Annotated in this window: 108 protein-coding genes (2 of these 108 cut by a window edge); 65 read left to right on the plus strand and 43 right to left on the minus strand. The window is 67.8% G+C overall.

Going from position 1 to position 111,074, the window contains the following annotated elements; genetic code table 11:
• The 5 genes in view from nuoN to JMT67_RS01750 are tightly spaced (at most 49 nt apart) and all read left to right on the plus strand, a layout consistent with a single transcriptional unit that may run on beyond the window.
• Nucleotides 1-999, plus strand: partial view of an NADH-quinone oxidoreductase subunit NuoN gene (nuoN, locus tag JMT67_RS01730; RefSeq protein WP_201462522.1) — the 3' portion only. Its footprint begins 444 nt before the window's first position; the window shows 999 of its 1,443 coding nt (coding positions 445-1,443); its start codon lies off the left edge, out of view; its stop codon occupies nucleotides 997-999.
• A 4-nt stretch (nucleotides 1,000-1,003) separates the two neighbouring features.
• Nucleotides 1,004-1,753: a biotin--[acetyl-CoA-carboxylase] ligase gene (locus tag JMT67_RS01735; protein ID WP_201462523.1), complete on the plus strand. Its 750-nt coding sequence runs from the start codon at nucleotides 1,004-1,006 to the stop codon at nucleotides 1,751-1,753.
• Entirely contained in the window at nucleotides 1,750-2,529 is a 780-nt protein-coding gene (locus JMT67_RS01740) for a type III pantothenate kinase (RefSeq protein ID WP_201463941.1), read from the plus strand. The genes JMT67_RS01735 and JMT67_RS01740 overlap by 4 nt, the downstream gene beginning before the upstream one ends.
• Entirely contained in the window at nucleotides 2,530-4,203 is a 1,674-nt protein-coding gene (locus JMT67_RS01745; RefSeq protein ID WP_201462524.1) for a ribonuclease J, read from the plus strand.
• Between the two features lie 49 nt (nucleotides 4,204-4,252).
• Nucleotides 4,253-4,591, plus strand: a complete 339-nt coding sequence (locus JMT67_RS01750; protein WP_201462525.1) for a DUF3088 family protein — start codon at nucleotides 4,253-4,255, stop codon at nucleotides 4,589-4,591.
• Nucleotides 4,592-4,600: 9 nt separating this feature from the next.
• Here the strand turns inward: JMT67_RS01750 and JMT67_RS01755 are convergent, their stop codons facing one another.
• Nucleotides 4,601-4,954, minus strand: coding sequence for a 5-carboxymethyl-2-hydroxymuconate Delta-isomerase (locus JMT67_RS01755; protein WP_201462526.1), 354 nt, complete (start codon nucleotides 4,952-4,954; stop codon nucleotides 4,601-4,603).
• Between the two features lie 76 nt (nucleotides 4,955-5,030).
• Between JMT67_RS01755 and JMT67_RS01760 the strand changes: the two genes are divergently transcribed.
• The 4 genes from JMT67_RS01760 to JMT67_RS01775 all read left to right on the plus strand — a co-directional run bounded on the left by JMT67_RS01760 (nucleotide 5,031) and on the right by JMT67_RS01775 (nucleotide 8,671).
• The gene (locus JMT67_RS01760; RefSeq protein WP_191558396.1) at nucleotides 5,031-5,297 is read left to right on the plus strand and encodes a DUF1467 family protein; all 267 of its coding nucleotides are present in this window, start codon (nucleotides 5,031-5,033) and stop codon (nucleotides 5,295-5,297) included.
• 77 nt (nucleotides 5,298-5,374) lie between these two features.
• Nucleotides 5,375-6,691, plus strand: a complete 1,317-nt coding sequence (proS, locus tag JMT67_RS01765) for a proline--tRNA ligase (RefSeq protein ID WP_054765549.1) — start codon at nucleotides 5,375-5,377, stop codon at nucleotides 6,689-6,691.
• Entirely contained in the window at nucleotides 6,688-7,974 is a 1,287-nt protein-coding gene (locus JMT67_RS01770; protein WP_201462527.1) for a lipoprotein-releasing ABC transporter permease subunit, read from the plus strand. Before proS ends, JMT67_RS01770 begins: the two co-directional genes overlap by 4 nt.
• On the plus strand, nucleotides 7,967-8,671 hold the full coding sequence (locus JMT67_RS01775) for an ABC transporter ATP-binding protein (RefSeq protein WP_201462528.1): 705 nt from the start codon (nucleotides 7,967-7,969) through the stop codon (nucleotides 8,669-8,671). The genes JMT67_RS01770 and JMT67_RS01775 overlap by 8 nt, the downstream gene beginning before the upstream one ends.
• A 395-nt stretch (nucleotides 8,672-9,066) precedes the next feature.
• Here the strand turns inward: JMT67_RS01775 and msrA are convergent, their stop codons facing one another.
• Complete coding sequence (msrA, locus tag JMT67_RS01780; RefSeq protein ID WP_201462529.1) at nucleotides 9,067-9,699, minus strand: peptide-methionine (S)-S-oxide reductase MsrA; 633 nt, start codon at nucleotides 9,697-9,699, stop codon at nucleotides 9,067-9,069.
• Between the two features lie 489 nt (nucleotides 9,700-10,188).
• Between msrA and dnaE the strand changes: the two genes are divergently transcribed.
• The 18 genes from dnaE (at nucleotide 10,189) to lpxB (ending at nucleotide 29,861) form a co-directional block, all read left to right on the plus strand.
• The gene (dnaE, locus tag JMT67_RS01785; RefSeq protein WP_201462530.1) at nucleotides 10,189-13,650 is read left to right on the plus strand and encodes a DNA polymerase III subunit alpha; all 3,462 of its coding nucleotides are present in this window, start codon (nucleotides 10,189-10,191) and stop codon (nucleotides 13,648-13,650) included.
• Nucleotides 13,650-14,135: a DUF3224 domain-containing protein gene (locus JMT67_RS01790; RefSeq protein WP_233455754.1), complete on the plus strand. Its 486-nt coding sequence runs from the start codon at nucleotides 13,650-13,652 to the stop codon at nucleotides 14,133-14,135. The genes dnaE and JMT67_RS01790 overlap by 1 nt, the downstream gene beginning before the upstream one ends.
• A 97-nt stretch (nucleotides 14,136-14,232) precedes the next feature.
• The gene (locus JMT67_RS01795) at nucleotides 14,233-14,826 is read left to right on the plus strand and encodes a DUF4142 domain-containing protein (protein WP_054765552.1); all 594 of its coding nucleotides are present in this window, start codon (nucleotides 14,233-14,235) and stop codon (nucleotides 14,824-14,826) included.
• A gap of 224 nt (nucleotides 14,827-15,050) precedes the next feature.
• Complete coding sequence (gene rpsB / locus JMT67_RS01800) at nucleotides 15,051-15,935, plus strand: 30S ribosomal protein S2 (protein WP_201462531.1); 885 nt, start codon at nucleotides 15,051-15,053, stop codon at nucleotides 15,933-15,935.
• 102 nt (nucleotides 15,936-16,037) lie between these two features.
• Nucleotides 16,038-16,979, plus strand: coding sequence for a translation elongation factor Ts (gene tsf, locus JMT67_RS01805; RefSeq protein ID WP_182714652.1), 942 nt, complete (start codon nucleotides 16,038-16,040; stop codon nucleotides 16,977-16,979).
• 125 nt (nucleotides 16,980-17,104) lie between these two features.
• A complete protein-coding gene (pyrH, locus tag JMT67_RS01810) occupies nucleotides 17,105-17,839 on the plus strand; it encodes a UMP kinase (RefSeq protein WP_054765555.1) in 735 nt (244 codons plus the stop codon).
• Between the two features lie 39 nt (nucleotides 17,840-17,878).
• On the plus strand, nucleotides 17,879-18,436 hold the full coding sequence (gene frr, locus JMT67_RS01815; RefSeq protein WP_054765556.1) for a ribosome recycling factor: 558 nt from the start codon (nucleotides 17,879-17,881) through the stop codon (nucleotides 18,434-18,436).
• A 34-nt stretch (nucleotides 18,437-18,470) separates the two neighbouring features.
• Nucleotides 18,471-19,232, plus strand: coding sequence for a polyprenyl diphosphate synthase (gene uppS / locus JMT67_RS01820; protein WP_182714654.1), 762 nt, complete (start codon nucleotides 18,471-18,473; stop codon nucleotides 19,230-19,232).
• Nucleotides 19,232-20,053, plus strand: coding sequence for a phosphatidate cytidylyltransferase (locus JMT67_RS01825; RefSeq protein ID WP_183215714.1), 822 nt, complete (start codon nucleotides 19,232-19,234; stop codon nucleotides 20,051-20,053). The genes uppS and JMT67_RS01825 overlap by 1 nt, the downstream gene beginning before the upstream one ends.
• Entirely contained in the window at nucleotides 20,050-21,246 is a 1,197-nt protein-coding gene (gene dxr, locus JMT67_RS01830; protein WP_201462532.1) for a 1-deoxy-D-xylulose-5-phosphate reductoisomerase, read from the plus strand. The genes JMT67_RS01825 and dxr overlap by 4 nt, the downstream gene beginning before the upstream one ends.
• 23 nt (nucleotides 21,247-21,269) lie before the next feature.
• Nucleotides 21,270-22,487, plus strand: coding sequence for a M50 family metallopeptidase (locus JMT67_RS01835; protein ID WP_183215710.1), 1,218 nt, complete (start codon nucleotides 21,270-21,272; stop codon nucleotides 22,485-22,487).
• A gap of 29 nt (nucleotides 22,488-22,516) precedes the next feature.
• On the plus strand, nucleotides 22,517-24,931 hold the full coding sequence (bamA, locus tag JMT67_RS01840; RefSeq protein WP_201462533.1) for an outer membrane protein assembly factor BamA: 2,415 nt from the start codon (nucleotides 22,517-22,519) through the stop codon (nucleotides 24,929-24,931).
• Between the two features lie 37 nt (nucleotides 24,932-24,968).
• A complete protein-coding gene (locus JMT67_RS01845) occupies nucleotides 24,969-25,571 on the plus strand; it encodes an OmpH family outer membrane protein (RefSeq protein WP_054765562.1) in 603 nt (200 codons plus the stop codon).
• A 7-nt stretch (nucleotides 25,572-25,578) separates the two neighbouring features.
• Nucleotides 25,579-26,592, plus strand: a complete 1,014-nt coding sequence (gene lpxD, locus JMT67_RS01850; RefSeq protein WP_201462534.1) for a UDP-3-O-(3-hydroxymyristoyl)glucosamine N-acyltransferase — start codon at nucleotides 25,579-25,581, stop codon at nucleotides 26,590-26,592.
• A 2-nt stretch (nucleotides 26,593-26,594) separates the two neighbouring features.
• Nucleotides 26,595-27,071: a 3-hydroxyacyl-ACP dehydratase FabZ gene (gene fabZ, locus JMT67_RS01855; RefSeq protein WP_054765564.1), complete on the plus strand. Its 477-nt coding sequence runs from the start codon at nucleotides 26,595-26,597 to the stop codon at nucleotides 27,069-27,071.
• A complete protein-coding gene (gene lpxA, locus JMT67_RS01860) occupies nucleotides 27,071-27,859 on the plus strand; it encodes an acyl-ACP--UDP-N-acetylglucosamine O-acyltransferase (protein ID WP_191555553.1) in 789 nt (262 codons plus the stop codon). The genes fabZ and lpxA overlap by 1 nt, the downstream gene beginning before the upstream one ends.
• Nucleotides 27,856-28,695 (plus strand): UDP-2,3-diacylglucosamine diphosphatase, encoded by an 840-nt coding sequence (gene lpxI / locus JMT67_RS01865; RefSeq protein WP_201462535.1) that lies wholly within the window; start codon nucleotides 27,856-27,858, stop codon nucleotides 28,693-28,695. Before lpxA ends, lpxI begins: the two co-directional genes overlap by 4 nt.
• Nucleotides 28,692-29,861, plus strand: coding sequence for a lipid-A-disaccharide synthase (gene lpxB, locus JMT67_RS01870; RefSeq protein ID WP_191558402.1), 1,170 nt, complete (start codon nucleotides 28,692-28,694; stop codon nucleotides 29,859-29,861). The genes lpxI and lpxB overlap by 4 nt, the downstream gene beginning before the upstream one ends.
• An 82-nt stretch (nucleotides 29,862-29,943) precedes the next feature.
• Here lpxB and gltA read toward each other — a convergent pair whose 3' ends face one another.
• Together gltA and gltX are read right to left on the minus strand one after the other, a co-directional pair.
• Entirely contained in the window at nucleotides 29,944-31,236 is a 1,293-nt protein-coding gene (gltA, locus tag JMT67_RS01875) for a citrate synthase (RefSeq protein WP_201462536.1), read from the minus strand.
• 67 nt (nucleotides 31,237-31,303) lie between these two features.
• On the minus strand, nucleotides 31,304-32,719 hold the full coding sequence (gene gltX / locus JMT67_RS01880) for a glutamate--tRNA ligase (protein ID WP_201462537.1): 1,416 nt from the start codon (nucleotides 32,717-32,719) through the stop codon (nucleotides 31,304-31,306).
• Here gltX and JMT67_RS01885 point away from each other — a divergent pair.
• Nucleotides 32,718-34,895, plus strand: coding sequence for a ComEC/Rec2 family competence protein (locus JMT67_RS01885; protein ID WP_201463943.1), 2,178 nt, complete (start codon nucleotides 32,718-32,720; stop codon nucleotides 34,893-34,895). The genes gltX and JMT67_RS01885 overlap by 2 nt on opposite strands.
• On the opposite strand, the gene lexA is transcribed toward JMT67_RS01885, so the two are convergent.
• The 4 genes from lexA to JMT67_RS01905 form a co-directional block, all read right to left on the minus strand.
• Nucleotides 34,876-35,574 (minus strand): transcriptional repressor LexA, encoded by a 699-nt coding sequence (gene lexA / locus JMT67_RS01890; RefSeq protein ID WP_191555556.1) that lies wholly within the window; start codon nucleotides 35,572-35,574, stop codon nucleotides 34,876-34,878. The genes JMT67_RS01885 and lexA overlap by 20 nt on opposite strands.
• A gap of 123 nt (nucleotides 35,575-35,697) precedes the next feature.
• On the minus strand, nucleotides 35,698-36,492 hold the full coding sequence (trpC, locus tag JMT67_RS01895; RefSeq protein WP_201462538.1) for an indole-3-glycerol phosphate synthase TrpC: 795 nt from the start codon (nucleotides 36,490-36,492) through the stop codon (nucleotides 35,698-35,700).
• Nucleotides 36,489-37,526, minus strand: coding sequence for an anthranilate phosphoribosyltransferase (gene trpD, locus JMT67_RS01900; RefSeq protein ID WP_182714660.1), 1,038 nt, complete (start codon nucleotides 37,524-37,526; stop codon nucleotides 36,489-36,491). The genes trpC and trpD overlap by 4 nt, the downstream gene beginning before the upstream one ends.
• Before the next feature lie 16 nt (nucleotides 37,527-37,542).
• Nucleotides 37,543-38,133, minus strand: coding sequence for an anthranilate synthase component II (locus JMT67_RS01905; RefSeq protein WP_183215701.1), 591 nt, complete (start codon nucleotides 38,131-38,133; stop codon nucleotides 37,543-37,545).
• 87 nt (nucleotides 38,134-38,220) lie between these two features.
• On the opposite strand from JMT67_RS01905, the gene JMT67_RS01910 reads away from it, so the two are divergent.
• Nucleotides 38,221-38,427, plus strand: a complete 207-nt coding sequence (locus JMT67_RS01910; protein ID WP_183215699.1) for a peptidoglycan-binding protein — start codon at nucleotides 38,221-38,223, stop codon at nucleotides 38,425-38,427.
• Here the strand turns inward: JMT67_RS01910 and trpE are convergent.
• Complete coding sequence (gene trpE, locus JMT67_RS01915; RefSeq protein ID WP_201462540.1) at nucleotides 38,424-39,938, minus strand: anthranilate synthase component I; 1,515 nt, start codon at nucleotides 39,936-39,938, stop codon at nucleotides 38,424-38,426. The genes JMT67_RS01910 and trpE overlap by 4 nt on opposite strands.
• Nucleotides 39,935-41,842: a peptidylprolyl isomerase gene (locus tag JMT67_RS01920; protein ID WP_201462541.1), complete on the minus strand. Its 1,908-nt coding sequence runs from the start codon at nucleotides 41,840-41,842 to the stop codon at nucleotides 39,935-39,937. The genes trpE and JMT67_RS01920 overlap by 4 nt, the downstream gene beginning before the upstream one ends.
• Before the next feature lie 138 nt (nucleotides 41,843-41,980).
• Between JMT67_RS01920 and tpiA the strand changes: the two genes are divergently transcribed.
• The 4 genes from tpiA (at nucleotide 41,981) to JMT67_RS01940 (ending at nucleotide 45,287) form a co-directional block, all read left to right on the plus strand.
• A complete protein-coding gene (gene tpiA / locus JMT67_RS01925) occupies nucleotides 41,981-42,730 on the plus strand; it encodes a triose-phosphate isomerase (protein WP_054765577.1) in 750 nt (249 codons plus the stop codon).
• A 108-nt stretch (nucleotides 42,731-42,838) separates the two neighbouring features.
• Entirely contained in the window at nucleotides 42,839-43,477 is a 639-nt protein-coding gene (secG, locus tag JMT67_RS01930) for a preprotein translocase subunit SecG (RefSeq protein WP_233455756.1), read from the plus strand.
• Nucleotides 43,377-45,029, plus strand: a complete 1,653-nt coding sequence (locus JMT67_RS01935) for a CTP synthase (protein ID WP_201462542.1) — start codon at nucleotides 43,377-43,379, stop codon at nucleotides 45,027-45,029. The genes secG and JMT67_RS01935 overlap by 101 nt, the downstream gene beginning before the upstream one ends.
• A 99-nt stretch (nucleotides 45,030-45,128) precedes the next feature.
• Complete coding sequence (locus tag JMT67_RS01940) at nucleotides 45,129-45,287, plus strand: hypothetical protein (RefSeq protein ID WP_183215693.1); 159 nt, start codon at nucleotides 45,129-45,131, stop codon at nucleotides 45,285-45,287.
• A 4-nt stretch (nucleotides 45,288-45,291) separates the two neighbouring features.
• Here JMT67_RS01940 and JMT67_RS01945 read toward each other — a convergent pair whose 3' ends face one another.
• From JMT67_RS01945 to hemB, 4 genes are read right to left on the minus strand one after another with little or no spacing between them, the layout of a single operon-like run.
• Nucleotides 45,292-46,608 carry a hypothetical protein gene (locus JMT67_RS01945; protein ID WP_201462543.1) on the minus strand — a complete coding sequence of 439 codons (1,317 nt, stop codon included), beginning with the start codon at nucleotides 46,606-46,608 and terminating at the stop codon, nucleotides 45,292-45,294.
• Between the two features lie 51 nt (nucleotides 46,609-46,659).
• The gene (locus JMT67_RS01950; RefSeq protein ID WP_233455757.1) at nucleotides 46,660-47,058 is read right to left on the minus strand and encodes a hypothetical protein; all 399 of its coding nucleotides are present in this window, start codon (nucleotides 47,056-47,058) and stop codon (nucleotides 46,660-46,662) included.
• Entirely contained in the window at nucleotides 47,055-47,627 is a 573-nt protein-coding gene (locus tag JMT67_RS01955; RefSeq protein ID WP_201462544.1) for a GNAT family N-acetyltransferase, read from the minus strand. Before JMT67_RS01955 ends, JMT67_RS01950 begins: the two co-directional genes overlap by 4 nt.
• Entirely contained in the window at nucleotides 47,627-48,625 is a 999-nt protein-coding gene (hemB, locus tag JMT67_RS01960) for a porphobilinogen synthase (RefSeq protein ID WP_182714824.1), read from the minus strand. Before hemB ends, JMT67_RS01955 begins: the two co-directional genes overlap by 1 nt.
• 146 nt (nucleotides 48,626-48,771) lie before the next feature.
• Here hemB and JMT67_RS01965 point away from each other — a divergent pair, with 146 nt between their 5' ends.
• A complete protein-coding gene (locus JMT67_RS01965; protein WP_201462545.1) occupies nucleotides 48,772-49,572 on the plus strand; it encodes a class I SAM-dependent methyltransferase in 801 nt (266 codons plus the stop codon).
• A gap of 3 nt (nucleotides 49,573-49,575) precedes the next feature.
• Here the strand turns inward: JMT67_RS01965 and JMT67_RS01970 are convergent, their stop codons facing one another.
• From JMT67_RS01970 to JMT67_RS01980, 3 genes are all read right to left on the minus strand, one after another.
• Complete coding sequence (locus JMT67_RS01970) at nucleotides 49,576-51,561, minus strand: M61 family metallopeptidase (protein ID WP_201462546.1); 1,986 nt, start codon at nucleotides 51,559-51,561, stop codon at nucleotides 49,576-49,578.
• 165 nt (nucleotides 51,562-51,726) lie between these two features.
• A complete protein-coding gene (locus tag JMT67_RS01975; RefSeq protein ID WP_201462547.1) occupies nucleotides 51,727-53,682 on the minus strand; it encodes a M61 family metallopeptidase in 1,956 nt (651 codons plus the stop codon).
• A gap of 117 nt (nucleotides 53,683-53,799) precedes the next feature.
• Nucleotides 53,800-54,354, minus strand: a complete 555-nt coding sequence (locus JMT67_RS01980; protein WP_201462548.1) for an FKBP-type peptidyl-prolyl cis-trans isomerase — start codon at nucleotides 54,352-54,354, stop codon at nucleotides 53,800-53,802.
• A gap of 127 nt (nucleotides 54,355-54,481) precedes the next feature.
• Between JMT67_RS01980 and JMT67_RS01985 the strand changes: the two genes are divergently transcribed.
• The 3 genes from JMT67_RS01985 to JMT67_RS01995 all read left to right on the plus strand — a co-directional run bounded on the left by JMT67_RS01985 (nucleotide 54,482) and on the right by JMT67_RS01995 (nucleotide 58,397).
• Nucleotides 54,482-55,432, plus strand: a complete 951-nt coding sequence (locus JMT67_RS01985) for a mechanosensitive ion channel family protein (RefSeq protein WP_201462549.1) — start codon at nucleotides 54,482-54,484, stop codon at nucleotides 55,430-55,432.
• Entirely contained in the window at nucleotides 55,432-56,448 is a 1,017-nt protein-coding gene (locus tag JMT67_RS01990) for a threonine aldolase family protein (RefSeq protein ID WP_201462550.1), read from the plus strand. The genes JMT67_RS01985 and JMT67_RS01990 overlap by 1 nt, the downstream gene beginning before the upstream one ends.
• Nucleotides 56,449-56,510: 62 nt before the next feature.
• Nucleotides 56,511-58,397, plus strand: a complete 1,887-nt coding sequence (locus JMT67_RS01995) for an ABCB family ABC transporter ATP-binding protein/permease (RefSeq protein ID WP_201463945.1) — start codon at nucleotides 56,511-56,513, stop codon at nucleotides 58,395-58,397.
• Here JMT67_RS01995 and JMT67_RS02000 read toward each other — a convergent pair.
• The 4 genes from JMT67_RS02000 to JMT67_RS02015 all read right to left on the minus strand — a co-directional run bounded on the left by JMT67_RS02000 (nucleotide 58,382) and on the right by JMT67_RS02015 (nucleotide 61,466).
• On the minus strand, nucleotides 58,382-58,882 hold the full coding sequence (locus JMT67_RS02000; protein WP_054765590.1) for a hypothetical protein: 501 nt from the start codon (nucleotides 58,880-58,882) through the stop codon (nucleotides 58,382-58,384). The two genes, JMT67_RS01995 and JMT67_RS02000, sit on opposite strands and share 16 nt — an antisense overlap.
• Nucleotides 58,879-59,427, minus strand: coding sequence for a response regulator (locus tag JMT67_RS02005; protein ID WP_152950134.1), 549 nt, complete (start codon nucleotides 59,425-59,427; stop codon nucleotides 58,879-58,881). The genes JMT67_RS02000 and JMT67_RS02005 overlap by 4 nt, the downstream gene beginning before the upstream one ends.
• Nucleotides 59,428-59,499: 72 nt before the next feature.
• On the minus strand, nucleotides 59,500-60,447 hold the full coding sequence (locus tag JMT67_RS02010) for an acetyl-CoA carboxylase carboxyltransferase subunit alpha (protein WP_183215675.1): 948 nt from the start codon (nucleotides 60,445-60,447) through the stop codon (nucleotides 59,500-59,502).
• 116 nt (nucleotides 60,448-60,563) lie between these two features.
• Entirely contained in the window at nucleotides 60,564-61,466 is a 903-nt protein-coding gene (locus JMT67_RS02015; protein WP_201462551.1) for a site-specific tyrosine recombinase XerD, read from the minus strand.
• A 125-nt stretch (nucleotides 61,467-61,591) separates the two neighbouring features.
• On the opposite strand from JMT67_RS02015, the gene JMT67_RS02020 reads away from it, so the two are divergent.
• The 3 genes from JMT67_RS02020 to JMT67_RS02030 are packed head-to-tail and all read left to right on the plus strand — an operon-like array spanning nucleotide 61,592 to nucleotide 63,848.
• A complete protein-coding gene (locus tag JMT67_RS02020; RefSeq protein ID WP_201462552.1) occupies nucleotides 61,592-62,158 on the plus strand; it encodes a shikimate kinase in 567 nt (188 codons plus the stop codon).
• Nucleotides 62,155-63,261, plus strand: coding sequence for a 3-dehydroquinate synthase (gene aroB / locus JMT67_RS02025; protein ID WP_201462553.1), 1,107 nt, complete (start codon nucleotides 62,155-62,157; stop codon nucleotides 63,259-63,261). The genes JMT67_RS02020 and aroB overlap by 4 nt, the downstream gene beginning before the upstream one ends.
• Nucleotides 63,261-63,848: a GNAT family N-acetyltransferase gene (locus JMT67_RS02030; protein ID WP_054765596.1), complete on the plus strand. Its 588-nt coding sequence runs from the start codon at nucleotides 63,261-63,263 to the stop codon at nucleotides 63,846-63,848. Before aroB ends, JMT67_RS02030 begins: the two co-directional genes overlap by 1 nt.
• Here the strand turns inward: JMT67_RS02030 and JMT67_RS02035 are convergent.
• Genes JMT67_RS02035 through tadA form a run of 3 tightly spaced genes read right to left on the minus strand, consistent with a single transcriptional unit; the run spans nucleotide 63,845 to nucleotide 65,855 of the window.
• Nucleotides 63,845-64,891 (minus strand): NAD(P)H-dependent flavin oxidoreductase, encoded by a 1,047-nt coding sequence (locus JMT67_RS02035; RefSeq protein WP_201462554.1) that lies wholly within the window; start codon nucleotides 64,889-64,891, stop codon nucleotides 63,845-63,847. The two genes, JMT67_RS02030 and JMT67_RS02035, sit on opposite strands and share 4 nt — an antisense overlap.
• Nucleotides 64,892-64,931: 40 nt before the next feature.
• On the minus strand, nucleotides 64,932-65,357 hold the full coding sequence (locus JMT67_RS02040) for an MliC family protein (RefSeq protein WP_224761429.1): 426 nt from the start codon (nucleotides 65,355-65,357) through the stop codon (nucleotides 64,932-64,934).
• 39 nt (nucleotides 65,358-65,396) lie between these two features.
• Nucleotides 65,397-65,855: a tRNA adenosine(34) deaminase TadA gene (gene tadA, locus JMT67_RS02045; RefSeq protein ID WP_201462555.1), complete on the minus strand. Its 459-nt coding sequence runs from the start codon at nucleotides 65,853-65,855 to the stop codon at nucleotides 65,397-65,399.
• Between the two features lie 12 nt (nucleotides 65,856-65,867).
• On the opposite strand from tadA, the gene JMT67_RS02050 reads away from it, so the two are divergent.
• Nucleotides 65,868-67,331, plus strand: coding sequence for a pseudouridine synthase (locus JMT67_RS02050; RefSeq protein ID WP_201462556.1), 1,464 nt, complete (start codon nucleotides 65,868-65,870; stop codon nucleotides 67,329-67,331).
• A 3-nt stretch (nucleotides 67,332-67,334) separates the two neighbouring features.
• Nucleotides 67,335-67,910, plus strand: coding sequence for a 16S rRNA (guanine(966)-N(2))-methyltransferase RsmD (rsmD, locus tag JMT67_RS02055; RefSeq protein WP_201462557.1), 576 nt, complete (start codon nucleotides 67,335-67,337; stop codon nucleotides 67,908-67,910).
• A 70-nt stretch (nucleotides 67,911-67,980) separates the two neighbouring features.
• Here rsmD and JMT67_RS02060 read toward each other — a convergent pair whose 3' ends face one another.
• The 5 genes from JMT67_RS02060 to JMT67_RS02080 form a co-directional block, all read right to left on the minus strand.
• Nucleotides 67,981-68,433 (minus strand): hypothetical protein, encoded by a 453-nt coding sequence (locus JMT67_RS02060; RefSeq protein ID WP_201462558.1) that lies wholly within the window; start codon nucleotides 68,431-68,433, stop codon nucleotides 67,981-67,983.
• A 163-nt stretch (nucleotides 68,434-68,596) separates the two neighbouring features.
• The gene (locus JMT67_RS02065) at nucleotides 68,597-69,070 is read right to left on the minus strand and encodes a low molecular weight protein-tyrosine-phosphatase (protein WP_201462559.1); all 474 of its coding nucleotides are present in this window, start codon (nucleotides 69,068-69,070) and stop codon (nucleotides 68,597-68,599) included.
• Nucleotides 69,071-69,093: 23 nt separating this feature from the next.
• Nucleotides 69,094-70,278 (minus strand): hypothetical protein, encoded by a 1,185-nt coding sequence (locus JMT67_RS02070; RefSeq protein WP_201462560.1) that lies wholly within the window; start codon nucleotides 70,276-70,278, stop codon nucleotides 69,094-69,096.
• Nucleotides 70,279-70,281: 3 nt separating this feature from the next.
• Entirely contained in the window at nucleotides 70,282-72,171 is a 1,890-nt protein-coding gene (gene mutL, locus JMT67_RS02075) for a DNA mismatch repair endonuclease MutL (protein ID WP_201462561.1), read from the minus strand.
• 64 nt (nucleotides 72,172-72,235) lie between these two features.
• Nucleotides 72,236-74,008: a response regulator gene (locus JMT67_RS02080; RefSeq protein WP_233455758.1), complete on the minus strand. Its 1,773-nt coding sequence runs from the start codon at nucleotides 74,006-74,008 to the stop codon at nucleotides 72,236-72,238.
• A 107-nt stretch (nucleotides 74,009-74,115) separates the two neighbouring features.
• Here JMT67_RS02080 and JMT67_RS02085 point away from each other — a divergent pair, with 107 nt between their 5' ends.
• A complete protein-coding gene (locus JMT67_RS02085) occupies nucleotides 74,116-74,397 on the plus strand; it encodes a type II toxin-antitoxin system RelE/ParE family toxin (RefSeq protein WP_152950157.1) in 282 nt (93 codons plus the stop codon).
• Entirely contained in the window at nucleotides 74,372-74,713 is a 342-nt protein-coding gene (locus JMT67_RS02090) for a HigA family addiction module antitoxin (RefSeq protein ID WP_152950159.1), read from the plus strand. Before JMT67_RS02085 ends, JMT67_RS02090 begins: the two co-directional genes overlap by 26 nt.
• A 38-nt stretch (nucleotides 74,714-74,751) precedes the next feature.
• Here the strand turns inward: JMT67_RS02090 and JMT67_RS02095 are convergent, their stop codons facing one another.
• From JMT67_RS02095 to JMT67_RS02105, 3 genes are all read right to left on the minus strand, one after another.
• Nucleotides 74,752-74,955 (minus strand): YegP family protein, encoded by a 204-nt coding sequence (locus JMT67_RS02095; RefSeq protein ID WP_152950160.1) that lies wholly within the window; start codon nucleotides 74,953-74,955, stop codon nucleotides 74,752-74,754.
• Between the two features lie 413 nt (nucleotides 74,956-75,368).
• Nucleotides 75,369-76,373, minus strand: a complete 1,005-nt coding sequence (gene cobS, locus JMT67_RS02100; RefSeq protein ID WP_054765606.1) for a cobaltochelatase subunit CobS — start codon at nucleotides 76,371-76,373, stop codon at nucleotides 75,369-75,371.
• 169 nt (nucleotides 76,374-76,542) lie between these two features.
• Nucleotides 76,543-76,971: an organic hydroperoxide resistance protein gene (locus JMT67_RS02105; protein WP_152950162.1), complete on the minus strand. Its 429-nt coding sequence runs from the start codon at nucleotides 76,969-76,971 to the stop codon at nucleotides 76,543-76,545.
• A 136-nt stretch (nucleotides 76,972-77,107) separates the two neighbouring features.
• Between JMT67_RS02105 and JMT67_RS02110 the strand changes: the two genes are divergently transcribed.
• Nucleotides 77,108-79,516 carry a penicillin-binding protein 1A gene (locus JMT67_RS02110; protein ID WP_201462562.1) on the plus strand — a complete coding sequence of 803 codons (2,409 nt, stop codon included), beginning with the start codon at nucleotides 77,108-77,110 and terminating at the stop codon, nucleotides 79,514-79,516.
• Nucleotides 79,517-79,636: 120 nt separating this feature from the next.
• Nucleotides 79,637-80,759, plus strand: a protein-coding gene (gene prfB / locus JMT67_RS02115; protein ID WP_152950166.1) for a peptide chain release factor 2 whose coding sequence is annotated in 2 segments (ribosomal slippage) — nucleotides 79,637-79,705 and nucleotides 79,707-80,759 — 1,122 coding nt in all. Because the reading frame shifts where the segments join, the coding sequence is not laid out codon by codon here.
• A 53-nt stretch (nucleotides 80,760-80,812) separates the two neighbouring features.
• Here prfB and JMT67_RS02120 read toward each other — a convergent pair.
• The 4 genes from JMT67_RS02120 to tyrS all read right to left on the minus strand — a co-directional run bounded on the left by JMT67_RS02120 (nucleotide 80,813) and on the right by tyrS (nucleotide 84,521).
• On the minus strand, nucleotides 80,813-81,361 hold the full coding sequence (locus JMT67_RS02120) for a bactofilin family protein (protein WP_233455759.1): 549 nt from the start codon (nucleotides 81,359-81,361) through the stop codon (nucleotides 80,813-80,815).
• A complete protein-coding gene (locus tag JMT67_RS02125) occupies nucleotides 81,345-82,454 on the minus strand; it encodes a peptidoglycan DD-metalloendopeptidase family protein (protein WP_233455760.1) in 1,110 nt (369 codons plus the stop codon). Before JMT67_RS02125 ends, JMT67_RS02120 begins: the two co-directional genes overlap by 17 nt.
• A gap of 220 nt (nucleotides 82,455-82,674) precedes the next feature.
• On the minus strand, nucleotides 82,675-83,142 hold the full coding sequence (locus JMT67_RS02130; protein ID WP_183215650.1) for a peroxiredoxin: 468 nt from the start codon (nucleotides 83,140-83,142) through the stop codon (nucleotides 82,675-82,677).
• A 125-nt stretch (nucleotides 83,143-83,267) separates the two neighbouring features.
• Nucleotides 83,268-84,521, minus strand: a complete 1,254-nt coding sequence (gene tyrS, locus JMT67_RS02135) for a tyrosine--tRNA ligase (protein WP_054765614.1) — start codon at nucleotides 84,519-84,521, stop codon at nucleotides 83,268-83,270.
• A 199-nt stretch (nucleotides 84,522-84,720) separates the two neighbouring features.
• On the opposite strand from tyrS, the gene JMT67_RS02140 reads away from it, so the two are divergent.
• The 7 genes from JMT67_RS02140 (at nucleotide 84,721) to JMT67_RS16165 (ending at nucleotide 90,248) form a co-directional block, all read left to right on the plus strand.
• Nucleotides 84,721-85,227, plus strand: coding sequence for a DOMON-like domain-containing protein (locus JMT67_RS02140; RefSeq protein WP_201462564.1), 507 nt, complete (start codon nucleotides 84,721-84,723; stop codon nucleotides 85,225-85,227).
• The gene (locus JMT67_RS02145; RefSeq protein ID WP_201462565.1) at nucleotides 85,224-86,426 is read left to right on the plus strand and encodes an exo-beta-N-acetylmuramidase NamZ family protein; all 1,203 of its coding nucleotides are present in this window, start codon (nucleotides 85,224-85,226) and stop codon (nucleotides 86,424-86,426) included. The genes JMT67_RS02140 and JMT67_RS02145 overlap by 4 nt, the downstream gene beginning before the upstream one ends.
• Before the next feature lie 40 nt (nucleotides 86,427-86,466).
• Nucleotides 86,467-86,805, plus strand: coding sequence for a hypothetical protein (locus JMT67_RS02150; RefSeq protein WP_152950177.1), 339 nt, complete (start codon nucleotides 86,467-86,469; stop codon nucleotides 86,803-86,805).
• A gap of 121 nt (nucleotides 86,806-86,926) precedes the next feature.
• The gene (ahpC, locus tag JMT67_RS02155) at nucleotides 86,927-87,490 is read left to right on the plus strand and encodes an alkyl hydroperoxide reductase subunit C (protein ID WP_152950179.1); all 564 of its coding nucleotides are present in this window, start codon (nucleotides 86,927-86,929) and stop codon (nucleotides 87,488-87,490) included.
• Nucleotides 87,491-87,632: 142 nt separating this feature from the next.
• Nucleotides 87,633-89,219 carry an alkyl hydroperoxide reductase subunit F gene (gene ahpF / locus JMT67_RS02160; RefSeq protein WP_054765618.1) on the plus strand — a complete coding sequence of 529 codons (1,587 nt, stop codon included), beginning with the start codon at nucleotides 87,633-87,635 and terminating at the stop codon, nucleotides 89,217-89,219.
• 68 nt (nucleotides 89,220-89,287) lie between these two features.
• Nucleotides 89,288-89,839 carry an EamA family transporter gene (locus tag JMT67_RS16160; protein ID WP_233455761.1) on the plus strand — a complete coding sequence of 184 codons (552 nt, stop codon included), beginning with the start codon at nucleotides 89,288-89,290 and terminating at the stop codon, nucleotides 89,837-89,839.
• 7 nt (nucleotides 89,840-89,846) lie between these two features.
• The gene (locus JMT67_RS16165) at nucleotides 89,847-90,248 is read left to right on the plus strand and encodes a DMT family transporter (protein WP_233455762.1); all 402 of its coding nucleotides are present in this window, start codon (nucleotides 89,847-89,849) and stop codon (nucleotides 90,246-90,248) included.
• A 10-nt stretch (nucleotides 90,249-90,258) separates the two neighbouring features.
• Here the strand turns inward: JMT67_RS16165 and JMT67_RS02170 are convergent, their stop codons facing one another.
• Nucleotides 90,259-91,575 carry an NAD(P)/FAD-dependent oxidoreductase gene (locus tag JMT67_RS02170; protein WP_201462566.1) on the minus strand — a complete coding sequence of 439 codons (1,317 nt, stop codon included), beginning with the start codon at nucleotides 91,573-91,575 and terminating at the stop codon, nucleotides 90,259-90,261.
• Between the two features lie 186 nt (nucleotides 91,576-91,761).
• Here JMT67_RS02170 and JMT67_RS02175 point away from each other — a divergent pair, with 186 nt between their 5' ends.
• Nucleotides 91,762-92,739, plus strand: coding sequence for a TerC family protein (locus JMT67_RS02175; protein ID WP_233455763.1), 978 nt, complete (start codon nucleotides 91,762-91,764; stop codon nucleotides 92,737-92,739).
• A gap of 21 nt (nucleotides 92,740-92,760) precedes the next feature.
• On the opposite strand, the gene JMT67_RS02180 is transcribed toward JMT67_RS02175, so the two are convergent.
• A complete protein-coding gene (locus JMT67_RS02180) occupies nucleotides 92,761-93,411 on the minus strand; it encodes an alpha/beta hydrolase (RefSeq protein ID WP_054765621.1) in 651 nt (216 codons plus the stop codon).
• A gap of 158 nt (nucleotides 93,412-93,569) precedes the next feature.
• Here JMT67_RS02180 and JMT67_RS02185 point away from each other — a divergent pair, with 158 nt between their 5' ends.
• The 9 genes from JMT67_RS02185 to JMT67_RS02225 are packed head-to-tail and all read left to right on the plus strand — an operon-like array spanning nucleotide 93,570 to nucleotide 100,814.
• Nucleotides 93,570-94,052 carry an Rrf2 family transcriptional regulator gene (locus JMT67_RS02185; RefSeq protein WP_054765622.1) on the plus strand — a complete coding sequence of 161 codons (483 nt, stop codon included), beginning with the start codon at nucleotides 93,570-93,572 and terminating at the stop codon, nucleotides 94,050-94,052.
• A complete protein-coding gene (locus JMT67_RS02190; protein WP_183215642.1) occupies nucleotides 94,049-95,188 on the plus strand; it encodes a cysteine desulfurase family protein in 1,140 nt (379 codons plus the stop codon). The genes JMT67_RS02185 and JMT67_RS02190 overlap by 4 nt, the downstream gene beginning before the upstream one ends.
• Complete coding sequence (gene sufB / locus JMT67_RS02195; RefSeq protein WP_201462568.1) at nucleotides 95,188-96,654, plus strand: Fe-S cluster assembly protein SufB; 1,467 nt, start codon at nucleotides 95,188-95,190, stop codon at nucleotides 96,652-96,654. The genes JMT67_RS02190 and sufB overlap by 1 nt, the downstream gene beginning before the upstream one ends.
• A 59-nt stretch (nucleotides 96,655-96,713) precedes the next feature.
• Nucleotides 96,714-97,031: a hypothetical protein gene (locus tag JMT67_RS02200; protein WP_201462569.1), complete on the plus strand. Its 318-nt coding sequence runs from the start codon at nucleotides 96,714-96,716 to the stop codon at nucleotides 97,029-97,031.
• A gap of 2 nt (nucleotides 97,032-97,033) precedes the next feature.
• Entirely contained in the window at nucleotides 97,034-97,795 is a 762-nt protein-coding gene (sufC, locus tag JMT67_RS02205; RefSeq protein ID WP_183216093.1) for a Fe-S cluster assembly ATPase SufC, read from the plus strand.
• A complete protein-coding gene (sufD, locus tag JMT67_RS02210) occupies nucleotides 97,792-98,814 on the plus strand; it encodes a Fe-S cluster assembly protein SufD (protein ID WP_201462570.1) in 1,023 nt (340 codons plus the stop codon). Before sufC ends, sufD begins: the two co-directional genes overlap by 4 nt.
• Nucleotides 98,793-100,031, plus strand: coding sequence for an aminotransferase class V-fold PLP-dependent enzyme (locus JMT67_RS02215; protein WP_201462571.1), 1,239 nt, complete (start codon nucleotides 98,793-98,795; stop codon nucleotides 100,029-100,031). Before sufD ends, JMT67_RS02215 begins: the two co-directional genes overlap by 22 nt.
• Nucleotides 100,032-100,035: 4 nt before the next feature.
• Nucleotides 100,036-100,425: an SUF system Fe-S cluster assembly protein gene (locus JMT67_RS02220; RefSeq protein ID WP_054765630.1), complete on the plus strand. Its 390-nt coding sequence runs from the start codon at nucleotides 100,036-100,038 to the stop codon at nucleotides 100,423-100,425.
• Nucleotides 100,425-100,814 carry a HesB/IscA family protein gene (locus tag JMT67_RS02225; protein WP_201462572.1) on the plus strand — a complete coding sequence of 130 codons (390 nt, stop codon included), beginning with the start codon at nucleotides 100,425-100,427 and terminating at the stop codon, nucleotides 100,812-100,814. Before JMT67_RS02220 ends, JMT67_RS02225 begins: the two co-directional genes overlap by 1 nt.
• Before the next feature lie 8 nt (nucleotides 100,815-100,822).
• Here JMT67_RS02225 and JMT67_RS02230 read toward each other — a convergent pair whose 3' ends face one another.
• Nucleotides 100,823-102,553 carry a cytochrome c biogenesis protein DipZ gene (locus JMT67_RS02230; protein WP_201462573.1) on the minus strand — a complete coding sequence of 577 codons (1,731 nt, stop codon included), beginning with the start codon at nucleotides 102,551-102,553 and terminating at the stop codon, nucleotides 100,823-100,825.
• 147 nt (nucleotides 102,554-102,700) lie between these two features.
• Between JMT67_RS02230 and parC the strand changes: the two genes are divergently transcribed.
• Complete coding sequence (gene parC / locus JMT67_RS02235; RefSeq protein ID WP_201462574.1) at nucleotides 102,701-104,914, plus strand: DNA topoisomerase IV subunit A; 2,214 nt, start codon at nucleotides 102,701-102,703, stop codon at nucleotides 104,912-104,914.
• 24 nt (nucleotides 104,915-104,938) lie between these two features.
• Here the strand turns inward: parC and JMT67_RS02240 are convergent, their stop codons facing one another.
• Both JMT67_RS02240 and JMT67_RS02245 read right to left on the minus strand, forming a co-directional pair.
• On the minus strand, nucleotides 104,939-105,676 hold the full coding sequence (locus JMT67_RS02240; RefSeq protein WP_201462575.1) for an arginyltransferase: 738 nt from the start codon (nucleotides 105,674-105,676) through the stop codon (nucleotides 104,939-104,941).
• Nucleotides 105,677-105,790: 114 nt separating this feature from the next.
• Nucleotides 105,791-106,690, minus strand: coding sequence for a flagellar motor protein MotB (locus JMT67_RS02245; protein WP_201462576.1), 900 nt, complete (start codon nucleotides 106,688-106,690; stop codon nucleotides 105,791-105,793).
• 123 nt (nucleotides 106,691-106,813) lie between these two features.
• Between JMT67_RS02245 and JMT67_RS02250 the strand changes: the two genes are divergently transcribed.
• Nucleotides 106,814-107,674, plus strand: a complete 861-nt coding sequence (locus JMT67_RS02250; protein ID WP_201462577.1) for an NAD(P)-dependent oxidoreductase — start codon at nucleotides 106,814-106,816, stop codon at nucleotides 107,672-107,674.
• Between the two features lie 19 nt (nucleotides 107,675-107,693).
• Here the strand turns inward: JMT67_RS02250 and JMT67_RS02255 are convergent, their stop codons facing one another.
• The gene (locus JMT67_RS02255; protein ID WP_201462578.1) at nucleotides 107,694-109,913 is read right to left on the minus strand and encodes a S9 family peptidase; all 2,220 of its coding nucleotides are present in this window, start codon (nucleotides 109,911-109,913) and stop codon (nucleotides 107,694-107,696) included.
• A 75-nt stretch (nucleotides 109,914-109,988) separates the two neighbouring features.
• Nucleotides 109,989-111,074: the 3' portion of an acyl-CoA dehydrogenase gene (locus tag JMT67_RS02260; protein ID WP_201462579.1), read on the minus strand. The gene runs 699 nt beyond the window's last position; 1,086 of the gene's 1,785 nt are visible here — the last part of the coding sequence; its start codon lies beyond the right edge, outside the window; the stop codon is at nucleotides 109,989-109,991.

A 111,074-nucleotide genomic window follows, 5' to 3' on the forward strand; every position in this document is an offset into this window, starting at 1 on the left:
GACGCCAAGGCGTCGGAAGCGGGGTTGAAATATTTCGTGCTCGGCGCTCTGTCGTCCGGCCTGCTGCTGTACGGCGCCAGCCTGATCTACGGCTTCGCCGGCTCGATGCGGTTCGAGGACATCGCCGCCTTCGCTCAGGACCATCCGGGCCCGGGCCTGGTCTTCGGCCTGGTCTTCCTGATCTGCGGCCTGGCGTTCAAGGTTTCGGCCGCCCCCTTCCACATGTGGACGCCTGACGTTTACGAAGGCGCCCCGACCCCGGTCGTGGCCCTGTTCGCCACCGCGCCCAAGATGGCCGCCATGGTGCTGATCGCCCGCGTTTTGGAAGGCGGCTTCGCCGAGGCCCACGCCCAGTGGTCGCAGGTCCTGATCGCCATCTCCCTGCTCAGCTTCGTGGTCGGCGCCTTCGGCGGCATCGCCCAGAAGGACATCCAGCGCCTGCTGGCTTATTCGTCGATCGCCAATATCGGCTACGCCCTGCTGGGCCTCGCCGCCGGCACCAGCGCGGGCCTGCAGGCCATGCTGATGTTCATGACCCTGTATGTCATCGACCAGCTGGGCTTCTTCGCCATCCTGCTCAGCCTGTCCAAGTCGGGCCGCCCGATCCGTCGCATCGCCGATCTGGCCGGTCTGAAGAAGGACCGTCCGCTGACCGCCGTCGCCCTGACCGTCCTGTCGCTGTCGGTGCTCGGCATGCCGCCGCTGTCGGGCTTCTGGGCCAAGTATTATGTCTTCGGGGCCGCTGCGGCCGCCGGCCTGTGGCCGGTCGCCGCCGTCGGTCTGGTCGCCTCGGTCGTCGCTGCCTTCTACTATCTGCGGATCATCAAGCTGATGTGGTTCGATGCGCCCGTGGACGAGATCGCCACCGACAAGGCCTCGCCGGAAACCAGCCTGATCGGCTGGGCCTGCGCCGCCTTCGCCTTCCCCCTGGTGATCGTCGGTCTGACCTGGCTGGAGCCGCTGACCAAGGTTGCGAGCGCCGGCTTCGGGAACGGTTAGGGCTTTGACGCCCGCCCCCCTGGTGATCCTCGACGAGATCGACTCGACCAACGCCGAGGCCCGACGCCTGGCCGAGGCCGGCGAGACCGGACCCCGCTGGATCGTGGCCCGGCGCCAGACCGCCGGCCGCGGCCGGCGCGGCCGCAAATGGGAGACCGAGCAGGGCAACCTGGCCGCCACCCTGCTGATCACAACGCCCCAGTCGGCGGCCGAGGCGGCCCAGGCCACCTTCGTCGCCGCCCTGGCCGTCGCCGACCTGCTGGACGTCTTCGTCTCGCCCGCCCTGGTGACGATTAAATGGCCCAACGACGTCCTGCTGGACGGGGTCAAGGTGTCCGGCATTCTGGTCGAGTCCGGCGCCCATGCGAACGGCGACCTGTGGCTGGCCGTCGGCATCGGCGTGAACCTGGCCCATGCGCCGGACGATACAGAGCGGGGCGCGACTGCGATTGCCGAGCGCCTGCGCGCCGACCTGGCTTTCGCACCCCCCATCGAGGCCGCCGCCGAGATCCTGGCCGAGACCTTCGCCGTCTGGTGGGGCCGCTGGCAGACCCTGGGCTTCGAGCCCGTGCTGGACACCTGGACCAGCCGCCTGACCGGCCTTAACGGCCCCTGCGTCGCGCGACTGGACAATGAGACCCTGGAAGGCGTGGCCGAGGGTGTCGAGGCGGACGGGGCGCTGCGTCTGCGTCTGACCGACGGCTCCGTGCGGCTGATCTCGGCGGGCGACGTCTTCTTCGGCAAGGCGAACTGATGCTGCTCGCCATCGAACAGGGCAACACCAATACGCTGTTCGCCGTTCACGACGGTTCGGACTGGATCGCCCAATGGCGCGCCGCCACAGAGGCCAGCCGCACCGCCGACGAATACGCCGTCTGGCTGAACCAGCTGATGGTCATGAAAGGGCTTCAGTTCGCCGCTCTGACCGGCTGCATCATCTCCAGCGTGGTGCCCCAGTCGATCTTCAATCTGCGCAATCTGTCGCGCCGCTATCTGAACATCGAACCCCTGGTGATCGGCGAGAACGCCGAGCTGGGCATCGACGTCCGCATCGCCAAGCCCAGCGAAGCCGGCGCCGACCGTCTGGTCAATGCGATAGGGGCCAAGCTGGTCTATCCGGGCGACCTGATCGTGATCGACAGCGGCACGGCCACCACCTTCGACATCGTCGCCGACGACGGCGCCTTCGAGGGCGGCCTGATCGCGCCGGGCATCAATCTGTCGCTCCAGGCCCTGCACGAGGCGGCGGCCAAACTGCCGCGCATCGCCATACAGAAACCCGAACACGTCATCGGCAAGGGCACGGTCGAGGCCATGCAGTCCGGCGTCTTCTGGGGCTATATTTCATTGATCGAAGGCCTTGTCGCGCGCATCAAGGCGGAATGGGCGCGGCCCATGACCGTCATTGGAACCGGCGGGGTCGCCAGCCTGTTCGAAGGCGCGACCGACAGCATCGATCACTTCGATCCCGACCTGACTATCCGCGGCCTCCTCGAAATCTGGCGTCGTAACGCCCATTTGACGGACTGAATGAAAAAGCAAACCCAAGACGAACTCGTTTTCCTGCCGCTGGGCGGCTCGGACGAGGTCGGTATGAACCTCAACGCCTATGGCTTCGGGCCAGAGGCTGATCGTGAATGGCTGATCGTCGACGTCGGCGTCACCTTCGGCGACCTGTCGACGCCCGGCGTGGACGTGATCGTGCCGGATCCCACCTATCTGGAAGGGGAGACGATCAAGGGCATCGTCCTGACCCATGCGCACGAAGACCATATCGGGGCCCTGGGCTGGCTGTGGCCGCGGCTGAAGGCGCCGGTCTATGCGACGCCCTTCACCGCCTATCTGATCCGCGACAAGCTGCGCGAGCGCGGCATTCTGGACGAGGTCGAACTGATCGAGGTTCCCCTGGGCGGAACCGTCGACATCGGCCCGTTCGGCGTCACCTTCGTCAACATGACCCATTCGATCGCCGAGCCCAGCGGCCTGGCCATCGACACCCCCCTGGGCACGGTGTTCCATACCGGCGACTGGAAGATCGACAACCAACCGGTCATCGGGACCAAGACGGACGCCCCGACCATCCGCGGCCTGGGCGACGAGGGCGTCCTGGCCATGGTCTGCGACTCGACCAATGTCTTCGTGCCGGGCGTGGCCGGGTCGGAAGGCGACGTGGCCGTGGCCCTGGGCAAGCTGATTTCGACCCTGAAGGGCCGGGTCGCCGTCGGATGCTTCGCCTCCAACGTCGCGCGGATGGACAGCGTCATCCGCGCCGCCGAGGCCTGCGGCCGTCGCGTCGCCCTGGCCGGCCGGTCGATGCACCGGATCACGGCGGCCGCCAAACACGTCGGCATGCTGCAGGACGTGAAGCCCTTCCTGTCGGACGAGGAGGCGCGCGTCTGGCCCGCCGACCAGATCCTGTACCTGTGCACCGGCAGCCAGGGCGAGGCGAGGGCGGCCCTGTCGCGCGTCGCCGACGGCACGCACCCGGTTGTGAAACTGGGCCTGGGCGACCACTGCATCTTCTCGTCGCGCCAGATCCCCGGCAACGAACTGGCCATCGGCAATCTGCAGGACCGTCTCGCGGACCGGGGCGTGCGCCTCTACACCGAGAAGGATCACCCCGGCATCCACGTGTCCGGCCACCCGTGCCGTGACGAGCTCAAACAGATGTACGAATGGGTCCGGCCGCAGATCGCGGTTCCGACCCACGGGGTGCGCCGCTTCCTGCTGGAGCACGCCAACCTGGCCAAGGAGGTCGGGGTCAAGGAGACGGTGACCCCGCGCAACGGCGACATGGTCCGCCTGGCGCCCGGCCCCGCCCAGATCATCGACGAAGTGCCGAACGGCCGGCTCTATGTCGACGGCGGCATGCTGGTGACCGAACAGGGCGAGGCCCTGAAGGAGCGTCGCCACGCCTCGACCAATGGCGTGCTGATCGTCAGCTTCGCCCTGGACAAGCGCGGCCGGATCGTCAGCGACATCGACATCCGCAGCGTCGGCCTGCCGGGCGACACCGCCACGCCTCTGGGTGACGCCCTGGACAATCTGGCCGAGCGGGTCGAACAGGTGGTCAAGAGCCTGAAGGGCGAGGCGCTGGAGGACGAACTGGTCATCGAACAGGCCGTCGCCCGCGTGCTGAAGAAGGCCAGCCAGCAGATCTGGGATCGCCGTCCCATCGTCGAGACGGTCGTCCTGCGGGTCTGACGGCGCCGCCCTCTGGCGCTTCGGTCATGAGCCGATCTATATCGCGCTCATGGCCGAACGACTCTTTCTGCTGAACCCCGACTGGCATGACGATCAGGGCGGACCCTGGTTCTGCCCGCCCGGCGCCTATATCGAGGGCGTCCTGGCCTTCTATCCCCAGCTGAGGGAGGCGCTTGAGGTGGTCTATCTGGACCACCTCCGGCCGCGCGCCCCGGTCGTCGCCGAGGTCGGCGAGGCGCATCAGAGCTGCCCGATCCTGATCCTGGACGGCGAACTGGACTGGCCCGAGGCCCAGGTCAGCGAAACCACCGGCCGCCGCTTCCTCCAGGACCACGCCATCGCCCCCTATCTGGCGGCGCGCTACGGCGTGGGCCGCCCGCACCCCTGAGGGCGCGCCTTAGCCCAGCGTGGCCTTGCGATAGGTCTCGTTCAGCTCGAACACCTCGGCCGACACCTCGACCTTGCGCGTGACGCCGGCCAGGGCGGCCGTCAGGATCTCCAGCACCCGTTCGCTCAGCGCGCTCTTCTGCTCCGGCGTGCGGCCCAGCATCAGGCCGATGCGGCAGGCCAGCATGGCGGTCTCGGGCGCGTCGTCGGCGATGACGACATGATCCAGGGCGATCAGCCGGGTCTTGCAGGCCGACAGGGCGGCGCCGGCGATCTCGACGGCGGCCTGGTGGATCTCCAGCGCGATCGGGGTCCAGTCGGCGTCGGCCAGGTGGCGGGTGTATTCCAGGGTGATCTGCGGCATGTCGGGGACTCGTCGTGGGGAGGCTGATCCTCTAGACCGGTTTCAACCGGACGCCAAAGTTCCGACAGGAGGTTTCATGCCCATCGGCCCCGCCACCATGTTCGGCATCTACATCATCGTCTGGTGGACGGTGCTGTTTGCGGTCCTGCCGCTGGGAACCTCGCGCGAGACCCATACTCCGCCGACCGACGGCGCCCAATGGGGCGCGCCGACCACGCCGAACCTGAAGCGCAAATTCCTCACCACCACCTGGGTGTCGGCGATCGTCTGGGCCTTCGTCATGGTGCTGATCTTCACCGGCTGGCTGCCCCTGCCGGACTTCTCGCGCGCCCCGGCTCTCTAAACGCCATCCCGGCCTAGCTTTCGCCCCGGTCCAGCGGCTAAAGCCTTGGTCTGTCTCTACGCCTAGGATTCCCCATCATGCGCCTGTCGCGCTTTTTCCTGCCCACGCTGAAGGAAGCCCCTTCGGACGCCCAGATCGTTTCGCACCAGCTGATGCTGCGCGCCGGCATGATCAAGCAGGAGGCCGCCGGCATCTACGCCTGGCTGCCGCTGGGCCTGAAGGTGCTGCGCAAGATCGAGCAGATCGTGCGCGAGGAGCAGGTGAGAGCGGGGGCTGTCGAGCTGCTGATGCCGACCCTGCAACTGGCGGACCTGTGGCGTGAGAGCGGCCGCTACGACGCCTATGGCCCCGAGATGCTGCGCATCACCGACCGGCACGAGCGCGAACTGTTGTACGGCCCCACCAATGAGGAGATGATCACCGACATCTTCCGGGCCTATGTGAAGTCCTACAAGTCGCTGCCGCTGAACCTGTTTCACATCCAGTGGAAGTTCCGCGACGAGCGCCGCCCCCGCTTCGGCGTCATGCGCGGTCGCGAGTTCCTGATGAAGGACGCCTATTCCTTCGACGTGGACGAGGCTTCGGCCCGCAAGGCCTATAACCGCATGTTCGTGGCCTATCTGAACACCTTCGCCCGCATGGGGCTGAAGGCCGTGCCGATGCGCGCCGACACCGGTCCGATCGGCGGCGACCTGAGCCACGAGTTCATCGTCCTGGCCGAGACGGGCGAGAGCGCCGTCTTCTGCGACAAGAAGCTGGTCGAAATGCCGGCGCCGGGCGCGGACGTGGATTGGGACGATCTTCAGTCAATCGTTGATCAACGAACGGCGCTCTATGCTGCGACCGAGGAAATGCACGACGAAGCCCGCTTCGAGGCCGAGACCGCCGAGGGCGACCGCCTGTCGGCGCGCGGCATCGAGGTCGGCCACATCTTCTATTTCGGCGAGAAATATTCGGCGCCGATGAAGGCCCGCGTCGCCGGTCCCGACGGCCAGGACGCCAATGTCCACATGGGCAGCTACGGCGTCGGCGTGTCGCGCCTGCTGGGCGCGATCATCGAGGCCAGCCACGACGAGGGCGGCATCATCTGGCCCGACGCCGTGGCGCCGTTCGACGTGGTGGTGATCAATCTGCGCGCCAATGACGAGGCCGTCTCCGCCGCCTGCGAGGACGCGGTGGCCCAGCTGGAAAAACTCGGCAAGGACGTGCTGTACGACGACACCGACGAACGGCCGGGCGGCAAGTTCGCCACCGCCGACCTGATCGGCGTGCCGTGGCAGCTGACCATCGGTCCCAAGGGGCTGGCCGACGGCGTGGTCGAGCTGAAGCGCCGCGCCACCGGCGAGAAGGTGTCCGTCCCCCTGGCCGAAGCCATCGAAAGGTTGACTGCTTGACCCTGCCGTCCCGTCCTTCCGGCGCCTTCTCCGCATGGGAGATCGGCCTGGCCGTCCGCTACCTGCGCGCCAAGCGCAAGGAGGGCGGGGTCGCCACAATCGCCGTGATCAGCTTCATCGGCATCATGCTGGCCGTCGCGGTCCTGATCAGCGTCATGAGCATCATGTCCGGCTTCCGGGCCGAACTGCTGGGCCGGATGCTGTCGTTCAACGGCCATATGTACGTCCAGGGGCCGGTGCTGACGTCGGAAGATCGCGACGCCGCCCTTAAGCGGATCGCAGCAGTCCCCGGTGTGGCCAGCGTCACCCCTCTGAACGAGAGCCAGAGCCTGGTCCGGGTCGGCAACTTCACGACCGGCGCCATGGTGCGCGGCGTGCGGCCCCAGGACCTGGCCACCACCAAATATGTCTTCGACAGCCTGACGCCCCAGGAGCGGGCGAACTTCGGCAAGGGCGCCTATGGCGGCGACCGCATCCTGATGGGCGCGGCCCTGGCCAATTCCCTGGGCCTGCGGGTCGGCGATCCCGTCACCCTCTATTCGCCCACCGGAGCCGATAGCGCCTTCGGCAATCTGGGCGGGCTGGAAAAGACCTATTTCGTCGGCGGTCTATTCCGCTCGGGCACGGCCGATTTCGACCGCGCCTTCCTGTTCATGCCGCTGGAACAGCAGCAGCTCTTCTTCGGGAAGGAAGGCGTGTGGGACGCGATCGAGATCAAGGTCGATGACCCCGACCGGGTCGGCGAACTGACCCCCGCCATCCGCGACGCGGCCGGGCCGGGCTCGGTCGTCAGCGACTGGCGCGAGCGTCTGGCCGCCTTCTACGGCGCCCTGAAGGTCGAGCGGGTGGCGATGAGCATTATCCTGGGTCTGGTGGTCGCCATCGCAGCGATGAACATCATCTCCGGCATCGTCATGCTGGTGAAGAACAAGACGCGCGACATCGCCATCCTGCGCACCGTCGGCGCCAGCCAGTCGTCGATCCTGCGGGTCTTCTTCATGTCCGGCGCCCTGATCGGCGTGGCCGGGACCGTGGCGGGCCTGGTGCTGGGCCTGCTGTTCTGCTGGAACATCGGCGCCATCCAGCACGCCCTGGAAGCCATCCTGGGGGTCCAGCTGTTCAACGCCGACGTCTATCAGCTGGACGCCATTCCGGCCCTGGTCGATCCCGTCGACGTGACCTGGGTCGCCCTTCTGTCGTTCAGCATGAGCTGTGTGGCCAGTTTGCCGCCGTCCTGGACGGCCTCGCGCATCGATCCGGTGGAGGCGCTCCGCTATGAGTAGGTCTCCCATCCTGTCGGTGCGCGGCCTGACCCGTACCTATGACACCGCGAGCGGCGGCCTGACTGTGCTGAAGGGCGTGGATCTGGACGTCATGCCCGGCGAAATCGTCGGCCTGATCGGTCCCTCGGGCTCGGGCAAGTCCAGTCTGCTGCATGCCGCCGGCCTGCTCGAAAGGCCGACCGAGGGCACGGTCGCCATCGACGGCGAAATGGTGGGCGATCTGGACGAGCGCGCCCGCACCCGGCTGCGCCTGTCGCGGATCGGCTTCGTCTATCAGTTCCACCATCTGCTGGCCGAGTTCGACGCGCGCGACAACGTCGCCCTGCCGATGCGGATCGCGGGCATGGGCCAGGTCCAGGCCCGCAAACAGGCCGAGGAGACCCTGACCGCTCTGGGTCTGGGCGAACGTCTGACCCACCAGCCGGCCCAGCTGTCGGGCGGCGAGAAACAGCGTGTCGCCATCGCCCGCGCCCTGGCCAACCGGCCCCGCCTGCTGCTGGCCGACGAGCCGACCGGCAATCTGGATCCGACCACCAGCCAGTCGGTGTTCGAATCCCTGCGCGACCTGGCCAAGACCACGGGCGTCGCCGCCCTGATCGCCACCCACAATATGGAGCTGGCCGGCCACATGGACCGCGTCTTCGCCCTGAAGGACGGCCATCTGGAAGAACGGGCGGCCCAGAGCCAGACCTACTGAGCTAGGCCTACTGAGCTAGGTTCAATCGACATTCAGCTTACTGCGGTCAGGCCGCTCTTCCCGCGTCACAGGCCTTGATGCGGCGAGCGGGTTCATCACAGCGATCACGGCGGATCCACAACGGTCACGACGCCATAGGAAGCGCCGTGTCCGCCGTGACCTCGTCGTGCCCCGTTGTGATGAACCCATCCTCAATCGGCGTTCCGCCGCCAGACGTTTTTCCCTTCCGCTGACGCGGGAAGGAAGACCGACACTCAATGGAAGACCGGCACTCAATGGAATAGAGTCTTCAACGCCCGAGGCGCTTCTCCTGGGTTGGCGGCTGCGCGCCGCCCGGCAGGACGGCGGCAGGCCCAATGTCGATTGGCCCTAGGCCTACTGAAGGCCCGCCTGCCTCACCCCACAGCCGCGTCGCCCCAGATGGCGCGCAGGCTTTGCGGTCGGCGGCAGCCCTGGCGGTAGGCTTCGTAGTGGGAGCGGTGGCGGCGGGCGTAGTCCTGGTGCTCCGGGCCGGCGGGCCAGAACCGCTGAGCCCCGACGACCGGGGTGGTGAAACTCTTGCCCAAGACGCGCATCGCCGCGTCGCGCGACGCGACCGCCGTCGCACGCTGATCCGCCGTGGCGAAGACGGCCGTCCGGTATGACGGTCCTCGATCACAGAACTGTCCGTCCGGATCGGTCGGATCAATGGTGCGCCAGTAGCGGTCGACCAGGGCGCGATAGCTGACGACGCGCGGATCGAAGGTGACCTGGACCGCCTCCATATGGCCGGTCCCGCCGCGAACCACCTGCTCATAGGTCGGACGGGCGGTATGGCCGCCGACGAAGCCCGACACGGCCGAGCGAACGCCGGGCAGGCCGTCGAACGCCTTTTCCTCAGACCCAAAGCAGCCGCCGGCGAAGACCGCCGTCTGAAATCGAGGCGCGTCGCGGGCCTGGGCGTCGGCCGCCGCCCGGGGCAGGGCGAGCAGGACGAGGCCCGCGACAATGGCCCCGACGCCGGTCGGGCGAGCCCTGGATTTGAGCATGGTGGTCTCCTTGCTTCCTCTGCATACGACAGGCGCGCGCGGATGGTTTCGCACGAACCGTCCATGTGGATAAGTGTGGGGTTGACGCGAACAAGGGGTGAACATAGAACAAGACGGGAACATTATTCATTGGGGATGAACCGTAATGCCGCGTCTGATGAGAGACCTGTTGTCGTTGGCCTCGTGCGGGGGCTTCGTCTGGATGGTCTGGACCCTGGCCTTCAGCGTCACCGCCGCCTGAGATCGGACGGAGCGCCGGACAGTCCGACTGTCGGCTTTCAATAGATCAAAGACTTAGGCGGAGGTTTCGGACAGATCGGACAGTTCGGACACTGTTTTTTCCCCGACCGGCCCAAGCCTCTATCCACAGCTGGGGCCGAGATCGGCCGTCTCTGGGGCGGTTTGCGGTGTCCCCGCGCGCGACGATGTGAGACTCGGTCCAAGATGGCGTGCGCGCCCTGATCGGCGACGCGAGAGGCGGAAGGTGCAGTGAGCGAAACGGTGAACAGTCAGGGCTTCGTCCATCTGCGGGTCCGCTCGGCCTATTCCCTGCTGGAGGGCGCGATCAAGGCCGGCAAGCTGGGCAAGATGGCGGCCGAGGCGGGCATGCCGGCGGTGGCGATCACGGACCGTTCGAACCTGTTCGGCGCCCTGGAGTTCAGCCAGTCCACCAAGGACGCCGGGGTCCAGCCCATCGTCGGCTGCGCCCTTCCGGTCCTGGGGATCGGCGGTCAGCAGGCCGCGCGCTGGGCCAAGACGCCGACGGTGGTTCTGCTGGTCCAGAACGAGACGGGCTGGCGCAATCTGTGCGCCCTGTCCTCGGCGGCCTATCTGGAGGCCGGCGAGATGGCCGAGCCGGGCGTGGCCTGGAGCATGGTGGCGGCCCGCTCCGAAGGCCTGATCCTGCTGTCGGGCGGCCCCGACGGCCCGATCGATCCCCTGTTCGCCCAGGGCAAGTCCGGGGAGGGCGCCGCCGCCTTGTCGACGATGAAGTCCGTCTTCGGCGACCGTTTCTATGTCGAGCTTCAGCGCCACGGCCTGGAGGACGAGCGGCGGGCCGAGCCGGGTCTGGTCCAGTGGGCCTATGACAATGACGCGCCCCTGGTCGCCACCAACGACGTCTATTACGCCAAGGCGGCCCAGGCGAAGTCCCACGACGCCCTGTTGTGCATCGCCGACGGCGCCTTCACCGGCCAGGAGGACCGCCGCCGGATCACCGGCGAACACTGGTTCAAGTCGGCCGAGGCCATGCGCGAACTGTTCGCCGACCTGCCCGAGGCTTGCGACAACACCATCGACATCGCTCGGCGCTGCGCCTTCCTGGTCAAGACCCATGCCCCCATCCTGCCGCGCTTCGACACCGGGGCGGGGCGGTCCGAGGCCGACGAACTGGCCCACCAGGCGCGCGAGGGGCTGAAGCTCCGTCTTCAGCAGGTCCCGCCCGCCGTGCCGGAGGAAGACTACTGGACCCGGCTGGAATGGGAGGTCGGCATCATCCAGCAGATGGGCTTCCCCGGCTACTTCCTGATCGTGTCGGACTTCATCAAATGGGCCAAGGAGCACGGCATCCCGGTGGGGCCGGGGCGGGGCTCCGGGGCGGGGTCGCTGGTCGCCTGGTCCCTGACCATCACCGATCTGGACCCCTTGCGGTTCGGCCTGCTGTTCGAACGGTTCTTGAACCCCGAACGGGTCTCCATGCCCGACTTCGACATCGACTTCTGCCAGGAGCGGCGCGAAGAGGTGATCGACTATGTCCAGGCCCACTACGGCAAGGACCGGGTGGCCCAGATCATCACCTTCGGCACGCTTCAGGCCCGGGCCGTGCTGCGGGACGTCGGTCGGGTGCTGCAGATGCCGTTGGGGCAGGTGGACCGGCTCTGCAAGATGGTGCCGAACAATCCGGCCAATCCCGTCACCCTGGCCCAGGCCATCGATCTGGAGCCGCGCCTGAAGGAGGCGAGGGACGCCGAACCGGCGGTTCGCACCCTGCTGGAGACGGCGCTGGAGCTGGAGGGGCTGTACCGCAACGCCTCGACCCACGCCGCCGGCATCGTCATCGGCGACCGCCCCCTGGTCGAGCTGGTGCCCCTGTACCAGGACCCGCGTTCCACCATTCCGGCCAGCCAGTTCAACATGAAGTGGGTCGAGCCGGCCGGTCTGGTCAAGTTCGACTTCCTGGGCCTGAAGACCCTGACGACCCTGGATCGGGCCCACGGCTATCTGTCCCGGCGCGGCGCCGCTCCGGTCTGGAACCAGCTGCCGCTGGACGACGCCAAGACCTATGAGCTGATGGCTTCGGGCCAGACGGTCGGGGTGTTCCAGCTGGAATCCCAGGGCATGCGCGACACCCTGCGCAAGATGCGCTGCGGCTCCATCGAGGAGATCACCGCCCTGATCTCCCTCTATCGGCCGGGGCCGATGGAGATGATCGACACCTATATCGACCGGAAGTTCGGCCGGGCCGAGGTCGACTATCTGCACCCCAGTCTGAAGGAGGTGCTGACCGAGACCTACGGCGTCATCATCTACCAGGAACAGGTGATGAAGATCGCCCAGATCCTGGCGGGCTACAGCCTGGGCGAGGCCGACCTGCTGCGTCGCGCCATGGGCAAGAAGAAGAAGGAGGAGATGGACTTCCAGCGGGCGCGCTTCATCAAGGGCGCCCTGGAAAAATCCGTCCCCGAGAGCCAGTCGGGCTCCATCTTCGACCTGGTGGCCAAGTTCGCCGGCTACGGCTTCAACAAGTCGCACGCCGCCGCCTACGCCCTGATCTCCTTCCAGACGGGCTGGCTGAAAGCCAATCATCCGGTCGAATTCTTCGCCGCGTCCATGAGCCTGGACCTGTCGAACACCGACAAGCTGGCGGTCTTCTATCAGGACGCCAAACGGTTCGACGTGCCGGTGCTGCCGCCCGACATCAACCGCTCCTCGGCCGACTTTGACGTGGCTTGGGAGGAGGGGCGAGGGTCTGTCCTTTATGCGCTCGGCGCCATCCGCAATGTGGGGCTGGAGGCCATGCGGCACGTCATCGAGGTGCGCGAGACCGGCGGCCGCTTCGCCGACATCTTCGACTTTCTGGAGCGGGTCGATCCGCGCAGCGTCAACAAGCGGGCGCTGGAAGGCCTGGCCAAGGCCGGGGCCTTCGACAGCATCCACCCGAACCGCCGCCAGCTGGTCGAACAGGCAGACGTCCTAATGGCCTATTGCCAGAGCGTGGCGGCCGAGCGCGCCTCGTCCCAGGTCAGCCTGTTCGGCGCCGACCAGGCCCATGTGGGACGGCCCCGTCTGAAGAGCGTCGAGCCCTGGGTCGGGCCGGAGCGTCTGGATCACGAACTGTCGGCGGTGGGCTTCTACCTGTCCGGCCACCCGCTGGACGAAATGAGTTCGGCCCTGAAGCGCAAGCGCGTCACCTTCGTCGCCGAGGCCATTCCCCTGGCCGAAGGGGGGCATGAAGCCTTCCAGATGGCCGGGGTGGTGCGTCGCCGGCAAGAGCGCGCCAGCGCCCGCACCGGCGAGAAGTTCGCCTTCGTGACCTTTTCGGATCCGACGGGCGAGTTCGAATGCCTGTTCCCGCCCGAACAGCTGCGCAAATGCCGCGAGGTGCTGGAGCCCGGCGCCACCGTCATGGTGCGCGTGCGCGCCAAGGCGTCCGAGGGCGAGGTGCGGTTCTTCGGCGACGACGCCAGCCGGATGGACAATCTGCTGGATGACGCCAACATCGGCCTGCGGATCCACGTCTCGGCCCGCAGCGCCGACGCCGAGGCCCTGAAGACTCGTCTGGAGCGGGCCCGATCCGGCGCCATCGGCAAGGGCGGGGAGATCGCCCTGGTCGCTTCGCTGGACGGTCGTCAGGAGGTCGAGATCAAACTGCCCGGCCGTTATCGTCTGGACGGCGCCCTGCGCGGCGCTCTGAAGTCCGCGCCCGGCGTCCTGATGCTGGAGGACGCCTGATGTCGGCTTGCGGTCTGATCCTCGCCCTGAGTCTGGCGGGGGCCGATCCTTCGGACGCTCCGCCCCTCCAGCCGATCGCCGCCTCAAGGAGCCAGACCATGTCCCACGCCGTCGGAACCTTCGAGGTTCAGATCACGCCGATCGCTCCAGACGCCGATGCGCCCGGCGGCGCGCCCGGCCGGATGCGTTTGGCCAAGACCTTTCACGGGGATCTGCAGGGCGAGGGCGCGGGCGAGATGCTGGGGCTGCTCAAGGACGGCTCGGGCGCCTATGTCGCCATGGAGCGGGTGTCCGGCGTTCTGGAGGGGCGACGCGGCGCCTTCGCCCTGGTCCATCGGGGCGTCATGGAGGCGGGCGCTCAGGATCTTCTGATCACCATCGTGCCCGGTTCCGGCGAAGGCGAACTGGCTGGGATTGCGGGCGTCTTTCATCTCAAGATCGAGGGCGGCGTCCACCGCTACCAGCTGGAATACAGCCTGCCCTGAGGCCGCCATATACAGCCAAGCCTATGGCGAAGCTTGTGAATTTTCGGAACCTGACAGCGGCGGGGCGGGTTTTGGCAGTCCATAGGGAGACTGTTCCATGAAAAATCTCGTTCTCGCCGGCGCCGCGTCGCTGGCTCTTCTCGCGGCCTGTAACCAGGGCGGCGACACTGCGGCCCAGAACACCGGCGAAGCCGTGAACGCCACCCAGGACGCGACGTCCGGCATGGTGGGCCAGACTTCGGCGGCCACCCTGGGCGCCAATACGGTGGACGGCTTCGTCACCAATCTGGCGGTCGGCAACATGTATGAGATCGAGGCCGCCAAGATCGCCCAGGCCAAGTCGAACAACGCCGACGTCAAGGCCTTGGCCGCCATGATCGAGAAGGATCACATGGCTGCGGGCGACAAGCTGAAGTCGACCGCTGCGACCGCCGCGCCGGACGTGACCGTGCCGACCATGCTGGACCAGCGCCGCCAGGGTCTGATCGACAATCTGAACGCCGCCGCCCCGGACGACTTCAACAAGGTCTATCTGGACCAGCAGGTCGCGGCACATAATGAAACCCTGACCCTGTTGAACGGCTTCTCCGACAACAGCGACGCCCCGGCCCTGGCCACCCTGGCGCGGGAGATGATCCCGACCATCACCACCCACCGCGACCGGGCTCAGGCCCTGGTCAACGGCATGTAAGACGGTCCTAGGATCGCAGGTGGAAGGGCGGCTCTTGACGGGGCCGCCCTTCGTCCTGTTCACGCGGCGCTTGCTATTGCGGGCCATCCCGACTACATGGCCCCCGCACTTCGCAACGCGGGCGAGGCGCGGTTCGGGGAGACATCCCGCTCCGCTCCATTCCGAGGGTCTTTCAGACCTTTAATCCCCGCGCCACGTTAGATCGGAAAAAGGACTGAACGATCATGGCTCTGCCTGAATTCTCGATGCGCACCCTGCTGGAAGCGGGCGCCCACTTCGGCCACCAGACGCACCGCTGGAACCCGAAGATGGACCGCTACATCTTCGGCTCGCGCTCGAACATCCACATCATCGACCTGTCGCAGACGATGCCGCTTTTCCACCAGGCCCTGGTGGCGGTGCGCGACGTCGCCGCCAAGGGCGGCCGCGTCCTGTTCGTCGGCACCAAGCGCCAGGCCGCCGAGCCGGTCGCCGAAGCCGCCAAGCGCTGCGCCCAATACTATATGAACAACCGCTGGCTGGGCGGCACCCTGACCAACTGGCGCACCGTCTCCGGTTCGATCGCTCGTCTGCGCGAGCTGGAAACCATCCTGGCCAACGGCGGCGAAGGCCGGGTCAAGAAGGAGCTGCTGAACCTGCAGCGCGAGAAGGACAAGCTGGAACTGTCGCTGGGCGGCATCAAGGACATGGGCTCCATTCCGGACATCATGTTCGTGATCGACACCAACAAGGAAGCGATCGCGATCCAGGAAGCCCGCAAGCTGAACATCCCGATCATCGCCATCCTGGACACCAACTCGGACCCGGACGGCATCACCTATCCGGTGCCGGGCAATGACGACGCCGCCCGCGCCATCCAGACCTACTGCGACCTGATCGCCGACGCCGTCCTGGACGGTCTGGCCGCTGGCGCCTCGGCCTCGGGCATCGACCTGGGCGCCTCGGAAGCCCCGGTCGAGCCGATGCTGCGCGAAGCCTCGGCCCCGGCCGAAGCCGAGCCCGCGCCGGCCGGTACGGAAGCGGTCGCCGAAGAGCTGCTGGCCTCGGACGACGCCGCGGCCAATACGGCGGCTCTGGACGCGGTCGAGACCGAACAGGCTGTCGGCTGACGCCGGGCGGCCTTCAAGACGAGGGCCGTGCGTTGAACTGACACACGGCCGGGCTAAGTCAGCCCGGCCGTTACCACATACGAATCCCCCAAGGAGAAGAACATGGCCGAGATCACTGCCGCCCTCGTGAAGGAACTTCGCGAGCGTTCGGGCGTCGGCATGATGGACTGCAAGAAGGCCCTGCAGGAAAATGACGGCAATATCGAAGCCGCCATCGACTGGCTGCGCGCCAAGGGCCTGTCCAAGGCCGCCAAGAAGGCTGACCGCGTCGCCGCCGAAGGTCTGGTGGCCGTGGCGTCCAAGGAAGACGGCAAGGGCGAAGTCGCCGCCGCCATCGAGTTCAATGCGGAAACCGACTTCGTCGCCCGCAACGAACTGTTCCAGAACGCCGCCAAGGCCTTCGCCCAGCTGGGCCTTGAGCACCACACGGTCGAGGCTCTGCACGGCGCCGAGCTGGAAGCCGGCAAGACGGTCCAGGACGAGGTGACCAACCTGATCGCCACCGTCGGCGAAAACATGCAGCTGCGCCGCGCCGCCCGCCTGTCGGTGTCGGAAGGCGTGGTCGCGACCTATGTCCACAACGCCGTTTCTCCGGGCGTCGGCCGCATCGGCGTTCTGGTGGCTCTGGAAGGCGAAGGCGACAAGACCGCCCTACGCGACCTGGGCCGCAAGATCGCCATGCACGTCGCCGCCACGGCGCCGCTGTCGCTGAACACCGACGATCTGGACCCGGCCGCCATCGAAAAGGAACGCGCCGTCCTGATCGAAAAGGCCAAGGAAGAGGGTCGTCCCGAAGCCATGATCGACAAGATCGTGGAAGGCCAGATCAACAAGTTCCAGAAGGACGTGGTGCTGACCAAGCAGCCGTTCGTGATGGATCCGGACGTGACCATCGAACAGCTGGTCGCCAACTCGGCCAAGGAACTGGGCTCGTCCAACCTGCACCTGGCGGGCTTTGTCCGCCTGGCTCTGGGCGAGGGCGTGGAGAAGGTCGAAGGACCCGATTTCGCGTCGGAAGTCGCCTCCATGATGGGCGGAAACTAAGACCCTTTCCCTCATTCGTGAGGGTTTTGTATCAGAGGGGCGCGTTCGGCTTTGAAGGCCGGCGCGCCCTTCGTCTATAAGAAGTCGCCTGATTCAACGGCGCCGCAGACAACGGACCACACCGCATGCCCGACGCCCCGTCTAACTTCCGCTACAAGCGCGTCCTGCTCAAGGTGTCCGGCGAGGTGCTGATGGGCGATCAGGCGTTCGGCGTGGACATGAAGACGGTGGACACGGTCGCCAAGGCCGTGGCCCAGGTGGCGGCCGAGGGTGTGGAAATCTGTCTGGTGATCGGCGGGGGCAACATCTTCCGCGGCCTGTCCAAGGCGGCGGCGGGGATGGAGCGGGCCCAGGCCGACTATATGGGCATGCTGGCCACCATCATGAACGCCCTGGCCATGCAGTCGGCGCTGGAGAAGATCGGCGTCTCGACCCGGGTGCAGAGCGCCATTCCGATGGCCGCCATAGCCGAACCCTACATTCGCCGCCGCGCCCTGCGTCACCTGGAAAAGGGTCGGGTGGTGATCTTCGCCGCCGGGGTGGGCGCGCCCTTCTTCACCACCGATTCCGGCGCCGCCCTGCGCGCCGCCGAAATGGGCTGCGACGCCCTCTTGAAGGGCACCAGCGTGGACGGCGTCTATACGGCCGACCCCAAGAAGGACCCGACCGCGACCCGCTATGACACCCTGACCTATCAGGACGTTCTGGCCAAGGACCTGAGGGTGATGGACGCTTCCGCCATCGCCATGATGCGCGATACGGGCATCCCGATCGTCGTCTTCTCCATTCGCGAAGACGATTCCCTGCGCCGGACCCTGACGGGCGAGGGCACCTGCACGATCATCCAGGACCGCGGCTGATCGTTCGGACGACGAATAGAGACGAGAGAGACCAAGACCATGGCCAAGCCTGACGTGAAGACCTACCGCGACCGCATGGACAAGGCGGTCGCCGCCCTGAAGGAAGAATTCAGCGGCCTGCGGACCGGACGCGCCAACGCCGGCCTCCTGGAACCCGTGCGGGTCGAGGCCTACGGCTCGACCTCGCCGCTGACGGCCGTCGCGGCCATCAGCGTGCCCGAGCCGCGCATGATCACGGTCAATGTCTGGGACAAGGGGATGGTGGTCTCGGTCGAAAAGGCGATCCGCAACGCCAATCTGGGCCTGAACCCCATCGTCGACGGCCAGACCCTGCGTATTCCGATCCCGCCCCTGACGGAGGAACGCCGCAAGGACCTGGTCAAGCTGGCGGGCAAGTACGCCGAACAGCAGAAGATCGCCGTTCGCAACGTCCGTCGCGACGCCAATGACGACTTCAAGAAGGCCGAAAAGGCCGGCGAGATCAGCCAGGACGAACAGAAGAAGCTGGAGACCGAAGTCCAGAAGGAGACGGATGCGGCCATCAAGCGTATCGACGAAGCCTTGAAGACCAAGGAACAAGAGATCATGCAGGTCTGACGAACAGACCGGGCCTGATGGGATCGTAAGACAGATGACGGCAGACAGCGCCGCGCCTTCAGGCTCGCGTCCTCCCGCTGGACCGCGCCATGTCGCCATCATCATGGACGGCAACGGTCGCTGGGCGAAGGCGCGCGGGCTGCCGCGCGCCGTGGGCCATCGCGAGGGCGTCCAGGCCCTGAAGCGCACCATCCAGGCGGCGCCGGATCTGGGCATTCAGTGTCTGACTGTCTTCGGCTTTTCGACCGAGAACTGGAGCCGGCCGCCCGACGAGGTCTCGGACCTGATGGGGCTGGTGCGAACCTATGTGGCCAGCGATCTGGCCCGTCTGGAAAAGGCGGGCGTGCGCCTGAGGGTTCTGGGCCGTCGCGAGGGCCTTCCGGCCGACATCGCCGCCATCATCGAAATGGCCGAGGCCCAGACCGCGCACAATGACCGGTTCCTGCTTCAGGTCGCCTTCAACTACGGCGGCCGTGCGGACCTGATCGACGCCGCCCGTCGCCATATGCAGCGGATGCTGGCCGGCGAGACGATCGAGCCGATCGGCGAGGCCGACATCACCGACGGCCTGGCCACGGCGGGGTCGCCGCCGCTGGACCTGATCATACGCACCTCGGGCGAGCAGCGGCTGTCGAACTTCCTGCTGTGGGAAGCCGCCTATGCCGAACTGGTGTTTCAGGACGTGCTCTGGCCCGATTATGGACCGAAGGCGCTGGAGGAGGCGGTGCTGATCTTCCGGCAGCGCGAGCGCCGCTATGGCGGTCGTGCGGTCGAGCCTGCGCGCGTGTCGGCCTGATGGCGGTCAAGGGACGCGACATCGCCTTGCGGGCCGCCTCCGCCGCCGTCCTGGCGCCGGCCGCCGTGGCGGCGACCTGGATCGGCGGCGTCTGGTTTCTGGCCCTGATCACCGCCGCCGGCGTGGTCCTGGCCTTTGAATGGGCGGCGATGAGCGCCCCGCATGCGCGACGCCTGATCGGCGGGGCCGTCAGCCTGGGCGTGGTCGCCGCAGTGGTCAGCGCCTATTTCGGCGTCATGTCGGTCGCCTTCGTGATGTTGGTTTTCGGCGCCGCCGCCGCCGGCCTCTATGCGCGCAGCCGGGGGCAACAGGCCTTGGACGCCGCCTATGGGGTCCTCTATCTGGGCTGGCCGTCGGTCCTGCTGATCTGGTTGCGGGACGTGGACGCCACGGTCGGCCTGCATTGGACCGTGCTGGTCTTCGCCGTCGCCTGGTCGGCTGACATCCTGGCCTATCTGGCCGGATCGACCTTCGGCGGCCCCAAGCTGTGGCCCCGCTTTTCGCCCAACAAGACCTGGTCCGGCTTCGTCGGGGGCATCCTGGCGGGCGCCGTCGCCGGAGCCGTCATGACGGCCTGGTTCGACATGGGGCGGTTGACCGTCTTCTGGGGCGGCGTGCTGGGTCTTGCGGCCGCCCTGGCGACCATGGCGGGCGACCTGTGGGAATCGGGCCTGAAGCGGCGCTTCGGGGTGAAGGACGCGGGCAACACCATTCCCGGCCACGGCGGCCTGCTCGATCGGGTGGACGGGCTGATGTTCGCCGTCGTGGTCGTCGCCGTCGGACGGCTGATCGTTCTGATGGTCGAGCGGGGCGCGTCTTGATCCGCCGTCGCGTCTCCGTCCTGGGCTCCACGGGCTCGGTGGGTTCGTCCACCCTGGATCTGATGGACCAGGCCGAGGCGGGCGGGGCCGCCGCCTTTGAGGTCGAGGCCCTGACGGGCGGATCGAACATCGCCCGGCTGGCTGAACAGGCCCGGCGCTGGAAGCCGCGTGTGGCCGTGCCCGCCGACGCCGCGCGTCTGGACGAGCTTCGCGACGCCCTGGCCGGCACGGACGTGGCGGCGGCGGCGGGAGAGGCGGCGGTCGTCGAGGCGGCGAGCCGTCCCGTCGACTGGGTCATGGCCTCCATCGTCGGGGCGGCGGGGCTGAAGTCGGCCTGGGCGGCGGCCGACACCGGCGCGACCCTGGCCCTGGCGAACAAGGAAAGCCTGGTCTGCTGCGGCGCGACCCTGATCGAGCGCGTGAACCGGGCGGGGGGACGTCTCATCCCGGTCGATTCCGAACATTCGGCCATCTTCCAGGTGTTTCCGGCCGAGGCGCCGGAGCGGGTGGCCAAGCTGGTGCTGACCGCCTCGGGCGGACCTTTTCGCCAGACTCCGCGAGCCCAGATGGTCGGGATCACGCCGGAACAGGCCGTGGCCCACCCCAACTGGAGCATGGGCGCCAAGATCTCGGTCGACAGCGCGACCATGGCCAACAAGGGGTTGGAGATGATCGAGGCGGCCTATCTGTTCGCCATGCCCGCCGATCGGATCGACGTCGTGGTCCACCCCGAATCGATCATCCATAGCCTTGTGGAATATGTGGATGGTTCGACCCTGGCCCAGATGGGCCCGCCGGACATGCGCACACCGATCGCCTGCGCCCTGGCCTGGCCCGACCGGATCGCCTGGCCCGCGCCCAAGCTGGACCTGCCCGAGCTGGGGCGGCTGACGTTCGAAGCGCCGGATCTGGCGCGTTTTCCGGCCTTGGACCTGGCCCGTCAGGCCCTGAAGGCGGGCGGGGCGGCGCCGGCGGTGTTCAACGCCGCCAATGAGATGGCGGCCTTCGCCTTTCTTGACCGCAAGCTGGCCTTTCTCAATATTGCCGCAGTCGTCGCCGAAACCCTTGAGCGTGCGATGAAAGCGGGGATGGTGTTCGGCTCTGGAGACGCCTGCAGCGCGGCCCTTTCGGTCGATGCTGAGGCGCGACGGATCGCCGGATCCATTATCGCCGGACTGGCGAACGCGGCCTGATCGGCCAGGGGAGACGATTTACGATGCTGGGCGCCCTGGGTCAGATCCTGATCTATATCGTGCCGTTCCTGCTGGTGCTGACCTTCATCGTCACCATCCATGAACTGGGCCATTTCCTGGTCGCCCGCGCCTTCGGCGTGAAGGTGGATCGGTTCGCCATCGGCTTCGGCCGGGCGATCTTCAGCCGCACCGACCGCCACGGGATCGAATGGCGGCTGGGTTGGATGCCGCTCGGCGGCTACGTCAAATTCTCCGGCGATCTGGATGCATCCAGCGTGCCCGATCAGGCTGGGCTGGCCGAACTGCGCCAACGCCTGGTCGCCCAGGGCGGTGCGGGGGCCGAACGCGACTACTTTCATTTCAAACCCGTCTGGCAGCGCGCCCTGATCGTCGTCGCCGGCCCGGCGGCCAACTTCATCCTGGCGATTTCGATCTTCGCCCTGGTCTTCATGACCATCGGCACGCAGATCCGGCCGGCGCGGGTGGCCCAGATTCAGGCCGGTTCCCCCGCCGCCGCCGCCGGATTCCAGGTGGGCGACCTGATCACCGGGGTCAACGGCCGCACAGTGCGGGACGGGGGAGAGGTGACCCAGACGGTCATGCTGTCCACCGGCGACCCGGTTCGCTTCACCGTCGAGCGCGGCGCGCAGACGGTGGAACTGGTGGCGGTGCCGGAGCGCCGGGAAGAAAACGATCCGATCGCCGGCCGCATCAAGGTGGGTCGGATCGGCCTGGGGCTGGGCGCCAGCCGGGCCGATGTCCGCCATCTCCGCTATGGGCCGCTCGAGGCCGTGACCGAGGGGGTGCGTCAGACCGGCGAAATCATCGGCTCGACCCTGACCTATCTGGGGCGGCTGGTCACGGGTCGGGAGTCGGGCGATCAGTTCAGCGGACCGCTGGGGATCGCCAAGGCGACCGGCGCCCTGACCACGGCGGCGGTGGAGGCCGATCCCGCGCCTCAGGCGATGGCGCTCAACCTCCTTCTCACCCTGACAAGCTTCGCCGCCATACTTTCGATCGGAATCGGATTTCTAAATCTTTTGCCCATTCCGGTTCTGGACGGCGGCCACCTGCTTTTCTACGGCTATGAAGCCGTGGCGCGGCGACCCGTGGCGGCGCGGTATCAGGAGATGGGCTATCGCGCAGGTCTTGCGCTTCTGGCGGGATTTATGTTGTTCGCGACGTGGAACGACCTACAGAAGCTCAACCTCTTCCAATTCCTCGGCGGGCTCGTCTCGTGAGCCGACGCCAGCCCCCGATGGTTTTCAGAATGAACGACATGAAATCTCGCGCCGCCGTCCGACTGAGCGCCCGATCCAGCCTCCTGGCGCTGGCCGTGGCCGCGGGCTTTTCCGCTCCCGCCCTGGCTCAGTCGGCTCCGGCGCCCGCCGCCGAGGGCGCGGCCCCGCAACAGCCGCCGCGCGTCGAGGTCGCAGCGCCCCAGGCCCTGACCGTCAATCGGATCATCGTCCAGGGCGCCCAGCGGATCGACCAGACCACGGTCCTGTCCTATCTGCCGATCCGCCCCGGCGACACCGTTGACGCCGCCGTGCTGGACGTGGCCGTGCGCACCCTTTCGCGGACCGGCCTGTTCGCCGACGTGCAGTTGGGCGTGCAGAACGGCGATCTGATCGTTCAGATCGTCGAAAACCCGATCATCAACCAGGTGGTGTTCGAGGGGAACAGCGCCGTCTCTCAGGACAAGCTGACCAAGGAGGTCACCCTCCAGCCGCGTGGCATCTACACCCGCGCCAAGGTTCAGGAGGACGTCGGCTCCATCGTCGAGCTCTACCGCCTGCAAGGCCGGATTTCGGCGACGGTGACGCCCAAGCTGGTTCAGTTGGAGCAGAACCGCGTCGATGTGATCTTTGAGATCAACGAAGGGCCGCAGACCGGCATCAGCGCCATCAACGTCCTGGGTAACAAGGCCTTTTCGGACAACGACGTCCGCGACGTCATGGTGACCGAGCGGTCGCAGTGGTGGAAGTTCTTCTCCAACAACGACAACTACGATCCCAACCGCCTGGAATACGACCAGGAGCAGCTGCGCAAGTTCTACACCAACCGCGGCTATTACGACTTCCGCATCATTTCGTCGGTTGCGGAACTTCAGCCGGATAATCAGGCTTTCCAGATCACCCTGACGCTGAACGAAGGCGACAAGTACAACTTCGGCAAGATCGACGTGGTCACGCAGAACGACCGCCTCAACGCCCAGTTCCTGAAGGCCCTGGTCCCGATCCGCGAAGGCCAGCTGTACGAAAGCGACAAGATCGAACAGGCGGTCGACGCCTTGACCTTCGCCGCCGGCTCTGCGGGCTATGCGTTCGTCGAAATCAATCCGACGTACCGCGCCAATCCCGACACCGATACGGTCGACGTCACCTTCAACGTCTCAGAAGGCCAGCGGGTCTACATCGACCGCATCAATGTGATCGGCAACACCCGCACCATCGATCCCGTCATCCGGCGCGAGCTGATGCTGACCGAAGGCGACGCCTTCAACCGCGCCCTGATGGAACGGTCGCGCAACAATCTGCGCGCGCTGGGCTTCTTCAAGGACGTGACGATCGAAGAGACCCGCGGCAGCGCCCCGGACCGGAGCATCGTCAACGTCAACGTCCAGGAACAGCCCACCGGCGAACTTTCGGTCGGGGCCGGCTTCAGCTCGGTCGATTCCTTTACGGTGAACCTGGGCATTTCAGAGCGGAACTTCCGCGGTCGGGGCCAGAACGTCGTCGCCCGGCTGGAGTGGGGTTCGCTGCGTCAACAGGTCGACTTCCGCTTCACCGAGCCGAAATTCCTGGGCCGCGATCTGCGCGCCGGGTGGGACCTGTTCCACTCGCGCTATGACCTCAGCGAATATTCCTCCTACGACTACCGTTCGACCGGCGGCGGCTTGCGTCTGACCTATCCGCTGAACGGCAATATGTGGCTCAGCACCCGCTACTTCCTGAAGTCCGACGAAATCATCGTCCCGACCGGCTATTGCAACACCAGCGGCAGCGGCTCTTCGGCCCTGTGCGACCAGGTCGGCAGCTACATCAACTCGTCTGCGGGCTATACGCTTCAGATGAACTACACCAACGATCCGATCCGGCCGACGCGCGGCTGGTCCGGCTCCTTGCGTCAGGACTTCGCGGGCCTGGGCGGCGACGTCAACTATGTGAAGACCGAGGCGGACGCCGCCTGGTACTACGGCATCACCCCGCGCTGGATCGTCAGCCTTCAAGGCTCCACCGGCTATGTCAGCGGCTGGAACGGCGACCCGATCCGCATCAACGATCGCTTCTTCAAGGGCGGCAACAGCTTCCGCGGCTTCGAAACCGCCGGCATGGGGCCGCGCGACCTGGACACCACCGACGCCCTGGGGGGCAACTTCTACGCCATCGGCACCGTCGAACTGACCGTGCCCAACTATCTGCCCGAACAGTACGGCATCAAGACCTCGCTGTTCGCCGACGTCGGCACCCTGGGAGTTCTGGATGACCGCTATAAGCTGACCTCGACCGGTACGGTCGACACCACCATCGCCGACGAGCTGTCGCTGCGGGCTTCCGCCGGCGTCAGCATCCACTGGAAGTCGCCGATGGGCCCGATCCGGTTCGACATCTCAAAGGTCCTGTCCAAGGAAGACTACGACAAGACGGAATCCTTCCGCTTCTCGACCTCCACCCAATTCTAAGGAAGCGACGCAAAAAAGCGTTCGCAGAGGAATACCCATGAAAGCTCTGATCATCGCCGCCACGGCCGCCGCCTCGCTGGTCGCCACCGCCGCCTCGGCCCAGACGGCCGCGCCGGCCAACCCCGGTCCGGTCATTCCGGGCGTCTGCGTCTATTACAACGCCCGCCTGCTGGCCCAGTCGGCCGCCGGTCAGGCGGTCGAGGCCCGCATGCAGCAACTGGCCCAGGAGGTTCAGGGCGAGCTTCAGCCCTATGCCACCGCCATCCAGTCGGAAGCCCAGCAACTGCAAACCTCGGGCGCTAGCCTGCCGGCGGATCAACTGCAACAGCGCCGTCAGGCCCTGCAGCAGCGCGCCCAGGAGGCCCAGCAGCTGGAAGCCACCCGCGAGAACGAGCTGCGCTACACCCTGGCCATGCAGCGCCAGGCCATCACCGAGGCCGTCTCGCCGATCCTGACCGCCCTCTATCAGGAAAAGGGTTGCGGCCTGCTGCTGGACCGCGAGAGCGTCTTCATGATGAACCCGGCCATGGACCTGACCGACGCGGCGATCCAGCGGCTGAACACGGCCCTGCCGACCCTGTCGTTCAACCGCATGCCGGTCCCGGCGCAGCAGCCGCAACAGCCGGCCGCCGCCAACTAAGGCCCTCATGCCCGATTCCCGCTTCTTCGAAACCCTTTCGCCCCTGTCCGTCGTCGAACTGGCGGCCAAGACCGGGGGCGAGGTGGTCCGGGGCGGGGACCGGATGATCGGTTCCGTCGCGCCCCTGTCCTCTGCGGACGGGGGCGCGATCGCGTTTATGGGCGACCGCAAGTTCGCGGCGGCCCTGGCGGTGACACAGGCGGGCTGCGTCATCGTGCCGGAACAGGCGGTGGGCTCGGTTCCGGCCGAGGCGGCGGTGATCGTCTCGCGCACGCCCCAGGCGTCCTGGGCCCTGGCCTCGGCTCTGCTGCACCGCCCCTTGAGCCTGGACCGCGCCATCGCCCCGTCTGAGGCGTCCGAGGACGACAGCGTGGTGATCGAACCCGGCGCGGTTCTGGGCGAGGGCGTCCGCATCGGCTGCGGCACGCGCATCGGCGCCAATACGGTGATCGGCCCGGGCGTTCAGATCGGCCGGGACTGTGTGATCGGTTCGAACGTCACCGTCGGCTTCGCCCTGATCGGCGACCGTGTGAAGCTCTACGCCGGCGCCCGCATCGGCGAGGCGGGCTTCGGCGCCACCGGCACGGCGGCCGGCGCCATGGACATTCCCCAGCTGGGCCGCGTGATCTTGCAGGACGGCGTGACGGTCGGCGCCAACAGCTGCATCGACCGCGGCGCCTATGACGACACCGTCATCGGCGAGAACACCAAGATCGATAATCTGGTCATGGTGGGCCACAACTGCGTCATCGGCCGCAACAATCTGATGGCGGCCAATACGGGGATTTCCGGCTCCGTGACCAGCGGCGACAATGTCATCTTCGGCGGCAAGGCGGGGGTCGGCGACCATCTGACGATCGGCGAAGGCGCGCGGGTGGCGGCTGGGGCGGGGGTGCTGGCGGACATTCCGCCGGGCGAGACCTGGTCCGGCTATCCCGCCCGCCCGATCCGACAGTTCTTGCGTGAAACCGTCTGGCTCGCCAAACAGGCGTCTTCAAAGAAGGCCCCAAGGGAATCATAGGGATGAGTGAAGACGGCAAGATCGACTACGCCGAGGTGATGCGGCGGCTGCCGCACCGCTATCCCTTCCTGCTGGTGGACAAGGCCGAGGAGTTTGTTCCCGCGACTTCCATCGTGGGGATCAAGAACGTCACCCACAACGAGCCCTTCTTCCCCGGCCATTTCCCGATCGATCCGGTCATGCCGGGCGTGCTGATCGTTGAAGCCATGGCGCAGACCGGCGCCTTGCTGATGTCCAAGACCCTGGACGTCGCCGTGGCGGACAAGGTCATCATGTTCATGTCGATCGACGGCGTGCGTTTCCGCAAGCCGGCGCGGCCCGGCGATCAGCTGCGCATGCAGGTCAAGGTGATCAAGGCGCGCGGCGACGCCTACAAGTTCCGCGGCGAAACCTTCATCGACGGCAAGCTGGCGGCCGAGGCCGAGTTCATGGCCATGGTGGTGACGGTGCCCACGCCGGCGACGGAGCCCGCCGCCTGATGGCCATCCACCCCACCGCCCTGATCGACGCCACGGCGACCCTGGCCGAAGGGGTCGAGGTCGGCCCCTGGTGCACGGTCGGACCGAATGTCTCCCTGGCCGAGGGCGTGCGCCTGGTCAGCCATGTAGTGGTCCAGCAGGACACGACGGTCGGGGCTGGAACCGTGATCCATCCCTTCGCCGTCATCGGCGGCGATCCGCAGCACAACGGCTACAAGGGCGAGCCGGTGCGGCTGGAGATCGGCGAGAACAATCTGATCCGCGAGCACTGCACCTTCAACCGGGGCACGCCCCAGGGAACGGGCGTGACCGTCGTCGGCTCCAACAATCTGTTCATGACCGGCGCCCATATCGGCCATGACTGCGTGGTCGGCAGCAACCTGGTCATGGCCAACAACGCCACCCTGGGCGGTCACGCCCAGGTCGGCGACAAGGTCTTCCTGGGTGGACTGTGCGCCGTCCACCAGAACGGGCGCGTGGGGCAGGGAGCGATCATCGGCGGTCTGGCCGCCGTGACCCGCGACGTCATCCCCTATGGCTCGGCCTGGGGCAATCACGCGCGACTGCGCGGGCTGAACCTGATCGGTCTTAAGCGCAAGGGTTACGGCAAATCCCAGATACGAAGATTGCTGGCCGCCTATCGCGACCTGTTCGAGGGCGAGGGCGAGTTCGCCGGTCGCATCGACGGCGTGGCCCAGGCCTACGCCGACCTGCCGGAGATCCTGGAGATCATCGCCTTCATCCGTGATGGCGGGCGGCGTCCGCTGTGTCTGCCGAACGCGGAATGAGCCGCTCGGGAAGGCTGGGGCTGATCGCCGGGGGCGGCGATCTGCCGGCGGCGGTGGCGGCCCGGTGCGAGGTCGAGGGACGGCCGGTCTTCATCATCCGTCTGGCGGGCTTCGCCGATCCGCATCTGAGCCGCTGGCCCGGCGCCGAGTTCGGCATGGCCCAGATCGGGGCGATATTGAAGGCTCTGAAGGCTGAAGGCTGCACCAGCGTCTGTCTTGCCGGCATCGTCAATCGACCCGATTTCAAGACCTTGAAGCCCGATCTGAAGGGCGCGTCTCTGCTGCCGGGCATCGTCGCGGCGGCGACCAAGGGCGATGACGCCCTGCTGAGGAAGATTCTGTCCATCTTCGAGGCCGAAGGATTTACGGTTGAAGGCGCTGACGACATCCTGGGCGGCGAGACCCTGGCAGGCGGAGCGCTGGGGGCGGTCGTCCCGACCTCGCAGCAGATGGACGATCTGAGAAAGGCGCTTCACGTCGCCGAAAAGTCCGGCGAACTGGATATCGGCCAGGGTGCGGTCGTCTGTGACGGCCTGGTCCTGGCGGTCGAGGCGCAGGAAGGCACCGACGCCATGTTGCGCCGCGTGGCGGCCCTGCCCGCCGATCTCCGCGGCGCTCCGGCCTCGCCCAGGGGCGCGTTGGCCAAGGCGCCCAAGCCGATCCAGGACCTGCGCGTGGACATGCCGGTGATCGGACCGCGCACGGTGGAGCTGGCGGCGGCGGCAGGGCTCGCGGGGATCGCCGGCGTCGCCGGGCGGTTGATCCTGATCGACCGGTCCGCGATCGTGGCGGCGGCGGATCGGTTGGGCCTGTTCGTCTGGGGTGAAACGCGATGAGCCGTCCGTTGAAGATCATGCTGGTGGCGGCCGAGGCGTCGGGCGACGCCTTGGGCGCCGGCCTGGCGCGGGCCTTGAGAGCGCGGCTGGGTCAGGGGGTCAGCTTCGTCGGCATCGGCGGCCCGCGCATGGCGGCCGAGGGCGTCGTCAGCCCCTTCGACATCGCCGAACTGTCGATTTTGGGCTGGATCGAGGGCCTGCGGGCCTATCGGACGGTGCGCCGTCGCGTGGCGGAGACGGCCGCCCTGGCGGCGCGTGAACAGCCGGATGCGGTGGTTCTGATCGACAGCTGGGGCTTCACCATTCGGGTCGCAGAGGCGATTCGCGCCGCCCGGCCGGACGTGCCCTTGATCAAATACGTCGGACCCCAGGTTTGGGCGTCTCGTCCTGGCCGGGCCAGGACCCTGGCGCGGGCCGTGGATCATCTGCTGGCCCTCTACAGCTTCGACGCGCCCTGGTTCGAGCGTGAAGGTCTGCCGACGACGGTGGTCGGCTCGTCCGCCCTGCACGTCGACATGGGCGGGGCCGACGGCGCCGCCTTTCGCGCCCGGCGGGGCGTCACGCCTGACGCCAAGCTGCTGCTGATCCTGCCGGGCAGCCGACCGGCCGAAATCGCGCGGATGACTCCGGTCTATGAGGCGACCGTCAAGCGGTTGAAGACCCAGGATCCAGGCCTGGAAGTCGCGGTGGTCGCGGCGGGGACGGTGTCAAAGGACGTGGTCGGGCGGGTATCCGCCTGGCCTTTCCGCGTCCATGTCGTCGATGAGGCCGAAAAGTACGACGCCATGCGGGCGGCGACGGCGGCCCTGGCGACCAGCGGCACCGTCTCGACCGAACTGGCCCTGGCGGGGGCGCCGATGGTGATCGCCTACAAGATCGGAGGGGTAAGCTATCAGCTGATGAAGCGGCTGGTGACGGCCGAACACATCACCCTGTTCAACATCGCCGCCGGCGAACGGATCGCCCCGGAGTTCATCCAGGGCGAGGCGTCTGCGGAAAACCTGGCGGCGGCCGTCGGGCGGCTGTTGAACGATCCCCAGGCTGCGGCCGAGCAGGCGAGGCGTCAGACGGCGGCGCTGGACCTGATGGGGCGGGGCGGGCCGGATCCTTCGACCCTGGCCGCCGAGGCCGTGTTGCGGGTCATCGAGGCCAAGGCGGCTGGATAGGCGGCTCCATCCCTGTCTCAGACAAAGAAAAACGCCGGGGCCTGCGCCCCGGCGTTCTGCATTTCAGGCCTGTGGCGCTTGATCAGCCGCGCTGTTCGATCGGCACGTAATCGCGCTGCGTCGGGCCGGTGTACAGCTGACGCGGGCGGCCGATCTTCTGCGACGGATCGGCCATCATTTCCTGCCACTGGGCGATCCAGCCCACAGTGCGGGCCAGGGCGAACAGGACGGTGAACATGGTGGTGGGGAAGCCCATGGCCGACAGGGTGATGCCCGAATAGAAGTCGACGTTCGGGAAAAGCTTGCGCGAGGTGAAATATTCGTCGTTCAGGGCGACCTTTTCCAGCTCCTTGGCGACCTGGAACAGGGGGTCGTTTTCGCGGCCGGTGGCGGCCAGAACCTCATAGGCCGACTGCTGCATGACCTTGGCGCGCGGGTCATAGTTCTTATAGACCCGGTGGCCGAAGCCCATCAGCTTGTATTTGCGGTCCTTCACGCCCTGGATGAACTCGGGGATCTTGTCGGGGGTGCCGATCTCCTTGAGCATGTTCAGCGCCTCTTCATTGGCGCCGCCGTGCGACGGGCCCCACAGGCAGGCGATGCCGGCGGCGATACAGGCGAAGGGGTTGGCGCCCGACGAACCGGCCAGACGCACCGTCGAGGTCGAGGCGTTCTGCTCGTGGTCGGCGTGCAGGGTGAAGATGCGGTCCATGGCGCGCACCAGGGCCGGATCGACGTGATAGTCCTCGGCCGGCACGGCGAAGCACATCCGCAGGAAGTTTTCGGCGTAGGACAGGTCGTTGCGCGGCGAGATGAAGGGCTGGCCGACATGATATTTGTAGGCGCGGGCCGCGATCGTCGGCATCTTGGCGATCAAACGGATGGCCGAGATATCGCGCTGGACCGGATCATGGATGTCCAGGCTGTCGTGATAGAAGGCCGACAGGGCGCCGACCGTGCCGACCATGATCGCCATCGGGTGGGCGTCGCGGCGGAAGCCCTCGAAGAAGCGGTCGAACTGGGCGTGCAGCATCGTGTGCATGGTGATGCTGTTTTCGAACTTTTCGTACTGAGCCGCCGTCGGCAGTTCGCCGTGCAGCAGCAGGTGGCAGACCTCGATGAAGTTCGACTGGGCCGCCAGCTGGTCGATCGGATAGCCCCGGTGCAGCAGGACGCCGGCGTCGCCGTCGATATAGGTCAGGCCTGACTCGCAGGAGGCGGTCGAGGTGAAGCCCGGATCGAAGGTGAAAGCGCCCGTTCCGCCGTAGAGCTTGCGGATGTCGATAACGTCCGGACCGGTCGAACCCGACAGAACGGGCAGATCGACGCTCTTGCCCTCGAAGGAGAGCGTGGCGGTTTTGGCTTGGTCAGTCATCAATGCCCCTTTGCATTTGGACGTCCGATCGCGGGGAGGCGCCGGGCGCTCTTAGGTTTGTGGTTGATCACTTAGTCTGTTGCAGCGCATCATCCAAGCGTCCGAGACTTTCGTCGCGCCCAAGAGCGGACAAAGTTCGTGCAATATCAGGTGATGTTGACCCTGCGGTAAGCGCTGCGCGCATCGGCGGGCCGATCTTGCCGAAGCCGACCTGTTCGGATTCGGCGAAGCTCTTCAACTCGGCTTCCAGGGCGAAGACGTCCCAGGACTGGAATAGGGCCAGCCGATCGCGCAGGCGCGCCAGGCGGTCCAGGGTTTCGCCGGACAGCAGGGCGCGGCCCTTGTCGTCAATGTCCAGGGGACGTGTCTTGAGCACGAATTCCGTCTGGTCGGCCAACTCCAGTACGGTCTTGGCGCGGTCCTTCACAAACGGCATGGCGCGCTGGAGCCGGGCCTCGTCGGCCTCGGCCAGGCTGCGGCCGCGGGCGAGGTGGACGTCCAGCGTCAGCTTGGCCAGGCGTTCGTCGTCGGCGAGCCGCAGCCAGTGCGAATTGACATGGGCCAGCTTGTCGAAGTCCAGCCGCGCCGGAGCCTTGCCGATGCCGGCCAGATCAAACCATTCGATCGCCTGGGCGTCGCTGAACAGTTCGTCGTCGCCGTGACCCCAGCCGAGGCGCGCCAGATAGTTGCGCATGGCCTCGGGCAGATAGCCCATTTCGGCGTATTCGTGGACGGCCTGGGCGCCGTGGCGCTTCGACAGCTTGGCGCCGTCCGGCCCGTGGATCAGCGGGATATGGGCGAAGGTCGGTCGGGTCCAGCCGAGGGCGTCATAGATCAGGCTCTGGCGGGCGGCGTTGTTCAGATGGTCGTCGCCGCGGATGACGTGGGTCACCCCCATGTCGTGGTCATCGACAACGACCGCGAGATTATAGGTCGGCGCCCCGTCGGAGCGCAGCAGGACCAGATCGTCGAGGTCGTCGGTCGACCAGCTGACCGAACCCTGGACCTCGTCCGCGACGACGACCGTGGCGGACTGAGGACGGCGGAAGCGAACGACGTGCGGCTGGGCCAGGTCGTCGACGGTCGGGGTGCGGTCGCGCCAGGGCGATTCAAAGGTGCGACGCTCGGCCTTGGCGGCGTCGCGCAGACGTCCGGTTTCCTCGGCCGTGGTGAAATCGCGATAGGCGTGGCCGGTCTCCAGCAGTTGATCCACCACTTCGCGATGGCGGTCGGCGCGGCTGAACTGGAACACCGGCTCTTCGTCGGCGAACAGCTCCAGCCAGCTCAGGCCGTCGAAGATGGCCTGGACGGCCTCCTCGGTCGAACGTTCCCGATCGGTGTCCTCGACCCGGATCAGGAAGCGTCCCGCGTGTCTCTTGGCGTACAGCCAGTTGAACAAGGCGGTTCTCGCCCCGCCGATATGCAGATAGCCTGTCGGCGAGGGGGCGAAGCGGGTGACGACAGTCGAAGAAGGCAAGGTCATGGGGGAAGGGTCCGTAAGCGAGGCCCTTATACGCCCCGAGGCGACAAAGCCTACCCCCGGCGCGCGTTTGCGGGCCTGGCTGGCCGACGAGATCAAGGCGCAGGCGCTGAGATGGCGGCTTTGGGCGCCGGTGGCCTTCGGCGGCGGCGCCGCCTGCTATTTCGCCTTGAGGACAGAGCCGAGCCTTTGGCCCCTGGCGTTTGGGGCGGCGGCGGCTGTCGCGGCCTGGCTTGCGGCGCGGCGGCGCGGCTGGGGGCGGCGTCTAACCTGGCCGCTGATGATTCTGGCCTGTCTCGCCTGCGGCCTGGCTGCGGCGAAGTTTCGTACCGAACTCGTGGCCGCCCCGATCGCGCCGGCCCTGGTGGAGGGCGTGGTGATCGAGGCCTGGGTCGTCGATGTCGACAGCCCTGGCGAGAATGGCGCGCGGATTGTGGTGGCCCCGGTCTGGATCCGAGGCCTGAGCCCGGAGGAGACGCCGGTTCGGCTGCGGGCCACGGTGCGGGGCGAACCGCCGAGGCCGGGGGAGGCGATCCGCCTGTTCGCCATTCTCAATCCGCCCCCTCCGCCCGCCAGCCCCGGGGCCTATGATTTCGGTCGCAACGCCTTTTTCGAGGGCCTGGGAGGCGTGGCCTTCGCTCTGGGTGAGACAAGGCGGATCGATCTGCCGCCGGCGCCGTGGCGGCTGCGACTGGCCATGGCGGTGAACGGCGTGCGCTACGCCCTGGCGGAGCGGATCGTGGCGCGGCTGGGGGAGCGGACCGGCGGGATCGCGGCGGCTATGACCACCAGCCATGAGACCTGGATCAACCAGGCCGACATGGATGTGATGCGGGAATCCGGCCTGGCGCACATTCTGTCGGTCTCGGGCCTGCATATGGCCATCGTCGGCGGATTTGTCTTTTTCGCCGTGCGGTTGGGCGTGGCGGCCTGGCCCTGGCTGGCCTTGCGCGTTCCCGGCAAGAAGGTCGCCGCCGCGGCGGGCCTGACGGCTGTGGGGGTTTATCTGGTGATTTCCGGCGCCCCGCCGCCGGCGGAGCGGGCGGCCATTACCGCCTCCATCGCCTTTGCGGCCATCTTGCTGGACCGGCAGGCCGTGACCATGCACGGGCTGGCCGTGGCCGCCTTCGCCGTCCTGGCGATCCAGCCCGAGGCCATCGTGACGCCGGGGTTCCAGATGTCGTTCGCGGCGACGGCGGCCCTGGTGGCCCTGGTCGAAATCTGGCCCAAGCGGACCCGAGAGATCTCCGCGCCCTGGCCCATTGTGGCGGTCCAGAGGTTCGGCGGTTGGCTGACGGCGGCGGTGGCGGCCAGCGTCGTGGCGGGACTGGCGACGGGACCCTTCGCCATGCAGCATTTCAACCGGACGGCCATGTACGGGCTGCTGGCCAATCTGGCGACGGCGCCGGTGGCGGACTTCGTCCTTATGCCCGCCCTCGCGTTGGGCGCGGCCTTGGAGCCCGTGGGCCTGGGCGGCCCGTTCCTGGCGGTGGCGGGGTGGGGCGTCGATCTGACGCTGGCGATCGGCGGCTGGACGGCCGGCTTGCCGGGCGCGGTGCGGACGGTGGCCAGCGCGCCGGACCCTGTGCTGCCCGTGGCCTTTCTTGGCGTGCTGTTCGTCTGCCTCTGGCAGGGGCGGCTGCGGTGGCTGGGCCTGCCTCTTGCGGCGGCGGTGCTGGTCTGTCCGCGCGCGCCGACGCCGGATGTCTGGATCGGCGACGGCGGGACAAACGCGGCCTTTCGTCGCCAGAAGGAGGCGATCGTCGTCCGGCCCGGCGTGCGTGAGTTTGCGACGGACCTGTGGTCCCGGCGGCGCGGTCTGGCCTTGGCGGGCCGACCCGAGGCCGGCTGGGCCTGCGACCGCGCTTCATGCCGTCCCGAACTCACTGGGGCGGGGCCGGTCGCCCTGTGGTGGGGCAGGCGGACGCCGGACATGGAGCAGATGGACGCCCTGTGCCTTGCGGCCCCGGTCGTCAGCGTGCGGGCGGTGGTTCACGCCCTGCCGCCCTCATGTGACGGGCGGCTGGTTCTGGACGGGGCGGACTTTGCGCGCGGCGGGGCGGTGGAGCTGTGGCGTAGCGGCGCGGGCGGCTGGCGGGCCGTGTGGACGGCCGATGTCCGGGGCGACCGGCCGTGGGCGCGCCGGCCGAATCCAGCTGTCAGTGATAGCGGCGCATGAGGCCGACCAGCTTGCCCTGGACCTCGACCTGGTCGGGACCGAAGATGCGGGTCTCATAGGCGCGGTTGGCGGGCTCCAGGGCGATGGAGCCGCCCTTGCGGCGCAGGCGTTTCAGCGTGGCCTCTTCGCCCTCGACCAGGGCCACGACGATCTCGCCGTTGTTGGCGGTGTCGCCGCGCCGGATGACCACCAGGTCGCCGTTCAGAATGCCGGCCTCGATCATGGAGTCGCCCTCGATCTCGAGGATGTAGTGATCGCCCTTGCCCAGCATGGATTCCGGCACCGGCAGCCGCTCCTGCTCGTGCTGGATGGCCGCGATGGGGGTGCCGGCGGCGATCTTGCCCAGGAGCGGCAGTTCGCGGGTGTCATTGGCGGCTGAGGCTGCAGCGACGGGACGCGCGCCGCCGCCTTCGATGACGTCGGGCTTGAACCCGGCCCGGCCGCGCGGGGCGCCGGCTGTAGCCTGTTCAGGCAGTTTGGTCACTTCCAGGGCGCGGGCGCGATGGGCGAGGCGGCGGATGAAGCCGCGCTCCTCCAGCGCCGTGATCAGCCGGTGGATGCCCGACTTGGACGCCAGGTCCAGCGCCTCCTTCATCTCGTCGAACGAGGGGGAGACGCCGGTCTCCTGAATCCGTTCGTGGATGAACATCAGCAGTTCGTGCTGTTTGCGCGTGAGCATCGCCGGCCCCTCATGCGCCCGACCGACGAATCGGAACGGGCCGTGAACATTGACGATGTTCTGTAAGTGTTCCTTCCTAATGTCAACTTAACGGCGTCGCTTCACCACGCTCATCACGTTGGATCATAGGGTCAGCAGCGCCCGCGTCGCGGCCTCGACGTCGGCCTGACGCATCAGGCTCTCGCCGACCAGAATGGCCTGGGCGTGGGCGGCGGAGACGCGCGCAACGTCGTCCGGGGTGAAGATGCCGCTCTCGGCGACCAGAAGGGCGCGCACGGGGCTGAGGATCGCCAGGCGTTCCGTCGTTTCCAGATCGACCTCGAACGTCCGCAGCGACCGGTTGTTGATCCCTACCAGATCGCCGCCGAGGGCGCAGGCGCGCGCCATTTCCGCCTCGTCGTGGGTTTCGATCAGGGCGTCCATGCCGAAGCGCTCGGCCTCGGCCAGCAGTTCGGCGGCCAGCCGATCGTCGATCATGGCCAGGATGATCAGGATACAGTCGGCGCCCAGAGCCCGGCTTTCGGCCACCTGCCAGGGGTCGACCAGGAAGTCCTTGCGCAGGCAGGGCAGGGCGGTCGCCGCACGGGCTTGGCCCAGATAGGCGTCGTCGCCCTGGAAGCTGGGGCCGTCGGTCAGGACCGAGAGGCAGGACGCGCCGCCGGCCTCATAGGCCCGGGCGAGGGCCGGGGGATCGAAGTCGGGACGGATCAGACCCTTGGACGGGCTGGCCTTTTTGATCTCGGCGATCAAGGCGGGGCGGCCGGTTTCCTCGACGGTCCTGTCCAGAGCGGCGCGGAAGCCGCGCGGGGCCGAGGCGGCCTGGGCCAGAGTCTCGATCGCGTCCTGAGAGGTCGCGGCCTTGCGGGCGGCGACGTCCTGGCGCTTGTAGGCGGCGATACGGTCCAGAACGTCGGTCATGGGGCGTCCTCCGTCTCCAGCGGGGTCGAGGTGATGCGGGCCAGCCGCTCCAGGGCCTGGGCGGCCCGGCCGTCGTCGACGGCGGCTGCGGCCAGGGCGGCGCCTTCGGCGAGATCCGTCGCCCGATCCGCGACCACGAGGGCGGCGGCGGCGTTCAGCAAGACGATGTCGCGATAGGGGCCCGTCTGGCCCGCCAGCAGGGCGCGCAGGGCGGCGGCGTTCTCCTCGGCGTCGCCGCCGCGAATGGCGTCGATGGAGGCGCGGGGCAGGCCGGCGTCCTCGGGCGTGACCTGGAAGCGGCGGACGGCGCCGTCTTTCCATTCCGCCACTTCGGTCGGGCCGGATGTCGCCAGTTCGTCCAGACCTTGGCCATGGACGGTCCAGGCGCGGGTCGCGCCCAGCCGGCCCAGCACCTCGACCAGAGGCTCCAGCAGGCGGGGGTCATAGACGCCCATGACCTGGCGTCTGGCCTGGGCCGGGTTGGACAGGGGGCCCAACAAATTGAAGACAGTGCGGAAACCGATCTCGGCCCGGACGGGGCCGACATGGCGCATGGCGCCGTGATAGGCGGGGGCGAACAGGAAGCAGATGCCGGCCTCGTCCAGCGCCTTGCGCTGCTGGGCCGGGCTGGCGGCCATGTTGACACCCAGGATCGACAGGACGTCGGACGAGCCGGATTTCGAGGACATGGCCCGGTTGCCGTGCTTGGCGACCTTCAGGCCGGCGCCGGCCAGGACCAGGGCGGCGGCGGTGGAGATGTTGTAGGTGTGCTGGCCGTCGCCGCCGGTGCCGCAGGTGTCGATCACCTCATAGGGATGATCCAAGGTCAGGGCGGCCTCGCGCATGGCTTGGGCGAAGGCGGCGATCTCGTCCACCGTCTCCCCGCGAATCCGAAGGGCGGTGACGGCGGCGGCGACCTGGGACGGGGTCGGTTCGCCGCGCAGGCAGGCGGCGAAGAAGTCGTGCGCCTGTTCGGACGTCAGGGGGTGGCCCTCGACCAGTCGGGCGAGGATCGGCTTGAAACCATCGGCCATGGTCAGGCGGCCATGATCAGGCGGCCGCGAGGCGCTTCACGCCGGCGATCTGAAGGAAGTTGGCCAGCATGTCGTGGCCATGTTCTGTAGCGATGGATTCCGGGTGGAACTGAACGCCATGGATCGGGCGGCTGCGGTGCTGGAGCCCCATGATTTCGCCGTCGGCGGTCCAGGCGGTCACCTCGAGACAGTCGGGCAGGGTTTCGCGCTTCACGGCCAGGGAATGATAGCGGGTGGCGGTGAAGGGCGAGGGCAGGCCGGCGAAGACGCTCTTGCCGTCGTGATGGATCGGCGAGGTCTTGCCGTGCATCAGGGTCTTGGCGCGGATCACGTCGCCGCCGAAGGCCTGGCCTATGGCCTGGTGGCCCAGGCAGACGCCCAGGATGGGCATGGAGGCCGGTGCGCTTTCGATCAGCGGCAGGCAGATGCCTGCCTGATCCGGCGCGCAGGGGCCGGGAGACAGCAGGACGGCGGCGGGGTTCAGCGCCCAGGCCTCGGCCGCCGTCAGGTCATCGTTGCGCACCACATGGGTCGGCGCGCCCAACTCCGCGAGGTAGTGGACGAGGTTGTAGGTAAAGCTGTCGTAGTTATCGACGACGAGGATCATGATCAGGCTTCTAGGCGTGACAGGCGTCCGCGCCAAGCATATGCGTCGCTAAAGCGCATCTTAACGGTCATGGGGGCAGGTGGAGGGGTGAAACTCGCCGCCGAACAAGACATCGCCGACAAGATCGCCGCCGCAAAGGCGAAGCTGGTCGTTGTCGAACCCAAACCGATCAGCCCCTATGCGGCGCTAGGCGCCGCCGCCCTGGCCGCTGCGGCCGCCGTGGTCATGGCCGGGGTGGTGGTGCTGGGGCCCGGCGTCCGATTCGACGAACGCCCGGCGACCTACGCGCCCTAGCGGTTGCCGGTGCGGAACCGCCAGGCGTCGTCAGCGGCCCGCATGGGGGCGCGGGCCTTGTGCCGGGTTTCAGCGTATTCGGCCGCAGGATCGCTGTCGGCGACCACGCCGGCGCCGGCCTGGACGAAGATCCGGTCATCAGCGAACAGGGCGGTGCGCAGGGTGATGCAGATGTCCGCCTCGCCGCCCGCCGAAATATAGCCGACGCCGCCGCCGTAGCCGACGCCGCGCTTTTCGGCTTCCAGCTCGTCGATGATCTCCATCGCCCGGACCTTGGGCGCGCCTGACAGGGTGCCGGCGGGAAGGGCCGCCAGCAGGGTGTCGACGGCGTCCAGTTTCGGATCGGCCTTGCCGCGTACATTGGAGACGATGTGCATGACCTGGCTGTAGCGTTCGACGACGAAGCTTTCGGTCACCTCGACCGTGCCCGGCGCGGCGACGCGGCCGACGTCGTTGCGGCCCAGGTCCAGCAGCATCAGATGTTCGGCCCGCTCCTTGGGATCGGCCAGTAGTTCGGCCTCCAGAGCCTTGTCCGCCTCGGGCGTGGCGCCGCGCATCCGGGTTCCGGCCAGTGGTCGGATGGTGACCTGGCCGTCCTTGAGCCGGACCAGGATCTCCGGACTGGACCCGGCCAGCTGGAAGCCTTCGAAGTTCAGATAGAAGAGATAGGGCGACGGGTTCTGGCGACGCAGGGAGCGGTAGAAGGCGAACGAATCTTCGGTCCAGGGCGCCGAGAAACGGTGGCTGAGCACGACCTGAAAGATGTCGCCGGCGGCGATATAGTCCTTGGCCCGGGCCACCATCTGGCCGAAACCGGCCTCGTCCACGGGCGAGGCGAAGGTCGGGGCGGGCGTGGGCTGCGGCGCGGCGCGCACCGGCAAGGGCTCGCGCAGGCCCGTCTCGAAAGCGTCCAGCCTGGCGACGGCGGCGTCGAAGGCTTGCCGCGCGTCGCCGCCCGTGTCGGGATAGGCGGCGGAGACCAGGATGATCTCCTGGCCGACGGAATCGAAGATCGCCACCAGCGACGGTCGGGTCAGGACCGCATCGGGCAGGTTCAGCGGGTCGGGATTGGGTTCGCCCAGCGGCTCGAGCAGGCGCACCATGTCATAGCCGAAGACGCCGAACAGGCCGGCCGCCATCGGCGGCAGACCGTCGGGCAGGTCGAACTTGGAGGCGGCGATCAGGGCGCGCAGCGACTGAAGCGTGGGCAGGGGCTCGGGAATGAAGCGGCCTTCGGCGACGGCTGGACCGCGCGCCAGTTCCGCCGCGTTCGACCGACAGCGCCAGACCACGTCCGGGTCCAGGGTCAGGATCGAATAGCGGCCCTTGACGGCGCCGCCCTCGACCGATTCCAGCAGGCAGGCGTAAGGCCGGTGGAGCCCCAGCTTCAGATAGGCCGAAACCGGGGTCTCCAGGTCGTCGATCACCCGACGCACGATCACCTGGGGCCGACCGGCCGAGAGGCCGGCGGCGAAGGCGTCGAAATCGGGCCCGCTGTCCGCCTGCGTCATTGCGCCGGAGCGGCGGGCGCGGTCGGTTCGGCCGACAGGCCCAGGGCCTGACGCGCCAGGCCGACGTCATGCTTGGCCTTGGAGCGTTTGGCCGCCGCCGCCATCTCGGTCTGAACCATGGCCTGGACGATCTCCTGGGTGATGCGCGGGCGGGCCTGTTCGGCGAGCGGACCGGCGACCGCCGGATTGGCGGCGTGGATGTCATCGACCCGGCCGATCAGGACGCCGCCCTGTCCCGGTTGCGAGAAGACCTGGCCCTTGGACTGGCCGAACAGACCTTGCAGCACGCCCTGACCCAGGGCCTCCTGGGTGGCCTGATCACGGACGACGCCGGTGCGGACGGTCAGGGGGGCGTTGACGGAACGGGCCACGGCGGCGATGTCCTGGCCTTGGCGCACGCGACCGGCCAGCTCCTCGGCCTTGGCGGCGAGCCGGCGCGAAATCTCACGCTGTTTCCACTGGGCGGCCAGGGGTTCGCGCACCTCGGCCAGGGTGGGCAGGGCGGAGGGACGGATGTCGTTCAGCCGAACCGCGAAATATTGGCCCTGACCGGCGTCCACCACATCGCTTTCGCCGCCCTTGGTCAGGGACCAGGCGGTTTCGAACAGCTGCGGCGGGGCGTTCAGCGGCTGGCCGTTCGGCAGTTTGCCGTCCTGGGTGAAGGGGGGCAGGTCGACGATCCGCGCCCCGGCTTCACGCGCGGCGTCGGCCAGGCTCTTGCCGGCGGTGCGGGCGGCTTCGTACTTTTCGACCTTGGCGTAGGTCTGGCCCTTGATGTCCTCGGCGCGCAGTTCCTGAATGATCTGTTCGCGCGAACCCTCGAGGCTGGCGGGCTGACCGGGCTGGACCGCCGTCAGCTTGGCGACGGCGAAGCCAACGCCCGCCTGGACCGGGTCCGACACCTGGCCGGGCTGAAGGCCGAACACGGCCGCAGCCGTGGCGGCGTCGCCGATGGCGGAGCGCGGCGTGGCGTCGAACTGGGCCGGCTGGATGCTGTTGGCGCGGCCGACGTCTGCGGGCGACTGACCGGCGCGCAGGGCGGCGGCGATCTTCTGGGCCGCGTCGCGGCTGGGCGCCGTCAGGGTGACGAAGGTGCGGGTCTCGGGCTTGCCCAGGCTGTCCTTCTTGAACTCGAACCGCTCGCGGATACGCTCTTCCGACACGGCCGGGGCGGCGCCGGGTTCCGGCGAGAACAGGACGACGGAGGCCATGCGGAACTCCGGCGCGCGCAGCCGGGCGGCGTTCTCCTGGATGAAGGCGTTCAACTGGGCGTCGGTCGGGGCGGGGATGTCGCCGGCCATGGCCGGGGTGATTTCGAACCAGCGGCCGTCGCGGCTCTCGAAGGCGGCGCCGGCCAACAGGGCCCCGTAGATCCGGGGCGCGCGGGCGCCGGCGAAGACGGCGGCGTTGAAATGCTCGGTCGCATACTGGTCGCGCAGGTCCTGTTCCAGCATTGCGGGGGTCAGGTTCTGCTGGGCCAGGGCGCTCTCATAGGCCTTCTGGTCGAACTGGCCCGTGACCGAGTTGAAGAAGGCCGGGATCTGGCGGATCTGTTTGACGATCAACTCCTTGCCGGGGCGGATGCCCGCCTTCCACGCCCAGTTGAGGAAGCCCAGCTGTTCGGTCTGGCTTTCCAGAAAGCGGACATGGATGTTTTCGGCGATCAGGTCCTCGTTCGTCACCGGACGACCGGCCTGCTGCTGAATGTTCTCGCGCACCCGTCCGAAGGCGGCCGAGAACTCGGCCTCGTTCATCGAACGGTCGCCGGCGTCGATGACGTGTTTCGGTCCCAGGTTGGCGAAGACGTCCATGCGCGCCCCCACGATCACGAAGCTGATCGCGATCAGGACGAGCAGGGCGGCGGCCCATTTGGAGCGCGAGAAGGCGCGGAAGGCGGTGATCATTCGTGGACCCGGAGACTTGCCGACGATGGCTTCGCTTCGGCGTATAGTCGGCCCGGGCGGGCCGCCGCAAGAACGGCTTGATGTCCAGATTGGGGCGACCCTCTTGGCGCGGCGGTTTTCGCCCCCTAGACAGGGGCGATGAAACAATCCGTGAAGTTGATCGTCGGCAATTGGAAGATGCACGGCCTGACGGCCGCCCTGTCCGAAGCCGAGGCGCTGAAGACCGCCCTGTCCGCCACGCCGACCGAGGCCCGCGTGGCCCTGTGCCCCCCCGCCACCCTGGTTCATCAGATGAGCGCGGTTCTGAGCGGAAGCGCGATCGAGACCGGCGGGCAGGACTGTCATGACAAGCCGTCGGGCGCCTTCACCGGCTCGATCTCGGCGGAAATGCTGGCGGATGCGGGGGCCGGGCTGGTGATCCTGGGCCATTCCGAACGCCGGGCCGCCTTTGGAGAGACCGACGCCCAGGTGGCGGACAAGGTTCAGGCCGCCGTTGCGGCGGGACTGGAGCCGATCGTCTGCGTCGGCGAAACGCTGGAACAGAGACAGGCCGGCCAGGCCGTCGCGGTCGTCAGCGCCCAGGTGGCGGGCTCTCTGCCCCACGGACTGGCGGAGCGGACGTTTGCGGTGGCGTATGAGCCGGTCTGGGCGATCGGCAGCGGCCTGACCCCGAGCCTCGAACAGATCGCCGAGGTCCATGCGGCGATCCGCAGCGCCCTGATCGACCGGCTGGGCGAGGCGGCGCGTCGGGTCCCAATCCTGTACGGCGGCTCGGTCAAGCCGGACAATGCGGCCGATATTCTGGCGACGGCGGAGGTCGGCGGGGCCCTGGTCGGGGGCGCCTCGCTGAGGGCCGAGGACTTTCTTCCGATCATCCGCGCGGCCTGAACGACGCGGCAGGGCGGTCGGGCGCGGCTATAGGTTTGCCCCTGGGCGGCATCGGTGATAGAGGCCGCCGCTTGATCGGCGCAGCTCCGCGCCCACATGAATGACGCCATGCTCCAGACCATCCTGCTCGTCGCCATCATCCTGGTCGCCGTTTCCTTGACGGGCGTCGTTCTGCTGCAACGCTCGGAAGGCGGCGCCCTGGGCATGGGCGGCGGACCTTCGGGCTTCATGACCGCGCGCGGCGCGGGCAATCTGCTGACCAAGGTGACCTGGGTTCTGGCCGCCCTGCTGTTCGGCCTGACCATCATCCTGACCGTCGTCGGCAATATGGACCGCGCCTCCACCTCGGTGATCGACGCCGACGCCGTGGGCTCCCTGGCCACGACGCCCCGGCCCCAGCAACAACAGCCCGCCCAAGCCCAGCCGCCGCCCCGCCCAACCGTCGGCCCCGTCGCTGGACGATCTGGAAGCCAGCCTGCCGTCGGCGGCGCCGGCGCAGCAGCCGGCCCCCACCCCGGCCCAGTAAGGCCCCGCCGACCCAGAGTTCCGAAAGCGCGCCGCAGGGCGCGCTTTCTTCTTTTGATCAACAGTTCGATTCGCCGAGGCCCATGCGTCGTTCGCGAATCATGGAGTAAGGTGTCCGCCCATGGCTCGCTATGTGTTCATCACCGGCGGCGTGGTTTCCTCGCTTGGAAAAGGCCTCGCTTCCGCCGCTCTCGGCGCTCTTCTGCAGGCGCGCGGCTATAAGGTCCGCCTGCGCAAGCTCGACCCCTATCTGAACGTCGATCCGGGGACGATGAGCCCCTATCAGCACGGCGAGGTCTTCGTGACCGACGACGGCGCCGAGACCGATCTGGACCTGGGCCACTATGAGCGGTTCACCGGCGTCTCGGCGGCCAAGTCCGACAACATCACCACCGGCCGGATCTATTCGACCATTCTGGAGAAGGAGCGGCGCGGCGACTATCTGGGCGCGACCGTCCAGGTCATTCCCCACGTCACCGACCAGATCAAATCCTTCTGCCTGACCCCGGCCCTGACGGATGCGGGCGAGGACGTGGACTTCGTCCTGGTCGAGATCGGCGGCACGGTCGGCGACATCGAGGGCCTGCCCTTCTTCGAAGCCATCCGCCAGCTGGGTCAGGACCTGCCGCGCGGCAAGAGCTGTTTCGTCCACCTGACCCTCTTGCCCTTCATCAAGACGGCCGGTGAGATGAAGACCAAGCCGACGCAGCATTCGGTCAAGGAGCTGCGCTCGATCGGGATCCAGCCCGACATCCTGCTGTGCCGCTGCGAACAGCCGATCCCGCCCGAAGAGAAGCGCAAGATCGGCCAGTTCTGCAACGTCCGCGAAAGCGGCGTGATCCAGGCGATGGACTCGGCCGACATCTACGCCGTGCCGCTGGACTATCACCGCGAGGGGCTGGACAAGGAAGTCCTGGCCCATTTCGGCATCGAGGACGCGCCCGAGCCCGATCTGACGCGCTGGCGGGAGATCGCGCGGCGGCGGCTGCAGCCCGACGGCGAGGTCACCATCGCCGTGGTCGGCAAATATACGGTGCTGAAGGACGCCTATAAGTCCCTGATCGAGGCCCTGCACCACGGCGGGGTTGCGAACAACGTCAAGGTCAATATCGACTGGGTCGAGGCCGACACCTTCGAAGGCGATCCGGAAGCCTGTGAGGAGCGGCTTCAGGGCGCCCACGCCGTCCTGGTGCCCGGCGGCTTCGGCGAGCGTGGGTCGGAAGGCAAGATCGAGGCGGCGCGGTTCGCCCGCGAGCGCGACATCCCCTATTTCGGCATCTGTTTCGGCATGCAGATGGCGGTGATCGAGGCGGCGCGGAACCTGGCCGGTTTTCCCAAGGCCTCCTCGACGGAGTTCGGGCCTACGACCGAGCCGGTCGTGGGTCTGATGACCGAATGGACCCAGGGCAACCAGCGCGTCCTGCGCCAGCAGGGCGGCGACCTGGGCGGCACCATGCGGCTGGGCGCCTATGAATCGACCCTGGCCGAAGGGTCTCGGATCGCCGAAATCTATGGGACCACGACCATCAGCGAACGGCACCGCCATCGCTATGAGGTCAACATCAACTATCGCGAGGCGATCGAGGCCAAGGCCGGTCTGGTCTTCGCCGGGCTGTCGCCCGACGGCGTCCTGCCCGAAACTGTGGAGCGGCCGGACCACCCCTGGTTCATCGGGGTTCAATACCATCCGGAGCTGAAGAGCCGGCCCTTCGCGCCGCATCCGCTGTTCGCCAGCTTCATTGCGGCGGCCGTGGTGCAGAGCCGGCTGGTGTGAGAACGACGCTCACGGACCTGCGATTCCGGTTGGCGTCCTTTTTGCGATAAAATGCCTGGAACGGATCGAATTAGGACGATCCGACAGGATGGACCGTCGATGATCGGCGCCTTGCTCTATTACCTGCACCGGCATGTCCGCCTGGTGCTCATTGTCGCCGGCCTTGGGCTCATGTTCGGCGTCGGCGTGATCGGCTATGAGGTCGTTCGCGGCCTGGCGGCGGCGTCGGCCCACCCGGCGCAAACCGGGCGGGCCTGAGCCGTCAGTCGATCTTCAGCCGCATGAAGACCATGCCGCCGTCCGGATCGCCGCCGTAGATCGGCTCCAGCGCGTCCGGCACGCGGTTCATCGCATAGAGGGCGCCGAGGCCGAAGCGGACGCGCGGGGCGATCCGCCAGTCGCGGACGGCGCCCACAGACGCCTTGCCCACCGTGTAGAGCGGGCCGTGGCCGCCGTGATCGCCGGGGACCAGTTCGTCGGTCTCGATCCGTTCGGCCCGGGCGAAGACGGTCCAGCGGTCGTTCGGATGGAGGGCGGATTCCAGCAGCCAGCCGTCCTTGGATTCATCGTGACTGTTGGTCTTGCGGCCCCAGGCCAGGGTCGAGGACCACCAGCCGGTCTCGCCCAGGCGGCGGGTGTGGAGGACGCTGGCCGACCATTTGGTCTCGTCCTCGTCAGGCTCGAGCTGTTCCGGGGCCGAGACATCGGCGTAGGAGGCCTGGAGGGCCCAGTCGGACGACGGGTTCCAGGAGGCTCGCACCGACCAGCTGTCCAGTTTCGGCTCATCTATGCCCCAGCGTTCCTCGTCCGGCTCGCGCCCCTTGAAGGCCGAGGTCTCGATCTTGAACCGGTCGTGGGCCCAGCCCAGGGTCGTCACGCCGAAGACGATATGGGTCGAGTCCAGCCAGTGGTGGGTGATGGGCGCCTCGGGACTGTCCATGGCGCTCATCCGGTGCATGAAGGCGGGCGGGCCGAAGGCGGGCTCGCCGGGCAGGCCGATGTAGCCGTAGAGGCTGTCCTTTTCGGACAGGCGTTTCGAATAGCTGGCCGACAGCTCCATAAAGAAGTCGTGCGGATGCTGGCGGTCCACCAGGGGATCGACGCCGTTCGCCGTTTCGCCGGCGGCCAGCAGCAGGGGATAGCCGGACTTGCCCATCAGGGGGTCGGGGCTGAGCATGGCGCGCAGGTTCAGGGTCGAACCGTCGTCGAGGTCACGGCGAGCCGTCGTCATCAACATGCCCGAGACGAAGGTCTTGTCGCCGCCGCGGGGGCCGGACTGGGTGTCGTAGGTCAGGTTCAGCAGGGCGTGGGTCATCACCGTCCAGTCGCCCCGGACGGTGTGGATGCCGGCGTGTTCGCCGGAATCGGGTTGCCAGCTGGTGCCCGAGGCGTCGCGGTTCATGGGCCAGGGGCCGTAGGGGCTGGTCATGGCGTGGGCCATGTCGGCCATGTCGTGGCCGGCGTGGGGATCGGCGGCCGGCTCCGCCTGGTGGTGAGAATGGTCCTGCGCCGTCGCCACCTGAGCGAGGGCGAGCAGGGAGACGCCGGCGAGGGCGCCGACGAGCGTATGGGGAGCCATGATGGCCTCCTTGAATGATCGGGACTGAGGGCGCCGCGAGAGCGCGTCGGTTCAGGCGATCAGGAGGCGGGGCGGGCCGGGCTCGGGCGAAGGCCGACGGCCTGACGGCAGGGCCGGCGAAACGGCGGTCAGGCAAAGCGGCGCCGCAGCCGTCTGAGGACGGGCGGCGGGCGGAATGGTCGGCGCCGCGACGCAGGCGACGCAGCAGGCCATGGCCTTCATGGCCTTATCGGGGGCCTTATCGGGGGCCTTGCCGGACGGGGCCGGGGTCGCATGGCCCATCTCATGGCAGGGCGTCTCGGCCATGGCCGGGCTGGCCGAGACGCCGAGGGCGCCCAGGGTCAGCACCGCCAGGGCGCCGATCAGCAGCAGAAGGGACGAGACGATCTTCACGCCGCTGAGGATAGGCGTAGCAACCCGGCGTCGCAATGGATCGCCTGCGTCCTTCACCGCGCGGGTTTCTTGTCGACCAGGGGCAGGCCCGGCGCATCCGGCGGAGTCTGTCTCCCCTGACCCAGCTCGCGCTGCATGAAGACCACGTCGCGCCAGTCGTCATGTTTCCAACCGGCCGCCTTGAACACGCCGGCGTCGGCGAAGCCCCGCGCGCGGTGCAGGGCGATGGAGCCCTGGTTTGCGGAGTCGCCGATCACGGCGACCATCTGGCGCAGGCCCAAGGCCTCGCAATGGTTGATCAGCTGGTCCAGCAGGGCTCCGGCGACGCCGCGGCCGCGGGCCTCGGGAGCGACATAGATCGAGTCCTCGACGGTGTAGCGATAGGCCTGGCGGGTGCGGAACGGGCCGGCGTAGGCGTAGCCGACCACGGCGCCGTCGATCTCGGCGACCAGCCGGGGCAGGCCCAGGGCCTGGACGGCGGCGAACCGGGCGGCCATCTCGATCTCGTCCGGCGGCTCCAGCTCGAAGGTGCCGCGTCCGTTGGCGACGCTTTCGGCATAGATGGCGGTGACGGCCGCCATGTCGTCAGCGGTCGCCTCGCGGATCAGAACGTCGGCGCCCGCCATCAGCCCAGCAGCCGCGCGGCCTGGGGGGCGAAATAGGTCAGGACGCCCGCGCAGCCGGCGCGCTTGAACCCGTGCAGGGTCTCAAGGATGGCCCGGTCCTGGTCCAGCCAGCCGTTGGCGATCGAGGCCTGGATCATCGCGTACTCGCCCGAGACCTGATAGGCGAAGGTCGGGACGCGGAAGGTTTCGGACACACGCCGGACGATGTCGAGATAGGGCATGCCCGGCTTGACCATGACCGCGTCGGCGCCTTCCGACAGGTCCATGGCGACCTCCTTCAGGGCCTCGTCGGAGTTGGCGTAGTCCATCTGATAGGTCTTCTTGTCGCCCTTCAGCGCCCTCGAGGAGCCGACGGCGTCGCGGTAAGGGCCGTAGAAGGCCGAGGCGTATTTGGCCGCATAGGAGAGGATCAGGGTGTCCTGGAAGCCGTTGGCCTCCAGGGCCTCGCGCACCGCCTGGATGCGGCCGTCCATCATGTCCGAGGGGGCCACGACGTCGGCGCCGGCGTGGGCGTGGATGAAGGCCTGTTCGGCCAGGCGATCCAGGCTGGCGTCATTGACGATCCGCTCGCCCTCCAGAACCCCGTCGTGGCCGTGGTCGGTGTAGCAGTCCAGCGCCACGTCGGTCATGATTCCGATCTCGGGCGCGGCGTCCTTGATGGCCTTGATACAGTCGGGGATCAGGCCGTCGGGATCGGTGGCGCCTGTGCCGACCGAGTCCTTGATCGCCCCATCGACGTTCGGGAAGAGGGCCAGCATCGGAATGCCGAGGTCGCGCGCCTCGACCGCCGCCTTTGCGGCTTCCTTGGGCGACAGGCGGAAGACGCCGGGCATGGAGGCGACGGGGACGCGGTCCTCGGCGCCGTCGTGGACGATCAAAGGCCAGATCAGGTCGGCCGGGGTCAGGACGGTCTCGGCGACCATGCGGCGCACCCAGGGGCTGGCGCGCAGACGCCGGGGACGGGCGAGCGGGAAGGGGGCAGGCTGGTAGGGGAGCATGGCGAGACCTTGGAAATCTGTCGCCGGACTAGCGCCGCCGGGGCCGGGGCGCAAATCGCGTGAGGATTCGGATCGTTTCAAGCGGGATAGCGGCTTGCGCCGGGCGACGAAATGCGAGCCTATCGCGACGAACTGAGGGAGACGAGATGATGAGACGATGGGCGGCGGGCGCGGCGGTTCTGGCCCTGGCGGCGGGACTGTCGGGATGTATCATCATCGCCTCCGACGGCGGCGACCGGACGGTGGTCGTGGACAGCGCGTCCTCGTCCGCCCCCGCCCATGTCTCCCTCTATGCCGACGCCGTCGCCGATCCGAAACGCCCGGCCGAGGAGGTGGCGCGCGATCCGCTGCGTCATCCGGCCGAAATCCTGGCCTTCGCCCAGGTCGCGCCCGGCGACAAGGTGGCCGACATCCGCCCCGGCGCCGGCTATTTCACCCGTCTGTTCTCGGACGTGGTCGGGCCGACGGGCCGCGTCTACGCCTTCGTGCCCGAACGGACCATGGCGCGGGAAAACCCCCAGGCCGACGCCCTGGCCGCCGCCTATCCCAATGTGACGCGGGTCAACGGCCTGCTGGACTCCATGACCTATGACCAGCCCCTGGACCTGGTCTTCATGAGCCAGGAGTACCACGACTTCCACATTCCCGGCTTCAATACCGATGTGGCCAGGATGAACGCCGCAGTGTTCGCCGCCCTGAAGCCCGGCGGCCGCTATGTGCTGATCGACCACCAGGCGGCGCCGGGGACGGGGATTTCGGCGGTCCAGACCCTGCACCGGATCGAGGGCGATTATCTGAGGCGCGAGGTCGAGGCCGCCGGCTTCGTCTTCGAGGGCGAGAGCCGGGCGGTCGCCAATCCCGACGACGACCACAGTCTGAACGTCTTCGACGCGGCTATTCGCGGCAAGACCGACCAGTTCGTCTATCGCTTCAGAAAGCCGGACTGAGCCTCAGCGCCGGCGCGGGGCCAAGATGTCGGACAGGCGGTCCGGGGTTCCTTCGATCCGCTCCAAACGCGGATAGCGCAGGCCGTCGTGATAGTCGAAGGCGACGGTGCGGAACCGGTCGCCGGACTTGATCAGCAGCTCCAGGGGGGCGTCCGTCCCCTTGGCGGCCGTGACGGCGTCGCGCAGAACCTCGGCCGAGCCGGCCTTGCCGTTGACGGCGACAAGCGACCAGCCGGCGCCGATCCCCTGTTCGAAGGCGGGACCGCCCCAGCGGATATTGGTCAGCTTGTCGCCGGCCAGGGTAAAGCCCAGCGAATACTGGAAATCATTGGCCCAGCCGCCGTTCACCGCCTTTTCATCGGCATTGGGCGTGTCGGTATAGGTCAGACGCCAGCCGCCCCGCTCGATCCCCGCCAGGGGGGCGTGGGCGTCGGGGCCGACGGCGTCTAGCCGATCCCGCAGGAAGCCGGCCCAGTCGTGCGGATGGACGGCGTTCAGGGCGGCCAACACCTGATCGAAGGTGTAGCCCTGGGGCGCCCAGGAGCCGTCGCTGTGGCCCAAGAAGGCCCGGGCGAAGTCGTCGAGCGACTTGCGGCCGTTCGTCTCGGCCCGGATCAGGGTGTCGGCGTCCAGCCAGACCAGCAGGCTTTCACGATAGTAGTCGCCGGTGCCCCGCATCCAGGAGGGGTATTGGCCGGGCACGCGGTAGCCCAGGAGATTATGGTTGTTGGTGTCCTGAAGGGCGCGCCACTGACGGCCGGGCTGGTTGTCATAGAAGGCGGCGATCGAGGCCAGGGTCGCCAGGGCCACCCCCTTGGAATGCAGGCCCGAGCGGGCGGCCAGGACATCGCCCCAGTATTCCGTCTGGCCCTCATAGACCCACAGCAGGGTGTTCTGGGTCGGGACGTTGTGGTTGGCGGTCAGCTCATCCGCCGGGCGCATGAACTTGCCGTTCCAGGAGTGGGTGTATTCGTGGGGCAGAAGGGCGCGATCGCCGGCGCTCTTGGCCCAGTCGGTGAAGAAGCCGGGGGCGCCGGTGTTCTCGGAGGAGCGATGATGCTCCAGGCCGATGCCGCCCATCTGGTCGGTCAGGGCGAACAGGAACTCGTATTTGTCGAAGTGGCGGGCGCCGAACAGGCGGTCGGCCTGCTGGACCATGTTCTCGTAGAGCTTCAGCTGCTCTTCGGTGGCGGCGAGACCCTTGGCCTCGTCGGCGAGCAGGTTCAGATGAACCCTTGATTCAGACGGGGCGCCGCTGGGGTCGATGTCGATCCGGCGATAGTGGGCGCCGGCGAAGACCGGGCTGTCGATCAGGGTGTAGAGGTCGGTGGTCTCCAGCCGCGCCACATCGTCGTCGCGGCCTTCGGTCTTCAGGGCCGTGCCGTAGCTCCAGCCTGCGGGCAGGCGGATGGAGGGGGCGACCTGAATCTGGCGGCTGTAGTAGCCGGCCGGATAGAGGATGGCCTTCTCCCACTGCAGATTGACCATGGCGGGGGTCATCAGGACGCGCCAGTTGGAGCTGTCCGGCTGGGTCAGCTGTTCGAAGGCGACCTCGATCGCCGTCACGCCCGCCGGAACGTCCAGGTGGAAGGCGTAGGGGTCGAGGGTGTCGCGCAGCCATTCCAGCCTCTGACCATTCGCCGTGACGGTAAGGCCGGCCAGCAGCTGGATCGGGCCGGTGGCGGCGTGGTTGCCCGGCAGATATTTCGGATAGAGCAGGGTCAGGGGGCCGGGAGCGGCGACGGGTATGGTCTGGCTGACGCGGATGATTCGCCGGTCCAGGTCGGTGATGTCGGCCCGGTACTGGATGACGCCCGGATAGGGCCTGTCCGCAGGGGCGGGGATGGCCGGTTGGGGCCGGGGCAGGGCCAGGGCCGCGTCGCGCGCCTCGACCACCACCGGCGTCGACGGGAAATCCTGGGCCAGGGCCGGGGCGGCCGTCATCAGGGCGGCGAGGCAGGCGGCGGCGGTCAGGCGGGTAGGCGGCATCAGGTCATCCGAACGTGAGGGCAGGCCTGCACCGTCGGGGAGCGGGGAAGGGGCGTCAAGTCTAGGCGGCAGGGTGCGGCGTTTAGAGCCCCTCCGTCACGGCGCTAAGCGGCGCCGCGCCACCTCCCCACCCTGTGGGGAGGAGACGGAGGGGTTCTATCGGCGTCAGCGTCGGCGCGGCGTCAGTATGTCGCCCAGCCGGTCCGGGGTTCCGGGGATGCGTTCCAGGCGCGGGTAGCGAAGGCCGTCGTGATAGTCGAGGACGACGGTCCGGTACTGGTCGCCGTCCTTGACGATCAGGGTGATCGGCACGGCGGGGTCCTTGGCGGCGGTGACGGCCTCGGCCAGTCGGTCCGGCTTGGCGGCCTGGCCGTTGACGGCGACGATCTCCATGCCCGGCGCCAGGCCGGCCTGGAAGGACGGACTGCCCCACTGGACGCTGCGGATCGCATTGTTCTCGCCGGTCTGCAGGCCCAGGGAATAGGTGAAGTCGTTGCGCTTGAACTCGCCGTACAGGGTCTTCTGATAGGCGGTCGGGGTCTCGCCGTAGGTCAGCCGCCAGCCGCCGCGCTCCAGCCCGTCCAGGGGCGCGCGGGCGTCGGGACCGACGGCGTCCAGCCGCGCGCGCAGGAAGGCGGCCCAGTCGTTCTCGACCACCCCGTTCAGGGCCGCCACCACGTCTTCGAAGGTATAGGGCGCCGGTTCGAAACTGCCGTCCTGAACGCCGTAGAAGGCGCGGGCGAAGTCGTCGAGCGACTTGCGGCCGCCGGTCTTCTCGCGGATCGTCGTATCGACGTCCAGCCAGATCAGCTGGCCCTCGGAATAGTAGTCCTCGTCCCTCTGCCAGGACAGCCAGGCCTTGGGCCGGCGCTGGCTGATGATCGGGTCGTTGGTGGTGTCCTGAAGCGCGCGCCAGCCGCGCCCGACCCGGTAGTCGTAGGAGGCCGCCGTCATGGCCAGGGAGTCCATGGCCTGTTCCCTGGTCAGCAGGCCCGAACGGGCGGCGACGACCTGGCCGTAGTATTGAGTCTGGCCCTCATAGACCCACAGCAGGCTGTTCTGCATCGGGCTGTTGAAGTTGGGCACATACTGGTCCGCCGGGCGACGCCATTTGCCGTCCCAGGAGTGGTTCATCTCGTGGCTGAGCAGGTCGCGGTCGCCCAGGTGGGTGGCCCAGCCGGTGAAGAACTCCGGATCGACCGAGTTCTCGGAGGAGCGATGATGCTCAAGACCGATGCCGCCCAGCTTGTCGGTCATGGCGATCAGGAAGTCGTAGTGGTCGAAATGGCGAGCGCCGTAGAGGCGGTCCATCTGGGTCACGAGGTTGCGCAGGATCTGGACCTGCTCGTCGGTGGCTTCCAGGTTCTTGGCCTCGTCGGCGACGATGTTGGCGCGAACCGGAGAGCGGCCGCCGGGATCGAGATCGATCTGGCGATAGTGGAGGCCGGCGAAGACGGGACTGTCGATCAGGACTTCCAGATTGACCGGCTTGAAGGTCTGGAGGTCGCCCTCCTTGCTCTCAGGCTCCAGGGCCGTGCCGAACCGCCAGCCGGTGGGGAATTTGACCGTGGGCTGGACCATGATGTTCCGCGACCAGTGACCGGCGGGATAGAGCAGCATCTTCTCCCACTGGATGTTCAGCATCTCGGGCGTCATCGTCACCCGGCCCTGGGCGCCGCTGGTCGGCGACAGATGCTGCATGGCGATCTTCAGCTCGGTCGCCCCGGCTGGAACCGTGATGTGATAGGCGAAGGGGCTGAGGGTGTCGCGGACCCATTCGATCCGCCGGCCGTTCGCGGTGATCTCGATCCCCGCCAGCTGGGTGATCGGCCCGACCGGACCGTGGTTGCCCGGCAGCCATTCGGGGAAGAACAGGACCATGGGGCCGCTCTGGGCGACGGGAAGGGTCTCGGTGATCGAGAAGATGTGCTGGCCCAGGTTGGTCGCGTCGATCTCCAGACCGATCACCCCCGGATAGGCGACGTCGCGCGCCGCAGGGATGGGCGTCAGGGGCGCCGGCAGGGCGGGCGCCGCCGTCGACGCCTGTTGCGCCAGGGCGGCCGGTGCGGCGGAGGCCAGCAGGAGGGCGAGGCCGACGGCGCGGAGGCGGGTGCGGATCATGGACGCGGACTTTCGAACTCTGGAAAGGGAGAGGCGCGACAGTCCGCCGCACCGCGTGGATCGTCAAGCGGTCCGGCCGATCGGACTCCGAAAATCTCGTTCGCCCGGACCCCGGCGTCAGGCGCCGGGGGCGACGTCCAGCAGCTCCACCGAAAAGCGCAGGGTGGAGTCGGGCGGAAGCTGATCGCCGCCGACCCAGCGCGAGCCATAGGCCAGGGCCGGCGGAATGACGAACTCATAGGTCTCGCCGACCCGCATCAGGGCCACCCCTTCGGTCCAGCCCTTGATGACCCGGTTCAGCGGAAACTCGGCCGGTTCGTTGCGGGCGTAGGAGCTGTCGAACACGCGTCCGTCGATGAAGGTCCCGCGATAATGGACCTTGACCGTATCGGTCGCCGAAGGCTGGGCGCCCTCGGGATGGGCCTTGCCCACGCGGCGGTATTGCAGGCCGCTGGCGGTGGTGGTCCAGCCGCGCCGGGCGCCGTTCCACGCCAGATAGGCCTGGTTTCCGGCGTCCCAGGCCTGCTGCGGCGTCTGGCCGGCCTGGCCCTCGACCTGGGCTGCGGCGCGGGCGGCCGCCGAAGCCGTTTCGGCGTAGGAGACCGGCGTCCCGCGCGTCGCACAGGCGGAGACGGCGAGGGCGGCGAGGAGGATCGGGAGGGTGCGAGTCATAAGGCGACGCTATCAGGCCGAACGGGCCGCCGCCAACCGTCTTTGCGCGAAGGCGACATGCGCGGAAGGAGCGGGAAATTGAGCCGGCGGGGTTCCAATCGGGACTTAAGGCGTTAGACCCGCGACCATGTCCATAGACAACTCTCTCGCCGAAGCAGTGGCGGCCGGTCGCCAGGCCGTGGCCGTCGACGCCGTCATGATCGCCAAGCTGACCGACATGGCCGGCGACTTCGCCATCAATCTGATCATCGCGGCCCTGATCTTCGCCGCGACCCTGTTCGCGGCCAAATGGGCGGCGGGGCTGGCGCGAAGGGCGCTGTCGCGGATCGGCGCCTTCCGCCACGACCAGACGGTCCTCAGCTTCGCCGTTCAGGTGGTTCGGGTGGTGGTGATCATCATCGGGATGATCGCCGTGCTGCAAAGGCTGGGCGTGCAGACCACCTCCATCATCGCGGTCCTGGGGGCGGCGTCCCTGGCCGTGGGCCTGGCGCTTCAGGGGACGCTGTCCAATGTGGCTTCGGGCATCATGCTTCTGATCCTGCGGCCCTACCGCGTCGGGGACGTGGTGGACGTCGGCGGCATGGCCGGGACGGTGCAGCGGCTGGACCTGTTCACGACCCAGCTGTCGAACGCCAACAACCACAAGATCGTCATTCCGAACTCCAAGGTCCTGAGCGACCCCCTGACCAATCTGACCGGTCAGCAGACCCGGCGGATCGAGATCAACTTCACCGTCGGCTACGGCGAGGATCTGAACAAGGCGCGCTGCGTCCTGGCCGACATGGCCGCAGCCCATGAGAAGGTTCTGCACGACCCCCATCCCTGGACCGGGGTGACCGGCCTGTTGGACAGCGCGGTCCAGATCACCCTGCACGCCTGGGTCAAGGTCGAGGACTGGTGGCAGACTCAGGCCGATCTGATGCAGGGCGGCAAGGAGGCGCTGGACGCCGCCGAGATCGAGATTCCCTTCCCGCACCAGGTCGCCGTGCCCTATGGCGACGAGGACGTCATGCCCGTCGTCCGTGTGCGGACGGTGGAGGCGGACAAGGTCGAAGAGACGAGTACGAAGACCCGCTGATGCGTTACGATTTCGGATCCGACAACACCGCCGGAATGGCGCCCAGCGCGCTGGAGGGCCTGATCCAGGCCAACGCGGGCTTTGTTCCCTCCTACGGCGCCGATGCGATCACGGCGCGGGCCGCCGACCAGATTCGACAGAGGCTGGACGCCGACGCCGACGTCCGTTTCGTCTTCAGCGGCACGGCGGCCAACGCCATCGCCCTGTCGATGCTGACCTATCCATTCGAGGCGGTGCTGGCGCACAACGCCGCCCATGTCTGCACCGATGAGACGGGGGCGCCGGGCTTCTTCGGCCAGGGGGTGGGGCTGATCGGCCTGCCGGGCTTCTCCGGGCGGATCGATCCCCTGGCGCTGAAGGCGCAGCTGACCGAGCCCGAGGTCGGCCATCGCCAGCCGCCGGCCGCCCTGTCCCTGACCCAGGCCACGGAATACGGCGCCGTCTATACGGAAGAAGAGCTGCGCCATCTGATCGAGCCGGTGAAGGCGCGCGGCTATGGGGTGCATATGGACGGGGCGCGGCTGGCCAATGCGGCTGCGGCCGGGTTCGACCTGAAGGACATTGCGCGCCTGGGCGTGGACATATTGGTGTTCGGCGGCGCCAAGGCGGGCGCGTCTTGCGTCGAGGCCCTGGTCCTGTTCGACAAGAGCCTGGCGCGGCGGCTGGACAATCGGCTGAAACAGGCCGGACAGACGGCGTCCAAGGCCCGGACGCTGGCCGGACCCATGCTGGGGCTGCTGGAAAGCGGCGACTGGGAGGCGGGCGGCGCCCACGCCAATCTGATGGCCCAGCGTCTGGCGGCCGGGATTGCGACGCGCTCGCCCTTCGTCCTGGCCCATCCGGTCGAATCCAATACGGTTTTCGTCCGTATGCCGGCCGAGGCGCACCAGAGGCTGAAGGCCCTGGGCTGGGCCTGTTATCAGTTCGACGACGGATCAGTCCGGTTCGTCTGTTCCTGGGCGACCCAGGAAGAGGCGGTGGACGAGCTGATCGCCGCCATCGCCGGCCTGAACTGAGCCGTCCGGCGCCGGGCGGCCTTTTCCCGGCCGTCTTGACTGTCCATATGCGAACCATGGCGATGCGCGGAGAGCGCTCCGGCGGCCGGCGCGACCCGATGGTCAAGGCGCAGCAGGCGGGGAGCATGCAGGACAGGACGGAAGGCCCACCGACGCTGAAGGCGCTGGCGGATCTGGTGCGGCTGGTCGGGCGATCGGGCGCGCCGCAGCTGCGCGTGCGGCTGGGGGCGGCGATCGCCCTGACCCTGGCGGGCAAGGGTTTGGGCGTGCTGGCGCCCCTGGTCCTGGGCGCGGCGGTCAATCGGCTGGCGGCCGGACAGGGAACGGCCGTCGCCATGGGCTGGGGCTTCGCCGCCTTTGCGGTCGGCTGGGCCCTGGTGCGGTTTCTGTCAGCGGCGGCGCCCCAGGCCTCAGACGTCGTCTTCGCCCCGGTCCGGGCGGCGGCCCAGAGGCGGACAGCCGCCGAAGGCTTCGCCCACGCCCTGAGCCTGTCGCTGTATTTCCACCAGACCAAACGCTCCGGCGCCCTGTCGCGGACCCTGGATCGCGGCTCGCGGGCCGTGGACTTCCTGCTGCGCATCCTGGCCTTCAACCTGGTCCCGACGGGGGTGGAGCTGGTGCTGGCGGCGGCGGTGCTGGGCGGCAAGTACGACTGGCGGTTCGCCGCTGTGGCGATCGCGGTGGTGGTCGTCTACGCTTCGGCCACCTTCGCCCTGTCGAACTGGCGGCTGGAGCATCGACGGGTGATGAACGCCGCCGATTCGGAGGCCGCCGGGGTCTCGGTCGACGCCCTGCTCAACTATGAGACGGTCAAGTCGTTCGGCGCCGAGGCGCGGGCCGCCGTGACCTATGACCGGGCCCTGGGCGACTATGCGGCGGCGGCCTTGAAGGCCAACACTTCCCTGGCCCTGCTGAACGGGATTCAGGCCCTGATCATGAACCTGGGTCTCGGCGTCATGGCGGTCATGGCCGGGTTCGAGGCTGCGGCTGGGCGGATGGGGCCGGGCGACGTGACGGCGGCGGTGCTGATCATGGTCTCCCTGTACGCCCCGCTGAACATCCTCGGCTTCGCCTATCGCGAGATCCGCCAATCCTTCATCGACATGGAGGAGATGCTGAAGGTGACGCGCCAGACGCCCCAGGTGGCCGATGCGCTCCACGCCCAGCCTCTGCCGCGCCCGACCGAAGCGCGCGGCGCCGAAGTCGCGTTCCAGCACGTCGGCTTCCGCCACGACGCCCGCGCCAATGGGCTGGAGGACGTCAGCTTCGTGGCGGCGCCCGGAACCACCACCGCCCTGGTCGGGCCCTCGGGGGCGGGCAAGTCGACCATCGTCAAACTGGCCCTGCGCCTGATCGACCCGCAGGAGGGCCGGGTTCTGATCGACGGCCGCGACGTGCGCGACGTGACCCAGGCGTCCTTGCGGGCCGCCGTGGCCCTGGTGCCGCAGGACGTGGCCCTGTTCAACGACACCTTGGCGGCCAATATCGCCTTCGCCCGGCCCGAGGCGGACGAGGCCCAGGTCTGGGCGGCGGCCGAGGCGGCGGAACTGGCCGACTTCATCTGCGGATTACCGGACGGGATGCAGACACGGGTCGGCGAACGGGGGCTGAAACTGTCGGGCGGCGAACGGCAGAGGGTGGGCATCGCCCGCGCCCTGCTGGCCGATCCCTGCATCCTGATCCTGGACGAGGCCACCAGCGCCCTGGACAGTCGCACCGAGGCGGCGATCCAGAAGACGCTGCGGCGGGTCAGCGCCGGACGCACCACCCTGGTGGTCGCCCACCGGCTGTCCACCGTGGCCGACGCCGACCAGATCCTGGTGCTGAAGGCGGGGCGGATCGTCGAGCGCGGCGCCCATCACGAACTGGTGGCGCGCCAGGGCGGGGAGTACGCCGCCCTGTGGCGCAAACAGACGCGGGCGGGCCGGACGGTTCAGGCGGTCGGTTGAGCTGCCTGATGAGCCGTCTGGGACTGGACGGGCAGTTTGCGCTTAAGAACCTCGGCCAGGTTTTCGACGATGGCGGCGCGGGGCGCCGCAGCGTCGGTCGGCAGGCTGAGCAGCAGCTTCATGGCCTGGGCGTGGACGGTGGCGATGCGCCAGTCGAAACCACCCTGGCGCGGAGCGGCGTCCAGAAGGTCGCACAGTCCCTTGGCGGCCGTGCACAGATCATCCATCGCAAAGGGGCTGGCCGCGTCGATGATCTGATTGGACGCTGAATAGGCCAGGTCCAGCCGCAGGGCCTCGATCGTGCCGGGCGCAGGCTCGGCCAGGAGGACGGCGATGTTGTCGGCGATGATGGCGCAGGCCTGGTCCCTCAGCCCGCCCAGATTGGCCTGGGCCTGAGCCAGGGCGACGCCGACGCTGACCCCGCCGGGGCGATCCACCATCTCCGCCAGGCGCGAGCGGCGTTGGACGTGGGTGATGACGGTCATGCGAACTCCACCATATTGTCGCGGAGCCTGTCGGCGCGCCGCTCCTCGCCCTCATAGAGTTCGGGGCGGACGAAGCGACGGTCCGGGCCCAGATAGTCCCCGACCTCAAGGAAGGGGCGCGCGTCGCGGGCGACCCAAAGGATGCGCTCCAGCAGCATGGCGGCGCTGAAGGGTTTGGTGACGACGAAGTTGGCGCCGCAGTCTCGCGCCTCGGCCACTCGACCCCGTCGGATGTGGCTGGCCGTCATGATGACGGGGGTGAAGGCGTTGGGGTTGGGGCCGGACCGGCGCAGCCAGCGCACCAGTTCGAATCCGTCCATGTCGGGCATGTCGGTGTCGATCAGCAAGAGGTCGATCGGCTTTTCCGCCAGGAGGCTCTGGGCCTGGACGCCGCTGCCGACCGTATAGGCCGGACGCACGCCGAAGCCGGACAGGACGCCCGTGGTCAGGGTCAGGGAGAAGGGCGAATCATCGACCACCATGACGACGGCGCCGCTCAGATTGAAGACGGCGCTGTCCCTGAGCGTATCCGACTGTGTCGGCATGTCCGATCTTTCCAATCCCCCGGGTCCTATAGGCTAGAACCTGGAGGTGGATGCGCGGTTAACGGCGTTCGATCAGAGGGCGCCGATGGCGTAGAACCGCTCGGCGCGGCGGGTCTTGATCTGTTTGGGCGACAGACCCTGGAAGGACTGAAGCTCCTCGGCCAGGACGTCGCCGACCCGGGCCAGGGCGCCGTCGCGGTCCGCGTGGGCGCCGCCGGTCGGCTCCTCGATCAGACGATCCACGATCTTCAGCGCCACAAGATCCGGGCCGGTGATCTTCATGGCCATGGCGGCGTCGCGGGCGCGGGCGCCGTCGCGCCACAGGATGCCGGCCGCCCCCTCGGGCGAGATGACCGAATAGATCGAATGCTCCAGCATCAGGACGCGGCTGGCGGCGGCGATGGCGATGGCGCCGCCGGATCCGCCTTCCCCGGTGATGGTGGCGATGGAGGGGACGCCCAGGGTCAGGCAGCGTTCGGTCGAGCGGGCGATGGCCTCCGCCTGACCGCGCTCTTCGGCGCCCAGACCCGGATAGGCGCCGGCCGTGTCGATGAAGCTGAGGACCGGCAGGCCGAACTGTTCGGCCATGTCCATCAGGCGCACGGCCTTGCGATAACCCTCGGGCCGGGCCATGCCGAAGTTGTGGGTCAGGCGAGTCTCGGTGTCGTGGCCCTTCTCATGGCCCATGACGACGACCGGACGGCCCCGGAATCGCGCCAGCCCGCCCAGAATGGCCTGATCGTCGCCGAACTGGCGATCGCCGTGCAGTTCGGTCCAGTCGGTGAACAGGCCCTGGACATAGTCGATGAAGTGGGGGCGTTGCGGATGCCGCGCCACCTGGGTCTTCATCCAGGGGTCAAGGCCGGCGTAGGTCTTCTTGCGCAGCTGTTCAGCCTTCCTGCGCAGGCCGGCGATCTCGTTGTCGAAGCCCCCGGAGGTCTCGGACAGGGCCGACAGCTCTTCGATCTTGGCTTCCAGATCGGCGATCGGCTTTTCGAAATCGAGATAGTGCGTGGCCATAAAGGCGTCCGAAAACGGCGGGCGAGGCGCCCCAGGGGAAGGCGGGGGAAACTAGAGAGGTCGGGGCCGTGGGGCAAGCGGGGTGACAATGTCGCTTTCACAGCCGTGAGTCGGAGTTATTCGTCCCGCGCCAAGGGGTGGTTCTGGTGGACGACCTGGGCCAGGCGGTCGGTGGCGACGTGGGTGTAGATCTGGGTGGTGGCGATGTCGGCATGGCCGAGCAGGGTCTGGACCACGCGCAGGTCGGCGCCGCCCTCCAGAAGATGGGTGGCGAAGGCGTGACGCAGGACGTGGGGGCTGACCCGCGCGGGGTCGAGGCCCGCCGCGACCGCGGCCTCGTCCAGCAGCTGGGCGAACCGGCGCGGGGTCAGATGGCCGGAACGGCCGGAGGATGGAAACAGCCAGGGGCTGTCGGGCGCCTCGGGCTTGCGCCGGGCGTCGCGCGCCGTCAGCCAGGCCTTCAGCGCCGCGCGGGCGGCGGGGTTCAGGGGGGCCAGGCGCTCCTTGCCGCCCTTGCCGCGCACGATCAGATAGGCGGGATCGCGGCGCACGGCCTCGACCTTCAGGCCCAGCAGTTCCGACACCCGCAAGCCCGAGGCGTAGGCCATCTCCACCAGGGCGACCAGACGCAGGCCGGCGGCCGCGTCTCGGGCTGCGGCGGCGGCCAGCAGCCGGTCGATCTCGTCCCGGCTGAGGGACTTGGGCAGGGGGCGGCCCTGTCTGGGGGCGTCCAGGCGACGCGACGGATCGTCGGCCCGCCAGCCCTCGGCCAGGGCGAAGCGGTAGAACTGCCGCACCGACGATCGGCGTCGGGCGGCGGTGGCCGCCGACAGGCCCCGGCGCGACAGGTCGGCGAACCAGGCCTCGACCGCCTCGGCCGGGGCCTGCATCAGGCCGCCGTCCGAGGTCAGGGCGGATTCGGCGTCGGCCAGATCCCGCCCATAGGCCGCCAGGGTGTGGGGCGAGGCGTCGCGCTCCACCGCCATCATCTCCAGAAAAGCTTCGATTTGGGGCGTCATGCGGCGATCGTTTCTGCGGACGGATGGCGCGAGGCCGGGCTTGGTGTAGAGGTTCCAACGATCATGTCCGCCTGCGCCGTCGCCTTCGCCGTTTCCTTCACCGTCCGTTCCGCCGGAGCCGCCGGATGAGGCGGCGCGCGAATCCGGGTCCGACCCGCACCATAGCCCTGGTCGGCCTGATGGGGGTGGGCAAATCGTCGGTGGGGCGGCGGCTGGCCCATCGGTTGAAACTGCCCTTCGCCGACGGAGACGTGGAGATCGAGGAGGCGGCGGGAATGACCGTGTCCGAAATCGTCGCCGCCTTGGGCGAGGCCGAGTTCAGGGCCGGCGAGGCGCGGGTGATCCGCCGCCTGCTGGAGGGGCCGCCCCTGGTCCTGGCCACCGGCGGCGGGGCGATGATGAACCCGGAGACCCGCGCCCTGCTGAAGGAAAGAGCCGACACGGTCTGGCTGAGGGCCGATCTGGCGGTCATCGCCGAACGGGTGGCGCGGCGCGACACCCGGCCCCTGTTGCGCGGCAAGGACCCGCTGGAGGTGCTGACGGCCTTGGCCGAGGTCCGTTATCCGATCTATGGCGAGGCCGACGTCACCGTGGACGTGGGGCAGGGGTCTCACGGCCAGGCGGTGGACGCCATTCACAAGACCCTGCGCCGACACTGGCGCACACGCCGCCGTGCGGAGACGAAAGCATGACGACCATTTCCGTCAGCGGCGGCGCCTTCGCCGCCTATCAGGTGATCGTGGGGCGCGGGCTGCTGCAGCAGGCGGGCGCTCGGATCGCGCCCCTGGCGCGGGGCCGGACGGTGATCATCACTGATGAGACGGTCGAGGCCGTTCACGGCGCCGCCCTGACCGCATCCCTGGCGGCGGCGGGGGTCCAGAGCCGGATCGTCGCCGTGCCGCCGGGCGAGGGGTCGAAATCCTTCGCCCAGCTGGAGCGGGTGCTGGACCGGCTGCTGGAGATCGGCCTGGACCGCAAGGACGTGGTGATCGCCCTGGGCGGCGGGGTGGTCGGCGATTTAGCCGGGCTGGCGGCGGCGCTCTACATGCGCGGCATCGACTTCGTGCAGATCCCGACGACCCTGCTGGCCCAGGTCGACTCGTCCGTCGGCGGCAAGACGGCCATCGACACGCCGCGGGGCAAGAACCTGATCGGCGCCTTCCATCAGCCGCGCCTGGTCCTGGCCGACATCGACGTTCTGGCGACCCTGCCGGCGCGGCAGGTGAAGTCCGGCTGGGCCGAGGTGCTGAAGCACGGGCTGATCTGCGACCCCGCCTTCTTCGACTGGCTGGCGGGCGAGGGGGCGGCCGGAGCGTCGGGCGATCCGGCGGCCCTGGAACGGGCGGTGATCCGCTCGGTCGAGATCAAGAGCGCCGTGGTCGGGGAGGACGAGAAGGAGGCGGGACGCCGCGCCCTGCTGAACCTGGGCCACACCTTCGGCCACGCCATAGAGGCCGAGGTCGGGTTCGACGAAGACGCCCTGGCCCATGGGGAGGCGGTGGCGCTCGGCTGCTGCATGGCCTTGCGCTATTCGGCGCGCGAGGGGCTGTGTTCGGCCGAGGACGCCGCGCGGGTCGAGGCGGTGGTCGCGGCGGCGGGCCTGCCCACGCGGCTGGATCAGGCGGGCGCCTTCGAAGCCGACCGGCTGCTGGCCCTGATGGCCGGGGACAAGAAGGCCGAGGGCGGCGCCCTGACCCTGATCCTGGCGCACGGCGTCGGCCGGGCCTTTGTCGCCAAGGGGGTGGATGCGGCGAAGGTGCGGACTTTCCTGATCGCCGAAGGGGCGACGGGCTGATGCAGATCGCCGCCGTTCCCCTGGAGGATCGGTTCGTGCGGCTGGAGCCGTTCACCGAGGGGTTGCGGGAGACGGTGAAGGCGGCGCTGGATTGCGATCCGGCCGCCTGGGAGATCATGGTCGCGCCCGCCTGTGGCGCGCATTTCGACGGCTGGTGGGCCGCCGCCCTCAAGGCAATGGGGGCCGGAACGCGCATCGCCTACGCCGTGCGGCGGCTGTCGGACGGGGCGGTGGTCGGGACGACCAGCCTTTACGAGATCCACCCGGCCTATCGACGCTGTGAGATCGGTTCGACCTTCTATCGGCCCGAGGCGCGGGGCGGGCCGGTCAATCCGGCCTGCAAGCGGCTGCTGCTGGGCCACGCCTTCGACGCGGGCGCGGTGCGGGTCGAGATCATCACCGATGCGGTCAATGCCCAGAGCCAGGCGGCGATCCGAAAACTGGGCGCCAAGGCCGAGGGCGTTCTGAGGAAGCATAAGACCACCTGGACCGGCCGGGCGCGGGATACGGCCATGTTCGCCGTGATCGACGACGACTGGCCCGAAGTGCGGGACGGGCTGGATCGAAGGCTGGCGGCGTTCGGCTAGGCGGCCATTTCCGCCACCAGGGCCGCAATCAGGTCGGCGGCGGGAAGGCTGCGGGCCAGGGGCGCGCCCTGGCCGGCCCATTGGGCGCCGAAGCCGTATTCGCCGACGGCCTTGGCGGCGGCGTTCAGGGCCTTTCCGGCGTCATAGGCGACGGGATAGTCGGGGATGGCGGCCGTCGTCTGCGCCCCCAATTCGGTGAAACGATTGCGCAGGCAGCGGGCGGGTCGGCCCGACACGGCGCGGGTCAGGGTGGTGTGATAGGCCGCCTCGCTGGTCAGGGCCTGGCGATAGGCGGCGTCGGCGGCGCTTTCGTCGCAGGCGATGAAGGCGGTGCCCAACTGGGCCGCGACGGCGCCCAGGTTCAGGGCGGCGTGAACACCCCGGCCGTCCATGATCCCGCCAGCCGCGACGACCGGCAGGCCGGAACGGAGGACCAGCAGCCGGGTCAGGGCGGCCATGCCCAACCGGTCGTCGGCGGCGTCGGGATCGAACATCCCGCGATGGCCGCCCGCCTCCCATCCTTGCGCCACCACGGCGTCGACGCCCGCCGCCCTGCAAGCCAGGGCTTCATCGAGATTGGTCGCCGTGGCCAGGAGCAGGCAGCCGGCCTGTTTCAGCGCCCGGATCCGCTCTCCATCGGGCAGGCCGAAGTGGAAGCTGACCACGGCGGGGGCGTCGGCGATCAGGCGCGCCAGCATGGCGTCGTCGTCGGCGAAGCTGCGATAGGGGGCGTTCAGCGTGGCGGGGGGCGCGGCGCCGAAGGCGGCGAACGACGGCGTCAGGGCCTGAAGCCAGGCGGCTTCCGCACCTTCGTCGCGGCGGGGCGCGGCGTGGACGAACAGATTGACGTTGAAGGGGCGGTCGGTCAGGGCGCGGGTCTCGGCGATCATCCGGCCGGCCCCCGCCGCATCGGTCGCGCCGACGGCGATGGAGCCCAGCGCCCCGGCGTTCGAAACGGCCGCCGCCATGGCCGGGGTCGAGACGCCCGCCATGGGCGCCTGGACGATCGGCGCGGTCAGGCCAAGCTGTTCGATCAGGGACATGGACCGCAGCTAGGGAGCCGGGTCGGCTTCGGCAATGGGGTCAGTCGACGGCCCGGCATTCGGTCGGCTGTCGGCCTTCGACGGACCAGGTGGCCAGCACCCCCTTGCCGCGCAGTTCGACGTTGGAGGCGCGGTACCAGATGCCGTCGGCGGCGCGTTCCTGATAAAGATCCACCGCCTCGCCCGAGGAGTTGCGGACCGTGGCCATCTCGCGCGGATTGTCGAAGTCGACCGACAGCCGCTCGCCGTTGTCGCACAGATACACCGTATGGACGACCCGGTTCAGGACGCGGTCCTGGACCTCGGCGCCGGTGCGTTTGCGGGCGGTCTGGGCCTCGATGGCGCGTTCCTTGACCTCGTCGCCGGTGGTGGGAGCCTTGTCGGGGTCAGGGCCGCAGGCCGTCAGAAGGAGGACGGCGGCGAGGCCGCCGAGAGCGAAGGACGGCCGCAGAACCGGCTTGGACAAGGCGATACTCCTCACAACAGCGCCGCTTGGGGCGGCGGTCTAACGTCCGCCGCCTGCGGCCGTTCCTCTCCGTTGACGGAAGAAGGACTTGAGCAGGCTGGACGCCTCCTCGGCCAACAGACCCCACTCCGTCGCCGGACGCCAGTGGCAAGTGGGTTGCTCGAACAGACGGGGGCCGTGGAGCACGGCGCCGCCCTTGGGATCATCGGCCGCCCAGACCACGCGGCCGATGCGGGCGTGGCTGATGGCGCCGGCGCACATGGCGCAGGGCTCAAGCGTCACATAGAGGGTCAGGCCGGTGAGGCGGTAGTTCTGCAGCGCCGTCGCCGCGCGCCGCATGGCCACGATCTCGGCATGGGCCGTGGGGTCGTGCGCGCAGATCGGGCCGTTGGCGCCGGTCGAAATCACCGCGTTTGAGGCGGGGTCGACAAGAAATGCGCCCCCAGGCACCTCTCCTGCGTCCGCCGCCGCTTGCGCTTGGTCCAGCGCCATGCGCATGAACCGCTCATCATGGTCCGCCATACGAACGACAACGACAAGAAGCCCCGCGCCCGTCAAGACGGACGGTCGCCTGGGCCCTTCAAATCCTCCGGTCCCCGCAAGAGCGGCGACGGGAAGACCCCCTTCGGCGACAAGCCGCGCAAGGCCTTTGCCGGCAAGCCGGGCGACGACCGCCCCCGCGCGGGCGCCCAACCGGCCAAGGCCGAGGCCGCCCCGGTTCGCAGCGAGCGAATCGCCAAGGCGATGGCCCGCGCCGGCATCGCCTCGCGCCGCGAGGTCGAGCGGCTGATCGGCCTGGGCAAGGTGGCGGTCAACGGCCGCATTCTGGATACGCCCGCCACCCTGGTGACGCGCGACGACGTGATCACCGTGGACGGCAAGCCGATCGGCGGGGCCCAGGCGACGCGCGTCTGGCGCTATCACAAGCCGGCCGGTCTGCTGACCAGCCACAAGGATCCGGCGGGCCGGCCGACGGTGTTCGACGCCCTGCCGGCCGGTCTGCCGCGCGTGATCTCGGTCGGGCGGCTCGATCTGGCGACCGAGGGCCTGCTGCTGCTGACCAACGACGGGGAGCTGAGCCGGGCGCTGGAACTGCCCTCGACCGCCCTGGTGCGCCAGTACCGCGCCCGGGCGCGGGGCAAGATCACCCAGGAACAGCTGGACAGGCTGAAGGACGGCGTCGTCGTGGACGGCGTCTCCTATGGTCCCATCGAGGCCACCCTGGACAAGGCCAAGGAGTCCAAGTCCGAGGACGGCAAGGCGCCGGCCAATCTGTGGATCTCGGTCTCGATCACCGAGGGCAAGAACCGCGAGGTGCGCAAGGTGCTGGAGTCGGTCGGCCTGACGGTCAACCGGCTGATCCGTCTGGCCTATGGGCCGTTCCGTCTGGACGTCCTGCCGGTCGGGGCGGTGGAGGAGGTGGGGCCGCGCGTGATCCGCGAGCTGCTGGCCGACCATATCCGGCCCGAGAACCTGCCGACCGGCAATACGGTCGAGACGCCCGCGCCCATTCCCGGTCGCCGGATCGCCACCCCCATCGTCAAGGGCCGCTCCGGTTCGGCCATGTCGGATCCGTCGCGCAAGCCCAGCCGCGTTCGCGCCGCCGAGACGGCCCAGGCCGAGGCGGTCGAGCGCCGCGAGCGGGCGCCCAAGAAGGACGGCTGGGCCAAGGCCAAGCCCAGGTTCGAGCACAGCAAGAGCTTCAAGCCGCGCGAGCGCACCGCCCCCGAGGGCGAACGCCCCGCCCGCGCCGACGGCGACCGGCCCAAGCGGGTGTTCAAACCCCGCGACGACCAGTTCATAGACGACCGGCGCAAGCCGGCGGTTCGCAGCGGCGGAGCGCGCAGCGGGGGCCCCAGCGATCGACCGGTGCGGCCCCCGCGCGCGGGCGGAGGCAAGCCGGCGGGACCGTCGGGGACCAGCGGGCGCAAGCCCGGCGGCCAACCCGGCAAGCCCCGCACGCCGCGCGGCTGATCCATGCGGATCGTCGCCGGAAGCCTGAAGGGCCGGGCCATCGTCGCGCCGGAGGGGCAGGGCACGCGCCCGACCTCGGACCGGGCGCGCCAGGCCGTGTTCAACGTGCTGGAGCACGCCGCCTGGAGCGAGAGCCTGAACGGCCTGCGGGTCATCGACCTGTACGCCGGATCGGGCGCCCTGGGCTTCGAGGCGATCAGCCGGGGGGCGGGCTTCTGCCTGTTCGTCGAGACCGACGACGGGGCCAGGGGCGCCATTCGCGAGAACGCCGACGCCTATGGTCTGATGGGCCGCACCCGGGTGCATCGCAGGAGCGCGACGGACCTGGGCGTTCGACCGGGCCCCATCGCCGAGGCCTTCGACCTGGCCTTTCTGGACCCGCCCTACGGCAAGGGGCTGGGGGAACAGACCCTGGCGCGGCTGCTAGAGGGAAGCTGGCTGAAGCCCGGCGCCCTGGTGGTGTTCGAGCGCGGGTCCGACGAGCCCGACATCGACACCCCCGGCTATCGACGGCTGGACGCGCGCGACTATGGGGCGGCGCGGGTGCTGTTCCTGAAGGTGGCGGACCCCGCCGCCTGACGGGGAAAGTGCACTCCGAATTCTTTCAGTGCACTTTCGTGCAGATTTTTGCGAGCGGGTCGCAGGAGGCTCAGTCCTCGGGCGGCGGCCCCAGCAGGGCCTCGTCCTCCTCGTCGATCTCGCGCCGCATCCCTTCCAGGGAGGCTTCCCCCTCTTCGCGGCTCATCCCCCTGAAGAAGTCGGCGTCGAAGGCGCGGGCCTCGCGGGTCAGGTCGTCGGCCAGGGCGCGCCAGCGCCGGGCGTCCGACGCGCGCCCGCCCTCCACCGCCTCGATGAACCGCAGGCGGGCGGTGCGCGCCAGCTCGTCCAGGTCGATGTCCTCATACAGGGACAGGTCGATCTCGCCGGGCGGCGGCTCGACCTGATCGCTGCGCCGCCAGCCGTATTTGCGGGCGCGGCGGCGAAAGGCCGACAGACCCAGGTCATGACGCCGGCACACGGCCTCGGCGCTGAGACCCGACAGATAGTCGGCGCGGGCCTGGGCCCAGATGCGGGATTCACGGATGCGATAGGGCGGGGTCATGGCCGTATCCGTAAAACGACGGTACGTCAGAGTCGGACGTGGAGCGAGCCCCCCTCCACCGCTTCGCGGTCCCCCTCCCCCAAGGGGGGAGGAATGCGAACGGCGACGACCGAAATCCTCCCCCTCTGGGGGAGGTGTCGGCGCAGCCGACGGAGGGGGCGTGTCAGGCGCGGCCCAGCCTCTGGATCAGCCCCCGCGCCCCCGCCGTCACCTCGGCCCAGGTGACCTCGAACCCGGCGTCGTCGCCGAAATAGGGATCGGTCACGGCCTGGCCCTCGCGGCCGGGGACATGGTCGAGCAGAAGACTGAGTTCGGCGACGGCGCCCCCTTCGTCGTCCCTGGGCGCGATCCGGCGCAGGTTCGCCAGGTTGTCGTGGTCCAGGGCGATGATGTGGGTGAAGCGGCGGAAGTCCGCCGGCTTCACCTGCCGGCCCTGATAACCGGAGATGTCGATCCCATGCTTGCGCGCCACGGCCTGGGCGCGCGGGTCGGGCGGATGGCCGACATGCCAATTCCCCGTGCCGGCGGAGTCGACGATCAGGTCGAGACGCAGGCGCTCAGCCTCGGCGCGGAGGGCGGCCTCGGCGAGGGGGGAGCGACAGATGTTGCCGAGGCAGACGAAGAGGATGGAGGGCATGGGAACCTTTAAGTGTTCCGGGGTTAGTTTTTCGGAACCACCTCATCGGCAGGTTTTAGAAATTGAGTGCGGAAGATTTCTGCGCCCGTTTCCTTGATGAACCCTCTGGCTGATAAAAGCGTCGAGCCGTTGAGTTCAACTTCCGCCCAAGACAAGAAGTGGCCGTTTACTTTGATAGCCAGCTTGCTGGTCGGTTTTGTGCCAGGAACCTCGAAATCCATCTCCCCGGTGCGTTGGCGTCCGTCATCGTCGATAAAGTGGAACTGCACCTTGATCGTCATCGCCGCTCCTTGAGATTTTGCATCGGTCATGAACCTCGGACCAATATCTGGCTCGAACATCGCAGAGGCGTGAGCCGCCGCGATCTGCCCGGCAAGATCAACGACGATTTCCGCAACTGGTTTGGCCTCGGCCTGACGGTCGGGATGCCAAGCGTCCTGCCGCTTCAGATTGCCGTGGAAATAAAATCCACGACGGTCGAGTAGATGTTTGACTAAAGCATCCGCAGTGGAATGTGTGGTGAGGGTAGGTTTAGCAGCCGAACGATTGTCATCAGGATCGTTTGTGATCGAAAAGATCGTTTTATCTAGCATGCTTTTGAAATCAGCGTTCCCAACCAGTTCGCGGATCAAATCGCGAGTTTGAAACTTACCGTTTCCGTACAACGCTTCGATAAGGAGAAATCCAAATCGAAAAGCGTCTATGTATTGTTGGCTGATAAGCGCTTCGCGCGCCAAGCGCGTCATGTGAGAAGCAAACGAAGGATCATCTTTACTTTCGACGGCGTAAAAAGCTTGCGCCATCATATCGAAGGGAAGTGGCGGGTTTGGCCTTACGGTCTTGGAGCTGAATCCGAACATTTGTATGGATTCGCGTTCTTCATCGTTGGCAGGTATATAATCCGCTTCTATTGCATTTATATCGATTTGAACGGCGAAATATAGATTGATGTAATCGCTAAAACGTTGTGCGATGCGGCGTCCAATTGCCTCTATGCTTCCGTTGATGATAATCTCAGCCTTTATGGGGCCGTCGAGTCTTTTTACTGATGGTGCAAGGCTGGTTGGTTGGTTCTTGAAAAATAAGACAAGTGCCGTAGCTTCACCATTGGTGAACTCAAACGACATCTCGGCACCCGACCCATTTAAGATCCAGGCGTCATCCAGCTTTAATGGACGCAAGATTGGGAATTTGAGCCGAACGTCCATCCCTCACCTTCTCCCGAACAGCTTCTCCAGATCGTGCAGCTTCAGCTCCACATAGGTCGGGCGCCCGTGGTTGCACTGGCCCGAATGGGGGGTGGCCTCCATCTGGCGCAGCAGGGCGTTCATTTCGGGGGCGGTGAGGATGCGGCCGGAGCGGACGCTGCCGTGGCAGGCCATGGTTCCGCAGACCTCGGCCATCCGCTCCTTCAGCGTAAGAGCGGCGCCGTGTTCGGCCAGGTCGTCGGCGATGTCGCGGATCAACCCTTGCACGTCCGTGTCGCCCAGCAGGGCCGGGGTTTCGCGCACCAGGACGGCGCCGGCGCCGAAGGCCTCGACGATCAGGCCCATCTCGGCCAGCTCCTCGGCGCGCCCGGCGACGCGTTCGGCCTCGGCCGGGTCCAGCTCGACCACCTCGGGCGTCAAGAGGGCCTGGCGGGTCACGGACCCTTGCGCCATCTGGGCCTTCATCCGCTCATAGACCAGCCGCTCGTGGGCGGCGTGCTGATCGACGATGACCAGGCCGTCGCGGGTCTGGGCCACGATATAGTTGGCGTGGAGCTGAGCCCGCGCGGCGCCCAGGGGCAGGTCGATGTCGGAAGGGGGAGGGGCGAGTGGCTGGGGGGCAGTGGCGAGTGGCGAGTGGCGAGTGGCGAGTTCGCCGTATGAGGCGCCGTCCCAGCCGGGTTCGACGCGGGCGCTGCGTTCGTGGAGGCCAGGCAGGACTTGCGCCGCGGCGGCGGGTTGGGACCAGCCTGTCCACCCGGACCAGCCCTCGCCACTCGCCGCTCGCCACTCGCCACTCTGCGTCACGCCCGTGTGCGGCCTGAACCCGCTCAGGGCATCCGCCGCCACGGTCGTGCTCGCCCGGTGGCCGGCGGCGTGGAGCGCGTGGCGCAGGGCGCCGACGATCAGGCCGCGCACCAGGGCCGGATCGCGGAACCGGACCTCGGCCTTGGCGGGGTGGACGTTGACGTCCACGTACAGGGGGTCGATGTCGAGGAAGAGGGCGGCGGCCGGGTGGCGGTCCCGCGCCAGAAAGTCGGCATAGGCGCCGCGCAGGGCGCCTTGCAGCAGCCGGTCCTTCACCGGGCGGCCGTTGACGAACAGATACTGATGCGCCGCATTGCCGCGCGAATAGGTGGGCAGGCCCGCATAGCCCGACAGGCGAACCCCGTCCCGCTCCTGGTCGATCAACAGGGCGTTGGCCTCGAAGTCGCGACCCAGGAGGGCCGACAGCCGCTTCAGCCGACCTTCGTCGCCGGGATGTTCGGCGGGCAGGCGAAGGGCGACCTTGCCGTCCAGCGACAGGGTGAAGGCGACGGCCTCGTGCGCCATGGCCTGGCGTTTGATCTCTTCCGAAATGGCCATGGCCTCGGCCCGTTCGGACTTCATGAACTTGAGCCGGGCGGGGGTGGCGTAGAAGAGGTCGCGCACCTCGACCCGCGCGCCGTGCGGGCCGGGGAAGGGGCGGGGCCAGGGGCGGGTCGCGCCGCCCTCGACCTGAATGACCCAGGCCTCGGTCGCGTCGCCGGAATCGGACCTCGCTCGGGTGGTGATCGACAGCCGGGCGACCGAGCCGATCGAGGGCAGGGCCTCGCCCCGGAAGCCCAGGGTGTGGATGCGCAGCAGGTCCACGTCGCCCGCGTCGTCGGGCTCCAGCTTGGACGTGGCGTGGCGTTCGACGGCGAGCGGCAGTTCTTCCTTGGGGATGCCCTTGCCGTCGTCGGCGATCAGTATGCGCGACAGGCCGCCGCCGTCGGCCTGGATCTCGATATTGCGGCTCCCGGCGTCCAGGGCGTTCTCGACCAGTTCCTTGATGGCGCTGGCCGGGCGCTCGACCACCTCGCCGGCGGCGATGCGGTTGACGGTTTCGGGGGAGAGGCGGCGAATGGGCATGTGCCCGCCAAGATAGGGGGGCGAAGGGATTCGCGCCACGCCGGTCAGGGCCGGACCGTTTCCGTCAGGCGGGGACGGCGGAGGCGGCCGTCTGTTCCAGCAGGGCCTGAAGCGCGCCGATCTGGATCGGCTTGCCCAGGACGCCGTCGGCCCCGGCGGCCCGATAGCGGGCCACGTCGTCCTCGAACACATTGGCCGTCAGCATGTGAATCGGGGTGCGGGGGCGGCCCTCGGCGGCCTCCTCGGCGCGGATCAGCCTGACCGCCTCGACCCCGTCCATCACCGGCATCATGGCGTCCATCAGCACAAGGTCGAACCGGTCGGCGCGCAGGGCGTCCACCGCCTCGCGCCCGTTCTCGACCAGGGCGAGGTCCAGGCCGAACGACTGGAACAAGAGGGCCAGCAGCTTGCGATTGGCCGGATGGTCCTCGGCCGCCAGGACGCGCAGGGCTGGGGGCGCGTCGGGCGTCGGTGCGGTCGGAGCGGCCTCCGCGTCGGCCTCGACGGGGGCGCGCGGGGCGGTGAAACGGAACCAGAAGACGGCGCCGGCGCCCTCGGCCGGACGCACGCCGACGCTTCCACCCAGCCCCTCGGCGGCGGCGCGACACAGGGCCAGGCCCAGACCCGCCCCGCCTGCGGCCCGCCCGGCGGCCAGCTGTTCGAACGGCTGGAAGATGCGCTCGCGCTGATCCTCGGGGACGCCGGGGCCCTGGTCGTGAACCTCCAGGCTCAGGGCGATCCGGCCGTCCGCCTGGGGCCGGGCCTGGGCGACCAGGCGGATGGTTCCCGCCGGGGTCAGTTTCAGGGCGTTGGACAGATAGTTGATCAGCACCTGTTCGACCCGCGCCTGATCCGTCAGGACCGCGAAATCGGCAGGGTCGCCGTCCAGCACGACCTCCAGCGTCAGGCCCAGTTCGGCGACGCGGGTGCGCCAGACCCGGGCGATCGCCTCGATCCGGGCGGCGACGTCGACGGGGCCGATATGAAGATCGGACTGGCCCGATTCGATCTTGGAGATGTCCAGCGCCCCGTTCAGCAGCCGCAGCAGCATGCCGCCCGCCTCGGCCATGTCGTCGATGATGACCGCCTCGGCCTTGGGCCGGCGCCGGCCGCGCAGCACCTCGGTCAGGCCCAGGATGACGTTCAGGGGGGTGCGGACCTCATGGCTGATCATGGCCAGGAAGCGGGACTTGGCCTTGTTGGCCCGTTCGGCGGCGGCCCGGTCGGTCTCGGCCTGGCCCAGGGCGGCCTGAAGCTGGCGGCTGCGTTCGGTCAGGGCCACCATCAGCTCCACCGTCTCGCGGTCCCCGCGCCACTGACGCCAGGCGGCGGCGATGATGCCCAGGACGAACAGGGCGACGGCGAACTTCAGCGTCGGCGTGGCCTGGGGCTGGTGGGCGGCGATGATCATGGCCGCGATCGACGGCGGCGCCACGGCCGCCAGGAAGCTGCGCCGGCTGATGTGGACCTGAAGGGCGCCCACCATCAGATTGCCCGCCAGCAGCAGCCGCAGATAGTCGATCGTATCGGGCCGAACCCACCAGGCGGCCAGGATGTAGACGGCGTTGTGCGAGGCCAGGCCCAGGGTGATCCATTCGGTCCGAAGACGGAACCGCCGCCCGGCGCCCGGCGCCTCGGGCCGGGTGCGGGCGATCTCCACCGTCCGCCACAAAAGGACATAGAGGCCCAGCTGGATCAGGCCGAAGTTCGCCGCCCAGCCCCAGTCCAGCACCCAGGCGGCCACCAGAATGACGGCGACGATGGTCGTCAGCCGGACCGCGAACATGTCGCGATACCGGTCGGCATAGGCCCGGATATAGTCGGCTTTCTGGATCACGCGGCGGCGCCCCTCTTACGAGCTTCGCCATAAGGGGAGGACCTTAATGAGCCCTCAATCAGGAACGACGGATTGAGCGTCGTAACGTTACGCGTTATGATGTCGTCATGATCCGCAGTTTCCGCGACCGTGAAACGGAAAAGGTCTGGAGCGGTCAAAGATCGCGGCGGCTGCCGGGCGATATCCAGGAGGCGGCGCTGCGAAAGCTGCGTCTGCTGAATAGAAGCCTGGCGCTGGACGAGCTTCGCATACCACCCGGCAACCGGCTGGAGTCCTTGTCGGGCGACCGGAGCGGGCAGTATTCGATCCGGATCAATCAACAGTGGCGGATCTGTTTCCGCTGGAGCGACGGAGGCTGCGACGATGTCGAAATCTGCGATTACCATTGATCGTGTCGCCGATGTCGGCCCTGCGGACGACTGGCTGAAGAATCCGACGCCGGGCGACATTCTGTTGGAAGAGTTTCTCAAGCCGCTGGGCATGAGCCAGACCGCCCTGGCCAAGGCCGTCGGCGTGCCGCCGCGCCGGATCAATGAAATCGTGCTGGGAAAGCGGGCGGTGACGGCCGACACGGACCTGCGTCTGGCGCGGTACTGGGGCGTGCGGCCGGGGTATTTCCTGGGGTTGCAGGCGGACTACGATCTGATGGAGCAGCGTCGGAAGATGGGCGATGCGCTGGAGATGATCAGGCCGAGGGCGGCTTAGTCGGCCGACGACTAGCGTCGGCCGACATCAGCATAAGGCTAAGCCGCTTTAGGTTCATAAAGCGGCGAGTTGTAGGACGCCTTCATGATGTCGATGCTGCGTTGGCAATCCGCCTTTGCAACGTAGCTCTCGCTGCTGACGCCGATAGCCTTGCCGTTGGAGGCGTAGTAGGTCCAACGCCAATATCCAGCGGCGTCCTTGTACTGATAGTAGCAGGGGTAAGTGAGGCCGTTTATGGCCATGGTCGTTGCTCCTTGAAGCATACGACTTGGGCTTGACACTGGACCAGCAGACACTACATCGTGCCGCTCGCGAATTGGGCCAGTCCTTGCCGCCCAAGTCAGTTGGATGGCAAGCGCCTAACTTCCGGAAGCCGTTGGGTGCCAGCCCGACGGCTTCTTTCGTTTAAGCGTCACCGAATCATATCCCCGATTCCGCGCAAACGCGCAATAGCACTCGCAAGCTGTGAGTGCTTATTTGCCGGTCCAAATCCCAGCCCTAGTGGGTCGCATCGCCTTCGCCCACTGCATGTTGTGGTTCTTATCCCCCGATTCTATTCAGGTTGCAAATCGGTTAATGGTTGTAATTCCTAAGCTAATTTAGTTCTGCGTAGACCAATCCCACAACGGCCCACAAGGCTGTGGATAGGGTTGATTTAACCCACCTTCACCCGCGTCGCCGCTTCGGGGAGGTCCTCGCCGAAGGCGCGTTGGTAGAATTCCGCGATCGTGGGGCGTTCCAGTTCGTCGCACTTGTTCAGGAAGGTCAGGCGGAAGCTGAGCGCCACGTCGCCGCCGAAGATCAGGGCGTTCTGGGCCCAGGTGATGACGGTGCGGGGCGACATGACGGTGGAGATGTCGCCGTTCATGAAGGCGTTCCTGGTCATGTCGGCGACGCGGACCATGGCGGCGATGCGGCGGCGCCCTTCCGCGTCCGACCATTCAGGGACCTTGGCGGCGACGATCTCGGCCTCGACGTCGTGGTCGAGGTAGTTCAGCGTGGTGACGATGTTCCAGCGGTCCAACTGGGCCTGATTGATCTGTTGCGCGCCGTGATACAGGCCCGTGGTGTCGCCCAGACCGATGGTGTTGGTCGTGGCGAACAGGCGGAAATATTTGTTCGGGCGGATGACGCGGTTCTGGTCCAGCAGGGTGAGGCGGCCCTGGGCCTCGAGCACGCGCTGGATCACGAACATGACGTCGGGGCGGCCGGCGTCATATTCGTCGAAGACCAGGGCGACGGGGCGTTGCAGCGACCAGGGCAGTATGCCCTCGCGGAACTCGGTGATCTGCTTGCCGTCCTTCAGGACGATGGCGTCCTTGCCGACCAGGTCGATGCGGCTGACGTGGCTGTCCAGATTGATGCGGACCAGGGGCCAGTTCAGGCGGGCCGCAACCTGTTCGATATGGGTCGACTTGCCGGTGCCGTGATAGCCCTGGACCATGACGCGGCGGTCGAAGGCGAAGCCGGCGCAGATGGCGATCGTGGTCTGAGGGTCGAAGCGATAGGCCTCGTCGATCTCGGGCACATGGCTGTCGCGCTCGGCGAAGGCGGGCACGGTCATGTCGCTGTCGATCCCGAAGGCCTCGCGCAGGGTCACGCGGCGGGTCGGTTCCAGGGTGATCAGCGGATCGGGGGAGGCGTCGAGCGGGGAGGTCATGCCTGTGCGATTAGCGCACGTTCGGGATCACTTAAACCCCGCTCATCCCCGCGAAAGCGGGGATCCCGTTCTTTTGCTCGGCAGTGCGTTGGGCGATGCGCTTTTGCAGACGGCGGCGATCATCGCCCAAGGCACTGGATCCCCGCATTCGCGGGGATGAGCGGAGGTCTTACTTGGCCGCCAGGCGGACGTCCACATTGCCGCGCGTGGCGTTGGAATAGGGGCAGACCTGGTGGGCCTTTTCGATCAGGTCTTCGATCACAGCCTGGTCCAGGCCGTGGTCGGTGACGGTCAGATCGACGTCCAGGTTGAAGCCTTCGCCCCGGGTGTTCTTGCCGAAGCCGACGCCGGCGGTGATCTTGGTGTCGGGGCCGACGGGCGTGCCCGCCTTGCCGCTGACCAGACGAAGCGCCCCCAGGTAACAGGCCGCATAGCCGGTGGCGAACAGCTGTTCGGGATTGGTCCCGTCGCCGCCCTTTCCGCCCATTTCCTTCGGCGTAGAGAGTTTGACGTCGATCTTGCCGTCGTCGGTGGTCGAGCGGCCGTCTTCGCGGCCGCCGCCCGAGGCGGTGGCCTGGGCGCGGTACAGAACTTCCATGGCGGTCTCCTGTGTTGGGAAGGCTTCAGATGGGGGCTGAACGAGGCAGGGAAAGGGGGCGTTGCATCCGCACCCTAGCCTTTCGGGGCCGACGCGGGCTAAAGCACCAATTCGGGGCGTGTCGTCGGAGTAGGCCGTGAAGATTGCCGAACGCTGGTTCGTATGGGCGGGCATGGTCCTGCTGGGCGGCATCGCCCTGGCGGGGGTGGCGGTGGCCGTCTATGCGGCCTGGCTGTTCCACGACCTGCCCGACGCCTCGGAACTGGCGGACTACCGTCCGCCGACGGCGACGCGAGTCTATGCGGGCGACGGCACCCTGATCGGGGAGTTTTCGGACGAGCGGCGAATCTACGTCTCCTACGACCAGATTCCGGCGACGGTGGTGCAGGCCTTCCTGGCCGCCGAGGACCGCAACTTCTTCCAGCACGGCGGCATCGATGTGGGCGGCATAGGCCGGGCGTCGCTGAAGAACGTCTTCAACCTGGCGCAGGGGCGCCGGCTGGAAGGCGGCTCGACCATCACCCAGCAGGTGGCCAAGAACGTCCTGCTGACCAATGAATCGAGCCTGAACCGCAAGCTGAAGGAAGCCATCCTGGCCAATCGTCTGGAGGCGACCCTGTCCAAGGAGCAGATCCTCGGCCTGTATCTGAACGAGATCTTCCTGGGCTACCGGTCGTTCGGCATCGCCTCGGCCGCCTACAACTATTTCGGCAAGTCGCTGAACCAGCTGACGCCGGACGAGGCGGCCTTTCTGGCCTCCCTGCCCAAGGGGCCGAACAACTATCACCCCAAACGTCATCCGGGCGCGGCCAAGGGCCGGCGGGATTGGGTGTTGGGCGAGATGGAGCAGAGCGGCTGGTTGACCCAGGCTCAGCTGGCCGAGGCGCGCGCCCGGCCCCTGGTCACGCGCGACGCGCCGCAGCGGTCCGAATACAAGGACGCGGACTTCTTTGTGGAGGAGGCGCGGCGTCAGGCGGCGGCCAATCCCGATTTCGGCGCCCAGTTGCGCGCTGGCGGCTTCTATATGCGCACCACCCTGGACCCGACCTTGCAGACGGCCGCGCGCCAGGCGCTGATGCAAGGTCTGGAGAACTATGACCGTCGCCACGGCTGGCGCGGAGGGTGGGGCTCGACCGACTTCGCCGAGGGCTGGCAGGCCGCCGCCCTGAAGGAACAGGCGCCGCCCGAACGCCGCAGCTGGCAGGCCGCCGCCATCGAGAGCGTCAGCGGAAACACGGTTCGCATCCGCACGGCCAAGGGCGACGAGAGCGGAACCCTGATCGCCGCCGACGCCGCCTGGGCCAACGCCAACCGCCAGCTGCGGCGCGGCGAGCTGATCTTCGTCGAGAAGAAGAACGGCCAGTTCGCCCTGAAACAGGTGCCGCGCGTCAACGGCGCCCTGGTGGCGATCGAGCCCCAGTCGGGCCGGGTTCTGGCCATGGTGGGCGGCTATTCCTTCGCCCTGTCCAGCTTCAACCGGGCGACCCAGGCCAAGCGACAGCCGGGGTCGGCCTTCAAGCCCTTCGTCTATGCGACGGCGCTGGAGGGGGATTTCACCCCCGCCTCCATCGTTCTGGACGCCCCGATCAGCTTCGCCGGCGGCCCCAACGGCCAGCGCTGGACGCCTGAGAACTACAGCCGGGAATATTACGGGCCCCAGACGCTGCGGCGCGGGCTGGAGCTGTCGCGCAACGTCATGACGGTGCGCCTGGCCCAGTCGGTCGGCATGAAGAAGATCGTCGATCAGGCGGACCGGATGGGGATCCCGGGACTGACGCCAAACCTGTCGGTGTCCCTGGGCGCGGGCGAGGTGACGCCGCTGGAGATCACGGCGGCCTATTCGGCCTTCGCCAACGGCGGACGGCGCGTGACCCCCTATCTGATCGACTATGTTCAGGACCGGGACGGCCAGACCATCTTCCGCGCGGACGCCCGCAACTGCCGCGAATGCGGGCGGGGCTTCTCCGGTCAGGAATCGCCGCGTCTTCAGCCGCGCGGAACCCAGGTGATCGATCCGATCACCGCCTATCAGATGAGTTCGATGCTGGAAGGCGTGGTCCAGCGGGGCACGGCCGCCAGCGCGCGCGGCCTGGGTCGCTGGGTCGCCGGCAAGACCGGCACGACCAATGAATACCGTTCGGCCTGGTTCGTCGGCTTCACCACCGATATCGTGGTGGGGGTCTTCATCGGTTTTGACGACAACCGGTCGCTGGGGTCCGGCGAGGCCGGCGCCTCGGCCGCCGTGCCGGTCTTTACCGAATTCATGCAGACGGCGCTGAAGGAGCGGCCGGCCCGGCCATTCGTGCGGCCCAAGAACGCCGTTTTCCGCACGGTGAATGGGATCGAGGAAGCCTTCCGCCCCGGCACTGAACGCCAGGCGCCGGCCCCGGTCCAGGCCCCGAGCCAGCCGGTCGGACCCCAGAACTATTATGACGTGATCCGTCGCGAACAGGAGGCCGCCGCCGCCGGCGCCAACGCCCCGCCGCCCGCCGCCGCCCCGCCGCCGAAGAAGGCGCCGGCCGAGGACTTGAGCGGACTGTACTGAGGCTCTAGGTAGGCCCTCCGAACGGCGCGTCCTCGTGGCGCGCCGTTCTTCATTCTTTTCGCCCTATCGCGCGACCTGCGGGCCGCGCTGCTTGAGGGCCTAGTGTCGCTGGAGATTGCGATGAGACCGGATGTCGAGGCCATGAAGGCCGACATCGAGCAGAGCGTCGCTCTGCTCAGGAGGCGTCTTTGACTGGGACGTCGCCGTCAGAAAGCTCGATGAGCTGAACGCACGGGTCGAGGACCCGACCCTGTGGGACCGGCCGGAAGAGGCCCAGGCCGTCAGCCGCGACCGATCGCGCCTGGAAGGCCAGATCAACGCCGTCAAGGCGATGGAGCAGGACCTGGAAGACGGGGTCATGCTGGCCGATATGGCCGATGAAGAAGGCGACGAGGCCGCTCTGGAAGAGGCGCGCGCCCTGTTGCGCGGCATCAAGGAACGGGCGGCGCGGGCCGAGCTGGAGGCCCTGCTGTCCGGCGAGGCCGACGGAAACGACGCCTATCTGGAAGTCAACTCCGGCGCCGGCGGCACAGAATCCAACGACTGGGCGGGCATGCTGCTGCGGATGTACAGCCGCTGGGCCAAGGCGCACGGCTATGAAGTCACGGTCGAGGCTCAGGAGGACGGCGAACAGGCGGGTGTCAAGTCGGCCACCGTTCTGATCAGCGGCCCCAACGCCTATGGCTGGCTGAAGTCGGAATCCGGCGTCCATCGCCTCGTGCGGATCAGCCCCTATGATGCGGCGGCCAAGCGGCACACCTCGTTCGCCTCGATCGGCGTCTCGCCAGTCGTCGACGACACGATCGAGATCGACATCAATCCGTCCGACGTGCGCACCGACACCTATCGCGCCTCGGGCGCCGGCGGTCAGCACATCAACAAGACGGATTCGGCCGTGCGTCTGACGCACATTCCGACCAATACGGTCGTGTCCTGCCAGACCGGCCGGTCGCAGCACCAGAACCGCGAACAGGCGTGGAAGATGCTGCGGGCGCGTCTGTATGAGCTGGAACTGCAGAAGCGCGAGGCGGCGGCCCAGGCCCTGAACGACGCCAAGACGGACATCGGCTGGGGGCACCAGATCCGATCCTATGTGCTGCAGCCGTATCAGATGGTGAAGGACCTGCGGACCGAGGTCGAGACCTCGGATACGCAAGGGGTGCTGGACGGTGACCTTGACGCCTTCATGGGGGCGGCCTTGGCGGCGCGGGTCGGCCAGACGCGGGGCTCGGTCGCCGATTGACGGCGAGGGCGCGGCCTGATCGCTGAAATCCGGCGATCAGGCCGCGACGCGGATCAGGCGTTCGGCTTCAGGGCCACGACGTCAGCCTTGGCCTCGCTCGCCGGGGCGGGCGTCGGCTGGAGCGCGACGGGGGCGACCGGCGCGGGGGCGGGGGCCTGACGCTGGCCCTGGGCGACGCGGCCCTGGAAGAAGGCGCCGACGTCGATCGACAGCTGTTCGGCGGTGATGTCGCCTTCCACATAGGCTGTGGCGACCAGTTTGATCTGCTTGCCCTGGACGCCGCCGACGATGCGGCCGCGCACTTCGATATAGTCGGCCTGGACATTGCCCTCGACCGCGCCGGTCTCGCCGACGATCAGGCGGCCGACGCGGACGTCGCCCTTGATCTGTCCATCGATCTGCAGATCGCCCGCGCCGGTGATATTGCCTTCAAAGGCCAGGTCGGAGGACAGGGTGGACAGGCCGCGCCCAGGCGTCGTCGCGGCCGGAGCCGAGCCTGCGCGCGGGGGCGCCGGCATGTCCGGCAGCGGCGGAATGGCCGGGGCCGCAGGACGAGGCGACGAGGGCGTCGGGGTCGCGGGTTTGCTAATTTTGTTGAACAAGTTGATCTCCTGCTCTGAGGAAGCGTGCGGGGTTCTGCGGCCGGCCGTTCAGCCAGACTTCGTAATGGAGGTGGACGCCGGTCGATCGGCCGGTGGTGCCCATGGCGCCGATCCTCTGGCCGAGCGCGACCGACTGCCCCGGCTGGACGGCCAGGGCGTTCAGATGGGCGTAGCGCGTCTTGAAGCCGCGCCCGTGGTCTATCTCGACCGTATTGCCATACCCTGAACGAACGCCGGCGAAGGAAACGACGCCGGGCGCCGTGGCGTAGATGGGGGTGTTCAGCGGGGCGGCGAAATCCTGGCCCTGGTGGATGGCGGGACGGCCGTTGAAGGGGTCGAAGCGGACGCCGAAGCCGGAGGTGGTGCGGGCCTGGGTCGGTCGTTTGAACGGCAGCTCTTCGGCGGCCTCCGACAGGGTCCGCATTTCGTTCAGATTGGTCGCCGCGTGGCGGATGCGGACGGCGAAGGGTTCGTCGACGTCCAGAATGGCGGCCAGGGCCCGGGGATCGCGCGCCTCCACCAGGGGGCCGCCCAGCGGTTCGGCGGCGGCGACATAGGCGGCGGGATTGAGGCCCGCGAGACGGAAGGCCAGCCGGAGCCGTTCGGCGCGAGTCTGGGCGAAGGTCTCCGCTCGATCCAGCAGCCGTTCCTGGTCCAGCCGTACCGCCAGAATGCGCTGGATCGGCGGCATGTCGGGGCGCAGGGGCTTGGGCGCCAGGGCCTGGACCGCGCCGTCCACCCCGTTCAGCCCGGTCATGACCTGGGTCAGGGCGGCGTGCCGGCGTTCGATCATGGCGGCCGTCTGGTCCAGGGCGCCGTTGGTGGCGGACATGCGCACGACCGCGCTTTCCAGCCGCGCCTGAAGGTCGGCGTTCAGCCGTTCGGACGCGGCGCGCGCGCGGATGACCTCGGAGTCGGCGTGGTGCCGGGTCACGATGTCGAAGAGGAAGGCGCCCGAGGCGACCAGAGACCAGACCAAGAAGGCCGATGCCGCCAGGCCGAGCAGGATCTGACGCCGGGCGGTGAGGGCGTAGGCCCGAACCTCGTCATGGCTGCGGAGATAGACGTAACGGACGGGCAAAAAACGATCCATGAAGGAGCGTTTCGGCGCTTTCTCTTCCAGGTCCATAAAGCAACGCCCCCACGTCGAGGTGGGGTTTATCCGCCGCCTTTATGACAGCGGCAAGATGGTTCACCTGTTGTTAACTATCATTTCAGGCGTTTTTGGGCATTTTCACGCAAAAGTGCCTTGAGAATCCCGGAATGCGAGAACCCGCTTGGACGGGATTCCCCTTGAAGGCGATTCGGCGTTCTCAGCCCAAGGCGTGGGCCGCCGCGAGAACCTCGGCGGCGTGGTCGGCGACCTTCACATTGCGCCAGGCGCGGGCGATCCGACCCTGGGCGTCGATCAGGAAGGTGGCGCGTTCGATGCCCATATATTCGCGGCCGTAGAGCTTCTTCTGGACCCAGACGCCCCAGGCCTCGCAGGCGGCGCCGTCCTCGTCGGAGGCCAGGACGACGGCGAGGTCGTACTTGGCCTTGAACTTGTCGTGCTTCTTCACCGTGTCCCTGGACACGCCGATGACCGGGCAGCCCAAGGCGGCGAAGTCGGCGGACAGGGCGGTGAAGTCCTGGGCCTCGCGGGTGCAGCCGGTCGTGTCGTCCTTGGGATAGAAGTAGACGACGGCGGGCTTGCCCCTCAGGGCGGCGAGGGAGATCCGGCCGCCGTTGTCGGTCGGCAGGTCGAGAGCGGGGGCGGGCTGGCGTTCATCGGTGGACATGGGCTGTCTCCTTCCGTCATCCTCGGGCCTGACCCGAGGATCGGATGTGGTGCTCGGAGTGCGGCGCTTGTTCGCACAAGCGGCGGATGGTCCGGCCCTCGGGTCAAGCCCGAGGGTGACGGAGATTAAACGGGCCTCACCAGCACGATCTTCTTCTTGCCGGCCGCCAGCTTGATCACGCCGTCCTTCAGATCGGCCTCGGTCAGCAGCTGGGCGCCGTCGGAGACGGCGACGTCGTTGAGGCGCAAGCCCCCGCCCTGGGCCAGGCGGCGCGCCTCGCCGTTGGAGGCGGTCAGGCCGGCCTTGGTCACGACGGCGGCGATCATGGCGCCGTAGATCTCGGCGGCCGGAAGTTCGACGGTCGGCAGGTCGGCGGAAAGCTGGCCCTTCTCGAAGGCGCTTTCGGCGGCGGCGCGGGCGGTGGCGGCGGCTTCGGCCCCGTGCAGCAGGGTGGTGGCGGCGTCGGCGAGGGCCTTCTTGGCCTCGTTGATGGCCGCGCCCTCCAGGGCTTCGTATTCGGCGATCTGCTCCAGGCTGAGGTCCGTGAACAGGCGCATGAAGCGGCCGACGTCGGCGTCCTCGGCGTTACGCCAGAACTGCCAGTAGTCGTAGGGGCTCAGCTGTTCGGCGTTCAGCCAGACGGCGCCCTGGGCGGTCTTGCCCATCTTGCCGCCCGAGGCCGTGGTCAGAAGCGGGGTGGTCAGGCCGAAGGCGGCCTTCTGGTCCACCCGGCGCACCAGATCCACGCCCGAGGTGATGTTGCCCCACTGGTCCGACCCGCCCATCTGCAGCGTGACCTTCAGGCTGCGGTTCAGCTCCAGGAAGTCCACCGACTGCATCAGCATGTAGTTGAACTCGAGGAAGGTCATCGGCTGCTCGCGCTCGAGCCGCAGCTTGACCGAGTCGAAGCTCAGCATCCGGTTGACGGTGAAATGGGTCCCGAAGTCGCGCAGGAACTGGATGTAGCCGTAGGTCGACAGCCAGTCGTCGTTATTGACCATGACCGCATCGGTCGGGCCGTCGCCGAAGGTCAGGAATTTGGCGAAGACCGTCTTGATGGAGTCGATGTTCGACTGGATGGTCTCTTGGGTCAGCTGGGGGCGCGACGCATCCTTGCCGGTCGGGTCGCCGACCTTGGTGGTGCCGCCGCCCATCAGGACGATGGGCTTGCCGCCCGCCTGCTGGAGCCGGCGCAGCATCATGATCTGGATCAGGCTGCCCACGTGCAGGGACGGAGCGGTGGCGTCGAAGCCGATGTAGCCGGCAACCACGCCCGAGGCGGCCGCCTCGTCCAGCTCGGTCGGATGGGTGATCTGATGGACGTAGCCGCGCGCCTGAAGGGTGCGGAGGAAGTCGGATTTGAAGGCTTGGTCGGTCATGGCGGAGGCTCCGTTAGCAGGGATGCCGGCGGTCGTCTTCCATTTCCGAAGAGCGCGTCGCCAGCGAAGGCGGCGCGAGTTCGCGGGCCGCTCGCTTACAGCGGGCGGTAATACAGGCCGGCGATGGGGCGGGCGGCGAACATGGGTTCTGGATAAGGCGCAGCGTTGACCGGCGTCAAGCCTGCGCTACGAAGACGGGATGCGTCTGCCCTTGATCCCGCACCCGACCTGTTCCCCCGCCGGGCTGACGCTGGAGGTCGAGGCGCGACGGGCGGGGCGGGTGTTGAGCCTGGAGTATCTGTTGGCCGGGCCGGTCGAGAGGGTGCGCTGGCCGCAGGCGACGGCGCGGGTGCGGACGGACGAGCTGTGGCGGACGACCTGTTTCGAGGCCTTCGTGCGGACGGAGGGCGGCTATGTCGAATATAATCTGTCGCCGTCGGGGGCCTGGGCGGCCTATCGGTTCGACGGCTATCGCGAGGGGATGCGGGGGCTGGAGATCGCGGCGCCCTTCATCGTCACGCGCATGGCCCAGGGGCGGTTCGTTCTGACGGTCGATGTGGAGCTGCCCGAGGATGCGACGGGGCCGGTCGGGCTGACGGCAGTGGTCGAGGGTCTGGACGGGGCGATCGCCTATTGGGCCCTGGCGCATCCTTCGGATAAGCCGGACTTTCATCATCCCGACTCGTTCGCGCTGGAACTGCCATGAATTTCGGTCTCGACCGCCTGCTGTCCGACGACGCCCTGAGGGCGCAGCTGAAGGGGCGGCGCGTGGCCCTGCTGGCGCATCCGGCCTCGGTGACGAAGGATCTGGGGCATGCGGTGGACGCCCTGGCCGCCTGTCCCGAGATCAACATTACCGCCGCTTTCGGGCCGCAGCACGGGATGAAGGGCGATCTGCAGGACAATATGATGGAGAGCCCGGATTATCGCGATCCGGTGCACGGCTTCCCGGTCTTCAGCCTGTACGGCGAGGTGCGGCGGCCCAAGGACGAGTGGATGGAGACGTTCGACGTCGTCCTGATCGACCTGCAGGACCTGGGCTGCCGCATCTACACCTATGTGACGACGCTTCTATATGTGCTGGAGGCGGCGGCGAAACACGGCAAGTCGGTCTGGGTGCTGGACCGGCCCAATCCGGCGGGGCGGCCGGTCGAGGGGATGACGCTGAAGCCCGGCTGGGAGAGTTTCGTCGGGGCCGGGCCGATGCCGATGCGGCACGGCATGACGATGGGCGAACTGGGCCTGTGGTTCATCGACCGGTTCAGGCTGGATGTGGACTACCGCGTCGTGGAGATGCAGGGCTGGGCCCCCGAGGCGGGGCCGGGCTTCGGCTGGCCACTGGGCGAGCGGGCCTGGGTCAATCCCAGCCCCAATGCGCCGAACCTGAGCATGGCCCGCTGCTACGCCGGGACGGTGATGCTGGAGGGGGCGACCCTGTCGGAAGGCCGGGGCACGACCCGGCCGCTGGAGCTGTTCGGGGCGCCGGACATCGATGCGCGGGCGGTGATCGCCGAGATGCAGGCTCTGGCGCCGGTATGGCTGGGCGGTTGCGTGCTGCGCGACATGTGGTTCGAGCCGACCTTCCACAAGCACGTCGGGAAACTGTGCAGCGGGGTGCAGATCCATGTCGATCACCCCGGCTACGACCACGCCGCCTTCAAGCCGTGGCGGGTGCAGGCCCTGGGGTTCAAGGCGATCCGGCGGCTGTATCCCGACTACGATCTGTGGCGGGATTTTCCTTATGAATATGCGTTCGGGAAACTGCCCATCGACGTGATCAACGGCGGGCCCGGCTTGCGGGAATGGGTGGACGACGCGGCGGCGGGGCCTGGGGATCTGGAGGCGGCGACGCGGCCGGATGAGGCGGCGTGGGAAGAGGCGCGGGGGGCGTTCCTGCTGTATTAGGTTCAAGGCTGCGGTTTGGACGTTTGGAGGGGGTTAGGCCATGATGGTTTCGTTGATCGCCGCGATGGCGCTCCAGCAGGCGGCGGCGCCGTCGGCGACCTCCTATCCATCGGACATGCAGCGCGCCGAAATCTGCTACGCCCACGTGATGCTGCTGATCATCGAAGCTGCCAAGGACGGCGGTCGCGTGGCCGGCCCCAGCTGGTTTGTTCGCGACTGGTGGATCGAAAAGCTGAACCCAGCACAGCTGAAGGATCAAAGGCTGGCTGCGGTTCAGGCGGCGGTGGAACGACGCCGCTTGGAAGACGCCGAATTCTTCGCCGCTGAGCGCCGCACCTGTATTCAGGACGCAATAGACGGCGGCGCGCTGCCCAGTTGAACCGACACGAGGATGTATAACCAAAATCTATCACGCATCTGCAAATAAGTGATTGGGCTTATCTGCTGCGATGCGGTAGGAAGCGGGCCTCCCCAACCTCCCAACGGAATGGAAGCCCTGCATGGCCCTCATCAACACGACCATCAAACCCTTCACGGCCGAGGCCTATAAGGACGGCAAGTTCCTGACCGTCACCGAGGCCGATGTGGCGGGCAAGTGGGCGATCTTCTTCTTCTATCCGGCCGACTTCACCTTCGTCTGCCCGACCGAGCTGGAAGACCTGGCCGACAACTACGCCGAGTTCCAGAAGCTGGGCGTTGAAATCTATTCGGTGTCGACCGACACCCATTTCTCGCACAAGGCCTGGCACGACTCCTCGCCGGCCATCGGCAAGATCACCTACACCATGCTGGGCGATCCCTCGGGTCAGGTGACCAACAACTTCGACGCCATGCGTCCGGGCGTGGGCCTGGCCGATCGTGCGACCTTCCTGGTCGATCCGGACGGCGTGATCCAGTTCACCGAGACCACCTCGGAAGGCATCGGCCGCAACGCCGCCGAACTGCTGCGCAAGGTCAAGGCCGCGCAATATGTGCGCGCGCATCCGGGTGAAGTCTGCCCGGCCAAGTGGGAAGAAGGCGAAGCCACCCTGGCGCCGTCGCTCGACCTCGTCGGCAAGATCTAAGACTGAACGCCTATCGGGTCCGGCCTTCGGGTCGGACCCAACCGGCCGCCGCCCTGTCTCGTGGGGGCCGGACCCTATCGCGCAAGCCTCGCCGGGATCGGCTCGAAGGCGGCGCGTCACCCTGGAATTCGAGGACTGCCCCATGCTGGACGCCAATCTGAAATCTCAGCTCGAGAGCTACCTCAAGAACATCGTCCATCCGGTCGAACTGATCGCGTCGCTGGGCGCGGGGCCCAAGTCGCAGGAGCTGAAGACCCTGCTGGAGGAGATCGTCTCGGTCTCGCACGGCAAGGTCGAGATGGGCCGCGACTATGACGACGAACGCCAGCCCAGCTTCCTGATCCGCAGGAAGGGCACCGACATCGGGGTGCGGTTCGCGGGGATTCCTCTGGGCCACGAGTTCACCTCGCTGGTGCTGGCCCTGCTGCACGTCGGCGGCCATCCGTCCAAGGCGGCGCAGGAGGTGATCCAGCAGGTCAAGGATCTGGAGGGCGACTATGTGTTCGAGACCTATTTCTCGCTGTCGTGCCAGAACTGCCCCGACGTGGTGCAGGCCCTGAACCTGATGAGCGTGCTGAACCCGCGCATCAAACACGTCGCCATCGAAGGCGGCCTGTTCAAGGACGAGGTGGACGAGCGCAAGATCATGGCCGTGCCGACGGTCTTCCTGAACGGCGAACTGTTCGGCCAGGGCCGGATGGAGCTGGAGCAGATCGTCGCCAAGCTGGATTCGGGCGCCGAGGCGCGGGCCGCCGAGCGGCTGAAGGCCAAGGACCCGTTCGACGTCCTGGTGGTCGGCGGCGGCCCCGCCGGGGCGGCGGCCGCCATCTATACGGCGCGCAAGGGCATCCGCACCGGCATCGTGGCCGAACGGTTCGGCGGCCAGGTGCTGGACACCATGGCGATCGAGAACTTCATCTCGGTGCCCCATACCGAGGGGCCGAAACTGGCCGCCCATCTGGAGCAGCATGTCCGCGAATATGAGGTGGACCTGATGAACCTGCAGAAGGCGGCCAAGCTGATCCCGGCCAAGGTTCCGGGCGGTCTGCACGAGGTGGTGCTGGAGAACGGCGCCAGTCTGAAGTCGCGCACCGTCATCCTGTCGACCGGCGCCCGCTGGCGGCAGATGAATGTGCCGGGCGAGGACCAGTACAAGAACAAGGGTGTGGCCTATTGCCCGCACTGCGACGGGCCGCTGTTCAAGGGCAAGCGGGTGGCGGTGATCGGCGGCGGCAACTCCGGCGTCGAGGCGGCGATCGACCTGGCGGGCATTGTGGCCCATGTGACCCTGATCGAATACGACAGCGAACTGCGGGCCGATGCTGTGCTGCAGCGCAAGCTGGCGACCCTGCCGAACGTGCGGATCGTGACCTCGGCCCTGACGACCGAGGTGCGCGGCGACGGCGAGAAGGTGACGGGCCTGGTCTATAAGGACCGCAACTCCGACGCCCATCACGACGTCGATCTGGAAGGCGTCTTCGTCCAAATCGGCCTGGTGCCGAACACCGAATGGCTGCACGGCGCCGTGGCCCTGACGACGCGCGGCGAGATCGAGGTGGATCATCGGGGCGAGACGTCTCAGCCGGGCGTCTTCGGGGCGGGCGACGTGACGACTGTGCCCTATAAGCAGATCGTGGTGGCGATGGGTGAGGGCTCCAAGGCAGGGCTGGCCGCCTTCGACTATATGATCCGCACCGTCCCGGCCGAAGAGGCGGTCGAGGCGGCCTGACGTCCAGGGCGGTTTTCGCTGGAAGGCGAACCGTGTAAGCGCGGGCCAGGTTTAAGGCGGAGCGCGATATGACGGCGGCATCCTCGGGCCGGCTGTGGGGCGTCGCCTCCGGCCTGGGCGCAGGCGCGATGTGGGGGCTGGTCTTCCTGGCGCCGAAGTTTGCGCCCGAGGCCTCGCCCCTGCTGCTGACCGCCGGGCGGTATCTGGCCTATGGGCTGATCGCCGCCGTCCTGATCGCCCCGCGCTGGCGGCGGCTGGCGCCCTTGATCGAGGCGCGGACATGGCGCGCCCTGGTCTGGCTGAGCCTGGCGGGCAATCTGGTCTATTTCGCCTTTGTCGTGGTCGCAGTGCATCTGGCCGGGGTGGCGGCCTCGGCCCTGATCGTCGGCATGGTGCCGGTGGTGGTGGCCCTGTGGGGGCTGAGGGACCGCAGCGGACCGTCCCTGTCGCGCGCGGCGCCCCCCATCGTCCTGGCCGCCCTGGCGGTGGCCCTGATCGGCTGGCGGGCCCTGGCTCAGGGGGAGGCGGGGGCGGAGGGACCGACGGGGGCTCAGGCCCTGATCGGCTTGGTCTGCGCCCTGCGCCCTGGCGTCCTGGTCGGCCTATGCGGTGGGCAATAGCCGCTGGATGGCGCGGCTGCCCGAGGTCTCGCCCCATGACTGGTCCCTGCTGACCGGCGTCGTGACCGGCGGCCTGGCATTGATCCTGGCGGTCCCGGCGGTTTGGACCGCCCAGGACTGGAGCGGGGGGCAGTGGCTGCATCTGGCGGGGGTCTGCCTGGGCGTGGCCCTGTTGGCCTCCATCATCGGCAACGCCCTGTGGAACCAGGCCAGCCGCCGCCTGCCCCTGTCCATGCTGGGCCAGATGATCGTCTTCGAGACGGTGTTCGCCTTCGTCTACGGCTATGTCTGGGAGGGGCGGGGGCCGGCCCTGGTGGAGATACTGGCCATACTGATGATGATCGTCAGCGTCATCTGGTGCGTGCGCGCCCACGCCCCGCCACGCGGCGCGGAGGAGCCGCCGCACTGATCACGGCGTCTCAGTGCAGCTTGAGCCGACCCGAGACGCGGCGGTGCAGCAGCCGTGACAAGGCCAGGATGACGGTGCGACGGACGCCCAGAATGGCCCGGTGGTGGTCCAGGTGCAGGGCCATATAGGCCCATTTGGCGATCAGCCCCTCGATCAGGAAGTTCGGCCCGCTCAGATTGCCCATCAGCGATCCCACGCCCCGGTCCCCGCCCAGCGACACCAGCGACCCCCGGTCGCGATAGACATAGGGGCCGGGATCGCGAGCCGGGTCCGCCAGGGCCTGGGCCAGATAGGCGGCCTGTTGGGCGGCGGCCTGGGCGCGGGCGGGGACCGGGCGCCCGTCGGGGCCTGGCGCTTCGGCGCAGTCGCCCAGGGCGTAGATGTCGGGCGCGGAGGTCCGCAGCCGGTCGTCTACGACGAACTGATTGAGACGTCCCGTCGTCAGACCGAGGTCGCGGTTGGTCTCGGCGGCCTTGACCCCGGCGGCCCAGACGATCAGGTCGGCGGGAACCGCGCCTCTGGACGTCTCCAGCCGGTCCGCATGGACGGCCTGGACCTTGGCGTCGGTCAGCAGCCTCACCCCCTTGGCCTCCAGGGCCTGGGCCGCCTTGGTCGAAACCCGTTCCGGAAGACCGCCCAGGATACGGGGCGCGGCCTCCACAATGGTGACGTCGATGTCGAACCTCTGGTCCGGCGTCAGACCCGCAGACAGTTCGTCATGGCCTTCGATCAGTTCGGTGGACAGCTCCACCCCCGTGGCGCCGGCCCCGACGATGGCGATGCTCAGCCTGCGATCATCCGAATAGGCCGCAGCCAGGAAGGCGCTGGTCAAACGTTTGTTGAAGGCCTCGGCGTCGGCGACGTCTTCCAGAAGATGGGCGTGTTCGGCGGCGCCCGGCGTGTTGAACAGGTTCGATCCGCTGCCGATCGCCAGGACCAGGGTGTTGAAGGCCAGGGTGCGCGGGGCGACCAGCACGGCGCCGTCCTGATCGCGGATTTCACCCAGGGTCAGGGTCTTGTTCGCCGGATCGAGCCCGGTCAGGTCGCCGAAGGCGAAGCTGAAATGATTGCGGCGCGCCAGGACGGGATAGGACAGCCCCTCCTGATGGCTGTCCAGCGATCCGGCCGCCACCTCATGCAGGCTGGGCTTCCACAGGTGGAAGATGGAGCGGTCGATCAGCAGGACGCGCCGGCGTCCCTCGCGCGGACCGAACCGACGGCCGAGGCGCGCGGCCAGCTCAAGCCCGCCTGCGCCGCCGCCGATGATGACGATGTCATGAACGGGCCGCGGCGCGGCGGCAGGGGAGGAGGAAGCGGTTTGCGTCATGGGGATCTAGCGAGGCGTTATCGGCAGGGTTCCACTGGCCCCTATGTGGACCCGGCGAGACCGTTTGTCGCGCCCGTTGACGCGCATTCGGCTCTATCTTAGCCATAAGAGGCGGCGATCCGGGCCCCTCTGGCGATCCCTCCCGATCGTGATGTCGGCCGCCTCTCGACATTGATGGAGGTAGACGTGGATTTTCTGCTGGCCGAATGGCTGGGCAAGCCCGCATGGATGTGGGTCGGCTTCATTGGAATCGTGGCCCTGCTGCTGGCGCTCGACCTGGGCGTGCTGAACCGCAAGGATCATGAAATCGGGGTTCGCGAGAGCCTGCTGCTGTCCTCGATGTACATTGCGATCGCCCTGGCGTTCGGCGGCTTCGTCTGGTGGGAGCTGGGGTCGGAAAAGGGGCTGGAATATCTGACCGGCTTTGCGATCGAAAAAAGCCTGGCGATGGACAATGTCTTCGTCATCGCCATGATCTTCGGGGCCTTTTCCATACCGCGCATCTACCAGCACCGGGTGCTGTTCTGGGGCATCGTCGGGGTGATCGTCCTGCGGGCCTTGATGATCGCAGGCGGGGCGGCCCTGGTCAGCCGCTATGAGTGGGTGCTGTATCTGTTCGCGGCCTTCCTGGTCTTCACCGGGATCAAGATGTTCGCCGCCCGTCACGAGAATGAGCAGGACATCGCCGACAATCGGCTGCTGGCCTGGCTGCGTCGCCGCCTGCCGGTGACGGAGACCCTGCATGGGCACGCCTTCTTCGTGCGTCAGCCGAACAAGACGGGCCGGACGGCGCTGCACGTCACGCCGCTGTTTCTCGCCCTGGTGATGATCGAACTGGCGGACGTGGTGTTCGCGGTGGATTCGGTGCCGGCCATCTTCGCCATCACCACCGACCCCTATATCGTCTACACCTCGAACATCTTCGCCATTCTGGGCCTGCGGGCGCTGTATTTCGCCCTGGCGGCGGTCATCCACCGCTTCGCCTATCTGAAACAGGCCCTGGCCGTGCTGCTGATCTTCATCGGCGGCAAGGTGATCGCCGCGCCCCTGATGGGACTGGACAAGATCCCGCCCGCCGTCTCGCTGAGCGTGACGGCGGCCATATTGGCGGCGGGCGTCGGCTATTCGCTGTGGCGGACCCGATCAGACGCCAAGCCCGGGTGAACCGAGAGGCCGGCCTGACGATCAGGCCGGCTTTTCTTCCAGCCGCTTGTCCAGATAGGCGCCGACGCGGCGATCCACGGCGGCCATATGATCCTGCCAGAAGTGGCTGGCGCCCTCTTCCAGCTCATAGTCGATGACGATGCCCTTCTGGGTGCGCAGCTTGTTGACCACCCGCTCGACCTCGACGGGCGGGACGATGGTGTCGGCCGTGCCGTGCAGGAACAGACCCGAGGCGGGGCAGGGCGCCAGGAAGCTGAAGTCGTACATGTTCGACGGGGGCGAGACCGAGATGAAGCCGTCGGTCTCGGGCCGACGCATCAGAAGCTGCATGCCGATATAGGCGCCGAACTGATAGCCCGCGACCCAGGTCTGGCTGGCGCCGGGGTTGTTGGCCTGAAGCCAGTCCAGCGCCGTGGCCGCGTCCGCCAGTTCGCCGATGCCGGAATCGAACTCGCCCTGCGACTTGCCGACGCCGCGCGAATTATAGCGCAGGGTGGCGAAGCCGCGCTGCTGGAACAGCTGGTGCAGGGTGACGGCGACCGGATTGTTCATATGACCGCCCGCCTTGGGATGCGGGTGCAGGATCAGGGCGATCGGGGCGTTCGGGCGCTTGCCCGGAGAATAGCGGCCTTCGATGCGGCCGGAGGCGCCGGGCAGGATGACTTCAGGCATAGGGGCTCTGGAATCCGTTCAACTGTCATTTCGCGCGAGCGTAATACTTGACCGCGGAGGTGGGACTTTCTAAGTCCCTCCGCAAGCGCGCCGCCTTTGCGAAGGCGCGGGTTCTAACACAAGAGCCCCGGAAAGCGCGCAATTTTTGAAGGTGCGATATGCGTCTGTCGACCAAGGGACGATACGCCGTCATGGCGATGGCCGATCTGGCGAAGAATGGACGCGGCGCGGGCGGGGAAATCCGGGCGGTTTCCTTAGCCGAGATCGCCGCGCGGCAGGAGATTTCGCTGAGTTACCTCGAACAGTTGTTCGCCAGATTGCGCAAGAGCGGCCTGGTCAAGAGCGTGCGCGGGCCCGGCGGCGGCTATCGCCTGGCCAAGGGGGCGGATGAGACGGTGGTGGCGGAAATCGTGCTGGCCGTGGACGAGCCGATCCGCGCGACCCGGTGTGTGGCGCACGGAACACCCAAGGGTTGCATGCTGGCCGGCGAGCGCTGCATCACCCACAATCTGTGGGAAGATCTGGGCGACGAGATCCATCGCTATCTGGCCGGGGTTTCGCTGGAGGATGTGGTGATGAACCGCACCGGCCGGCGACGCCAGCATGTCGATCCGCCCGTGGCGGTGGAGGCGGCGGCATGAGCGCGGTCTATCTGGACTACAACGCCTCAGGGCTGGTGCGGCCCGAGGTTCTGGAGATCATGACCAAGGCCCTGGCCGACAACGGCAATCCGTCGGCGGTCCACGCCGCCGGCCGGCGGGCGCGGGCGCGGATCGAGACGGCGCGCGCCCAGGTCGCCGAACTGGTCGGCGCCGATCCGACGGCGGTGGTGTTCAACTCGGGCGGCACCGAGGCCAATGCGCAAGCGATCGCCAGCGCCCTGGCGGCCGGGTGCGAACGGCTGATCGTGTCGGCGACCGAACATCCGTGCGTGGCCGAGGCGGCGGCGGCGGCAGGCGCGCCGGTCGAGATTCTGCCGGTCGATGCGAACGGGGTGGTCGATCTGGCCTGGTTGGCCGAGGCCTTGGCGCGGCCCGGTCGGGCGGTGGTCGCCATCCATCATGCGAACAATGAAAGCGGCGTGATCCAGCCGATCGCGGAGGCGGCGGCCCTGGTGCGGGCCGCCGGCGGCTGGCTGCACGTCGACGCCATCCAGTCGGCGGGCAAGATTCCTGTCCATATGCGGGCTCTGGGGGCGGACAGCCTGACCCTGTCGGCGCACAAGCTGGGCGGTCCCCAAGGCGTCGGCGCCCTGGTCTTCAAGGAAGGCGTGTCGGGCGTGCGCATCCTGCACGGGGCGGGGCAGGAGCGGGGCCTGCGCGCCGGGACCGAGAACGGGCCGGGCATCGCCGGATTCGGCGTCGCCGCCGTTTGCGCCGCGCGCGATCTGGAGACTGTCGCGTCGCATGCGGCCTGGCGTGACGCCGCCCAGGCGCGGGTCAAGGCGGCCGGGGCGACCATCATCGGCGAGGGCGCCGATCGCCTGCCCAACACCCTGTTTTTGGCCGTCGAGGGCTGGGACAGCCCGCAACAGTTGATCACCCTGGATCTGGCCGGGATCATGGTGTCCGCCGGTTCGGCCTGTTCCTCGGGCAAGGTCAAGCCGTCCAAGACGATCAGCGCCATGGGACTGAATAGGCTGGCCACGGGGGGCGTGCGCGTCTCCGGCGGCTGGGGCACGACCGAGGGCGACTGGGCGCGGTTCGCCGACGCCTGGGTGGACGCCTGGACCAAACACAAGGCACGCGCCGCCGCGCGCGTGAGAGAGGTCGCCTGATGGCCGCCGTCAAGGAAACCATCGACACCGTCGCCGAACTGGAACGGTACAAGTACGGCTTCACCTCGGATGTGGAGCAGGAGTTCGCGCCCAAGGGTCTGAACGCCGACATCGTGCGCTTCATCTCCGAGAAGAAGGGCGAGCCGGAATGGATGCTGGAATGGCGCTTAGCCGCCTATGAGCGCTGGCTGGCGATGGAGGAGCCGACCTGGGCGGCGGTTCGTTACGAGCCCGTCGATTATCAGGACCTGTTCTACTACGCCGCGCCGAAGAAGAAGGAAGGGCCGAAGTCGCTGGACGAGGTCGATCCCGAGATCCTGGACGTCTACAAGAAGCTGGGCATTCCGCTGAAGGAGCAGGAGGTTCTGGCGGGAGTGCAGGGCGCCCCGCGCGTGGCCGTGGACGCCGTGTTCGACAGCGTGTCCGTGGTCACCACCTTCAAGGAGGAGCTGGCCAAGGCGGGCGTGATCTTCATGCCGATCTCCGAGGCCTTGCGCGAACATCCCGAGCTGGTGCGGCGATATCTGGGATCGGTGGTGCCGGTCTCGGACAACTATTTCGCGGCCCTGAACAGCGCGGTCTTTTCCGACGGGTCGTTCGTCTACATCCCGCCGGGCGTGCGATGCCCGATGGAGCTGTCGACCTATTTCCGCATCAACGCCAGCCAGACCGGCCAGTTCGAACGGACCCTGATTATCGCCGACAAGGGCAGCTACGTTTCGTACCTTGAGGGCTGCACCGCGCCGATGCGCGACGAGAACCAGCTGCATGCGGCCGTGGTCGAGATCGTGGCGCTGGACGACGCCGAGGTGAAATATTCGACGGTCCAGAACTGGTACCCCGGCGATGCGGAAGGGCGGGGCGGCATCTACAACTTTGTCACCAAGCGGGCCGATTGCCGGGGCGACCGGTCGAAGGTGTCGTGGACCCAGGTCGAGACGGGTTCGGCCGTCACCTGGAAATATCCGTCCTGCATCCTGAAGGGCGACGACAGCTCGGGCGAGTTCTATTCCATCGCCATCACCAACGGGCGTCAGCAGGCCGACACCGGCACCAAGATGATCCACCTGGGCAAGAACACCAAGTCGCGGATCATCGCCAAGGCGGTGTCGGCGGGTCGGTCGGACTCAACCTATCGCGGCCTGGTCTCGGTGCATCCGAAGGCGACGGGGGTGAGAAACTTCACCCAGTGCGACTCCTTGCTGATCGGCAAGGACTGCGGCTCGCATACCATCCCCTATATCGAGGCCCGCAACGGCTCGGCCCAGCTGGAGCACGAGGCGACGACGACCCGCCTGTCGGACGACCAGCTGTTCTACGCCCAGCAGCGCGGCCTGTCGCAGGAGGCGGCGGTGGCCCTCCTGGTCAACGGCTTCGTCCGCGACGTGCTGCAGGAGCTGCCGATGGAATTCGCCGTCGAGGCGCAGAAGCTGGTGGCGATCAGTCTGGAAGGCTCGGTCGGATGACGGATCGACGGGCGGGGTTCGCCAACAAGGTCACGAAGGGGGCGCCGTCATCAGGCCTGATGAACGACAAGCGCGCCAACGAGCGCCTGAGGCGTACGGTTGAATGGCGGACGCCGACGTCAACCGAGCAAAAGGCGTTTGAAGCTCACAGGACGCTGAAAACGTACGCGGACTTTCTCGTCGCGGCTGTCGAGACCGATGACGAGAGCTGGATTCTGATGGAGCGCGTCTGGCACGGCTTTCCCGATCCGCCTCGCTGGATATTCATCGCATTCGGGCCGGACGGCCGGACGATATGCGGTGGCGATTTTGACCATATCCCCACGAATTGGACAATGCCCGAAGGCGCGATCCTGCCGTTGGAAGAGACTGTTTGACGATGCTGACTATATCCAACCTCCACGTCTCCGTCGGCGACAAGCCGATCCTCAAGGGGCTGACGCTCGAAGTGCCGGCGGGGGAAGTGCACGCCATCATGGGGCCGAACGGCGCGGGCAAATCGACGCTGGGTTACGCCCTGTCGGGCCGGCCCGGATATGAGGCGACTGAAGGCGCGGTCGAATGGGCGGGCGAGGACCTGCTGGCGCTGGAGCCGGCCGAGCGGGCGGCCAAGGGCGTCTTCCTGTCGTTCCAGTATCCGATCGAGATTCCCGGCGTCCCGGCCCTGACCTTCGTGCGGACGGCGCTGAATGCGCAGAAGCGCGCGCGGGGCGAGGAGGAGGTGGCGGCGCCGGCCTTCCTGAAGCTGGTCCGCGAGGCGTCCCGAAGCCTGAAGATGGACTTCGACATGCTGAAACGTCCTTTGAACGTCGGCTTCTCCGGCGGAGAGAAGAAGCGGATGGAGATCCTGCAGATGGCCCTGCTGGAGCCGTCGCTGCTGATCCTCGACGAGACGGATTCGGGGCTGGACATCGACGCCCTGCGGATCGTGTCCGAAGGGGTCAACGCCCTGCGTTCGCCCGATCGGGCCATGCTGGTCATTACCCACTATCAGCGCCTGCTGGACTATATCAAACCGGACCGGGTCCATGTGCTGGCGGGGGGGCGGATCGTGGCCTCGGGCGGGCCGGAACTGGCCTTGCAGCTGGAGGCGGAGGGGTATGACAAATACCTGCCGCCGGTGCTTGAGGGGGCGGCGTGAGCGCGACCTTCGCCATCGACCTGACCGACGCCTCGACCTTTCCGTCGCGGCGGGATGAGGCGTGGAAATACAGCGATCTGAAGCGGTATCTTCGCGAGGCGCCTGAGCTGTCCGGCACGGCGACGGTGGGCGCGCCGGGGCCCTTCTATGACCTGGGCGGCGAGGCTGTCGTCTTCGCCAACGGGCGGGCCGTGGGCGTGACCGACTTCATCGCCTCGGGCGAGCAGACGCTGCGGCTGCGCTACATCTCCGACGCCGTGGGCACGGGCCATACGGCGAGCGCGCGGGTGGCGGCGCGGGCGGGCGCCAAACTGCTGCTGCTGGAGACGCATGAGGGGGCGGGCTCGGCCTATGTCGCCCACAATACGCTGGAGCTGGATGTGGCGGCCGGGGCCGAGGTGACGCGCGTCGTCCTGGTCGAGGAGCCGGAGGACGCCATTTCCGTGTCCGAGGCCCATGTGAAGGTCGAGGCGGGCGGCGTCTATCGCCAGACCGTCATCGCCACCGGAGCCAGGCTGCAACGGATCGAGACCCGGATTTCCCACTTCGCCCAGGGCGCACAGGTCCAGGCCGACGGTCTTTATCTGCTGAACGGATCGCGCCACGCCGACCTGACCAGCGTGGTGCGGCACTTGGAGCATGACGGCGCGACCAGCCAGCTGATCAAGGGCGTGGCGCGCGACACGGCGCGGGGCGTCTTCCAGGGCAAGATCGTGGTCGAGCGCGGGGCCGACGGCACGGATGCGCGGATGGGGCACCACGCCCTGATCGCCTCCGAACGGGCCGAGATCGACGCCAAGCCGGAACTGATCATCTACGCCGACGACGTGCAGTGCGCCCACGGCAATACGGTGGGGACGCTGGACGAGAGCGCCCTGTTCTACATGGAGCAGCGCGGCATTCCGGCCGAGGAAGCCCGCGCCCTGCTGACCCAGGCCTTCCTGATCGAGGTCATCGACCGGATCGAGCATGAGGGCGCGAGAGAGGTGGCGCGGGAATGGCTGACGGCTCGGTTGTGACTACCTTCGATCCCTATGCCGTCCGGGCGCAGTTCCCGATCCTGTCGCGACAGGTGAACGGCAGGCCGCTGGTCTATCTGGACAATGCGGCCTCGGCCCAGAAGCCGCGCGCGGTGATCGATGCCCTGACAGCGACGATGGAGGGCGGCTACGCCAATGTCCACCGCGGGCTGCACACCCTGTCGAACGAGGCGACCGAGGCCTTCGAGAAGGCGCGCGAGATCGTGGCCCGCTTCCTGAACGCCGAGAGCCCCGAACAGGTCGTCTGGACCAAGGGCGGCACCGAGGCGATCAATCTGGTGGCCAATGGGCTGGGGCTTCAAATCCAGCCGGGTGACGAGATCATCGTCTCGGAGATGGAGCATCACTCCAACATCGTGCCCTGGCATCTGCTGCGCGAACGGCGCGGGGCGGTGATCAGATGGATTCCGGTGCTGGACGACGGCTCTCTGGACATGGCGGCCTACGCCGAACTGCTGGGGCCGAGGACGCGGATGGTCGCGGTCACCCATATGTCGAACGTGCTGGGCACCATCAATCCGGTCGCGGAGATCAGCCGCCTGGCCCATGCGGCGGGCGCTCAGGTGCTGATCGACGGCTGCCAGGGCGCCGTCCATGCGGCGCCGGACGTGCAGGCCATCGGCTGCGACTTCTATGTGCTGACCGGCCACAAACTGTTCGCCCCGACCGGCATCGGCGCCCTGTACGGCAAGGCCGAGGCGCTGGAGGCCCTGCCGCCCTATCAGGGCGGGGGCGAGATGATCGAGACGGTCGAGCAGGACCGCGTAACCTACGCCAAGCCGCCTCATCGGTTCGAGGCGGGGACGCCGCCCATCCTGGAGGCCATCGGCCTGGGCGTGGCGCTGAAATGGCTGACCCAATATGATCGGGCAGCGGTTCAGGCGCATGAGCATGCGCTGTACCAGCATGCGGTTGATCGCCTGCGGGGGCAGAACTGGCTGCGGATCCTGGGGCAGGCGCAAGGCAAGGGCGCGATCCTGACCTTCGCCGTCGAGGGCGCCCACGCCCACGATGTGGCCCAGATCATGGACCGTTACGGGGTGGCGGTGCGGGCCGGACTGCACTGCGCCGAGCCCTTGGCGAAAAGAATGGGGGTGACGTCGAGCTCCCGCGCCTCCTTCGCCCTATATAACACCGTGGAGGATGCCGACGCCTTCGTGGATGCGCTGATCAAGGCGCGGAACTTCTTCGTGTAACGCCATGACAGACGACCCTATTCAAGACAGCGACGCCTTCAAGGAAGCCTGGGCCGAGCCGCAGAAGAGCGCCCTGTCTCAGGCCGAGCTGGATCAGCTGACCGACGATCTGATTCAGGCGCTGAAGACCGTCTATGATCCGGAAATCCCGGTCGATATCTATGAGCTGGGGCTGATCTACCGGGTGGACGTCAATGACGACCGCGACGTGGTGGTGGACATGACCCTGACGGCGCCCGGCTGTCCCGTCGCCGGCGAAATGCCGGGCTGGGTCGAGACGGCGGTGGAGAAGGTGGAGGGCGTTCGCAGCGCCAAGGCCAATCTGGTGTTCGACCCGCCGTGGGACGCCTCCAAGATGAGCGACGAGGCCAAGCTGGCCCTGAACATGTTCTGATGAGCGAACTTCAAACCACATCCCGTCCCCGCCGCCCGCGCCCCAAGGTCGTGACCCTGACGGACGCCGCCGCCGCGCGCGTGCGCGAAATCCTGGACAAGGCCGACAACAGCCACATCGGCCTGCGGATCGGGGTCAAGAACGGCGGCTGCGCAGGCCAGGAATACACCTTCGCCTATGCCGATGAGATCGGCCCCCTGGACGAGGTGGTCGAGGACAAGGGGGTCACCATATTGATCGAGCCCAAGGCGGTGCTGTTCCTGATCGGCACCGAGATCGACTATGAGAAGACCCGCCTGTCGTCGAAGTTCGTCTTCAACAATCCCAACCAGACCGACGCCTGCGGCTGCGGCGAGAGCGTCACCATCGTGCCGGCGGCGGCGGACTGAGGCATGCTCTAGCCGAAGGTGAAGGCGAAGACCTGGACGCCGGGGTCAAGGAATTCGATCTCGAACGTGTGTTCCCGCACCGGGCCGGCTTGGCGGATCAGCTGATACAGACGCTGGCGATCGACGCGGCCCTGGCCCTGGGCGTCGATGTCCGATCCCGCGTCGGGTCCGGGCGGGGCGCCGTCGATCCGGACCCGGAAGCGTAGCCCGGCGGCGCCTTCACCCGGCCCCATGACCAGATGCAGGTCGCGCGCCTTGAACCGGAAGGCCAGGCGTCCGCCCGGCGCCGTCAGGGCGGCGTGTTCCCGCGTCACCCGCCAGGAGCCCGCCAGGCTCCAGTCGTTCAGCCGCAAGGCCGCCGGCCCATAGGTCTTGACGGCGTCGCGCGCGAAACCACCGGGCGAGCGGAAATTCTCGGCCCTGGCGTAGCCGACATAGGTCTCGGGCGAGGCGAGCTGGGCCATGTCGGCGGCGGCCTCGGCGCCCTGGGCCTGGACCTGAACCAGGTCAGAGGCGACGTCGGCGGCGCCCGCCTCTTTCAGCAGTTGCTGAATGACCCGTTCGGAGCCGTCGTAGTCGCCCTCGCCGAAATGGTGGTGGCGGATCCGGCCCTGGGCGTCGATGAAGTAGTGGGCGGGCCAGTACTGGTTCCTGAACGCGCGCCAGACCGCGAAGTCGTTGTCCATGGCGACCGGATAGGTCACGCCGAGACGGTTCACGGCCTCTCGAACATTAGCCTCGGACTTTTCGAAGGCGAACTCGGGCGTATGGACGCCGATCACGACCAGGCCCTGGTCCCTGTATTTCTCGGCCCAGGCGCGGACATAGGGCAGGGCGCGCAGGCAGTTGATGCAGGAGTAGGTCCAGAAGTCGACCACCACCACCTTGCCGCGCAACTGATCGGGCGTGAGGGGCGGGGAGTTGATCCAGGTGACGGCGCCGGTCAGGGGCGGCATGGTCCCCTCGACCGGCAGGTTGGCAAGGTCGGTCGGCGCTGAGTTCGTTGGGACGCCCCGACCGATGCCGCTCAGCAAGGCCTGTTCAAGCCGTCCGGTGCTGCCGGCCGAGATGCGGGTGAGCAGGCCGGTGTCCAGACCCAGGCCGATGACGACCACCCCCGCCAGAACCAGAACGCCCAGACCGCGCCTGACCCATTCCCCCACGCCGAGCGCGCCCTTCATGGCCTTGAACACCCGCCCCCCGACCAGCAGGGCCAGGGCCAGGGAGGTGGCGGCGCCCGCCGCATAGGCCAGGAGGAGAACGGTGGAGCCGACGCCCGCGCCCTGCAGGGCCGCGCCGGTCAGGATCAGCCCCAAGATCGGACCCGCGCAGGGCGCCCAGAGCAGCCCGGTCGCTACGCCCAGCAACAGGGACGAACGGACATCGCCCTGGGGGCCGGCGCCCCGCTCCGCGCGGTCCGTCAACCATGACCCGGCCGCCACCAAGGGCCGCATCAGCCGGTCGCCCACCGCAGGGATCAGCAGGCTGAGGCCCAGCGCCGCCATGACCGTCAGGGCGATCCAGCGCCCCGCCTCGTTGGCCCGCACCGCCCAGCCGCCGCCCAGGGCCGCCAGACTGGCCACCCCGGCGAAGGTCAGGGCCATGCCCGCCAGCAGGGGCAGGCCGTTACGGACGAACGGTCGGTCAGCCCGGGCGAAGACGAAGGGCAGGACCGGCAGGATGCACGGACTGACGATGGTCAGGACGCCGGCCAGATAGGAGACGAGAAACAGGATCATGGAGCGGGCCTGGGGGCTGTCGTTCGCTCTGATACGACGGATAGACGTCTTCGGTTACCTCTGCCGGGGATTATCTCCCACAGATAGACGACCTGTCGGTGTCGAACGGGCTAGACTTCGCGCCTCCGATCCCCGATTCGCTTGCCCATGACGATCCACGCTCCGCCGCCGGAAGGCGGCCGTATCATCGACGAGCCGATGGAGACGGCGCTCAGCCGCCGTTATCTGGCCTACGCCCTGTCGACCATCACCAACCGCGCCCTTCCCGACGTTCGGGACGGGTTCAAGCCCGTGCACCGGCGCATCCTGTACGCCATGCACCAGATGCGGCTGAACCCGCAGGCGGCGGCGCGCAAATGCGCCAAGGTCGTCGGCGAGGTCATGGGCGGGTACCACCCGCACGGCGACGCCTCGATCTACGAGGCCCTGGTCCGCCTGGCCCAGGACTTCGCGCAGCGCTATCCGCTGGTCGACGGCCAGGGGAACTTCGGCAATATCGACGGCGATAGCGCGGCGGCCATGCGCTATACCGAGTGCAAGCTGACCCCGGCCGCCGTCCTGCTGCTGGAGGGGATCGACCAAGACGCGGTCGATTTCCGCCCCACCTATGACGATCAGGACGAGGAGCCGGTCGTCCTGCCGGCCGGTTTCCCCAATCTTCTGGCCAACGGGTCTTCGGGCATCGCCGTGGGCATGGCGACCTCCATCCCGCCGCACAATGTCGGCGAACTGATCGACGCCTGTCAGCTGTTGCTGGAGCGACCCGAGGCGACCACGGACGAGTTGGTGCAGTTGGTCCCCGGACCCGACTTCCCCACCGGCGGCGTGGCTGTCGAAGGCCGCGCAGCCATTCTGGACGCCTATGAGACGGGCCGGGGCGGGGTACGGCTGCGCGCGCGCTGGGAGACCGAGGACCTGGGCCGCGGCGTCTGGCGGATCGTCGTCACCGAAATGCCGTACCAGGTGCAGAAGTCGCGCCTGATCGAGGCGCTGGCCGACCTGATCGAGCAGAAGAAGGCGCCCCTGCTGGGCGATGTGCGCGACGAGTCGGCGGAGGACATTCGCCTGATTCTGGAGCCCAAGAATCGGACCATAGAGCCTGAAATGCTGATGGAAAGTCTGTTCAAGCTTTCCGATCTCGAGGTCCGTTTCCCGATCAATATGAACGTGCTGGACGCCGACGGCACGCCGCGCGTGATGGGGCTGAAGGCCTGTCTCAAGGCCTTCCTGGATCACCGGCGCGAGGTGCTGAACCGACGGTCGCAATGGCGGATCGCCCGGGTCGAGAAGCGGCTGCACCTGCTGGAAGGCCTGCGCATCGTCTTCCTGAACCTGGACGAGGTGATCCGGATCGTCCGCGAGGAGGAACAGCCCAAGGCCGTCCTGATCGCGCGCTTCGGCCTGACCGAGGTCCAGGCTGACTTCATCCTCGACACCCGGCTGCGGCAGCTGGCGCGTCTGGAAGAGATGACGATCGAGAATGAATTCAAGGAGTTGTCGGAAGAACTTGCCAATCTGAAGGCGCTTACGTCGTCGGAAGGCAAGCAGTGGAAGGCTGTTTCCAAAGAGCTTGAGGCGGTGCGCAAGGCGCTGATCTCGCCGCGGCGCACGACGATGGGCGAGGCGGTCGACGCTTCGGCCTTCGTGGCTCCCGAGGCCTTCATCCCGCGCGAGGCCATCACCGTCATCCTGTCGGAGCGCGGCTGGATCCGCGCCGCCAAGGGCAAGGTCGAGGACCCGTCGGAGCTGAAGTTCAAGGAAGGCGACAAGCTGGCCTATCTGGTTCCGGCCTATACGACGGACAAGCTGCTGGTGGGGGCGTCGGACGGCCGGATCTTCACCATCGGCGCGGACAAGCTGGCCTCAGGTCGAGGCCACGGCGAGCCGCTACGGCTGATGATCGATCTGGACGAGAAGGCCGAGATCATCAATCTGCTGGCGCACCAGCCAGGCGGCAAACTGCTGATCGCCTCAAAGGCCGGCTACGGCTTCATCGCGCCCGAGGACGACACCCTGGCCCAGAAGCGGGGCGGCAAACAGGTGCTGAACGGCGAGATGCTGGCCATGCTGCGCGTGCCGACCAGTCCTGTGGGGGATTACGTCGCGACGATCGGCGAGAACATCAAGACCCTGATCTTCCCCCTGGCGGACCTGCCCGAAATGGGGCGCGGCAAGGGGGTGAAGCTGCAGAGCTTCAAACAGGGCGGCCTGGCCGATGTGACGGTCTTCAACGCCGAACAGGGGCCGGAGTGGGCCGACGGCGGCGGACGGCGGCGCAACTGGCCCGACTGGAAGGACTGGCTGGGCAAGCGCGCCGGGGCCGGTCGCCAGGGGCCGAGGGGATTGCGGAAGTTCAGATAGGACGGCGCTGCTTCGGGGTGCGAGTCAGGCTTCCAAACGGCTCCAGCCGAGCTTGCCCAGCACCTCGAGGGGGCGGAAGTCCGCCTTGTAGTCCATCTTCTCCGAGCCCCGGACCCAGTAGCCCAGATAGACGAAGGGCAGGCCCACCTGGGCCGCCTGGCGCACATGGTCGAGGATGGCGAACCGACCCAGGCTGCGGCGTTCCAGGCGCGGATCGTAGAAGCTGTAGACCATGGACAGGCCGTCTCTGAGCAGGTCCGTCAGGGTCACGGCGACCAGGTCGCCGGGCCCGCCGTCGTCGGACGGCAGGCGGTATTCGATCAGATGGGTGCGCACGGCCGTGTCCTCGACCATGGCGACATAGTCGAGCCAGCCCATATCGCTCATGCCGCCCAAAGGGTGGCGGCTGGTCAGATAGCGCCGCAGCAGCTGGAACTGTTCGGTCGTGGCCTCGGCCTCGACCAGGGCGCGCGTCAGGTCGGCGTTGCGCGCCAGAACCTTGCGCTGGGAGCGGCTGAAGGCGAAGTCCGGCACAGGCAGGCGGACGGAGACGCAGGCGTCGCAGGCTTCGCAGGCGGGGCGATAGGCGATGTTCTGGCTGCGGCGGAAACCCGCCAGGGTCAGTTCGTCATTGACGTGGGCGCCGTCCGAAAAGGGGAGGTTTGCGAAGACCTTCCGTTCCGTCTTGCCCGGCAGATAGGGACACGGGGCGACCGAGGTCATGAAGAACCGGAGCTGGCGTGTCGGCACATGTTGGGTCACGACTCTAGGTCCGCACCCGATCTGGCCCAAAATAGGACGGTCTGACGCTCATGCCGCGATTTGGCGCGATTGAGCGCTCGGCGGCAAGCGCCAGGGCGCCACAGCCGCTCAGGATCACAGCGAGGTGTCCATAGGCAGGACCGGGGCCTCGCGCAGCAGGACGATGGCGATGCGGCGGTTGCCGGGCAGGCTGGGATCGTCGGGATAGAGGGGGTCAGAGCCCGCCTTGCCGGCGACCGAATAGACCCGATCGGGGTCCACGCCCGCGCTTTGCAACACCAGGCGCGAGCCGTTGGCCCGTTCGGAGGATAGGGTCCAGTCCGCCGGGCCGCTGGCGCGGTTCGACCCTGGCGTGGCGCTGGTGTGGCCGGTGATGGAGATGCGGTTGGGCAGCTGGTTGATCACCTTGGCGACCGCGCGCAGCAGAACCTGAGCCCGCGCATTGGGGCGGGCCGAGTTGTTGTCGAACATGGACCGGCCTTCCTGGTCCACCAGCTGGATGCGCAGCCCCTCCGGCGTCTGGTCCACGATCAGCTGTTTGGACAGTTCGGCCAGTTCCGGCATCGACTGCATGGCCTGGCGCAGCGATTCCGCCGCACTGGCGAACTCGGCCGCCTCGCGCTTCTGGATTTCGGCCTGCAGGGCGGCGTCGCTGGCGGAGGTGAGGTTTGAGCTGGGGCCGGTGTTGCTCGTCTCCGGCGGGGCCTCGGGCGCCAGCTGTTCGATGACCGACTGCGAGCCCGAGCTCTTGGGACCGTCGTCGCCCAGCGCCGTGCCGCCCAGAAGGCCGCCCGAACCCGAGGTGGTTTCGGACACGCTGGCGGGGGCGAAATATTCGGCGATGCCCTTCTTCTGTTCCGGGTCGGTCGTATTGATCAGCCACATCAGCAGGAAGAAGGCCATCATGGCCGTCACGAAGTCTGCATAGGCCACCTTCCAGGCGCCGCCGTGGTGGCCTCCGCCGGAAACCTTTTTCACCTTCTTGATGAGGATCGGACGATCGCTCACGGACATGGACGCACCCCGGCAAGTTCGCGCCAGCATGACGCGGCAAGGTTAACCGCCCGTTGACCCCCAGCCTGGGTTGAACCCTGGGGCGACCCAGCCTAGTCCAAGGCGGAAACACGGGAGCCTGCCATGAAGATCGCTTTCGCCGGCCTGGGGGTCATGGGCGCCCCGATGGCGCGTCACCTGGTGAACGCCGGCCATCAGGTCATCGGCTTCAATCGCACCCCCGCCAAGGCCCAGGCCTGGGCCGAGGCCGTGGGCGCGCGGGCGGCCGCGACCGTGTCGGAGGCGGCGCAGGGGGCGGAGCTCTTCATCCTGTGCGTCGGCAATGACGACGACGTGCGGGCGGTCGTGACCGAGGCCCTGCCGCACCTGGCCGAAGGGGCGGTCATCGTGGATCACACCACGACATCGGCCAAACTGGCGCGGGAAATGGCCCAGGCCGCGGCCGAGGCGGGGCGCGTCTTCATCGACGCTCCGGTCTCCGGCGGTCAGGCGGGCGCAGAAAACGGCCAGCTGAGCGTCATGGCCGGCGGCGAGGCCGAGGCCCTGGCCCGGGTGGAACCGGCGCTGACGGCCTATTCCAAGGCGATCAAACATATGGGGCCGGCGGGCTCGGGCCAGCTGACCAAGATGGTCAATCAGATCGCCATCGCCGGCGTGGTCCAGGGCCTGGCCGAGGCGGTCCATTTCGCCCAGGTCGCGGGCCTGGATACGGACGCGGTCTTCGAGGCGGTATCCAAGGGCGCGGCCCAGAGCTGGCAGATGGACAATCGCTGGAAGACCGCCGCCCAGGGCCGTTTCGACTTCGGCTTCGCCGTCGATTGGATGCGAAAGGACCTGGGCCTGGTTCTGGACGAGGCGCTGTCGAACGGGGCGCGCCTGGCCCTGACGGCCCTGGTCGATCAGTTCTACGCCGAGGTCCAGGCCATGGGCGGCAATCGCTGGGACACCTCCAGCCTGGCGGCGCGGCTTCAGCCCAAGAGCTGAAGCCGCCGGTGCGGGCGGGTTAAGCCGTCTCCCAGCCCTTTTCGATCGCCCAGACTGCGAAGGCGTAGTCGTGGGCGACCTCCTTCAGATAGTCGAACCGGCCGGCGGCGCCGCCGTGGCCGGCTTCCATATTGATCTTCAGCAGGACGGGCTTGCCCGAGGTGGTGGCGGGCCGCAGTTTGGCGACCCACTTCTCCGGCTCCCAATAGGTCACCCGTGGATCGGACAGGCCGCCCGTCGCCAGGACGGCGGGATAGGCCTGGGGCTTCACCTGATCATAGGGACTGTAGCTCATCATATAGTCGTAGGCGTCCGGGTCCTCGATCGGATTGCCCCATTCGGGCCATTCCGGCGGCGTCAGCGGCAGGGAGGTGTCGCTCATGGTGTTGATGACATCGACGAAGGGCACCTGGCCGATGATCCCGGCCCAGAGGTCCGGCCGCATATTGTTGACGGCGCCCATCAGCATGCCGCCGGCCGACCCGCCCTGGGCCACGATGTTTCCGGCCGTGGCGTAGTTCTGCGCGATCAGATGTTCGGCGGCGGCGATGAAGTCGGTGAAGGTGTTCTTCTTGGTCATCCGGCGGGCGCTGAGGAACCAGCCCCAACCCTTGTCCGATCCGCCCCGGATGTGGGCGATCGCATAGATCCAGCCGCGATCGACCAGGGACAGCCGATTGGTCGAGAAGCCGGCCGGCATGGGAATGCCGTAGGAGCCGTAGCCGTAGAGCAGCAGCGGCGCCGAGCCGTCGATCGGCGTGGTGCGGCGGCGCAGGACGGTGACGGGAACCAACTGGCCATCGGCCGCCGGGGCGTTCAGCCGTTCGACCACATAGTCTTCGATATTGTGTCCCGACGGGATTTCCTGGGTCTTGCGCAGCGTGCGTTCCCGCGACGCCATGTCGTAGTCATAGGTCTGGGTCGGGGTGGACGGCGAGTTGTAGCTGTAGCGGGTGATCGTGGTGTCGAACTCGGATGCGCCCGACAGCGACAGGGCGAAGGCCGGTTCATCGACGGCGATCGCATGTTCGGCGCCGGCGCGGTCGCGGATGATGATGCGGGTGTTGGCGTCGGCCCGTTCCTGGCGCGCCAGATGATGGCGGGTCAGGTCCATCCCCTCGATGAACCGGCCCGGCGTGTGGGGGACGAGATCCGTCCAATGCGCCTTGCCGGGCGTCTCCGTCGGCGCCTGAACGATCTTGAAGTCGATGGCGTCGTCGGCGTTGGTGCGGATCACCCAGCGGTCGTCCCAGTGATCGACGTCATAGCGGACAGCGACCTGACGCGGCTCCAAAACAACCGGCGCAGCGGTCGGGTCGTCGGCGGGAATATAGCGGGCCTCGGACGTCTCCTGGTTCTGGATGCCGATGACGATGAACCGGTCGTCGGCGGTGCGGCCGACGCCGATGAACATGCCGTCGTCTTCCTCCTCATAGACCAGGGTGGTTTCGCCGCCGCGCGCCGGGCGGCGGAAGATCTTGTCCGGCCGTCCGTTGTCGTCGCGATTGGTCCAGAAAATCCACCGGCTGTCAGGCGAGAAGGTGAAGTCGCCGGTGGCGCTCTCGATCACATCGGGCAGGACGGCGCCGGTCGCCAGATCCTTCACATAGATCTTGTGCACCTCGGACCCTTGCGCGTCCTCGGCATAGGCGAACAGGCTGTGGTCAGGGCTGTGGGCGGCGGCCGAGACCTCGGAATAGGCCTTGCCTTCGGCCAGTTCATTGGCGTCCAGCAGCAGTTGGGGAGTCGGGGCGACGATGAAGGTCTTCGTCACCGGCCGGCCATCGACCATCCAGGTTCCCTGGCGCTCGACGCGCATGTAGCGGGGATGCTGGTCGCCCGTGCGGTACTCGACATAGTAGGTCCAGTCGCCGTCAGGCGCGGGGACGGAACTGTCGTCCTCCTTGATGCGGCCGCGCATCTCCTGGAACATCGTCTCCTGAAGAGGGAGTGTGGAGGCCATCATGGCTTCGCGATAGGCGTTTTCGGCTGTCAGATGCTCTTTGACTTCGGCCTTGATCAGGGTCGGATCGCGCAGCACCGCCTGCCAATTGTCGTCCTTCATCCACTGGTAGTCGTCGGTGCGGGTGCGACCCAGCTGTTCGATGACGACGGGGATCTTCTTGGCGACAGGGGGTTGGGGCATCGAGGCTCCGGAAGACTGGCGGGCGAGGGCGGGGGAGGCCGAGGCGGCCAAGGCCGTCGCAGCGGTGGACAGGAGGATTTGGCGTCGGTTCATGGTCGGCTCCCGGGCATGCGGATGCGACCTTGGGCGTTTGGGCCGCCCAAGGTCAAATCAAGATCGCGTCGGGCGTCAGCCCGCCAGGGCCTCGACCGTCATCCGTTTCAGCAGGTCGCCACCCTGGCCCACGGCCGCCAGGCGGCTGGAGACATGGCCCAGGACATTGGCGGCATAGAGTTCGTAGAGGTCCAGCTTGCCCTGCAGCCAGACGGGATCGCCGTCGGCGGCGTCCAGCCGCGCCTTGGCGGCCAGCGCCCCCTTGGCCAGCATCCAGCCGCCGATGACGTCGCCCAAGAGCTTCAGATAGGCGTCCGCCGCGGCCAGGACGTCGGCCGCCGCATCCGGGTCGGCCTTGCGGTCCAACAGCCACAGTGTGGCGTCCTCCACCGCCTCGACGGCCGTGGCGAACCGTTCGACCGGCTTGCCGGCATAGAGGCCAGAGAGGTCGGCCAGCGTCGTCTTCATGTCGGCGATCAGGGCCTTGGCCGCCTCGCCCCCGTCCATCGACAGTTTGCGCCCGACCAGATCCATGGCCTGGATGCCGTTGGTGCCCTCGTAGATCGGGGCGATTCGGGCGTCGCGATAGTATTGAGCCGCGCCCGTCTCCTCGATGAAGCCCATGCCGCCATGGACCTGGACGCCCAGGGAGGCGACTTCGCATCCGACGTCGGTGGACCAGGCCTTGGCGATGGGGGTGAACAGGTCCTCGCGGGCCTTCCAGCGGCGGCGCGCCTCTTCCGTTTCGGCATGACGGGCCAGATCGGCGGCGACGCCGGTCGACAGGCACAGGGCGCGAGCGGCCGCGGTCTTGGCCTTCATCACACCCAGCATTCGACGCACGTCCGGATGATCGAAGATCGGGGCGTTGGCCTCTCCGGTCCAGACCGATCGACCCTGGCGGCGGTCCAGCGCATAGGCCAGGGCGTGCTGATAGGCGCGTTCGGCGATGCCGACGCCTTCGACCCCGACGGCCAGGCGGGCGGCGTTCATCATGACGAACATATGGGCCAGGCCCTCGTTCGGACGTCCGACCAGCTCGGCCCGCGCGCCCTCATAGGCCATGACGCAGGTGGGCGAGGCGTGGATGCCCAGCTTGTGCTCGACCCCGACGGGACGGAAGGCGTTGCGTTCGCCCAGGCTTCCGTCGTCCTTGACGAG

The organism is Brevundimonas aurantiaca (assembly GCF_904830995.1).
In the GTDB taxonomy this organism is placed as follows: Bacteria; Pseudomonadota; Alphaproteobacteria; order Caulobacterales; family Caulobacteraceae; genus Brevundimonas; species Brevundimonas aurantiaca.

Coding starts and splice junctions, on each gene's coding strand:
- JMT67_RS01745 (WP_201462524.1), top strand. CDS start 2,530: ATGAAAAAGCAAACCCAAGACGAACTCGTTTTCCTGCCGCTGGGCGGC.
- JMT67_RS01750 (WP_201462525.1), top strand. CDS start 4,253: ATGGCCGAACGACTCTTTCTGCTGAACCCCGACTGGCATGACGATCAG.
- JMT67_RS01755 (WP_201462526.1), bottom strand. CDS start 4,954: ATGCCGCAGATCACCCTGGAATACACCCGCCACCTGGCCGACGCCGAC.
- JMT67_RS01760 (WP_191558396.1), top strand. CDS start 5,031: ATGCCCATCGGCCCCGCCACCATGTTCGGCATCTACATCATCGTCTGG.
- proS (WP_054765549.1), top strand. CDS start 5,375: ATGCGCCTGTCGCGCTTTTTCCTGCCCACGCTGAAGGAAGCCCCTTCG.
- JMT67_RS01775 (WP_201462528.1), top strand. CDS start 7,967: ATGAGTAGGTCTCCCATCCTGTCGGTGCGCGGCCTGACCCGTACCTAT.
- msrA (WP_201462529.1), bottom strand. CDS start 9,699: ATGCTCAAATCCAGGGCTCGCCCGACCGGCGTCGGGGCCATTGTCGCG.
- JMT67_RS01790 (WP_233455754.1), top strand. CDS start 13,650: ATGTCGGCTTGCGGTCTGATCCTCGCCCTGAGTCTGGCGGGGGCCGAT.
- JMT67_RS01795 (WP_054765552.1), top strand. CDS start 14,233: ATGAAAAATCTCGTTCTCGCCGGCGCCGCGTCGCTGGCTCTTCTCGCG.
- rpsB (WP_201462531.1), top strand. CDS start 15,051: ATGGCTCTGCCTGAATTCTCGATGCGCACCCTGCTGGAAGCGGGCGCC.
- tsf (WP_182714652.1), top strand. CDS start 16,038: ATGGCCGAGATCACTGCCGCCCTCGTGAAGGAACTTCGCGAGCGTTCG.
- pyrH (WP_054765555.1), top strand. CDS start 17,105: ATGCCCGACGCCCCGTCTAACTTCCGCTACAAGCGCGTCCTGCTCAAG.
- frr (WP_054765556.1), top strand. CDS start 17,879: ATGGCCAAGCCTGACGTGAAGACCTACCGCGACCGCATGGACAAGGCG.
- uppS (WP_182714654.1), top strand. CDS start 18,471: ATGACGGCAGACAGCGCCGCGCCTTCAGGCTCGCGTCCTCCCGCTGGA.
- JMT67_RS01825 (WP_183215714.1), top strand. CDS start 19,232: ATGGCGGTCAAGGGACGCGACATCGCCTTGCGGGCCGCCTCCGCCGCC.
- JMT67_RS01835 (WP_183215710.1), top strand. CDS start 21,270: ATGCTGGGCGCCCTGGGTCAGATCCTGATCTATATCGTGCCGTTCCTG.
- bamA (WP_201462533.1), top strand. CDS start 22,517: ATGAACGACATGAAATCTCGCGCCGCCGTCCGACTGAGCGCCCGATCC.
- JMT67_RS01845 (WP_054765562.1), top strand. CDS start 24,969: ATGAAAGCTCTGATCATCGCCGCCACGGCCGCCGCCTCGCTGGTCGCC.
- lpxD (WP_201462534.1), top strand. CDS start 25,579: ATGCCCGATTCCCGCTTCTTCGAAACCCTTTCGCCCCTGTCCGTCGTC.
- fabZ (WP_054765564.1), top strand. CDS start 26,595: ATGAGTGAAGACGGCAAGATCGACTACGCCGAGGTGATGCGGCGGCTG.
- lpxA (WP_191555553.1), top strand. CDS start 27,071: ATGGCCATCCACCCCACCGCCCTGATCGACGCCACGGCGACCCTGGCC.
- lpxI (WP_201462535.1), top strand. CDS start 27,856: ATGAGCCGCTCGGGAAGGCTGGGGCTGATCGCCGGGGGCGGCGATCTG.
- lpxB (WP_191558402.1), top strand. CDS start 28,692: ATGAGCCGTCCGTTGAAGATCATGCTGGTGGCGGCCGAGGCGTCGGGC.
- gltA (WP_201462536.1), bottom strand. CDS start 31,236: ATGACTGACCAAGCCAAAACCGCCACGCTCTCCTTCGAGGGCAAGAGC.
- JMT67_RS01885 (WP_201463943.1), top strand. CDS start 32,718: ATGGGGGAAGGGTCCGTAAGCGAGGCCCTTATACGCCCCGAGGCGACA.
- gltX (WP_201462537.1), bottom strand. CDS start 32,719: ATGACCTTGCCTTCTTCGACTGTCGTCACCCGCTTCGCCCCCTCGCCG.
- lexA (WP_191555556.1), bottom strand. CDS start 35,574: ATGCTCACGCGCAAACAGCACGAACTGCTGATGTTCATCCACGAACGG.
- trpC (WP_201462538.1), bottom strand. CDS start 36,492: ATGACCGACGTTCTGGACCGTATCGCCGCCTACAAGCGCCAGGACGTC.
- trpD (WP_182714660.1), bottom strand. CDS start 37,526: ATGGCCGATGGTTTCAAGCCGATCCTCGCCCGACTGGTCGAGGGCCAC.
- JMT67_RS01905 (WP_183215701.1), bottom strand. CDS start 38,133: ATGATCCTCGTCGTCGATAACTACGACAGCTTTACCTACAACCTCGTC.
- trpE (WP_201462540.1), bottom strand. CDS start 39,938: ATGACGCAGGCGGACAGCGGGCCCGATTTCGACGCCTTCGCCGCCGGC.
- JMT67_RS01920 (WP_201462541.1), bottom strand. CDS start 41,842: ATGATCACCGCCTTCCGCGCCTTCTCGCGCTCCAAATGGGCCGCCGCC.
- tpiA (WP_054765577.1), top strand. CDS start 41,981: ATGAAACAATCCGTGAAGTTGATCGTCGGCAATTGGAAGATGCACGGC.
- secG (WP_233455756.1), top strand. CDS start 42,839: ATGCTCCAGACCATCCTGCTCGTCGCCATCATCCTGGTCGCCGTTTCC.
- JMT67_RS01935 (WP_201462542.1), top strand. CDS start 43,377: ATGGCTCGCTATGTGTTCATCACCGGCGGCGTGGTTTCCTCGCTTGGA.
- JMT67_RS01940 (WP_183215693.1), top strand. CDS start 45,129: ATGATCGGCGCCTTGCTCTATTACCTGCACCGGCATGTCCGCCTGGTG.
- JMT67_RS01945 (WP_201462543.1), bottom strand. CDS start 46,608: ATGGCTCCCCATACGCTCGTCGGCGCCCTCGCCGGCGTCTCCCTGCTC.
- JMT67_RS01955 (WP_201462544.1), bottom strand. CDS start 47,627: ATGGCGGGCGCCGACGTTCTGATCCGCGAGGCGACCGCTGACGACATG.
- hemB (WP_182714824.1), bottom strand. CDS start 48,625: ATGCTCCCCTACCAGCCTGCCCCCTTCCCGCTCGCCCGTCCCCGGCGT.
- JMT67_RS01965 (WP_201462545.1), top strand. CDS start 48,772: ATGATGAGACGATGGGCGGCGGGCGCGGCGGTTCTGGCCCTGGCGGCG.
- JMT67_RS01970 (WP_201462546.1), bottom strand. CDS start 51,561: ATGCCGCCTACCCGCCTGACCGCCGCCGCCTGCCTCGCCGCCCTGATG.
- JMT67_RS01975 (WP_201462547.1), bottom strand. CDS start 53,682: ATGATCCGCACCCGCCTCCGCGCCGTCGGCCTCGCCCTCCTGCTGGCC.
- JMT67_RS01980 (WP_201462548.1), bottom strand. CDS start 54,354: ATGACTCGCACCCTCCCGATCCTCCTCGCCGCCCTCGCCGTCTCCGCC.
- JMT67_RS01985 (WP_201462549.1), top strand. CDS start 54,482: ATGTCCATAGACAACTCTCTCGCCGAAGCAGTGGCGGCCGGTCGCCAG.
- JMT67_RS01990 (WP_201462550.1), top strand. CDS start 55,432: ATGCGTTACGATTTCGGATCCGACAACACCGCCGGAATGGCGCCCAGC.
- JMT67_RS01995 (WP_201463945.1), top strand. CDS start 56,511: ATGCGCGGAGAGCGCTCCGGCGGCCGGCGCGACCCGATGGTCAAGGCG.
- JMT67_RS02000 (WP_054765590.1), bottom strand. CDS start 58,882: ATGACCGTCATCACCCACGTCCAACGCCGCTCGCGCCTGGCGGAGATG.
- JMT67_RS02005 (WP_152950134.1), bottom strand. CDS start 59,427: ATGCCGACACAGTCGGATACGCTCAGGGACAGCGCCGTCTTCAATCTG.
- JMT67_RS02010 (WP_183215675.1), bottom strand. CDS start 60,447: ATGGCCACGCACTATCTCGATTTCGAAAAGCCGATCGCCGATCTGGAA.
- JMT67_RS02015 (WP_201462551.1), bottom strand. CDS start 61,466: ATGACGCCCCAAATCGAAGCTTTTCTGGAGATGATGGCGGTGGAGCGC.
- JMT67_RS02020 (WP_201462552.1), top strand. CDS start 61,592: ATGAGGCGGCGCGCGAATCCGGGTCCGACCCGCACCATAGCCCTGGTC.
- aroB (WP_201462553.1), top strand. CDS start 62,155: ATGACGACCATTTCCGTCAGCGGCGGCGCCTTCGCCGCCTATCAGGTG.
- JMT67_RS02030 (WP_054765596.1), top strand. CDS start 63,261: ATGCAGATCGCCGCCGTTCCCCTGGAGGATCGGTTCGTGCGGCTGGAG.
- JMT67_RS02035 (WP_201462554.1), bottom strand. CDS start 64,891: ATGTCCCTGATCGAACAGCTTGGCCTGACCGCGCCGATCGTCCAGGCG.
- tadA (WP_201462555.1), bottom strand. CDS start 65,855: ATGCGCATGGCGCTGGACCAAGCGCAAGCGGCGGCGGACGCAGGAGAG.
- JMT67_RS02050 (WP_201462556.1), top strand. CDS start 65,868: ATGGTCCGCCATACGAACGACAACGACAAGAAGCCCCGCGCCCGTCAA.
- rsmD (WP_201462557.1), top strand. CDS start 67,335: ATGCGGATCGTCGCCGGAAGCCTGAAGGGCCGGGCCATCGTCGCGCCG.
- JMT67_RS02060 (WP_201462558.1), bottom strand. CDS start 68,433: ATGACCCCGCCCTATCGCATCCGTGAATCCCGCATCTGGGCCCAGGCC.
- JMT67_RS02065 (WP_201462559.1), bottom strand. CDS start 69,070: ATGCCCTCCATCCTCTTCGTCTGCCTCGGCAACATCTGTCGCTCCCCC.
- JMT67_RS02070 (WP_201462560.1), bottom strand. CDS start 70,278: ATGGACGTTCGGCTCAAATTCCCAATCTTGCGTCCATTAAAGCTGGAT.
- mutL (WP_201462561.1), bottom strand. CDS start 72,171: ATGCCCATTCGCCGCCTCTCCCCCGAAACCGTCAACCGCATCGCCGCC.
- JMT67_RS02085 (WP_152950157.1), top strand. CDS start 74,116: ATGATCCGCAGTTTCCGCGACCGTGAAACGGAAAAGGTCTGGAGCGGT.
- JMT67_RS02090 (WP_152950159.1), top strand. CDS start 74,372: ATGTCGAAATCTGCGATTACCATTGATCGTGTCGCCGATGTCGGCCCT.
- JMT67_RS02095 (WP_152950160.1), bottom strand. CDS start 74,955: ATGGCCATAAACGGCCTCACTTACCCCTGCTACTATCAGTACAAGGAC.
- cobS (WP_054765606.1), bottom strand. CDS start 76,373: ATGACCTCCCCGCTCGACGCCTCCCCCGATCCGCTGATCACCCTGGAA.
- JMT67_RS02105 (WP_152950162.1), bottom strand. CDS start 76,971: ATGGAAGTTCTGTACCGCGCCCAGGCCACCGCCTCGGGCGGCGGCCGC.
- JMT67_RS02125 (WP_233455760.1), bottom strand. CDS start 82,454: ATGGATCGTTTTTTGCCCGTCCGTTACGTCTATCTCCGCAGCCATGAC.
- JMT67_RS02130 (WP_183215650.1), bottom strand. CDS start 83,142: ATGTCCACCGATGAACGCCAGCCCGCCCCCGCTCTCGACCTGCCGACC.
- tyrS (WP_054765614.1), bottom strand. CDS start 84,521: ATGACCGACCAAGCCTTCAAATCCGACTTCCTCCGCACCCTTCAGGCG.
- JMT67_RS02140 (WP_201462564.1), top strand. CDS start 84,721: ATGCGTCTGCCCTTGATCCCGCACCCGACCTGTTCCCCCGCCGGGCTG.
- JMT67_RS02145 (WP_201462565.1), top strand. CDS start 85,224: ATGAATTTCGGTCTCGACCGCCTGCTGTCCGACGACGCCCTGAGGGCG.
- JMT67_RS02150 (WP_152950177.1), top strand. CDS start 86,467: ATGATGGTTTCGTTGATCGCCGCGATGGCGCTCCAGCAGGCGGCGGCG.
- ahpC (WP_152950179.1), top strand. CDS start 86,927: ATGGCCCTCATCAACACGACCATCAAACCCTTCACGGCCGAGGCCTAT.
- ahpF (WP_054765618.1), top strand. CDS start 87,633: ATGCTGGACGCCAATCTGAAATCTCAGCTCGAGAGCTACCTCAAGAAC.
- JMT67_RS16160 (WP_233455761.1), top strand. CDS start 89,288: ATGACGGCGGCATCCTCGGGCCGGCTGTGGGGCGTCGCCTCCGGCCTG.
- JMT67_RS16165 (WP_233455762.1), top strand. CDS start 89,847: ATGGCGCGGCTGCCCGAGGTCTCGCCCCATGACTGGTCCCTGCTGACC.
- JMT67_RS02170 (WP_201462566.1), bottom strand. CDS start 91,575: ATGACGCAAACCGCTTCCTCCTCCCCTGCCGCCGCGCCGCGGCCCGTT.
- JMT67_RS02180 (WP_054765621.1), bottom strand. CDS start 93,411: ATGCCTGAAGTCATCCTGCCCGGCGCCTCCGGCCGCATCGAAGGCCGC.
- JMT67_RS02185 (WP_054765622.1), top strand. CDS start 93,570: ATGCGTCTGTCGACCAAGGGACGATACGCCGTCATGGCGATGGCCGAT.
- JMT67_RS02190 (WP_183215642.1), top strand. CDS start 94,049: ATGAGCGCGGTCTATCTGGACTACAACGCCTCAGGGCTGGTGCGGCCC.
- sufB (WP_201462568.1), top strand. CDS start 95,188: ATGGCCGCCGTCAAGGAAACCATCGACACCGTCGCCGAACTGGAACGG.
- JMT67_RS02200 (WP_201462569.1), top strand. CDS start 96,714: ATGAACGACAAGCGCGCCAACGAGCGCCTGAGGCGTACGGTTGAATGG.
- sufC (WP_183216093.1), top strand. CDS start 97,034: ATGCTGACTATATCCAACCTCCACGTCTCCGTCGGCGACAAGCCGATC.
- JMT67_RS02215 (WP_201462571.1), top strand. CDS start 98,793: ATGGCTGACGGCTCGGTTGTGACTACCTTCGATCCCTATGCCGTCCGG.
- JMT67_RS02220 (WP_054765630.1), top strand. CDS start 100,036: ATGACAGACGACCCTATTCAAGACAGCGACGCCTTCAAGGAAGCCTGG.
- JMT67_RS02225 (WP_201462572.1), top strand. CDS start 100,425: ATGAGCGAACTTCAAACCACATCCCGTCCCCGCCGCCCGCGCCCCAAG.
- JMT67_RS02230 (WP_201462573.1), bottom strand. CDS start 102,553: ATGATCCTGTTTCTCGTCTCCTATCTGGCCGGCGTCCTGACCATCGTC.
- parC (WP_201462574.1), top strand. CDS start 102,701: ATGACGATCCACGCTCCGCCGCCGGAAGGCGGCCGTATCATCGACGAG.
- JMT67_RS02245 (WP_201462576.1), bottom strand. CDS start 106,690: ATGTCCGTGAGCGATCGTCCGATCCTCATCAAGAAGGTGAAAAAGGTT.
- JMT67_RS02250 (WP_201462577.1), top strand. CDS start 106,814: ATGAAGATCGCTTTCGCCGGCCTGGGGGTCATGGGCGCCCCGATGGCG.
- JMT67_RS02255 (WP_201462578.1), bottom strand. CDS start 109,913: ATGAACCGACGCCAAATCCTCCTGTCCACCGCTGCGACGGCCTTGGCC.